At 70.5% G+C, this 115343-nt stretch carries 101 protein-coding genes and 2 pseudogenes (2 of these 103 running past the window's edge); 43 read left to right on the forward strand and 60 right to left on the reverse strand.

Annotated elements, in window-relative coordinates:
* A protein-coding gene (locus OHS59_RS42435) for a S8 family serine peptidase (RefSeq protein ID WP_328498669.1) crosses the window boundary here: on the reverse strand, window positions 1–964 show its 5' portion. 2819 nt of this gene lie to the left of the window's left edge; only the first 964 of its 3783 coding nucleotides appear in the window; it begins with the start codon at window positions 962–964; its stop codon lies off the left edge, out of view.
* 547 nt (window positions 965–1511) lie between these two features.
* Here OHS59_RS42435 and OHS59_RS42440 point away from each other — a divergent pair.
* From OHS59_RS42440 to OHS59_RS42455, 4 genes and pseudogenes are all read left to right on the forward strand, one after another.
* A complete protein-coding gene (locus OHS59_RS42440) occupies window positions 1512–1706 on the forward strand; it encodes a hypothetical protein (protein WP_328498670.1) in 195 nt (64 codons plus the stop codon).
* A gap of 13 nt (window positions 1707–1719) precedes the next feature.
* Window positions 1720–3033, forward strand: a complete 1314-nt coding sequence (locus OHS59_RS42445) for an NtaA/DmoA family FMN-dependent monooxygenase (RefSeq protein WP_328498671.1) — start codon at window positions 1720–1722, stop codon at window positions 3031–3033.
* A 279-nt stretch (window positions 3034–3312) separates the two neighbouring features.
* Window positions 3313–3591: pseudogene (locus tag OHS59_RS44655) on the forward strand (helix-turn-helix domain-containing protein); the annotation flags it as partial.
* On the forward strand, window positions 3512–4192 hold the full coding sequence (locus OHS59_RS42455; protein WP_443061594.1) for a WD40 repeat domain-containing protein: 681 nt from the start codon (window positions 3512–3514) through the stop codon (window positions 4190–4192). The pseudogene OHS59_RS44655 and the gene OHS59_RS42455, both read left to right, overlap by 80 nt.
* 10 nt (window positions 4193–4202) lie before the next feature.
* Here OHS59_RS42455 and OHS59_RS42460 read toward each other — a convergent pair whose 3' ends face one another.
* On the reverse strand, window positions 4203–4775 hold the full coding sequence (locus OHS59_RS42460; protein WP_328498673.1) for a M23 family metallopeptidase: 573 nt from the start codon (window positions 4773–4775) through the stop codon (window positions 4203–4205).
* 1412 nt (window positions 4776–6187) lie between these two features.
* Between OHS59_RS42460 and OHS59_RS42465 the strand changes: the two genes are divergently transcribed.
* Window positions 6188–6526, forward strand: a complete 339-nt coding sequence (locus tag OHS59_RS42465; protein WP_328498674.1) for a MerR family transcriptional regulator — start codon at window positions 6188–6190, stop codon at window positions 6524–6526.
* A 252-nt stretch (window positions 6527–6778) separates the two neighbouring features.
* Window positions 6779–8026 carry a PP2C family protein-serine/threonine phosphatase gene (locus OHS59_RS42470; RefSeq protein WP_328498675.1) on the forward strand — a complete coding sequence of 416 codons (1248 nt, stop codon included), beginning with the start codon at window positions 6779–6781 and terminating at the stop codon, window positions 8024–8026.
* A gap of 101 nt (window positions 8027–8127) precedes the next feature.
* Here OHS59_RS42470 and OHS59_RS42475 read toward each other — a convergent pair whose 3' ends face one another.
* The gene (locus OHS59_RS42475; RefSeq protein ID WP_328498676.1) at window positions 8128–8592 is read right to left on the reverse strand and encodes an STAS domain-containing protein; all 465 of its coding nucleotides are present in this window, start codon (window positions 8590–8592) and stop codon (window positions 8128–8130) included.
* Between the two features lie 552 nt (window positions 8593–9144).
* Here OHS59_RS42475 and OHS59_RS42480 point away from each other — a divergent pair.
* Window positions 9145–9879 carry a GAF and ANTAR domain-containing protein gene (locus tag OHS59_RS42480; protein WP_328498677.1) on the forward strand — a complete coding sequence of 245 codons (735 nt, stop codon included), beginning with the start codon at window positions 9145–9147 and terminating at the stop codon, window positions 9877–9879.
* Window positions 9880–9884: 5 nt separating this feature from the next.
* Window positions 9885–10646, forward strand: a complete 762-nt coding sequence (locus OHS59_RS42485; RefSeq protein ID WP_328498678.1) for a GAF and ANTAR domain-containing protein — start codon at window positions 9885–9887, stop codon at window positions 10644–10646.
* A gap of 156 nt (window positions 10647–10802) precedes the next feature.
* On the opposite strand, the gene OHS59_RS42490 is transcribed toward OHS59_RS42485, so the two are convergent.
* On the reverse strand, window positions 10803–11159 hold the full coding sequence (locus OHS59_RS42490; RefSeq protein ID WP_328498679.1) for a PepSY domain-containing protein: 357 nt from the start codon (window positions 11157–11159) through the stop codon (window positions 10803–10805).
* On the opposite strand from OHS59_RS42490, the gene OHS59_RS42495 reads away from it, so the two are divergent.
* Window positions 11143–11463, forward strand: coding sequence for a hypothetical protein (locus tag OHS59_RS42495; protein WP_328498680.1), 321 nt, complete (start codon window positions 11143–11145; stop codon window positions 11461–11463). The genes OHS59_RS42490 and OHS59_RS42495 overlap by 17 nt on opposite strands.
* Window positions 11464–11542: 79 nt before the next feature.
* Here OHS59_RS42495 and OHS59_RS42500 read toward each other — a convergent pair whose 3' ends face one another.
* Window positions 11543–12856: a sensor histidine kinase gene (locus tag OHS59_RS42500; protein WP_328498681.1), complete on the reverse strand. Its 1314-nt coding sequence runs from the start codon at window positions 12854–12856 to the stop codon at window positions 11543–11545.
* Window positions 12853–13545, reverse strand: a complete 693-nt coding sequence (locus OHS59_RS42505) for a response regulator transcription factor (RefSeq protein ID WP_328498682.1) — start codon at window positions 13543–13545, stop codon at window positions 12853–12855. The genes OHS59_RS42500 and OHS59_RS42505 overlap by 4 nt, the downstream gene beginning before the upstream one ends.
* Window positions 13546–13647: 102 nt before the next feature.
* Here OHS59_RS42505 and OHS59_RS42510 point away from each other — a divergent pair, with 102 nt between their 5' ends.
* Complete coding sequence (locus OHS59_RS42510) at window positions 13648–14187, forward strand: hypothetical protein (RefSeq protein WP_328498683.1); 540 nt, start codon at window positions 13648–13650, stop codon at window positions 14185–14187.
* Window positions 14188–14250: 63 nt separating this feature from the next.
* On the opposite strand, the gene OHS59_RS42515 is transcribed toward OHS59_RS42510, so the two are convergent.
* Both OHS59_RS42515 and OHS59_RS42520 read right to left on the reverse strand, forming a co-directional pair.
* The gene (locus tag OHS59_RS42515; RefSeq protein WP_328498684.1) at window positions 14251–14718 is read right to left on the reverse strand and encodes a nuclear transport factor 2 family protein; all 468 of its coding nucleotides are present in this window, start codon (window positions 14716–14718) and stop codon (window positions 14251–14253) included.
* Window positions 14719–14874: 156 nt separating this feature from the next.
* A complete protein-coding gene (locus OHS59_RS42520; protein WP_328498685.1) occupies window positions 14875–15387 on the reverse strand; it encodes a nuclear transport factor 2 family protein in 513 nt (170 codons plus the stop codon).
* A gap of 272 nt (window positions 15388–15659) precedes the next feature.
* Here OHS59_RS42520 and OHS59_RS42525 point away from each other — a divergent pair, with 272 nt between their 5' ends.
* The 3 genes from OHS59_RS42525 (at window position 15660) to OHS59_RS42535 (ending at window position 17580) form a co-directional block, all read left to right on the forward strand.
* Complete coding sequence (locus OHS59_RS42525; protein WP_328498686.1) at window positions 15660–16271, forward strand: TetR/AcrR family transcriptional regulator; 612 nt, start codon at window positions 15660–15662, stop codon at window positions 16269–16271.
* A gap of 425 nt (window positions 16272–16696) precedes the next feature.
* Complete coding sequence (locus tag OHS59_RS42530; RefSeq protein ID WP_328498687.1) at window positions 16697–17161, forward strand: cupin domain-containing protein; 465 nt, start codon at window positions 16697–16699, stop codon at window positions 17159–17161.
* A 41-nt stretch (window positions 17162–17202) separates the two neighbouring features.
* Window positions 17203–17580 carry a nuclear transport factor 2 family protein gene (locus tag OHS59_RS42535; protein WP_328498688.1) on the forward strand — a complete coding sequence of 126 codons (378 nt, stop codon included), beginning with the start codon at window positions 17203–17205 and terminating at the stop codon, window positions 17578–17580.
* Between the two features lie 32 nt (window positions 17581–17612).
* Here the strand turns inward: OHS59_RS42535 and OHS59_RS42540 are convergent, their stop codons facing one another.
* Window positions 17613–17915, reverse strand: coding sequence for a hypothetical protein (locus tag OHS59_RS42540; RefSeq protein WP_328498689.1), 303 nt, complete (start codon window positions 17913–17915; stop codon window positions 17613–17615).
* Window positions 17916–18024: 109 nt separating this feature from the next.
* Window positions 18025–19080, reverse strand: a complete 1056-nt coding sequence (locus tag OHS59_RS42545; RefSeq protein WP_328498690.1) for an aldo/keto reductase — start codon at window positions 19078–19080, stop codon at window positions 18025–18027.
* Between OHS59_RS42545 and OHS59_RS42550 the strand changes: the two genes are divergently transcribed.
* The gene (locus OHS59_RS42550; RefSeq protein ID WP_328498691.1) at window positions 19079–19261 is read left to right on the forward strand and encodes a hypothetical protein; all 183 of its coding nucleotides are present in this window, start codon (window positions 19079–19081) and stop codon (window positions 19259–19261) included. The two genes, OHS59_RS42545 and OHS59_RS42550, sit on opposite strands and share 2 nt — an antisense overlap.
* 58 nt (window positions 19262–19319) lie before the next feature.
* On the opposite strand, the gene OHS59_RS42555 is transcribed toward OHS59_RS42550, so the two are convergent.
* On the reverse strand, window positions 19320–20234 hold the full coding sequence (locus OHS59_RS42555) for a helix-turn-helix transcriptional regulator (protein ID WP_328498692.1): 915 nt from the start codon (window positions 20232–20234) through the stop codon (window positions 19320–19322).
* Window positions 20235–20315: 81 nt separating this feature from the next.
* Complete coding sequence (locus OHS59_RS42560; protein ID WP_328499572.1) at window positions 20316–20801, reverse strand: nuclear transport factor 2 family protein; 486 nt, start codon at window positions 20799–20801, stop codon at window positions 20316–20318.
* A 508-nt stretch (window positions 20802–21309) separates the two neighbouring features.
* Between OHS59_RS42560 and OHS59_RS42565 the strand changes: the two genes are divergently transcribed.
* From OHS59_RS42565 to OHS59_RS42575, 3 genes are all read left to right on the forward strand, one after another.
* Entirely contained in the window at window positions 21310–21855 is a 546-nt protein-coding gene (locus tag OHS59_RS42565; RefSeq protein WP_328498693.1) for a hypothetical protein, read from the forward strand.
* Between the two features lie 107 nt (window positions 21856–21962).
* On the forward strand, window positions 21963–23069 hold the full coding sequence (locus tag OHS59_RS42570) for a sensor histidine kinase (protein ID WP_328499573.1): 1107 nt from the start codon (window positions 21963–21965) through the stop codon (window positions 23067–23069).
* On the forward strand, window positions 23066–23731 hold the full coding sequence (locus tag OHS59_RS42575) for a response regulator transcription factor (protein ID WP_328498694.1): 666 nt from the start codon (window positions 23066–23068) through the stop codon (window positions 23729–23731). The genes OHS59_RS42570 and OHS59_RS42575 overlap by 4 nt, the downstream gene beginning before the upstream one ends.
* A gap of 18 nt (window positions 23732–23749) precedes the next feature.
* On the opposite strand, the gene OHS59_RS42580 is transcribed toward OHS59_RS42575, so the two are convergent.
* The 3 genes from OHS59_RS42580 to OHS59_RS42590 form a co-directional block, all read right to left on the reverse strand.
* Complete coding sequence (locus OHS59_RS42580; RefSeq protein WP_328498695.1) at window positions 23750–25912, reverse strand: hypothetical protein; 2163 nt, start codon at window positions 25910–25912, stop codon at window positions 23750–23752.
* Window positions 25912–26346, reverse strand: a complete 435-nt coding sequence (locus tag OHS59_RS42585) for a hypothetical protein (RefSeq protein ID WP_328498696.1) — start codon at window positions 26344–26346, stop codon at window positions 25912–25914. Before OHS59_RS42585 ends, OHS59_RS42580 begins: the two co-directional genes overlap by 1 nt.
* Before the next feature lie 227 nt (window positions 26347–26573).
* Entirely contained in the window at window positions 26574–27170 is a 597-nt protein-coding gene (locus tag OHS59_RS42590; RefSeq protein ID WP_328498697.1) for a helix-turn-helix domain-containing protein, read from the reverse strand.
* 152 nt (window positions 27171–27322) lie between these two features.
* On the opposite strand from OHS59_RS42590, the gene OHS59_RS42595 reads away from it, so the two are divergent.
* Complete coding sequence (locus OHS59_RS42595; protein ID WP_328498698.1) at window positions 27323–27961, forward strand: class I SAM-dependent methyltransferase; 639 nt, start codon at window positions 27323–27325, stop codon at window positions 27959–27961.
* Between the two features lie 112 nt (window positions 27962–28073).
* Window positions 28074–29666 carry an MFS transporter gene (locus OHS59_RS42600; protein WP_328498699.1) on the forward strand — a complete coding sequence of 531 codons (1593 nt, stop codon included), beginning with the start codon at window positions 28074–28076 and terminating at the stop codon, window positions 29664–29666.
* A gap of 56 nt (window positions 29667–29722) precedes the next feature.
* On the opposite strand, the gene OHS59_RS42605 is transcribed toward OHS59_RS42600, so the two are convergent.
* From OHS59_RS42605 to OHS59_RS42620, 4 genes are all read right to left on the reverse strand, one after another.
* Window positions 29723–30574, reverse strand: a complete 852-nt coding sequence (locus OHS59_RS42605) for a maleylpyruvate isomerase family mycothiol-dependent enzyme (RefSeq protein WP_328498700.1) — start codon at window positions 30572–30574, stop codon at window positions 29723–29725.
* Window positions 30575–30635: 61 nt separating this feature from the next.
* A complete protein-coding gene (locus OHS59_RS42610) occupies window positions 30636–31484 on the reverse strand; it encodes an alpha/beta fold hydrolase (protein ID WP_328498701.1) in 849 nt (282 codons plus the stop codon).
* Window positions 31485–31496: 12 nt separating this feature from the next.
* Window positions 31497–32426 carry an NAD-dependent epimerase/dehydratase family protein gene (locus OHS59_RS42615; RefSeq protein ID WP_328498702.1) on the reverse strand — a complete coding sequence of 310 codons (930 nt, stop codon included), beginning with the start codon at window positions 32424–32426 and terminating at the stop codon, window positions 31497–31499.
* 11 nt (window positions 32427–32437) lie between these two features.
* Window positions 32438–33190 carry an SDR family NAD(P)-dependent oxidoreductase gene (locus OHS59_RS42620; RefSeq protein WP_328498703.1) on the reverse strand — a complete coding sequence of 251 codons (753 nt, stop codon included), beginning with the start codon at window positions 33188–33190 and terminating at the stop codon, window positions 32438–32440.
* A gap of 139 nt (window positions 33191–33329) precedes the next feature.
* On the opposite strand from OHS59_RS42620, the gene OHS59_RS42625 reads away from it, so the two are divergent.
* The 3 genes and pseudogenes from OHS59_RS42625 to OHS59_RS42635 all read left to right on the forward strand — a co-directional run.
* The gene (locus OHS59_RS42625) at window positions 33330–33833 is read left to right on the forward strand and encodes a MarR family winged helix-turn-helix transcriptional regulator (RefSeq protein ID WP_328498704.1); all 504 of its coding nucleotides are present in this window, start codon (window positions 33330–33332) and stop codon (window positions 33831–33833) included.
* A gap of 156 nt (window positions 33834–33989) precedes the next feature.
* Window positions 33990–34487, forward strand: a complete 498-nt coding sequence (locus OHS59_RS42630) for a hypothetical protein (protein ID WP_328498705.1) — start codon at window positions 33990–33992, stop codon at window positions 34485–34487.
* A gap of 92 nt (window positions 34488–34579) precedes the next feature.
* A pseudogene (locus tag OHS59_RS42635) lies at window positions 34580–35244 on the forward strand (IS5 family transposase); the annotation flags it as partial.
* Window positions 35245–35304: 60 nt separating this feature from the next.
* Here the strand turns inward: OHS59_RS42635 and OHS59_RS42640 are convergent.
* Together OHS59_RS42640 and OHS59_RS42645 are read right to left on the reverse strand one after the other, a co-directional pair.
* Window positions 35305–36114 carry a class I SAM-dependent methyltransferase gene (locus OHS59_RS42640; protein WP_328498706.1) on the reverse strand — a complete coding sequence of 270 codons (810 nt, stop codon included), beginning with the start codon at window positions 36112–36114 and terminating at the stop codon, window positions 35305–35307.
* 47 nt (window positions 36115–36161) lie between these two features.
* The gene (locus OHS59_RS42645) at window positions 36162–36617 is read right to left on the reverse strand and encodes an STAS domain-containing protein (RefSeq protein ID WP_328498707.1); all 456 of its coding nucleotides are present in this window, start codon (window positions 36615–36617) and stop codon (window positions 36162–36164) included.
* Between the two features lie 268 nt (window positions 36618–36885).
* Here OHS59_RS42645 and OHS59_RS42650 point away from each other — a divergent pair, with 268 nt between their 5' ends.
* From OHS59_RS42650 to OHS59_RS42670, 5 genes are all read left to right on the forward strand, one after another.
* Complete coding sequence (locus OHS59_RS42650; RefSeq protein WP_328498708.1) at window positions 36886–37437, forward strand: SigE family RNA polymerase sigma factor; 552 nt, start codon at window positions 36886–36888, stop codon at window positions 37435–37437.
* Window positions 37434–38804 (forward strand): outer membrane protein assembly factor BamB family protein, encoded by a 1371-nt coding sequence (locus tag OHS59_RS42655; protein WP_328498709.1) that lies wholly within the window; start codon window positions 37434–37436, stop codon window positions 38802–38804. Before OHS59_RS42650 ends, OHS59_RS42655 begins: the two co-directional genes overlap by 4 nt.
* 338 nt (window positions 38805–39142) lie before the next feature.
* Entirely contained in the window at window positions 39143–39808 is a 666-nt protein-coding gene (locus tag OHS59_RS42660; protein ID WP_328498710.1) for a DUF1707 SHOCT-like domain-containing protein, read from the forward strand.
* 76 nt (window positions 39809–39884) lie between these two features.
* Window positions 39885–40712, forward strand: a complete 828-nt coding sequence (locus tag OHS59_RS42665) for an SDR family oxidoreductase (RefSeq protein ID WP_328498711.1) — start codon at window positions 39885–39887, stop codon at window positions 40710–40712.
* Window positions 40713–41077: 365 nt separating this feature from the next.
* Window positions 41078–41281: a cold-shock protein gene (locus tag OHS59_RS42670; protein ID WP_107014587.1), complete on the forward strand. Its 204-nt coding sequence runs from the start codon at window positions 41078–41080 to the stop codon at window positions 41279–41281.
* A gap of 189 nt (window positions 41282–41470) precedes the next feature.
* Here the strand turns inward: OHS59_RS42670 and OHS59_RS42675 are convergent, their stop codons facing one another.
* A complete protein-coding gene (locus OHS59_RS42675; RefSeq protein ID WP_443061595.1) occupies window positions 41471–43480 on the reverse strand; it encodes a CASTOR/POLLUX-related putative ion channel in 2010 nt (669 codons plus the stop codon).
* A gap of 544 nt (window positions 43481–44024) precedes the next feature.
* On the reverse strand, window positions 44025–44354 hold the full coding sequence (locus tag OHS59_RS42680; RefSeq protein ID WP_328498712.1) for an antibiotic biosynthesis monooxygenase family protein: 330 nt from the start codon (window positions 44352–44354) through the stop codon (window positions 44025–44027).
* 243 nt (window positions 44355–44597) lie between these two features.
* Here OHS59_RS42680 and OHS59_RS42685 point away from each other — a divergent pair, with 243 nt between their 5' ends.
* The 3 genes from OHS59_RS42685 (at window position 44598) to OHS59_RS42695 (ending at window position 47387) form a co-directional block, all read left to right on the forward strand.
* Window positions 44598–44933, forward strand: a complete 336-nt coding sequence (locus OHS59_RS42685; protein WP_328498713.1) for a hypothetical protein — start codon at window positions 44598–44600, stop codon at window positions 44931–44933.
* A gap of 205 nt (window positions 44934–45138) precedes the next feature.
* Entirely contained in the window at window positions 45139–46587 is a 1449-nt protein-coding gene (locus tag OHS59_RS42690; protein ID WP_328498714.1) for a WGR domain-containing protein, read from the forward strand.
* A 221-nt stretch (window positions 46588–46808) separates the two neighbouring features.
* Window positions 46809–47387 carry a dihydrofolate reductase family protein gene (locus OHS59_RS42695; protein ID WP_328498715.1) on the forward strand — a complete coding sequence of 193 codons (579 nt, stop codon included), beginning with the start codon at window positions 46809–46811 and terminating at the stop codon, window positions 47385–47387.
* 37 nt (window positions 47388–47424) lie between these two features.
* Here the strand turns inward: OHS59_RS42695 and OHS59_RS42700 are convergent, their stop codons facing one another.
* Complete coding sequence (locus OHS59_RS42700) at window positions 47425–48135, reverse strand: AAA family ATPase (RefSeq protein WP_328498716.1); 711 nt, start codon at window positions 48133–48135, stop codon at window positions 47425–47427.
* 295 nt (window positions 48136–48430) lie between these two features.
* Entirely contained in the window at window positions 48431–48928 is a 498-nt protein-coding gene (locus tag OHS59_RS42705; protein WP_328498717.1) for a peptidylprolyl isomerase, read from the reverse strand.
* Window positions 48929–49095: 167 nt separating this feature from the next.
* Between OHS59_RS42705 and OHS59_RS42710 the strand changes: the two genes are divergently transcribed.
* From OHS59_RS42710 to OHS59_RS42720, 3 genes are all read left to right on the forward strand, one after another.
* The gene (locus OHS59_RS42710; protein ID WP_328498718.1) at window positions 49096–50073 is read left to right on the forward strand and encodes an NADPH:quinone reductase; all 978 of its coding nucleotides are present in this window, start codon (window positions 49096–49098) and stop codon (window positions 50071–50073) included.
* 189 nt (window positions 50074–50262) lie between these two features.
* Window positions 50263–51369: a hypothetical protein gene (locus OHS59_RS42715; protein WP_328498719.1), complete on the forward strand. Its 1107-nt coding sequence runs from the start codon at window positions 50263–50265 to the stop codon at window positions 51367–51369.
* 2 nt (window positions 51370–51371) lie between these two features.
* Window positions 51372–52481, forward strand: a complete 1110-nt coding sequence (locus tag OHS59_RS42720; protein ID WP_328498720.1) for a hypothetical protein — start codon at window positions 51372–51374, stop codon at window positions 52479–52481.
* Window positions 52482–52600: 119 nt separating this feature from the next.
* On the opposite strand, the gene OHS59_RS42725 is transcribed toward OHS59_RS42720, so the two are convergent.
* From OHS59_RS42725 to OHS59_RS42745, 5 genes are all read right to left on the reverse strand, one after another.
* Window positions 52601–53509: a glycoside hydrolase family 16 protein gene (locus OHS59_RS42725; protein ID WP_328498721.1), complete on the reverse strand. Its 909-nt coding sequence runs from the start codon at window positions 53507–53509 to the stop codon at window positions 52601–52603.
* A 192-nt stretch (window positions 53510–53701) separates the two neighbouring features.
* Entirely contained in the window at window positions 53702–54745 is a 1044-nt protein-coding gene (locus OHS59_RS42730) for a LacI family DNA-binding transcriptional regulator (RefSeq protein ID WP_328498722.1), read from the reverse strand.
* Between the two features lie 144 nt (window positions 54746–54889).
* Window positions 54890–57349, reverse strand: coding sequence for a glycoside hydrolase family 3 C-terminal domain-containing protein (locus tag OHS59_RS42735; RefSeq protein ID WP_328498723.1), 2460 nt, complete (start codon window positions 57347–57349; stop codon window positions 54890–54892).
* A 76-nt stretch (window positions 57350–57425) separates the two neighbouring features.
* Window positions 57426–59174, reverse strand: a complete 1749-nt coding sequence (locus OHS59_RS42740) for a discoidin domain-containing protein (protein WP_328498724.1) — start codon at window positions 59172–59174, stop codon at window positions 57426–57428.
* A gap of 187 nt (window positions 59175–59361) precedes the next feature.
* Entirely contained in the window at window positions 59362–60456 is a 1095-nt protein-coding gene (locus OHS59_RS42745; RefSeq protein WP_328498725.1) for a DUF1996 domain-containing protein, read from the reverse strand.
* 401 nt (window positions 60457–60857) lie between these two features.
* Between OHS59_RS42745 and OHS59_RS42750 the strand changes: the two genes are divergently transcribed.
* A complete protein-coding gene (locus OHS59_RS42750) occupies window positions 60858–62660 on the forward strand; it encodes a coagulation factor 5/8 type domain-containing protein (protein WP_328498726.1) in 1803 nt (600 codons plus the stop codon).
* 209 nt (window positions 62661–62869) lie between these two features.
* Entirely contained in the window at window positions 62870–64165 is a 1296-nt protein-coding gene (locus OHS59_RS42755) for an alginate lyase family protein (protein WP_443061681.1), read from the forward strand.
* A gap of 67 nt (window positions 64166–64232) precedes the next feature.
* On the opposite strand, the gene OHS59_RS42760 is transcribed toward OHS59_RS42755, so the two are convergent.
* From OHS59_RS42760 to OHS59_RS42820, 13 genes are all read right to left on the reverse strand, one after another.
* Complete coding sequence (locus OHS59_RS42760) at window positions 64233–67220, reverse strand: glycoside hydrolase family 2 TIM barrel-domain containing protein (protein ID WP_328498728.1); 2988 nt, start codon at window positions 67218–67220, stop codon at window positions 64233–64235.
* 81 nt (window positions 67221–67301) lie between these two features.
* Entirely contained in the window at window positions 67302–70067 is a 2766-nt protein-coding gene (locus tag OHS59_RS42765; RefSeq protein ID WP_328498729.1) for an alpha-mannosidase, read from the reverse strand.
* Between the two features lie 60 nt (window positions 70068–70127).
* Complete coding sequence (locus tag OHS59_RS42770) at window positions 70128–70985, reverse strand: carbohydrate ABC transporter permease (protein ID WP_328498730.1); 858 nt, start codon at window positions 70983–70985, stop codon at window positions 70128–70130.
* Window positions 70982–71932, reverse strand: a complete 951-nt coding sequence (locus OHS59_RS42775; RefSeq protein ID WP_328498731.1) for a carbohydrate ABC transporter permease — start codon at window positions 71930–71932, stop codon at window positions 70982–70984. Before OHS59_RS42775 ends, OHS59_RS42770 begins: the two co-directional genes overlap by 4 nt.
* A gap of 7 nt (window positions 71933–71939) precedes the next feature.
* A complete protein-coding gene (locus OHS59_RS42780) occupies window positions 71940–73274 on the reverse strand; it encodes an ABC transporter substrate-binding protein (RefSeq protein ID WP_328498732.1) in 1335 nt (444 codons plus the stop codon).
* A 338-nt stretch (window positions 73275–73612) separates the two neighbouring features.
* Window positions 73613–74617 (reverse strand): LacI family DNA-binding transcriptional regulator, encoded by a 1005-nt coding sequence (locus OHS59_RS42785; RefSeq protein ID WP_328498733.1) that lies wholly within the window; start codon window positions 74615–74617, stop codon window positions 73613–73615.
* A 261-nt stretch (window positions 74618–74878) separates the two neighbouring features.
* Entirely contained in the window at window positions 74879–75568 is a 690-nt protein-coding gene (locus OHS59_RS42790) for a hypothetical protein (protein ID WP_328498734.1), read from the reverse strand.
* Window positions 75569–75706: 138 nt separating this feature from the next.
* Entirely contained in the window at window positions 75707–77626 is a 1920-nt protein-coding gene (locus OHS59_RS42795) for a DUF2264 domain-containing protein (protein WP_443061682.1), read from the reverse strand.
* A 2-nt stretch (window positions 77627–77628) separates the two neighbouring features.
* On the reverse strand, window positions 77629–78660 hold the full coding sequence (locus OHS59_RS42800; protein WP_328498736.1) for a hydroxyacid dehydrogenase: 1032 nt from the start codon (window positions 78658–78660) through the stop codon (window positions 77629–77631).
* The gene (locus OHS59_RS42805) at window positions 78657–79520 is read right to left on the reverse strand and encodes a carbohydrate ABC transporter permease (protein WP_328498737.1); all 864 of its coding nucleotides are present in this window, start codon (window positions 79518–79520) and stop codon (window positions 78657–78659) included. The genes OHS59_RS42800 and OHS59_RS42805 overlap by 4 nt, the downstream gene beginning before the upstream one ends.
* Window positions 79517–80503 carry a carbohydrate ABC transporter permease gene (locus OHS59_RS42810; protein ID WP_328498738.1) on the reverse strand — a complete coding sequence of 329 codons (987 nt, stop codon included), beginning with the start codon at window positions 80501–80503 and terminating at the stop codon, window positions 79517–79519. The genes OHS59_RS42805 and OHS59_RS42810 overlap by 4 nt, the downstream gene beginning before the upstream one ends.
* Window positions 80504–80529: 26 nt before the next feature.
* Window positions 80530–81861 (reverse strand): ABC transporter substrate-binding protein, encoded by a 1332-nt coding sequence (locus tag OHS59_RS42815; RefSeq protein ID WP_328498739.1) that lies wholly within the window; start codon window positions 81859–81861, stop codon window positions 80530–80532.
* Between the two features lie 128 nt (window positions 81862–81989).
* Window positions 81990–83105 carry a substrate-binding domain-containing protein gene (locus OHS59_RS42820; RefSeq protein ID WP_328498740.1) on the reverse strand — a complete coding sequence of 372 codons (1116 nt, stop codon included), beginning with the start codon at window positions 83103–83105 and terminating at the stop codon, window positions 81990–81992.
* 246 nt (window positions 83106–83351) lie between these two features.
* On the opposite strand from OHS59_RS42820, the gene OHS59_RS42825 reads away from it, so the two are divergent.
* Complete coding sequence (locus OHS59_RS42825) at window positions 83352–84434, forward strand: glycoside hydrolase family 43 protein (RefSeq protein WP_328498741.1); 1083 nt, start codon at window positions 83352–83354, stop codon at window positions 84432–84434.
* 36 nt (window positions 84435–84470) lie between these two features.
* Here the strand turns inward: OHS59_RS42825 and OHS59_RS42830 are convergent, their stop codons facing one another.
* The 3 genes from OHS59_RS42830 to OHS59_RS42840 form a co-directional block, all read right to left on the reverse strand.
* Complete coding sequence (locus OHS59_RS42830) at window positions 84471–85202, reverse strand: hypothetical protein (protein WP_328498742.1); 732 nt, start codon at window positions 85200–85202, stop codon at window positions 84471–84473.
* A 182-nt stretch (window positions 85203–85384) separates the two neighbouring features.
* Window positions 85385–86560 (reverse strand): serine hydrolase domain-containing protein, encoded by a 1176-nt coding sequence (locus tag OHS59_RS42835; protein WP_328498743.1) that lies wholly within the window; start codon window positions 86558–86560, stop codon window positions 85385–85387.
* A gap of 243 nt (window positions 86561–86803) precedes the next feature.
* Window positions 86804–87757, reverse strand: coding sequence for an NADP-dependent oxidoreductase (locus tag OHS59_RS42840; RefSeq protein WP_328498744.1), 954 nt, complete (start codon window positions 87755–87757; stop codon window positions 86804–86806).
* A gap of 104 nt (window positions 87758–87861) precedes the next feature.
* Between OHS59_RS42840 and OHS59_RS42845 the strand changes: the two genes are divergently transcribed.
* A complete protein-coding gene (locus tag OHS59_RS42845; RefSeq protein WP_328498745.1) occupies window positions 87862–88467 on the forward strand; it encodes a TetR/AcrR family transcriptional regulator in 606 nt (201 codons plus the stop codon).
* Window positions 88468–88479: 12 nt separating this feature from the next.
* Here OHS59_RS42845 and OHS59_RS42850 read toward each other — a convergent pair whose 3' ends face one another.
* From OHS59_RS42850 to OHS59_RS42860, 3 genes are read right to left on the reverse strand one after another with little or no spacing between them, the layout of a single operon-like run.
* Window positions 88480–90114 (reverse strand): tannase/feruloyl esterase family alpha/beta hydrolase, encoded by a 1635-nt coding sequence (locus tag OHS59_RS42850; protein ID WP_328498746.1) that lies wholly within the window; start codon window positions 90112–90114, stop codon window positions 88480–88482.
* Between the two features lie 38 nt (window positions 90115–90152).
* A complete protein-coding gene (locus OHS59_RS42855) occupies window positions 90153–91655 on the reverse strand; it encodes an AMP-binding protein (RefSeq protein ID WP_328498747.1) in 1503 nt (500 codons plus the stop codon).
* Window positions 91652–92998 carry an MFS transporter gene (locus OHS59_RS42860; protein ID WP_328498748.1) on the reverse strand — a complete coding sequence of 449 codons (1347 nt, stop codon included), beginning with the start codon at window positions 92996–92998 and terminating at the stop codon, window positions 91652–91654. Before OHS59_RS42860 ends, OHS59_RS42855 begins: the two co-directional genes overlap by 4 nt.
* Window positions 92999–93172: 174 nt before the next feature.
* On the opposite strand from OHS59_RS42860, the gene OHS59_RS42865 reads away from it, so the two are divergent.
* Window positions 93173–95068 carry a helix-turn-helix domain-containing protein gene (locus OHS59_RS42865; protein ID WP_328498749.1) on the forward strand — a complete coding sequence of 632 codons (1896 nt, stop codon included), beginning with the start codon at window positions 93173–93175 and terminating at the stop codon, window positions 95066–95068.
* A gap of 48 nt (window positions 95069–95116) precedes the next feature.
* Here OHS59_RS42865 and OHS59_RS42870 read toward each other — a convergent pair whose 3' ends face one another.
* Window positions 95117–96679 (reverse strand): mucoidy inhibitor MuiA family protein, encoded by a 1563-nt coding sequence (locus tag OHS59_RS42870; RefSeq protein ID WP_328498750.1) that lies wholly within the window; start codon window positions 96677–96679, stop codon window positions 95117–95119.
* 7 nt (window positions 96680–96686) lie between these two features.
* Window positions 96687–98933, reverse strand: a complete 2247-nt coding sequence (locus tag OHS59_RS42875; protein ID WP_328498751.1) for a DUF4139 domain-containing protein — start codon at window positions 98931–98933, stop codon at window positions 96687–96689.
* 300 nt (window positions 98934–99233) lie between these two features.
* On the opposite strand from OHS59_RS42875, the gene OHS59_RS42880 reads away from it, so the two are divergent.
* Window positions 99234–99893, forward strand: a complete 660-nt coding sequence (locus tag OHS59_RS42880) for a lysophospholipid acyltransferase family protein (RefSeq protein ID WP_328498752.1) — start codon at window positions 99234–99236, stop codon at window positions 99891–99893.
* Between the two features lie 86 nt (window positions 99894–99979).
* Here the strand turns inward: OHS59_RS42880 and OHS59_RS42885 are convergent, their stop codons facing one another.
* On the reverse strand, window positions 99980–100357 hold the full coding sequence (locus tag OHS59_RS42885; RefSeq protein ID WP_328498753.1) for a hypothetical protein: 378 nt from the start codon (window positions 100355–100357) through the stop codon (window positions 99980–99982).
* Window positions 100358–100646: 289 nt separating this feature from the next.
* Here OHS59_RS42885 and OHS59_RS42890 point away from each other — a divergent pair, with 289 nt between their 5' ends.
* Complete coding sequence (locus tag OHS59_RS42890; RefSeq protein ID WP_328498754.1) at window positions 100647–101186, forward strand: EF-hand domain-containing protein; 540 nt, start codon at window positions 100647–100649, stop codon at window positions 101184–101186.
* 70 nt (window positions 101187–101256) lie between these two features.
* Here OHS59_RS42890 and OHS59_RS42895 read toward each other — a convergent pair whose 3' ends face one another.
* The 5 genes from OHS59_RS42895 to OHS59_RS42915 all read right to left on the reverse strand — a co-directional run bounded on the left by OHS59_RS42895 (window position 101257) and on the right by OHS59_RS42915 (window position 109014).
* Window positions 101257–102141 carry a C40 family peptidase gene (locus OHS59_RS42895; RefSeq protein ID WP_328498755.1) on the reverse strand — a complete coding sequence of 295 codons (885 nt, stop codon included), beginning with the start codon at window positions 102139–102141 and terminating at the stop codon, window positions 101257–101259.
* A gap of 162 nt (window positions 102142–102303) precedes the next feature.
* Window positions 102304–106221, reverse strand: a complete 3918-nt coding sequence (locus OHS59_RS42900) for an nSTAND1 domain-containing NTPase (protein ID WP_328498756.1) — start codon at window positions 106219–106221, stop codon at window positions 102304–102306.
* Between the two features lie 168 nt (window positions 106222–106389).
* Window positions 106390–106833, reverse strand: coding sequence for a hypothetical protein (locus tag OHS59_RS42905; protein WP_328498757.1), 444 nt, complete (start codon window positions 106831–106833; stop codon window positions 106390–106392).
* Between the two features lie 132 nt (window positions 106834–106965).
* The gene (locus OHS59_RS42910; protein WP_328498758.1) at window positions 106966–107910 is read right to left on the reverse strand and encodes a hypothetical protein; all 945 of its coding nucleotides are present in this window, start codon (window positions 107908–107910) and stop codon (window positions 106966–106968) included.
* Between the two features lie 255 nt (window positions 107911–108165).
* A complete protein-coding gene (locus OHS59_RS42915; RefSeq protein ID WP_328498759.1) occupies window positions 108166–109014 on the reverse strand; it encodes an enoyl-CoA hydratase/isomerase family protein in 849 nt (282 codons plus the stop codon).
* 147 nt (window positions 109015–109161) lie between these two features.
* Between OHS59_RS42915 and OHS59_RS42920 the strand changes: the two genes are divergently transcribed.
* Window positions 109162–109557, forward strand: a complete 396-nt coding sequence (locus tag OHS59_RS42920; protein ID WP_328498760.1) for a winged helix-turn-helix transcriptional regulator — start codon at window positions 109162–109164, stop codon at window positions 109555–109557.
* 49 nt (window positions 109558–109606) lie between these two features.
* Here OHS59_RS42920 and OHS59_RS42925 read toward each other — a convergent pair whose 3' ends face one another.
* On the reverse strand, window positions 109607–111493 hold the full coding sequence (locus OHS59_RS42925) for an RICIN domain-containing protein (protein ID WP_328498761.1): 1887 nt from the start codon (window positions 111491–111493) through the stop codon (window positions 109607–109609).
* A gap of 262 nt (window positions 111494–111755) precedes the next feature.
* On the opposite strand from OHS59_RS42925, the gene OHS59_RS42930 reads away from it, so the two are divergent.
* Window positions 111756–112400, forward strand: coding sequence for a TetR/AcrR family transcriptional regulator (locus OHS59_RS42930; RefSeq protein ID WP_328498762.1), 645 nt, complete (start codon window positions 111756–111758; stop codon window positions 112398–112400).
* A 77-nt stretch (window positions 112401–112477) separates the two neighbouring features.
* Here the strand turns inward: OHS59_RS42930 and OHS59_RS42935 are convergent, their stop codons facing one another.
* Window positions 112478–112831 carry a VOC family protein gene (locus OHS59_RS42935; protein ID WP_328498763.1) on the reverse strand — a complete coding sequence of 118 codons (354 nt, stop codon included), beginning with the start codon at window positions 112829–112831 and terminating at the stop codon, window positions 112478–112480.
* A 226-nt stretch (window positions 112832–113057) separates the two neighbouring features.
* On the opposite strand from OHS59_RS42935, the gene OHS59_RS42940 reads away from it, so the two are divergent.
* Complete coding sequence (locus OHS59_RS42940) at window positions 113058–113501, forward strand: hypothetical protein (RefSeq protein WP_328498764.1); 444 nt, start codon at window positions 113058–113060, stop codon at window positions 113499–113501.
* On the opposite strand, the gene OHS59_RS42945 is transcribed toward OHS59_RS42940, so the two are convergent.
* A protein-coding gene (locus OHS59_RS42945) for a DUF4832 domain-containing protein (protein ID WP_328498765.1) crosses the window boundary here: on the reverse strand, window positions 113460–115343 show its 3' portion. Its footprint extends 111 nt past the window's final position; the window shows 1884 of its 1995 coding nt (coding positions 112–1995); its start codon lies off the right edge, out of view; its stop codon occupies window positions 113460–113462. The two genes, OHS59_RS42940 and OHS59_RS42945, sit on opposite strands and share 42 nt — an antisense overlap.

A 115343-nucleotide genomic window follows, 5' to 3' on the forward strand; every position in this document is an offset into this window, starting at 1 on the left:
CGTTGCCCGCGTCGCTCAGGACCTTGCCCACGTGCAGCTCGGCGCCCGGCGCTACCCCCTTCTCGACGCCGCCCGCCGAGGCGGCGCCGCTGCCCGCGATGGTCGACGCCACGTGGGTGCCGTGCCCGTTGCGGTCCGTGACTCCCTCGTCGGGCACGAAGCTCTTCGACGAGGCGACGGCGTCCGACAGGTCCGGGTGCCCGGTGTCGTAGCCGGTGTCCAGGACGGCGACGTCGACACCCTCTCCGGTGTCGCCCTTCGCCCACACCTCGGGTGCACCGATCTGGGCGGTGCTGTCCGCGAGTTCGGCCTCGACCTTGCCGTCGAGCCATATCTTCCGAACGCCACCGGCCAGGACCGGGGCGGCACTTCGGGCGGTCGGGGCCTTGGCCGCCGGAGCCGTGAGATCGCTCCAGAAGGCCGCGGCCCGAGTGCGGTCCTGGACGAGCGCGGTGCTGTTGATGCTGCTCAACGCCCTTGCCTCGGTGGCCCCTTCGGGCAGCGAAGCCTCATCCGACGTGCGCCGGGCGGCCGCAGCGTAACTGACGATGAGGGGAAGGCCGTCGGCGTGGGAGTCGCCGTAACCTTCGGCCAACAGGCGGGTGACGTTGAAGAGTTCGGGGTCGAGCAGGCCGGAGCCGACATAGGTGTCGGCGGAGGACGGGTACACGTAGGTGTCGTCGCCCTGCCGGTTGATGCGCGCGTCGGCCCGCAGGCCGTCCGGCCCCTGTACGGAGACGGTGTCGGGACCGGCGCCGCCAGGAGTGACGGTGACCTGATCACCCGTCAGCAGCGTGACGGTGCGGCTCTTGGTCCCTGATGAGGAAGCGGCCGGGCCGCCGGCCTTGGCAACGTTGTCGGCGTGGGCGGACAGGTCGAGATCGGCCGCGGCGGCGGACGGGGTTGCCGTCAGCGCCACGAGGGCCGTTCCGATGGCCAGCAGTCTGTGTCTGCCGGGATGCATCAGTCGCACGGGCGTCCTTGATCGAATCGATTGCGAAGCGGACGGCTGGACACTAGCCATTGGGTCACTGTCGCGGGAGGGGGTTCCCGGAAAGATCGTTCCGTGAAATGTGCTTGCAACGTGGGGAGTTGGGAGGGCGGGGAGGGGCGGGGGAGCAGGCGGTCGGGCGCGGCTTCCAGGGTCGCCCGACGCGGCTGCCGGGATCGCGCGGCCGTCGGGGCACAGGGGGTGCGCTCTTGACAAGGGAGCCCACCCGCAACGTACGTTCATTCCGCAACCATCAGGAGCGGCCGAGAGACCTGGCTCGTCGAAGCCGCAGCAAGAACGTGCCGCGGTCCGCGGCGCCGCCGAGTAGCTGATGCCGGGACCGACGGGAGACACCGTGAGGGCGCCACACGTCAGGCCGGTCCGCTGCGTCGTCACGCTGCGGGTCTGGACGAAGCGCCGCCACGTGGACCTGTGCCGGACGCACGCCGCGCTCTGTAGCTGACCCCTTGTCCCGGAACTGACCCCCTGTTCCGGCTTCCCCCGGCAGGCCCGCGTGCCCATGCGCACGCGTGCGCCGCCGCAGCTTCGCCCGGCCGCGTCCGATCCGGCATGTCCGGACCTCCGCGCCGCCGGAGTTCCCCCGCCCCCAGAAGCCACCGGCATCGGCATCGGTACCGACACGGGTACCGGCACGGACATCGACATGGACACCGGCCTGGGTGCCGACATGTGGGTACCGATCTCGCACCGGTGAGAATGGACGAGTCGTGAGCGCAGTACGCCCCAGGACGCTGAAGACCGTGACCGGAGCAGGCGGTACGTCCGAGACCTACGACCTGGCGATCGATCCGACCCGATCCACCCTGGACACCGCCGTGCGGGTGGCGAAACTGGCCGAGGCCGCGAGGATCGACGCCCTGTTCACCGCCGATCTCCTCAGCTTCGGCGCCCAGGGCCCGATCGGATCGCAGGAACCGCTGGTCTTCGTCTCGGCGTTGAGCCAGGTGACGTCACGGATCGGCCTGATCGCCACCGTCTCGACGACGTTCCAGCATCCGTTCAACCTGGCCCGGCTGTTCGGAACCCTCGATCACGTCAGCAACGGACGCGCCGCCTGGAATCTGGTGACCTCCTCGATCGGCGAGGAGAACTTCGGCCCCGGCGAACTGCCCGGTCCGGAGGAGCGCTACGCGCGCGCCGCGGAGACACTGGAGGTCGTCAACGCACTGTGGGACAGCTGGGAACCCGGTGCGCTGACCGTCGGTGCGGACGGCAAGGCGGTGCTGCACCGCGACCGCGTGCGTCCGATCGACCACGCGGGCCGGTTCTTCACCGTGGCCGGTCCGCTGAACATCCCGCCGCTGCCGCAGCGCCGCCCGGTACAGATCCAGGCCGGGCAGTCCGAGGCGGGGACGGCACTGGGCGCCCGGTACGCCGAGATCGTCTTCACCTCGCTGCCCACCCTGGACTTCGCCGTGGACTTCACCCGGAAGATCCGGAGCCAGGCCGAACGACACGGGCGGGCCGGCGGACTGCCCCTGATCTTCAGCTCGTTGCATGCCACCTACGGCTCCACCGAGGAGGAGGCACAGCGCCTCGTGCGTGAGAAACGCGAGGCGATCGACTTCGAACGCGGCCGTGCCCAGGTGGCCGACATGCTCGGTGGCGGAGTCGACCTGTCGGAGATCCCGCTCGACTCGAAGCTGCCGGAGAGTCTGCTGCCCGACCTCGCCTCGGTGAACCGCCGACGCGGCCGGGTCGACATCTTCACCGGCTACGTACGACAGGGCTACACGCTGCGCGAGCTTGTCGTCGCCGCACAGGACACCGGGCACTGGGCCGCGGCGGGAACACCCGAGCAACTCGCCGACGCCGTCGAGGAACGGTTCCGGGCGGGTGTCCTCGACGTGGTCTCGCTGAGCGGTCTCGCGGACCCGCGGCAGCACGACTTCGCCGTCAACGGTCTGCTGCACGAACTGCGCAAACGGAAGATCGTCGCCGCCGACTACACCGGCACCACCCTGCGCGAGAACCTCGGGCTCGAACTGCCGGCCCGCACCTCCGCGCCCGCCCGGGTCTGAGCCGGCCCGGCGGCCGCCGCCGGTCCCGCCTGTTCCGTCCGTTCCATCTGTTCGACCCGCTCCGCTGTGGGGTGCCGGCCGTTGTGCACCCGCACAGCGGAGCGAGCGCCCCCCCATGGAGCGGCTCCCCCTCCGCTCGCATCACCGATCTCAGCAGGGCCGACATTGTTGGGCAGGGGGGTCCCGGCGTCCGAACAATGGCGGGACTCGTTCTGTACGCACATGGTCTGACCGTGAATACGTTGACCGCGCGGGCGGGGTGGGCCGAGCGGGGGCGATGTGGCGGGGCGTCGTGAGGTGCCGGTGGATCCGAGCACGGGTCCGGTGCAGCGGTTCGCGTTCGAGTTGCGCAAGCCGTGTGCCGAGGCGGGCGGGATCACCTATCGGGTGCCGGCGCAGCGGGCCGGGTACTCGGTCACGACGCTGACGCAGGCCGCCGCGGGCGAGCAGCTGCCGACGCTTCCCGTGGTCCTGGCCTATGCCGTGGCCTGCGGTGGCGACGCGACGGAGTGGCAGGCGCGGTGGAGGCAGGCCGCGGCGGAACTCGCCGCCGCTCCCGGCGACGGCAGCGATACGCGGCATCGGCGGCGAGACCCTCGCGGTCAAACCCGGCGGCCGCATCCTGGCCACCGACCACGGCCAGCTCCTCGACCTACGGGCCGGCAGGATCACCCGCCGTGTGTTCACGTCCGGAGTCACGACGGCACTCGCCTTCAGCCCGGACGGCAGGTACCTCGCGGCCGGTGACGAATCCGGTCAGGTGACCGTGTGGGACGGCGACGCCGACAAACCCCTCGCTATCCTTCCCGCCCTTCCGGTGCACGACGGCAAACCCCGATACGTGACGGCGCTGGCGTTCTCCCCGGACGGACGCACGCTGGCCGCCGCGGGTGAGAACGGCACGCTACGGCTGTGGGACACCGAATCGGGCCGCCCCTTCGGCTCCGCCCTCCCCACCCCGGGCACAACGCTGCTTGCCCTGGCCTTCAGCCCCGAAAGCGGAACCCTCTGCACAGCAGGCGCCCACATGCCGCTGCAGACGTTCGACATCACCACCTCCCACGCAGCCGCCCGAGTCTGCGAACGCGCCGGAGCGGGACTCACCGAGGACGAATGGCACACCCACATCCACGGCGTTCCCTACCGGAAGACCTGCTGAACGACTCAGGTCACGTCGATGGGGGAGGGGATGAAGGGGGCGGCGTTGGTGGCGGCCCGGGCCGGTCCGGTGCCTCGGCGGGTTCGACGGCCTCACGGGTGTCCGGTTCATCGGCGGCCTCGATCCCGGGGGCCGTGGCGGACCCGACCGCCTCGGCAGCCTCCGTCGGCCCCGCCACCGTGGGCGGATTCCGCTTCAGCAGCGGCACCGGATTCACCGTGGCCGCCGAGCTGTTCCGCCCCTTACGTACCTCGAAGTGCAGGTGCGGACCCGTGGACCTCCCCGTACTGCCGGACAGCCCGATCTGCTGTCCGGCCGCGACACGGGCACCCTGCCGGGCCTGCCGCTTGTCCAGGTGGGCGTAGAGGGTGAAGACCCCGCCGGAGTGGGCGACGATGATGAACCGCCCGTACGACACCGTCAGATCCACCGACCTCACCACCACTCCGGCGGCCGACGCGAGGACGGGCGTGTGCCTCGGGGTGCGGTAGTCGACCCCCGTGTGCTGAGTGCGGTAGTCCCGCCCGGTGAAACCGCGCGAGATCCCATGGCTGCCTCGGAAGGGCTTGTGGAGAGTGGGCATGGCGACCTCCAGTCGCTGAGCCGGGTAATTCGTGCGCCACTCACCTTTGTGTACTTGGCCGGCGGGCGACCGCAATGCGTATGCCGCAAGCCGTGAGCGAGAAGTGCGCCTGTGCCGTGCGCGCGCTTGCCCGCGGAACCGCGGAGAAGGCACACGCATCGCAGTGGAGGACGGGTCGAAGGGTGTTCGGCCCGACGTGGTGGGGGAGTGGCCCATGCCTGGCCCCGGTCCGGATCCCGGTCCCGGTTTTGGCCCTGGCCCTGGCCCTGGCCTGTCCGAGGCCGAACAGGCGCTCTGGAACGCGTTCCCGACGGGGGAAGTCGTCGATCTCGGTGCGTCGCCCGGCGCGTCCCTCGACGGGGTCCCCGGGGGTTCGACTCCACGCCCCGACACGATCGTACGAGCCGACGTGATCGTGCGCCTGCTGCTGGGCGGACGTGAACCCGTCCCCGGCCATCTCCCGGCCCTGCGCCTGCGAAGGGCCGTCGTGGGCGGATGGCGGGCGCAACGTTCGACGCGCCGGGCGGACGGGCCCTGGACGCCTCACTCGCCGGCATCGGCGGCGATCTCGACGCCTCGTCAGACTTCTCGTCCCGCGGCCGACTCGTCCTGGAGGGCGCACGCGTGGAGGGATCGGTGCACCTCGACGGCGCCACCGTCGACTGCCCCCTGTCCGTGCGGAACCTCAGAGCCGCCTCGATCCGCACGGACACGGCGACCGAACTACAGCCGGGCGGTCTCCAACCCCCGGCCTTCCAACCCCGGTCCGGAGGAACCCCGCCTGCCGGACTCGAACTCAACCGGCGGACCCACGAAAATCTATGTTGGCGAGAGTAGACATTGGTGTGCGGCGTGGGTATGGTTCTTCTCGTAGCCCAAAGAGACAACAGGGCCTGGCAGAGATGAACTGCCGGTCAGCAGTACGTAGTTGCAGTACGCAGGACGGTGCGGCGGTGGAGTTTCGAAGCCAGAGCGGTTGCAGGACGGCGACGGGACTGGCTGCCGGACTGGGCGGCCCGCGGTGATCAGGGGCCGCCGACAGCAGGACCGCAGCTCGCGCTGTGGTGGTATCCGCAAATGAAGTACGCAGGACCCAGCAATACGCAGTATTCGTGCAGTAGGCAGTTGATTCAGAGGGACGAACGGAGGAGCGAAGCGCCATCAGGATCGCCCGGGCGGATGTCTTGAGCCCGGGTACCGCAGGACATCGATAGTGAGGTGGTCTCCGGTCAAGCAACCGCGATCCCAGCATCCCCGGCACAGTTGTCGGCCGGGTTTGCGGAAACAGTAGGCCGGCGCAGTACCAGGGCCGGCAGATGGTGTAGCAGTTTCCTTCGGGGCCTTGGTGCCGTACGGCACCAAGGCCCCTCCACGCGTTCCACGGAGATCATTGATTTCATGGAGAGGTGCAAGTGACAGCAGACGACGCGTACGGCCGTCTCGACGACGACGATTACCCCGCCTACACGATGGGCCGGGCCGCCGAAATGCTCGGCACCACCCAGGGCTTCCTCCGCGCCATCGGGGAGGCCCGCCTCATCACCCCGCTCCGCTCCGAGGGCGGCCACCGCCGTTACTCCCGCTACCAGCTGCGCGTCGCCGCCCGCGCCCGGGAACTCGTGGACCAAGGCACCCCCATCGAGGCCGCCTGCCGCATCGTCATCCTTGAGGACCAGTTGGAGGAAGCGCAGCGCATCAACGCCGAATACCGCCGAGCCGCCGAGGCGGCGACTCCTGCTGCCACGGCCTGAACCGTGGATCTCCGCCGGCCGGCCGATGGCCTCTCCAGGGGAACCTGTGACCGTCGGCGGGATGCCGGTGCGCAATCACCATGACGTCGGCCTGATACTGGGAGCGGCGTCGGTTGTTCGCATATTCGGGCCGGAGCCCCGAGCGTCAGCGAGCAGCGAGGAGTCACCGTGACCGGAGGCGGGCCTGACGGGGACGGTGGGCCGACCGCTCCCACCCCCGGGGACGGGAGTGGGAAGGGCGGAGGCAGGGCGATGACCTTGCCGGGGGCACTGGCGGCCGCGGAGAGCGCGGCTCCGGTGGAGTCGCTCGACGTGGTCGCGCGCATGCTCGGGGAGCGCCTGGGGGCCTCGGCGGTCTCGTTCCTCATCACCGACTTCACCGGTGGTTCCGTCGTACGGCTGGGTGCGTCGGGCAGTGTGGACACCGACGAACCCGCCCGGCGCATCACGCTGCGGGGCTCCCTGTACGACGACGTGATCCGTACCCAGCGTCCGGCGGTGGAGGACAAGGGAGAGGGCGCGCTGGTGCGGATCGTCGCCCCGGTGACCAACCGTGGCGACGCGATCGGACTCCTCGAACTGTTCCTGCCCGGCGAGCCCGACGCGGAGGCGATGCGCGAGATCGGCGAGACCGCCCACGCGCTGGCGTACATCGTCATCGCGAACCGGTCCTACACCGACATCTACCAGTGGAGCCGCCGCACCATCCCGCTGAGCCTGGCCGCGGAGATCCAGCACCGCCTGCTCCCGGAATCGCTGGCATGTGAGGCGGCGCAGTTCGCGGTGGCCGGAGCCCTGGAGCCGGCCGACCACGTCGGGGGCGACACCTTCGACTACGTGATCGACCGGGACGCGGTCCAGCTCTCCGTCACCGATGCCATGGGCCACGATGTCGCCGCCGCGCTGCTGGCCACCCTCCTGGTGGGCGCCCTGCGCCGGGCACGGCGGGCCGGCGCAGACCTCGTCGACCAGGCCCGGCAGGCCGACGAGGCCATGCGCGAGCACGGCCGCCAGGGCTACGTCACCGGCCAGCTCCTGCGCATCAGTCTGATCGACGGCACGACCGAGTTCATCAACGCGGGACATCCCTGGCCGCTGCGGATGCGCGACGGCCAGGTGCAGGAGGTCACTCCGAAGGTCGATATGCCGTTCGGCTTCGATACCCCGCACACCTACCGGGTCCAGTCGCTGGATCTGCGGCCGGGTGACCGGCTGGTGATGCTGACCGACGGCATGCTGGAGCGCAACGCCACGACCCTCGATCTGGCGGACCTGATCGTGCACACCCGCGCGCTGCATCCCCGGGAGGCCGCCCGCACGCTCATCGCGGCGATCGTCGACGCCAACGACGGTCACCTGCAGGACGACGCGACCGTCATGTGTCTGGACTGGCACGGCATCGGCGACTCCCGGCGGGACGCCGACACCGGTGCCGATCTCGCCGACGCCTCCGAACCCAAGACGGATTCGGGATCCGACGGCGAGCAGCCGCTGATGTAGGGCGCCCCTTCTGGTCTCCGACCGCTGGCCGGACCAGGCACCGCCGAAGGTGCGGGCGGTGTCCTCGATCTCCTCGGCAGGAGATCGAGGACACCGCTGCGTCATTGCGACGGCCCGGCCGGGGCTGGGGATGGGGGCACCGACCGTACCGAGGTGCCCGGTCGGCCTCCGGCTATCGCGTCCTGAACCGTGGCCAGGGGCTCGAAGAGTTGACCGAGCCCGGCGGCTTCGAGGATGCGCAAGTGCCAGGGCCGGAAGCAGACCAGTGCCAGATGGCCGCCTCGCTCCAGTGTTCTGCGTCGTGCCCGGCACAGGAGGCCGAGGAGGGAACAGTCGAAGAAGTCCACCGGCCGCAGGTCCACGATCACCTGAGCGCCGTGCGGAGCGGTTGCGGCGTCGGTATGGACCTGAATCTCAGGGACGGTGTTCAGGTCGATGAACCCTAGGAGCTCAATGACGGTGATGCCGTGGTCGAGGAAACTGCGTGCGTGCTGGGTAGTTGCCGGTGTCTCGCGCGGCGTCGGAGTGTGCTGGGCCGAGGCTGACTTCGCGTCCTGTATGTCCATGGCGTTCCTGATGTGAGACCCCTGTGGGACGGGGGTTCCCGGTGATCGGACAGTCACCGGGGACCGGGGTAACAGAAACAATCGTAGAAAAACAGTGGATGCAGAAACGTCCATGCGCCCGAAGGTCCACCCATACGGATGACGTGCGCAGCACGTACGGGTCTTTGAGCAGCTCTACGCCCCATCGTTGACCATGGAGAGCAGCGGGCTCGAACACACTTAGCTGGTAGCGCCTTTGGGAAGTGCGGTCCGCCCGAGGGGCAGGCGCTGTACGCTGAACGGCGACAGCTGTCGCGGCCGGTATCCGACCGTGGAGCTTCTCGGGCCCCCTGCCCCCGGGTCGTGTCGTGGCCGACCGAGAGCAGGCTGGAGCCATATCACCGACAACGGCTTGAGTCGACGTCCTCCCCGGCTTCGCGCCAGAGCGCAACCCACCTCCGCCCCCGGGCACCCTTCAACGGTCCGGGGGAGTCGCCGGTACGTGCCGAACAGGCTGGGTGAAGCGCCTGCTCATCAAGGGTGGCACCCTCGCGCAGGTGTGGAAGCGGTGGCGTGGTGGACGTGAGCGCGACCATGGCCCTCATCCTGCGTGAGCTTTCCCCAGGGAACGGTTCGGGTCTCCTGGGCGGTGATCCGCTGACGTGCGCGCGCGTGCTCGGGGTCGACGGGATCGCGGTGTCCCTGGGGACCGATGAAGCCCTGACCGAGTTGGTGTGGTCCACCCCGGGCTGCAGCGCCGCCCTGGAGGACGTGCAGTGCACCCTCGGTGAGGGGCCGGGCCTGGATTCCTACCGGCACAGCACCTCGATCGCCGTGCCTGATGTGGAGCGGGCCGATCCGTACCGCTGGCCCGTCTTCCTCCCCGAGGCCGGACACCTCGGCGTGCGGGCGCTGTTCTGCTTCCCCCTGAATCTCGGTGCCGTCTCCCTGGGAGTGCTCACCGCGCAGCGCGGTAATCCGGCCCCCTTGGACGCGGACCAGACGAACGACGCGTTCGTCCTGGCCGCTGCCATCACCTCGGCACTGATCCAGGGCAAGGGCCGGCGGGAGTCCTTCGCCCAGGCGGAGCCGCCCACCGCGCTGCACCGTGCCGCCGTCCATCAGGCCGTGGGCATCATCAGCGTCCAGGCCGACATCTCTCTCACCGAGGCCATGGCTCTTCTGCGCGCCCACGCCTACCGCGGCGGCAGGCCTCTGCTCGAAGCTGCCGAGGATGTCGTGTCCCGGCGACTGCACTTTCGGAACAATCGAGACGGGACGGCCACCCCGTCCTGGAACAAGGACTGAGGACGATGACAAGTCAACAACGTGTGCTGGACATTCTGGTGGAGGCCGTGGACACGCTCACCGACGACTTCGACCTCATCGAGTTCCTGCACCGCCTGTCCCTCCGCTGCGTCGAACTCCTGGACGTCGACGCGGTCGGCATGATGATCGCCGACCAGCACGGCGAGCTCCAGCTCATCGCCGCCTCCGACGAGAACACCCGTCTGCTGGAGCTCTTCGCGCTGCAGCATGCCCAGGGCCCCTGCGTCCGCTGCTGTCAGACCGGCCAGGCTCAGCTGAACATCGATGTCACCTCGGCCGTCGCCACCGTGGGTTTCGGTCCCTTCGCCGCCCGCGCCCGAGCCATCGGCTTCGTCATCACCCACGCCCTGCCGATGAAACTGCGCCACCAGGTCGTCGGAGCCGTCAACCTCTTCGGCTCCAGGCTGCACCGCCTCAGCGAATCCGATGCCCAGATCGGCCAGGCCCTCGCCGACGTCGCGACCATCGCCATCCTCCAACAGCGCACCATCGAACAAGGCCACATCGAAAAGGCACAACTCCAGGCCGCCCTGTCCAACCGTGTCACCATCGAACAGGCCAAAGGCATCCTGTCCGAACGCCACGGCCTCAGCCTCGACGACACCTTCAACACCATGCGTACCTACGCCCGACCCCGCCACCTGCGCCTGACCGAACTGGCCAGGCAGGTCATCGACAACAGCTTCGACGGCGAGTTCGGCATCGACGACAGCACAGCTCCCGCCGGCCCCGACACCACCAACTGAGCCTGATCGTCCCCACTCCGGCACCTCCACCGTGGTTCCAGCGTGCCGCGCAAGCGCGACCGCCGTCGCGGTGAGCGAGGGCGCGCCGGATGCCTCGCATCCGGCGGCCTCCTTCCCCTCGCGACCGGCGGTTCTTCGCACGCATCAGAGACTTGCTCAGCTGTGGTGGCGACCGTGCCGTCCGCTGTCCTCGTCGTCACCGCCACCGTGGTGGTCGCCGTCCTCGTCGTCACCGCCCCGGTGGTGGTCGTCGACGGTGTCGTCGTCGTGACGTCCGCCGCGGTCGTCGTTCCCGGAGCCGGAGCCGGAGCCGGAGTTGGTGCTGTTGTTGCGGCCGCTGTTCCCGTCGTCACCGCGGTCGTCGTCGGACTTGGCCCTCGACCGCGTGATCTCGCCGCTGACGCGGTCGACGTGGACCTCGTACCGGCTGCCGTTCTTGAGGATCCTTACGCTCCACACGGCGCGGCCGTGTTCGGTTTCGGCCTCGATCTTGGTGATGGTGCCACCGCCCACGTGGGAGAGCGCGATCTCCCCGGCGCGTCGGCTGCCCACCGACGGGTTCGCGGAAGTGCTCGCGGCCGATCCGGGCGTGGCGTCGGCCGTCGGAACCGTCGTCGGCGACCCGGACGCCGACTGGGACGGTGACGCGGTCGGCGCGTCGGAGGACGGCGCGGCCGACGCCGAGGCCGACGACGCACTGCGGGAGGGGGACGTGTCGTCGTTCCCGCCGGCGAGTGCCGTGCCGGTGATCGCGGCGACCAGTGCTCCCGAAGTGAGCAGGACGAGTGATGTGCGCTTCATGGCGAACCTCCTGTGAAATGCCTTGTGTTGAAGAGAGGTTCGCCCGAGCCCGGATAGGGCCGCGCTGCGCCAGTGCTAAGAGCGGGCTAAGGCGGTCATCGCGGCAGGGGAGGAGAGGTGAAGGGCGCGGGGGGATCGGGGGCTCCCAGTTCCAGGGTCACGCGGGCGCCCCCTGCCCGGCCGGTCGTCAGCTCCATGTGTCCGCCGCTGGACAGAGCGGCCCGCCGGGCGATGTCCAGGCCGAGGCCGGTGGATCCGCCGAGGCTGGTCCCCCGCCGGGCCAGGTCCGGAGACAGACCGGGGCCTTCGTCGGCCACGGTGAGCACGGCTCCGCCGCCGGGCCGGGGCGACAGGACGACGGAGAAGGCGGTGCCGTCGGGAGTGTGGGCGAACACGTTGCCGAGCAACGCGTCCACGGCGGCGGCGAGTTCGTCGGCCGGTACGCCGACCGGCAGCGGCCCCTCCGCCGTGACGTCCAAGGTGACGGCCCGCCCGGTGTCCTCGGCCAGCACCGTCCAGAACGCCACCCGCTCGCGGACCGCGGAAACCGCTTCGCACTCCGCGTGCGCGTCCGTCTCCCTGCGGTGCCGGGCCTGGCTGATGAGGCCGGTGACGGCCCGCTCCATGGCGTCCACGCGGGCGGTGATCCGGACGGCGTCGGTGCCGGCCAGCGATTCGGCCTCCAGCCGCAGGGAGGTCAGGGGTGCCCGGAGCCGGTGGGAGAGGTCCGCGACCTGTTCGCGTTCCTCGCGCAGCAGTTCCTGGATCCGGTCGGCGAGATGGTTGAGGGCGCCGGCGACCTCGCGCAGTTCCGGCGGTCCGTCGGGGCGGGCGCGGGCCGTGAGATCGGCCCGGGCGAGCCGGTGGGAGACGGCGGACAGATCCGCGATGGGGCTGACCAGGGCGCGGCTGAGGCGGTCGGCGACGAGCAGGCCGAGCAGCAGGAGCGCGACCCCCAGTCCGACGAGTACCAGCCAGGCCTGTGTGACCCCGCGGGTCAGTTCGGCGGCGGGCACGAAGGCGCGGATGACGGCGGTGCCGTCCGGCCGGCCGAGTACGGCCACCACGATCTCGCGTCCGTCGGCCCGTTCCACGGTCCGGCTGACTCCGGCCAGGGCCGCGAGCCGCACGGCGCTGGTCCGCGGTACCCGGGTGCCCAGGACCGACCCGTCCGCGAGGAAGACGGTGAGCGGGCCCCGGGCCCCGGCAGCCATGTGCTCGACGCTGCTCCGCAGGGTGTCCGGATCAGCGGTCCCCACCAGCGAGACGAGGCTCTGCGCGTCGGCGCCGGCCGTGGCGGTGGCCCGGTCCTGCGCCACCGTACGCAGCAACAGGGCAAGGGGCACGACGAACGCGAGGAGCGCCAGGCACATGGTGGCCGCGACCAGCAGGGTCAGACGGCGTCTCATGAAGGGTCCGCGGGCGCGCTCAGCCTGACACCGACACCTCGTACGGTATGCAGGTAGCGGGGTTCCTGCGCACTCTCGCCGAGCTTGCGGCGCAGCCAGGACAGGTGTACGTCCACGGTCTTGTCGGCGCTTCCGTACGGCACCCGCCACACCTCGGTGAGCAGTTCCCGCTTGGTGACGACCTGCCCCGCCCGGCCCGCGAGATGGTGGAGGAGGTCGAACTCGCGGGGTGTGAGGTCGAGAACGGTTCCGGCGAGGCTCGCCTCACGAGTGCCCGGGTCGATGCGCAGCTCACCGACGACGGTGGCGGCGGCGGGCTCGCGGGAGTTGGTGCCGCGCCGCAGCACCGCCCTGATCCGTGCCTCCAGTTGGGCAGCGGTGAACGGCTTCACCACATAGTCGTCGGCGCCGGCGTCGAGCCCCCGGACGATCTCCGCCTCGTCGTCCCGCGCCGTCGCGATGATCACCGGTACCGGACTGACCGCCCGCAGCATGCGCAGCAGTTCGATGCCGTCGAGATCGGGCAGGCCGAGGTCGAGGACCACGAGATCGGGACGCTCGTCCAGCGCGGTCTGCAACCCGCCCATCGCGGTATGGGCGGCGGCGACCGCGTGACCGCGCTCGCGCAGGGCACGGAGCAAGGGCGTCCGTATCGTCGGGTCGTCTTCGACTATCAGGAGGTGAACCACAGCAGGCACGCTATCCGAGCGGTCGGGCGGGTCCGCCCTGTTAACCATCCCTTAGGTTTCCCCGGTGCTGCCCTTATCGACGTCCAGGGCATAGTCGTACGCATGCCCTCCCGTACCTTTCTCGCTCTGGCCGGCTGGACGGCCGCCGCTGTGGCCGCCACGCTCACCGGACTGGCCGCCGTCGAGATCATCGGTGACGGGATCACCGGCTCCTCCGACGGCAAGGCGCTCAGCTCGGAGCAGGTCGAGCGGCAGCTCGACGCGGCGAAGGCCTCGGAGTCGTCCGACCCCGGCCGGGGACCGGGCTCCGCGACGCCGAGTAAGACCCCTGCCACCGGGACGCCCGGCCCTGCTTCCACTCCCTCTTCGGCTGCGACGTCCACGCCCGTTCCCACCGCGACCGGCACCCCGGTCAGGAGGACCTTCTCGGCTCCGGGCGGCACGGCCATCGCCGTATGCGACGGAGCGACCGTACGGCTGTGGTCGTGGGCGCCTGCCCAGGGCTACGGAGTCAAGAGCGCCGACCGTGGCCCCGACGACGAACACGTCGAGGTGAAGTTCGAGGGCCCCGCGGGCAAGGTCGAACTCCGCGTGCGCTGCGTGAACGGCCGCCCCACCGGTTCGTGGAAGCAGGACGACTGACGAGGGCCGTGCTTGAGGACGGCCGAGCCCTCCGGAAGCGGTCCACATGACCCACTCCTCCGTTCATGGGGCGAGGACCACGTCCGGGCTGCCGGTCGTCCAGGCGATGCGGAGTGTCCGACGGGAGATGCGCCAGCCGTCGGGGGTCCGGACGAGGTCGTCCTCGTAGGTGCCGCCGGTGTGGTAGTAGTCACCGCCCCGGTGGTGGTGGGCGACGATCTGGGTGGACGCGTGCGCTCCGGTGTCCGTGATCTCGACAATCTGGGCACCCAGCAGGTGCTGCGTCGCGTCGAGAGTGCTGAACATCCGCCGGGCGCCGGCCGCGACGGCGCCGCCCCCGGTCGTCACACCGCTGAACTTCGCTCCCTCCGGCAGATAGCCCTCGAAGACGTTCTCCACGTCGGCGTCCTCGGTGAAGACGGAGGCGACCCGGGCGAAGTCGCGCCGGTCCAGGCTGAAGGCGTAGGTCGTGAGGAGATGAAGGATCTCGCCGCGGTCCCGGGAGTGGTCGGGCAAGGACGTGTCGTTCATCGAACTCCGATCATGAGGAGGGGGGAGGAGGCGGGGAGGGGAGGAGACGGGGAGGGGCCGACCGTGATCCGTGACGGGCCGCCGCCCGGTCAGGGCTTCCGGAAGCCGGAAGCCGGAAGCCGGAAGCCGGAAGCCGGATTGCCCGATGCCGGATTTCTAGATTCCGGAGAGGACGGTGGGGTCGCCTTCGGTCCAGGCGTTGTCGACGGTGACGTGCTGGATGACCCACACCTCGCCCTGCCTCGCCAGGTCGACCTCGTACCGGTTCGTCATGAGGACGTGGCGCGAGTGGTCCTCTCGGGGCAGGTGCTGGCACGCCATGATGCCTTCGAGGTGGGCGGTGTCGCCGTCGAGGCTCACGCGCGGGTTGCTCAGCGAGTGTGTGGTGTCCAGGTGGCTGAGTGAGCCCAGCAGGGCCGCGGCGATGGTCTCGCTGCCCTTGACCGGCGGGTACTCCTGGCCGGCCTTCTTCGTGGCGGGACCGAAATCGGCTACTGCGTCGTCCGCGAACGCGGAGGTGAGCAGGTTCTTGTCGCGCAGGTCCAGGCCGGCCGCGTACCGGTAGAGGGTCTCCACGACGGCGAGCTTGTCCTCGGTCGCCGTGGGAGTGCCGGGAGGCGTGCCCGTCGTGGCGGTCGTGAGAGATGCGCTGTTGTCGATGTTCGACATGGTGCGTTCCTGACTCGTGGGTCGGTTGTTGCATCCAACGTAGACCACTATTTGACACCTGTCGAATAGTGGTAGCGTCGAGAGCGAACCCGCCGAAGGAGCGTCATGTCCGAAGTGGATCTCAGTGCCCGACCTGCGACTGTCACCGGAGCAGGCAGGAGGTGTCGACGCCGTCCCTGCCGGTGGTCGGGCGGCGAAGGAGATTGTCGAAGGAAGCCGTCGAAGGCCGAGGGGGCGAAGCCGGGTGATCGCCCGCGAAGTAGGCTGCCTCCATGGTGAGTGATCAGCCCTCGGCCGTGGAAGCGGATCCGCGCTTCACCCGTTCACGACGGGCGATCGCGGACGCGTTGACGGACCTGATGCAGCGGACGCAGTCGTCCCCCTCGGTCTCCGCCCTGGCGGAAGCGGCGGGCGTTCACCGCGCCACCTTCTACAACCACTTCGACTCGGTCGAAGAGGCCGCGGTGTACGTCATCGCGGACGACTTCCGCACACTTCATGACCTGAACATCAGCGATCGGCAGATGGGCGCGGACCCGACCGCCGTGGCCGTGGCGACGCTGAACGCGATGCTCGACACTCTTCGCCGGCGCAAGAGCCTCTTCCTGCTGGCTTCGACCTGGCAGTCATCGAGCGGGCTGATGGGTATCGGCGACCTTCTCGTCGACCAACTCCGCAGGCTCCGGCGCGACCTGGGTGTTGACGAGCAGGAGGCCGGAGCGCACAACTCGGTCGAGGACGTCTACACGGCCTCGGGCGTGCACGGAGTCTTCTCGGCCGCGGTCGGGGGGAACACCGACTGCGACCCGGAGGAGATCGCTGTCCGCCTGTTCAACCTCCTGCCCGACTGGATTCGCCACCCACCGGAGTCGTCGACAACCTGAGCGCAGTCGTCGCCAACTCGAGCCGGAGACTCGGCCGACCGTGACGCCGAGCCGTCTCGATGGCATCGAGCAGTCGCACTGACAGCGAGCCCCCGAACTGACATCGAGCAGTCGCGATGACATCGGCCGTGCCGGCTGCCGGTGTGCCCTTCTCGCCATGGAGGGCGGGCATGTCCGGCGTGCGGACGGTCACGGTCACCGCCCTCAGCCGACGGGCCCGTGCGCACACCCATGGCCCCGTCCTCGACAGCCTCGGCTTCGACGAGCGGGCTCACCCACCCCGTGACGCCGGCCGCCCAAGAGCGCTCAGCGCCGGCCACCCAGAGTGTCAGCCACCCCGGAGCGTCAGCCAGCCCACAGCGCCAGTCACCTCGGTGCGCCGACAGCCTGGCGCCTGAGCCCGGCGCCGACAGGAGGAACCTCCCATGAGCATCGCCCTCGTGCGAAACCCCGGCGACGGCCAGGATTTCCACTACTACAACAACGTGATCGAGCAGGTGGTGACGAACGCCGAGACGAGCGGGGCGGCCGGCGTCATGCGTCTCACCGTGGGACGCGAGGACGCGCCGCCCCTGCACACCCACAGCAGGGAGGACGAGAGCTGGGTGGTCCTGTCCGGACGCGTCCGGTTCTGGGTCGGATCGACCTCGCTCGACGAGTGCGAGGTGCGCGACGCCGAGCCGGGCGCCTATGTCTACGTGTCCCGGCTGGTCCCGCACACCTTCCAGACCATCACGCCGACCGCCGAGGTTCTCGTCATCAACAACCCCGGTGCCATCGAGGGCCTCTTCCACCTGGTCGGACCCGCCGACGCGCGGGCCGACGCCGAGCACACCGACCTCGCGTCGGCCTACGGGATCGTGAACCACGACGACCCGCCCCCCGCCTGACTCGCAGGCAGCCACCAGCTCTCGACGGAAAGAGGAACCGAATGAGCAGCCAGGACCTGAAGGACAAGGTCGTCACCTACCTCCGCGCACTGGAGAAGCCCGACTGGCCGGCCGCGCGTGCCCTGTGCGCCGAGACAGCCACCGTCTGGCACAACGACGGCAAGGGCGATGAGAGCCTTGACGAGTACTTCGAGGGGTTGAAGCGGCAGATCGGTTCCTACGAATCGATTCGCTACGACATCATCCGTCAGCTCTCGCAGCCGGGTGGGGTACTCCAACAACATGTGGTGCGCGTGAGCGCGAAGAACGGCGAGCGCGGCGGTGTGCACGCCGCGGTCTACTTCGGCTTCGACGACGCCGAACTGATCACCCGTATCGAGGCGTACGCGAACTACATCCCCGACCGCCAGGACGGCTGAGGCGACCTGCCCGCAACCTGGGCCGCTCTCCGTCACCCGACCTGGTGCAGTGCGGTGGTGAGCTGCCAGTCCACGCTGTCGTGGTCGATCGTGGCGTGGACGGGGGAGTCCGCCATCTCACCGGTGATGCCGGCGGCACCGGCGCGTGCGTGCGGCATGCTGTCGTAGGCGACGATGTCGATGACGCGGCCGTCGCCGGTCTCGGAGATGCGCCGCCACAGGAAGCCCGGCTGCCGCCGGAGATAGGCGTCGATGTCGGCGTTCGCCTTCACGAAGTCGTCGGCGGTGCAGCCCTGTGCGGGGCGGAGGATGGTCACCTCAAGTGTCTCGGACATGGTGGGTTCCGTTCTGATCACGTCGTTGAGTGGCGCAGGGGCAGGGGCAGGGGCAGAGACAAGGACAGGGGTACGGGCACGGGTAGGGCCTGGGTCAGCGGGTGCGGGTTCAGCGGACAAAGGCCTTCGCGGCCAGGCCGTTGATGGTGGTGTCGCCCTGCTGGAAGCCGATCATCGACTCGGTCATGTTGTGCGGGTAGTCGAGGGTGGGCGCCGTGAGGGTGTCGAGTTCGGTGACCTGTTCCTCGGTGAGTGTGACGTCGAGCGAGGCGAGGTTGGCGGCCAGCTGTTCCTGGGTGCGGGCACCGATGAGCGTGGATGTCACCTCGGTGCGTTGGCGGACCCAGGCGAGCGCCACCGCGGCCACGGTCGTACCGAGGCCGTCGGCGATCTCCTGCAGGGCGTCGAGCAGGACGAACGTCGACTCGGTCAGGTAGGAGGCGGCGTACGCGGTGCGTCCGGAGCCGGCCACCTCCGTGGTGGTGCGTGAGTACTTGCCGGACAGGGCGCCGCTGGCCAGCGGGCTCCAGGGGGTGATGCCGAGCCCGAAGCGGCGGGCGGCCCCGAAGGTCTCGCCCTCGACGGTGCGGGCCAGCAGTGAGTACTCGACCTGGAGTGCGGCGACGGGTTCCCAGTCACGCAGTCGGGCGGTGGTGGCTGCCTCGGCGACCCACCAGGCGGGCACGTTGGACAGCCCGACGGCGTGGATCTTCCCGGCCCGGACCAGGTCGGTGAGGGTGGGCAGGGTTTCCTCGGCGGGGGTGTGCCGGTCCCACTGGTGCATCCAGTACAGGTCGACGTGGTCGGTGTTCAACCGGCGCAGGGAGGCGTCGAGTTGGGCGCGGATCGCCTTCCGGCCGGCACCGCCGGAGTTGGGGTCGTCGGCCGCCGTGCTCCCGCCGAACTTCGTGGCCAGGACGACGCGCTCGCGGCGGCCGGGGCGCTGGGCGAAGTAACGGCCCAGGGTCTCCTCGGAGGCGCCCTTGTTGTACATGTTGGCGGTGTCCACGAAGTTGCCGCCGGCGTCAAGGTAGTGATCCAGCAGCCCGAACGAGGCTTCGGGGCCGGAGCCCCAGCTGCCGTCGTCGAAGTTCATCGCGCCGAAGGCGAGCGGACTCACCCGCAGACCGGAGCGGCCGAGGGTGCGGTACGAGGTGAGAGACATGGTGTTCCTTCTCGGTTCTCGAAGACGAGGTGCGGAGATGTGGAGGGTGGTGAATGTGGTGATGCCGCTGGAGACGCGGGCGGCGATGGCGGTGGAGATGCGGGTGGAGGCGGAGGTGGTGTCGCGGTGGGGTGTGGACACCACACTGGTGGACCGGGCGGCAGAGAGGGAGGCTGTGTGAGGGTGGGTGCGCCACACCCAGGTCCGCCGCAGAGTGCCTCCTGGGCGGCGTTCGGCCGTCATGGTTGCCGCGCGCCCATGGCCGCCAGGTAGGTGAGGGCCTCGGCACTGCGGCTGTCTGCCGCAGGGGTACCTACCAGCAGGTGCTGTCCCGGAGCGTCCGGCACGCCGAGGACGCGGTACGCGAGCGTGATGCGGCCGGCCACGGGGTGGACGACGGTCTCGTACGCGCGGTCCAGCGCGCCTGCCGCCCTGTCCCGCCGCACCCTCGTGAAGGTGGCCGAGCCGGCGGAAAGGTCGGCGACGAGGTCCGCGATCCCGGTGTCGCCCGGCAGCCGGTCGGTGTTGAGGCGTAGGGCGTGCAGGGAGGCGGTCACGGCCAGCGGCCACTCGGAGTAGTAGCCCATGGCTTCCGGATGGGTGAACAGGGTCCGTATCAGGTTGAGTTGACCCCCGATGTTGTCCGCGCCGCCGACGGTGCCGAATGGCGACAGCAGTGCCTGTGCCTGGGGGTTGGCCGCCATGACGTCGAAGGACGGGCTCAGTGCGTACGCCGCTGCCCGGTGGGATGTGTCCAGTAACCGCAGGAGTTCCGGGTGCACATGCTCACGGGTGGAGTCGGGACGCAGACTCGGGTTGAGTCCGGCGAGTCGGAACAGTCGGCTTCGTGTCTCCGGGTCCAACTGGAGGGCCCGGGCCAGTGCTTCGACGATCCGGGGCGAAGGGTTTCGCTTTCGGCCCTGCTCCAGCCGGCTGTAGTAGTCGGCGCTGACCTGCGCGAGAACCGACACCTCCTGCCGACGCAGTCCTTCCACCCGACGGCGACGACCCCCGGCGCCCAGGCCGACGTCCGCGGGAGTCAGCAGGGGCCGACGGCTCCGGAGGAACTGCCCCAGCGCGTTGTCCCGTGACCCCTCGACGTGCCCAGTGGTTCGCGCGGAGCCCGTGGGCGGCGGTGCGGTCGGCACGCACATGCGCATCCGCCCTCCTTCTCGGCGCGCCGCACCGGGTGGGTGAGCCGCACACGAGCGGGCCCCGTCAGTGGTGAGTGGACTTCAGGCGGCCTGCTGTGTCTTGAGGTGGTGGCGCGTGTCGCCGGTGAAGTCGATGGTGACCTCCCGTCGCGCGAAGAACCACGTACCGTCACGCCGCTCGAACCGGTCGCGGTACCGTCCGCCCGCCACCATCTGAAGCGGCAGGAGGCCGGGGACCGCCTGGAGGATGTTGTAGTACGACCGCGATTCGGCGCTGTTGTCGTCCTCGTTCACCTCGATGAGTATGTTCGTCGTGATGTGCCGGGTCCGCAGGGTTCCGTCGTCGTGCACCACGAGCATCGAACCGATCAGGTCCTCGATGGCCTTTCCGCCACGGATGCTCACCTCACCGGACACGAAGTCCGCGTTCTCGAGGAGTGCGCCGAACTCCGCGAAGTTTCCCTCGTCCACGAGGTGCGAGTACCGGGCGATGAGGTTCTCGATCTGTCGGGCGCTTGAGATCGGGAGAGCGGGAGAGCGGGAGAAGGCATGGCAGTGGCCTTTCAGCGGGGATTGCGCTCGCCCCGTCGGGCGAACACCGTCAGTCTGGCCGCGCGACGCCTCCCGAAGAAGGACGTGACTACCTGGGTGCCACACTCCTAGGTTCCGCCGGGCAGCCGGGCAGCCGGGCAGCCGGGCAGCCGGGCAGCCGGGCAGCCGGGAGTCATCGCGGCATCCTCGGGCAGCTGCTCGGAGCGACGAATCGGTTTCCGCCGTACCGTGAGCAGGCGGGGAGTTTCGACGTCGACTCGGCTCGGCGCAGAGCGGTGTGCGGGAGGCCGCGGCTCGGAAAGCGCGGGGTCTCCATGTTGCGGCCCACCGTGTTGATGCCGACGCCGCCCGAGCGGAGCCGGCCGGCCGGCCCTTCAGCGTGCAACCTCATTCAGGACGCCGCCCTCGGCTCGTAATTCGTGCCGGACGTCCGCCGGGTGCAGAGGGCGTGGGCCCGAACTCCACCCGTATTTCCACCCGTGGGTCCAGGCGCGAAACGCCCCGGGACAGCACGCTTATGGGCATGACCACCACCGACTGGATCACCGACATCGCCCTCGTACTCGTTGTCTTCAGGCAGCTGAGGGAAGGCCGACTGGGCCTCAAGTCCTACCTGATCCCTCTGGGGATCGTGGCCTTCGTGGCCTCCCGGTACCTGCACACGATCCCCTCCGCGGGCAACGACCTGGTGCTGATCGGAGCGCTGGTGGGTGCCGGCGCAGCGCTCGGCGTCGCAGGCGGCGTCTACACCCGGATCCGCAGTGCCGGCGGACACCTCTTCATCAAGGCGGGCGCCGTCTCAGCGGTCCTGTGGGTGCTCGGCATGGGCGCGCGTATGGGATTCCAGATATGGGTCGACCACGGCGGCGCCGACGACGTGGGCCGGTTCAGCGTGACCCACGACATCACCACCACCCAGGCGTGGGTCGCCGCGTTCGTGCTGATGGCGCTCACCGAGGTGGTCACGCGGCTGGCCACGATCTTCATACGGAGCCGGCTGGCGGCCCGCGAACCGCTGCTTCCCTCGGGCACGCGTCCCACCGCGGCGGTCCTCGACCACACCGTCTGACCGTGGGTTATGGTCGCGGCGTGTCCGCATCCGCGAGTGCCCCCCACCCAGGGCCGGCCCCCGACCGGGAGCCCGGCCCCCGGGTCGTGCCCCGCCAGGATCCTCGTCTGCAATGGGCCGTCACGCTGGTGGTCGTCGTCGCCGCGATCGTGACCGTGCGGCCGGTCGGTACCAGCGGCCGTGGCCTGGCGGTGGCCGCCCTGATCGTGGTCAACTCCGTCGCCCTGATGGCACGGCACCTTCCCGAGGCCAGGTTCCCGCTCAGCATCGAGCTCGTCTGGCTGACGACAGGTGTCGTGGCGGCAGCCGCCCTCATCGGCGTCAGCCGCAGCGGCTCCGGCTACCTCTTCGCCTACTTCCTCGTCGGCCACATCGGCTACCGGCTCCCCCTCAAGCAGGCCTTGTCGCTCGCGGCGCTGGCCAGTCTGCTCTGCGGCGGTGTCCTGTACTTCCGCCTCGGCCCCGGCCACGAGGCGCTGCCCTGGACCCTGGGCCTCACCGTCGGCGCCCCGGTGGTGGCCGGGATCCTCAGCCGCAGCAGGCAACGCGCAGTGGAGGCGATGATCTTGTCCGCCGAGTCCGCGGAGCGGGCCGCCCGCGCCGAAGCCCGGACCGCCATACTCACCGAACGCGGCCGCATCGCGCGGGACGTCCACGACGTGCTGGCGCACTCATTGGCCGGGATCAACATGCACCTGGAACTGGCGGACGCCCTGATCGACACCGGCGACCTGGAAAAGGTCCGAGAGGCGAACGACAAGGCACACAGCATGGTCAAGGAGAGCCTGAAGCAGGCCCAGTGGACCGTCCACGCGCTGCGCGAGGACGCCCTTCCGCTGCTCGACAGCCTGACCGCGATGGTCGAGTCCTCCGGCCACCGCGACGCCCTCACCGTCAGCGGAACCGTCCGTGAACTGCCGGCACAGGTCACCCAGAACCTGCTGCGCATCGCCCAGGAGGCGCTGACCAACGCCGCCCGGCACGCCCCGGGAGGCGACGCGGGAGTGGAGCTGACGTTCGACGCCACGTCGACGACGCTGAGGATTCGCAACGGGCCCGCGACCGGCGAGGTGACCGCGGGCGTCGGCAGCGGAATGGGGCTGATCGGGATGCGTGAACGCGTCGCCCTGCTGGGTGGCACCATTACCGCGGGGCCGGTCACCGAGGGCCCCGACCGAGGCGGCTGGCAGGTGGAGGCAGTGATCCCGGGATGAGTGAAGCGACCGAGAACCCGCAGCGGTTGAAGGTGATCGTCGCCGACGATCAGGCCGCCGTCCGTGAGCCCCTGGCCGCGATGCTCGGCATGTCCGAGGACATCGAGATCGTCGCCGCCGCGGCGGACGGCACCGAGGTGCTCACCGCCGCTGCCGCCACCTCGGTGGACGTCGTCCTGATGGACCTGCGCATGCCCGTGATGGACGGCATCGAGGCGACCCGCCGGCTGAGCGAGGAGCATCCACAGGTCGCCGTGGTGGTGTTGACCACCTTCGCCGACGACGAATCGATCCTGTCCGCGCTGAGCGCCGGAGCCCGCGGCTACCTGACGAAGAACGCGGGGCGCCAGGACATCCTCCGTGCGATCCGGGCCGCCGCCGCGGGACAGTCCGTGCTCGACCGCGAGGTCCAGGGCCGCCTCCTGGCCACCGCCCGCACCCGTCCACCGGCCGCAGGACAGGCACTGCCGCCGGACCTGACACCACGTGAGCGCGAAGTGCTCACCCTGATCGGCCAGGGCCTGCCGAACCGGGCCATCGCCGAGAAGCTCTTCATCAGCGAGGCCACGGTCAAGTCCCACATCAACAACCTGTTCACCAAGGCCGCCATCCGAGACCGTGCCGACGCGGTCCGCCGAGCCATAGCAGCAGGTCTCGCCTGACTCTGCCCCCAGGGGACTTCACGCGTCCGGAGGAGGCCGGACCGGGCGAGTACCCGGCTCCGGCTCCGGATCCTGCGCGGGCCGGGACAGCCGTTCCTGGAGCCGGGCATGGCGGAACTGGTAGACGGGACCCGTGGTGCGCAGCAGATTGCGGCGCCGCGCGTCCTCCAGGAAGGACATCAGGCGTACCGGCGTGCCCTCCCGCGCGGCGAGTTGCACGGCGGTGAGCGCGGTGGCGACACCGAGGTTCCCCACCGGCCCGGCCAGCAGGGCCGTCCAGACACCCGCGAGCAGACCGCTCGCCAGACCGCCCGGGAATCCGTGCACCCACACGGCTATGGGACCGACGAGCAGCGCGGCCGCCACCCCCACGATGAGGCCGAGCAGCATTCTCAGCCGCACATGATGCAGCCAGACGTCCCACGGTCCGATCGACCGGGTGTCCGCCACCGGGGGACTGCTGTGATGCTCCCTGACGTTGTCGAACCAGGACCCGGATCCGACTCCGATGAAGGTGCCCGCCACGAGTTCGTACCCGCGTCCGCACACCAGGGTCGCGCTGAACCCGACCGGGACGGTCGAGAGATAGCAGAGCCACAGGGGAATGGGCTCGTCCCTCGGCCAGAACACGAGCCAGACGACCGTGCCGGTCCAGAACCAGTGGTGGATGCCGATCCGGACGGTCGACGGGTTGAAGATGTCCCGCCATCCGGCGCTCGGCAGCGGCTGTGTGCCGTCGGGACGGGCGCCGGCCCGGCCCGCGACCACGCCACCTGCGATCCCGCAGGCGGTTCCGTACATGACGGCCCACAGCGGATCGGTGAGCTGCCACAGCACCGCGATGCCCAGCGCCGCGTAGAGCACGCCGACGATCGTTCCGAGCGCTGCCGCCCGGGGGCGGTGGTCCGTCCAGGAGGGAATGTGCCACCAGCTCAGGTCCCGCGTGCCCTGTTCGGTGAGCCGCGCTGCGATGTGCCGCAGGGCCCGCTCGGCCGTCTCCGGTGAGTGGCGGGGGCGCGGCCGTCCCGGCCTCGCGGTGTACGCGGCGGCCACCGCGTGGTCGAGAAGGTGGTCCTCGATGGCACGTGGGGTGGGGAAACGGCCGGTGTCGAGCAGCTCGTCCACCGGACCGGTGTCGTCGTAGACGTCGCGCAGCAGAGCGATCGCCAGCGGGCCGGACAGCGCGCGGGCCACGACACCCCCGGGCTGCTCCAGCAGTTCGCGGGTGAGGTGCCGCCAGGCGGGCGGGGGCGTTCTCGGCAACGGGCCCAGCAGGTACGCGGCGGCGTCGTCGGGGCGTACCGGCTGGAGCGCCACCGCCACACCGCCGCCGAGTCTTGCGCGTCTGGCCGTCAGGACGGCCTCTTTGGCCCGGGAGACCAGCACGAGGCGGAAGTCGGCCGTCTCCAGCGCGCTCACCATGGCCCCGCGCAGTCTCCCCGCGACCTCGTCCAGGCCGTCGATGAACAGGGCGATGCGGCCGGACCCGAGCAGTTCGAGGGCGCGGGCGCGCCCGTCCCGGCCCCGGAACAGGGTGTACTCCCGGGCGAGCCGCTCCGCCGCCCAGTCGGCGGGGCTGTCGGCACCCGGGTCCCAGCCGTGCGGGGACAGCATCACCGGTACGGGGATGCGGGAGCGGCTCTCCGGGGCCGCGTTCGCTCGGTACCGGAGAGCGTCGAGCAGCAGGAGGACGGCAGCGGCCGTCTTGCCCGCCGCGGGCGGGCCCACGAGCAGCAGCCGCCCCGAGGCCAGCCCGCCGTAGAGGGCGTGCAGTTCGCGCAGGCCGCCTCCCCGGCGCAGGTCCTCGCGGGTGGCGGCCGCCAGACCGGGCAGCGGGGGAAAGCGGGCGCGGGCCCCCTCGGCGGTGCCCGCGCCGATCCGGCCCGCCAGTTTGCGGTCGCTGACCTGCCAGCGCACCGGCAGCGGGGCGGGTTCCAGGAGCCGGCGCAGGCCGGCCTCCTTCTCCCACCGCAGCCCCACTGCCGCGGCCAGTTCGTCGGCAGCCGCGTCGAGCGGCAGAGGGCGGGTGATCCGGTAACTGACGTTCATGGTGTTGCCGGTGCCGACCTGCAGTGCGGTCGGGCCGATGAAGGTGTTCGCGGACAACGCGGGCCCGCTCGGCGGGGTTCGGGCTTCGGTGTCCTCCGGCTCGGCCTGTCCGGCCGGGTCCGTGGTGGTCATCAGGCGGGCCCGAAGTGGACGTCCTGGTGGTTGTGGTCGCCGATCTGCAGTGCGGTGGGGCCGCTGAACGTGTTGCCGGACACCGCGCCCCGGCCGGAGGTCCGCGCCGCGCACTCGTCCGCCAGGGAACGCAGTTCCGCGACGAAGCGGTCGCGCTCGGCCTGCTCCAGGTTCTCCAGAAACGTCTCGAACCGCCCCTGCCAGAGGCCCACTTGGAGGTCGCGGACCCGCGCGGACTCCTCCTCGCCCGCCGCGTCCAGCACGGCGGCGGTCCGGTCGAGCCGCTCCAGGGTGTCGCTCTCCCGGGCGGGGTCGCCGCGGCCCAGCAGGGTGGCGCACCGCTCCCGGAAGGTGGTCCACAGGTCCGTGCCCGCGCTCTGCACCACCGCCATACCCCCGGCCGCGGCCGCAGCCGTCATCGCCTCCGCCAGCATTCCTCGTATCCCCCCGCCTGGCATCCGTCAGGTCCCGGTCCGGACCATAACCGTTCCCCGGCGCGTGAACCATACGATCCGGCAGTTCCCCCGACCCCACTCCGACCCGGCAGCCCCCATCGCCCGTTGGCGCGCGAAGTCGCCCACCAGTCAAGGCGGTTGGGCGCCGGCCTACCCGGCACCACACCCGCGTCGGCCTGTACGAGGACGAGCGGGGCGGTGTTCTCCTACTCCGCCGGGGCCTGTTTCGGTGCCACACGGACGTGTGCGCGTTCGCCCTGTCTCCCGATGAGACTCAGGAACTCGACGGGGCCGGCGTCGGTGGCCCCGAACCAGTGCGGGGTGCGCGTGTCGAACTCCGCCGCCTCCCCGGACCTGAGGATGAGGTCGTGCTCCCCGAGGACGAGGCGGAGCGTTCCGTTGAGGACATAGACCCAGTCGTAGCCCTCGTGGGTGCGCAGGTCGGGTTCGGCGTCGTCGTGCCCGGTCGGGAGGACGAACTTGTAGGCCTGGATCCCGCCGGGCCTGCGGGTCAGCGGCAGGACGACCGCGCCGCCGGCGCCGGAGATGGGACGCAGATTGATACGCGGGTCGCCCGTGGGCGGCGCATCGACGAGCTCGTCGATCGTGACCCCATGGGCGCGAGCGAGCGGAAGCAGCTGCTCCAGCGTGGGGCGCCGCAGGCCCGCCTCCAGCCGGGACAGAGTGCTGGTGGAGATGCCGGTCTCCGCGGCGAGGTCGGCGAGGGTGACACCCCTGTTCAGCCGAAGACGCTTCAACCTCGGTCCGACGGCGTCCAGAGTGCGGTCGATCGCTTCATCCATCCCGCCATTTTGCCATTCGGCAACAAGGTTTGCCCATCCGCACTGTCCTCGGCACGGTGGCACAGGAACACAGGAACACAGGAACACAGGAACACAGGAGCGCACCCGCAGCGGGGTGACGCGGACGTGGTGGGCGAAGTGTGGAGGGTGACGTGGTGACGCACGGATTCGACAAGGAATTCTGGGAACGGCACTGGCGACAGGGGCCGGCCGGCGGTCCCGCGTCCATGGGCGGCAACCCGCCGAACCCGTACCTCGTCGGTGAGGCCGGTGGCCTGACGCCGGGCAGGGCCCTGGACGCGGGATGCGGCAGTGGCGCCGAGGCGATCTGGCTCGCCTCCCGCGGCTGGCACGTCACCGCGGCCGACATCTCGTCCGAGGCCCTGGCACGGGCGGCCGAGCGCGCGGCGTCGAGCGGTGCCTCCGAGAGTCTGCGGTGGGTCGAGGCGGATCTGGGCGTCTGGAGCCCGGACACGCGGTTCGACCTGGTCACGACCCACTACGCCCACCCGGCCATGCCTCAGCTGGACTTCTACGACCGTATCGCCGGATGGGTGGCCCCCGGCGGCACACTCCTCATCGTGGGCCATCTGCACACCTCGGGCTCCACCGGCCACGGACACCACCAGCCTGCCGAGGCGTCGACCACCTCCGCGGCCGTCACCGCACGCCTGGACAGCGCGGAGTGGGAGATCGTCACCGCCGAAGAGCGCGTCCGCACGCTCACCGGCCACGGGGGCCGAACGACCCCCCTCGACGACGTCGTCGTACGCGCCACCCGCCGCCCTTGATCACACCCGTCCCGAGCCGATGAGCCGCTGAGCCGCCGAGCCCCATTGCTTCGGCGTCGATGACCCCTGCCCTCTCTAGCCGAACCCCCCGGGTGTTCTCGAAAGGAACCCAGTGAGCACGAACCTGTCCTCGGGCGCGCAGACTCCCGACCCGACCATCCATGACCCACGACAACGGCGGACCGTCCTGGTCGCGGTCTGTATCGCGCTCATGGCCGTCATCGCCTCGGTGTCCGGGCTGAACGTCGCGCAGCCGGAGCTGAGCGTCGCGTTCGACGCCTCGCAGACCGAGGTCCTGTGGTTCATCAACCTCTACACCATCACTCTGGCCGCGCTGCTGCTGCCGCTCGGCGCGCTGGGCGACCGGTGGGGACGCAGGCCGATGCTGATCGCCGGCCTGGTCGTCTTCGGTGCGGCGAGTGCCGTGGCAGGCCTTGCCACGTCGTCCGAGATCATGCTCGCCGCGCGCTTTCTGAGCGGCGTCGGGGCAGCGATGATCATGCCGGTCACCCTGTCGGTCATCACCTCGACCTTCCCGGACGAGGAGCGCTCCAAGGCGATCGGCGTGTGGACCGGCGTCGCCGGCGGTGGCGGCATTCTGGGGATGTACCTGTCGGCCGTTCTGGTCGACCTGGCGAGCTGGCGGTGGCTCTTCGTTCTGCCGGTCGTGCTCGTCGTCGTGGCCATCGGCATGGCCCTTCGGTCCGTCCCCAACTCGCGTGAGGCGTCGAAGCACCCGTTCGACGCCGTCGGTTCGCTGTCGTCCGTGGTCGCGGTGGTCGGCCTCGTCCTCTTCCTCCACGAGGGCCCTCAACGAGGCTGGACCGCGCCGGAGACAGTACTGAGCCTCCTCGTCGGCATCGTCACCGCCGTCGGGTTCGTGGCGTGGGAGCTGCGCCGACAGGCTCCGCTTCTCGACGTCCGCCTGTTCCGACAGCGAGGGCTCGCGAGTGGTTCGGTGTCGCTCCTGACGGTCTTCGGTGTGCAGGCGGGGATCTTCGTGGTCCTCTTCCCGTTCTTCCAGGCGGTGCTCGGCTGGTCCGGCCTCCGCTCCACCCTGGCGCTCATGCCGATGGCGCTGCTGATGATGGTCGCCTCCGGCCTCGCCCCGCGGGCAGCCGCGCGCATCGGCAGCCGCTCGACGATGGCCGCGGGGATATTTCTGGGCGGCGCGGGACTGGTCCTCATGGCCATCCTCGTCTCCGTCGACGGCGGCTATCTCTCCATCCTCCCCGGCATGCTCGCCATGGGCCTCGGCATGGGCCTGACGATGACGCCCTCCACCGAGGCCATCACCACCGCCCTGCCACGTGAGCGTCAAGGTGTCGCGTCCGCGCTCAACGACGTCACCCGGGAGTTCGGCACAGCGCTCGGCGTCACGCTGCTCGGAGCGGTCCTGACCGCGGGCTATCGCAGCGCCATCGACTCCCGGCTCGACGGCGTGCCGGACGACGCGGCCGACACCGCCCGCGAGGGCGTCGCCAACGCGCTCGCGGCCGCCGACGGGGCCGGCGCCCAGGCGCGGGCGCTGACCCGGGCCGCCCAGGAATCCTTCGTCGACGGCTGGCAGCAGGCCATGTGGGCAGGTGCGGTGGTCATGGCCGTTCTGTTCGTCTACGTGCTCGCGCGAGGTCCGCAGCAACGGCCGCAGGGCTCCGGCGGCAGCAGCGGTGACTCCGACGACGCAGCCGTCGACCTGCGCTGACGCACGGCGAGGAGTGAACGCCGGCCGCCGGTCGCTGCGAGGAACCGTGCTGCCGCTCAGGCACTCGGTTCCCGGACGATCGAGACGATGTCCAGCACGGCACTCGTCAAAGCCGCGTCTCCGTAGGTTGTCGCCCGGCCGCGCGCTGTCGGTACGGATATGCCGCGCGTGGCCAGCCGCCACAGGGTGTCCGCGTCGATCTCCACTTTCGCTGCCACCACGGCGGGCGGGTCGTCGGCCAGGGCCCAGCGGTCGCTGTGGCGTACCGCGGCCCACCGACCACCGGCGGGGCCGGGTACGCGTACACGGACCGTCGTGCCCACCGGTGCCGGGGTCCGGCACAGGGTCTGGGGAAGAGCGCGCATGAACGTGTCGAGGACAGGGTGGAGCAGTTGCGGTTCGGCGGCGCCGGGCCGGCCGACGGCATCGCGTATCTGCTGCTGATGGACCCAGAACTCGGAGAATTCGCGGGCGATGTCCAGCCAGAGCGGTGCCTGCACTCCGGGAGCGGCCCAGGAGACGTCCAGCCCGGCGGGGTCGCTCAGCTGCCGGCTCGACCAGGCGGCGTCCAACCGCGCTCCCAGGTGGGCCAGCAGGTCGGTCATCAGCCGAGGACTGATCTGCCGCGCCGTCCGGACGAAGTCCTCGTTGGTTCGGGTCAGGAAGGCCGCCAGGGTCTCATCCGGGCCGAAGTCCGGCCCGGGGTGACCGTCGCGGCCCGCGGACAGGCGTCGGACGTAGTCGTGCAGGATGTGTCCCGCCACGTCATGCACGGCCCAGCCGGGGCAGACGGTCGCACGGGACCATTCGTCGGGGCCGAGCGCGTCCAGCAGGTCGACCAGCGCGCCCCGCTCGACCGGGAACAGCGGTCGGACGTCCAGCGGCGGCCCGAGCCAGGTCCAGTCCATCGGCAGAGTGGACCACGGGGCCGCCACCGCCCACCACGGCTTTTCCCAGCCCGTCGAGAAATCAGGCGAGGAACTCGGTGGTGACCTCGACGAACCAGCGCGGATCCTCCTCGGCGACGAAGTGCCCCGTCGACGCGACCTCGCTCCGCAGACTCTCCGCGTACGGCGCCAGCGCCTCGGCAGTTGCTGCGCCGGAGTGGCTCGTGCCGATGGCCAGGACGGGCATGGACAGTGGCCGGTCGGCCAGCAGGGCACGGTTCTCCCGCCCGTCCTCCAGGAGCGTGCGGTAGTGCTCGAAGCCACCGCGCAGCCGCTCCCGCCCGGTGTACGACTCCGCGTACGCGGCGAGGTCGTCGGGGCTGAAGGTGCCGGGGTTGGACATAGCGGTGAAAGTGGCGGTGATGAACTCCAGTTCGTGCCCGTCGAAGAGCATTTCGGCCACGTGAGGAGTCATGAAGAAGCCGAAGTGCCACATGCCGCCCTCGGCGACGTTCATCGCCTCCTCCAGTCCGAGCCCCGGCAGCAGCGCGTCGACCAGGATGAGCCGGTCGGGGTGGGCGGCTGCCCATGCCAGGGCGACCATCGCTCCGATGTCGTGGCCGGCCACGGCCACCGGACCGGTGAGGCCGAGTTCTTTGAGGACTCCCCGCATGTCACGTGCCTGGTTGGTCTTGGTGTAGCCGGCCTCGGGGCGATCGCCGGCGCCGGTGCCCCGCAGATCGGGTACCACCACCGTGTGCCGCTCGGCGAGGGCCGGCAGCACGCGTGCCCATGCGCGCGAGGTCTGCGGCCAGCCGTGGAGCAGGACCAGAACCGGGCCGCTGCCGCCGACAGCGACGGAGAGATGGGTCCCGTTGGTCGGGATCCTGCGGACCTCGAACTTTTCCGGAACCCAGTTGGAAGCCGGCATGAGAGCTCTCTTTCAGTTCACTCGGTTCACTGGTGGGTGTGAGGGGGCGGCGAGTTTCCGCAGGCGTGCCGCACCGATCGTCGACAGCATGTCGGTGTGCTCGGGGCGCCATCCCAGTTCCTGCTGCGCGCACACCGAACGCAGTCGGCTGGAGGCCGCCATGACGAGTGCCCCGAACTCGCCCCAGACCAGGGCCGCTTCCTCCGGTGTGAGGCTGCGAGTGTCGCAGCCGAGGTCATCGGCGACTCTCTCCGCGATCCATCGGTTGGGCACTTCCCCGGCCACCGCGTGGTACAGCCCTCCCGGGCGTCCCGCTTTCGACGCGAGGTCGAACAGGCGGGTCACGTCGTCGATGTGGACGTGGCTGTAGGCGTTCAGTCCGGTCCCGACGTAGCAGGCCGCCCCGGTCGCGGCGACCGACTGATAGGTCATCGGTACGTGGCCGTGGTCGCCAGGACCCCAGATGAGGCCGGGACGGACGACCATGGCGCGCAGCCTGTCGGAGGCGGCGCCCAGCACGGTGTCCTCGGCGGCCTTGCGGGCGATCGCCAGGGGTTCGACGACGAAGGGGTCGTGTTCGGCGAAACTGTCCTGGCTCCAGGCGCCCGCGGTGCGCTGCAGAAGCACACCGCTGCCGGAGAGGAAGACCAACGTCTTGCCCGTTCCCGCCATGGCGCGGGTCAGCCGGTCGACCGTCGCCGTCTCCAGTGCCGGGTCGGCCTGCGCCGCATAGAGGACGGCATCGGCCCGTAAAGCCGCGTCGATCGTGGCGGAGCGCCTGGAATCCAGGTCGGCGGCCACCGGGGTGATCCCGTCGGCGGAGAGGGCGACCGCCGCGGCGCCGGTGCGGGCCAGACCGGTGACCTGGTGCCCGCGGGCGGTCAGATGCCGTGCGAGGGCACCGCCGACGAAGCCGGTGGCACCGATGACGAACACGTTCACAGCGCCGTTCCTCAGCCGGGCAGAGAGCTGAGCTCGCCGCCGTCGGCGAACAGGACGGAGCCGTTCACGTAACTGCTCGCCGGGCCGACCAGGAACGAGACGATGTCGGCGATCTCGCCGGGATCGCCCGCCCGGCCGCGCGCGTTGGTCCTGTCCAGGACCGCGATGTGCTCGCCGAACATCGCCGAGGTGCCCTCCGTGTGCACGGGACCCGGAGACACGGCGTTGACCCGCACGCCCGACGGGCCGAACTCGGTTGCCCAGTAACGGGTGAGGACCTCCACCCCGGCCTTGGAGGCACCGTAGGCCGCGCCGACCGGAGCGGGCGTGCGCGCCGCACTCGACCCGACCAGCACGATCGAACCCCCTCCGCGCCGGACCATGGCGGGCGCGAGAGCACCGACCAGCAGGAACGGGGCCCGGGTGTTGACCGCGATGTGCCGGTCGAAATTCGCCGCGTCGGTCGCGGGGGTCGGTACGAACTCGTACAGGCCCGCGTTGCTCACCAGGATGTCCACGTCGCCGGCCTGCGAGGCCAGGCGCAGCGTGTCCTCGGCGTCGGTGAGATCGGCGGCGATGAAGCGGGCGGTGCCACCGTCGTGCGCGATCTCCTTCACCAGGGCCTCGCCGCGGCTTCGGTCCCGCCCGTGCAGGACGACCTCGGCCCCCTGCCGGGCCAGGCTCTGCGCGACGGCCTTGCCGATGCCCGACGTCGCTCCCGTCACCAGTGCGGTGCTGCCCCGCAAAGCAGTGCTGCTGTTCATCGCAGTCCCTCTTGTCATTGTCACGGCGCGTCAGCGTGCGGATCACCCGGACGGCGCCCTTGCTCAATCAACTATGCACGACAGATGTTCTGTCAACAAGAACATCTGTGGAGAAGCCTTTAGGTGCTACATTGGGCGGGTGAGCGCATCGACTTCCGAAAACGACGGCCGGCGCGGCGAGGTCGATGACCTGGCGCTGGGTACCGACCTGGGCTGGGCGATCCGCATGGTCTCCGCCGCGTTCAGCCGCGTCGCCACCGAATCCGTCTCCGAACTGCCCGGAGGGCCGCGCGGCTATCTCGTACTGGTGGCTCTGGCCGGCGGCGAACCGCCCTCACAACTCGCCCTCGCCAAAGAGGTCAGCCTCGACCGGACCGTGATGACGTACCTGCTCGACGACCTGGAAGCGCATGAACTCGTCACGCGAAGGCCCGACCCTCGCGACCGGCGTGCACGCCAGGTACTCATCACCGACACCGGCCGCGCCCGGCTCAAGCAGGTGCGACGCGGTCTGTCGGCCGCTGAGGGGCGCCTCCTCGCCGATCTGAGCGACCGGGACGCCGAAGAACTGCGCACTCTCCTCTCCCGTGTCGCGCAGACCGCTCAGCGAGAGTCGCTCGCCCCTGAAGAAGCGGACTGCTGAGAGACGGCGCAGCGCGCGGCACGGCGGCGGCGTCGGCCAGGGGCTGTCCTGGCGATCTTCTGTTGCCGTTGGCCCTTGGACACCGCGAACAGGGAAGTCGACTGAGCCTCGTGGAAGCCCTCGATGTCTGCGCCTGCCGCTACGGTTTGGCCGTTCATGATCTCCAGGGAGGGCAGCTCGATGGGCGCCAGTGGGTGGGACTACGTCACCAGGTTCGACGGGGACGTCAAGGCAGCTTTGGCGACTTTGCAGGCCAGTGTGTTTCAGGAGGAGTACGGCGACGGTGCAAGCTACCGCAGCCTCCAAGATCTCTACGAGGACGAGGAGTTCATGGGGACAGAGGGGACGCATACGATCCTCGACATCGACAGGATCGTTGCCACAGATGACCCGCCGGTTCAGTCTCGGGCTTCTGATTACGGCACCCTGCGCCCTCTGGCACTCAGCCGGGTGATTCACTACTTCGCTACCGACCGCCCCACGGTCGAGCAGTACGAGGGACTCGTCGCCGCTGCCAACGAGGCTGCGGGCCACGAGGAGCATCTGGGGAGCCTGCTCGGCGAGTGCCGGATGGGGTGGACCGGCTATTACGTCGTCCTCTACTCCGATGGCAGGCCCACCCACCTGGGTATCTTCGGCTTCTCGGGCGATTAGAGCTCGCCGGGGCGAGGACGTGACAGCATCGTGTTCGGGTCGTTGATGGGGACATGGGGCGGGGCGATCTCAGCGACGCGGAGTGAGAACGGCTGTGGCCGTTCCCGCCGGTCAGCAATAGGCGCTGTGGCCGGTGGCGGGATCACCGGCAGGTGATCGACGGCATTCTGCACCGGGTGCGGACCGGGGTGCAGTGGCGTGATCTGCCGGAACGGTTCGGGCCGTGGAAGACGGTCTATGAACGGCACCTGCTGCGGTCGGGGGACGGAACGTGGGAGCGTCTGCTGCGGTATGTCCAGGCCGCGGCCGATGCCGCGGGTGAGGTCGACTGGGACATCTCGGTGGACTCCACCGTCGTCCGTGCGCATCAGCATGCGGCTGGCGCTCGCACTGACCCACCGCCGGTCCCGGCGTCAAAGGGTGCGGCACTCGCAGAACACCAGGATGCAACCGCATGGCAAAGTCTTCACGCCCGCCTGGCGGAGGTGGTGCGGGAAGTGAGGGCCTGGGCCGCTCGCGGGGCGGGTTCACCAGCAAGATCCACCTGAGTGCGGACGGCCGCTGCCGCCCGCTGTCCCTGATTATCACACCGGGGCAGCGGGCGGACCGCACCCAGTTCGATCAGGTGCTGGAGAGGATCCGCGTCCCCAGGCTCGGAGCGGGCAGACCTCGCAAGAAGCCTGACAGCCTCGCAGTGGACAAGGCCTACAGCAACGGACCCATCCGCGAATACCTGCGGCGGGGCATCCGGCACACGCGGCACCTGTGAGGGAATCGGCCGACACCTCCGAGGCGGGCAGCCTCCCGTCCCGTCCGCCTACTTGTCGGCGCGGGACACGAGCAGCGGCTGGAAGAAGCCGGTCTCCTGCGGCATCCGCCACCTTGCGTCGACGAATCCGGCTTCGGCCGCGAGGTCGGCCAACTGGTCCCGGCCGAGTGCCCAGTAGGTGGTCCGGCGGACCCGGACGCGCCATTCTCCGCCTGCCGGGAGGAGCTGGAAGTGCTCCAAGTCGTAGTGTTCGCCGTCGTCATGCCAATGCCAGAGCTGGAAGGTGACGGTTCGTTCCTCGCGGTCGGTGCCGTCAGCGCCGTCGGTGTGGTCGGCGTGGTCGCTGGCTTGGTGGACCTGCGGAGGCGTTGAAGCCGGGCGGTCGCGCAGCAGGTCGTCGTACGGGCGTGTGCTGACCAGCAGGAGCCCGGCGGGGCGCAGTACGCGGCGCATCTCGGCCAGGGCGGCGCGCACATCCTGCGCAGTCAGCAGGTGAGGCAGCGAGTTGTCCGCGCAGACGACGGCATCGAACCGGGCGTCAGGAAACGGGAGGCGTCGCATGTCGGCGACGGCCGTGCGCAGGTTCGGACCCAGGTTCAGACGGGCGGCTTCGCGAGCGGCCCGGGCGGTGGCGCGGGGACTGATGTCGGTCCCGGTGACATGGTGCCCGCGTAGCGCCAAGCCGATGGCCTGCGTCCCGATGCCGCAGGAACAGTCGAGCACCGCCGCGCGGTCCTGGCCGATCAGGGTGTCGAGGGCGGCCCCCTGCCGACGGAGGCTCGCGTCCCAGTCCCCGTAGATCAGGTGGTAGTCGTCCGCCAGGCCGTCGTAGAAGCGCTCCACCGAGGTCTCGGACATGACCCGAAAATACCGCGCCTGGTTCCGCTGGTCGCCGGTGCCTTCCGTCATTCCGTATCGAGGGTGGATGAAAGAGGGATGTGGTCCAGCGAGGTGAGGCGCAGCAGGTACCGGAGGCGAGGCTGGTCGCTGACCAGACGGAAGCTGCCGCGGCGGTCGCGGGCACGGCGGTGGGCGCGGTGCAGGAGGTGCAGGCCACTGGAGTCCATGAAGATCACCGGCCGGAGGTCGACAATGACGTGCGGTAACGGTCGCCCGGTCGCGGTGTCGAGGTCGACGGTGATCTCGCCGACGGTGAAGACGTCGATCTCCCCGTGGAGTTCGACCACCGTGGCCTCGCCGAGGGGGAAGCTGTGAGCATGGGCGCTGGGCGGGTCCGTTTCGGGCAGAGAGTCAGAATTGGGCAGCGGCATGAGGGCCTCATCATGAACGTCGTCCGGGGGCCTCCGCGCACTGCTGAACGGCGATGCGAAGGCCGCACTGATCGATTGCTGCAGGCTCACGGGGTCCAGGTCGCCTCACCTTGCACGGTAGGGCGCGGCGAGCACGCAGAAACGATATGCCTGTCCACCACGTCACCCGATCGAATGAATAGAGGCCAAGTAGCTTGCGACGAGCCTGCGGTCTCTCGTCCATGAGCCGGGATCGGGATCGGGATCGGGATCGGGATCGGCATCGGCAGCGGGAGTCCGCAGAAGAAACTCCGGAACGGCAGACATAGATCGTCCAGGGTCCACGCGTCCTTGTCAGCGTTAGGGAAGGGGAGGGCCTATGGACCCGCAGGACCACGAGAGATTCCGGGACTACGTCGAAAGCCGGTGGAGCGCTCTGCTGCGCCTGGCGAACCTGCTCACCGGTGGCGACCGGCACGAGGCCGAGGACCTGGTGCAGATCGCTCTGATGAAGGCGCTCGCCCGCTGGCGGCACATCGAGGACCCGGAAGCGTACGTGCGCAAGGTCATGTACCGGCACCAGATCAGCCGCTGGCGACTGCGTCGCCCGCACCGCGAGCCGACGTTCGCCGTGCCGCCGGCGGATCTCGGCGTCGCCGACGGCACGTCCGCCGCCGACCTGCGGATCACCGTGGGCAAGGCGCTGGCCCAGCTGACCCCGCGGCAGCGCACGATGCTGGTGCTGCGCTATTTCGAGGACCTGTCCGAGACAGAGGTGGCGGCCGCCCTGGGCTGCTCGGTGGGCACGGTACGCAGTACCACCCACCGGTCATTGGCCCGGCTGCGCCGTCTCGCGCCGGAGCTGGATGCCCCGGCCCGCACCGCAGCCACCGCCCCGAGCAGCAGCCTGCCGAAGGGAGCCCACACATGAACGGCGACCAGCTCGACCGCACGATCCGGGACGTCCTGCACGAGTGGACCCCGGACAACCCCAGCCCTCCGGCGGGCGTCGCCGACCTCATCGTGCGCCGCCATCGGCGGCGTAACTTCGCGCGGGCCGCGGGGGCGGTCCTCGGCGTCGCCGGGATCACCTTCGGCGCGGTCCTCGTCACCGGCGCGGGCGGTGACGACGGAGCGCAACCGCCGGCCACGCGGGTCAGCGAGGAGAGCAAGCTGCTCTGGCAGACGACGCTGCCCGGAAAGTCCTGGGACGCCTGCACCACGGCCCCTGGTGCCGTCTACTGCCGGGGGGCGGAGTACGACGGAATCGGTGTGGACGCCCGGACCGGAAAGGTCGGGTGGCGGCAAGAGGCCCAGGACGTCGACAGCGGCCGCTCTCCGGCGGGATCACTGCCCGGTGTGCGCGACGGCGTGCTCTACACCTACGCCGATCACGCGCCGGGGGCTTCCAGCGCCGGTACCGATCTCGTCGCCCTCGACATCGACAGCCAACAGGTGCTGTGGAAGCACAAGTTGGCGGACGACAGCCGCAACCGGTCCTCCGCCGTGCTGTTCGACGGCGGGATCCTCACCAACTCTCCGACCTTCAAGAGTGTGGCCGCGCTGGACGACAGGACGGGCGAGCCGCTGTGGACGTACTCATGGAAGAAGGCCGACTGCGACCGGGTCGCCATTGACGGCGTCCCTTACCTGATGTGCTCGCCGGACAGCGACAAGGCCCCACAGCGCAGCACCGTCATCCGGCTGGACCCGGAGACCGGCAAGCCGAGTACGGTCGCGACCGTCGAGGGCCCGACCGCCTACATCGGTACGGATGAGGACGCCGTGCTGCTGGGTGGTATGGCCGGTGGGCAGAAGTTCTTCGGTGACCCGGGGCCCGCCACCCTGACGCGCGTCGACCTCCGCTCGGGCAAGGTGACGCAGCATCGAGCCGACGGCCTGCCGATGGGCCCGGTCGCGGACGGCATCGTCCTGGTGCCCGGCAGGAACGGCACCGTCGTGGCGTACTCCGCCGACGACGGACGGCGGCTCTGGTCCCGCGAACTGGGGCTGAAACTCCGCAAGGAATCGCGTGATCCCACGATGCGGGAACTGCCCTCGACCGCCGCGGTGGACCTCGACAGCCGGGTGGCGTACTACCTCGATCCGTCCGGGCAGTTGGTGGGTCTCGACCTCGACAGCGGCGCGGTGCGCTGGCGCGGTCGAGTGGAGGTGCCCAAGAGCCCGGTGGAAGGCGGGATCGCTCCCGAGCTGATGCTCTACGAACGGGGGCTCATCGGCCAGGTCGGCGGCGAGTTGTTCCGGATCGAGCCGGAACTGCCCGAGGCGGGTTCGTAACCGGATCGCGATGCTGAGGAGGCGGCGGAGGAGGCGTGTGGGCCCGGCGGGGGAACCCGGGTCCCACACGGCCGCGTTGTGCGGCCAGGAGCCCCGACCTCGTCGGCATGGACACGGCTTTCCGGCCCGGCCCACGGGCTGGGTGAACTGGCCCTGGTGATCCGGTTGTTGCCGCGACCGCTCCTCGGCATGATGGATGCCGCATGCAGTGGAACGACGCCGGCCGTCGCCTCTCCGTGAGGGGCCCGGTCGGAATTCATGTCGCGATATAGCGCTAGTCTTCTCTTCGCGTCGCTGCCCGCGTCGCGCGGAGACGTTCGACAGGACCAGGGGGAAGCATGCCGGGAGAGATTTCACCCACCGGGAAGCTCCCGGGCCGCTCGGACCCCGGCTCGTCGCCCGATCTGCGTGCCTCTCATGCGGACCGGGACCGGGTGGTGGATGTACTGCGTATCGCGGCGGGGGACGGCCTGCTGACCGCGGACGAGTTGGACGAGCGCCTGGAAGTTGCCCTGTCCGCACGGACTTTGAGCGAACTGACCACGCTCACCGCCGACCTGCCGCCCGTGACGGCCACGGTCGGCGGGACCGGGGCAGAAGCCAAGGACATGGTGCGGATCGAGCAGACCTTCAGCGGTGCGGTCGAGCGCGTGGGGCGCTGGGTGGTGCCGCGGAGGATGGAACTCGCGGTGACGTTCTGCGAGGTGACGCTCGACTTCACCGACGCAGTGATCACGCACGACACCTTGCGGATCGACGTCGGCATGACGGGGAAGACCCTGACGCTGGTCACGAAGCCGGGCGTCGTGGTCGATACGGATGGACTGCAGCTGGTGCACAGCAGGCTCAAGTACCGTCACGCCCCGGCGAGTCCTGACACGCCGGTCATCCTGCGAGTGGAGCTGGTCGGCCAGAAGGCCCACGGCCGCGTGGTGGTGCGACCTTCGCGTCGGACGTTCGGTCAGTGGCTGCTGCGACGCAGGCCCACGTCCCTTGCCCGGTAGAGCTACTGTCCCGTAGGTCTGGACAGTAGCTCTGCGGTATCGATCTCTGCGGTATGGAGCTCTATGGTGTCGCAGCGTGACTGTTTTGATCATCGGCGGTAGCGGCTTCCTGGGTGCCGAGCTGATCCGGCAGGTGACGGCAGCCGGACGACCGGCGGTCGCGACCTATGCGACCTGCCCCGGCAGCTCCACCCAAGTCGGGTGGCGGCACCTCGACCTGCGAGACCCCGAGCGTGCGGACGCGATCCTGGCCGACGCCGGCGCCCATCTGGTCGTCAACGCGTCGAGCGGACAGGCGGACTGGGCGGTTACGGCCCAGGGTCCGATCCGCCTCGCGATGGCGGCAGCGAGGCACGGCAGCCGCCTCGTTCATGTCTCCAGCGACGCGGTCTTCTCCGGAGCGCGTGTCCACTACGACGAGTCCTGCCTCCCGGACCCCGTCACCCCGTACGGAGCGGCCAAGGCGGCAGCGGAGACCGGGGTCCTGCTCGTGCATCCGCAGGCCGTCGTGGCCCGCACCTCACTGATCATCGGCGATGGGCGGTCCGGTCATGAACGCGCTGTGCACGAACTCGCCGCAGGCACCCGCGACGGCTGTCTGTTCTCCGACGACATCCGCTGCCCGGTGCATGTCTCCGACCTGGCCGCGGCCATCCTGGAACTGGCTTCGTACGACGTTCACGGCGTCCACCATCTGGCCGGAGCGGACGCCCTGAGCCGTCACGGACTCGGCACTCTCATCGCCGGACGTGACGGCATCGACGCGTCCCGGCTGCCCACGGGCCTGCGCGCCGACAGTGGGCTTCCAGGCGCCATCGACGTCCGACTCGACAGCCGAGCCACTCAGCGAAAACTGCGCACCACGCTTCGAGGTGCCCGCCGGTTTCTCGCGGCGTCGACGTGACCCCGGGCTCTCGGAGCGCCGGGATGCGCGAGACCCCGTGCTGGTGAGAGCGGCTCAGCACTTCGGCGGGCGCCCGTCCCGGCCAGGGGCCATGATCGGCGGCATCCGCGCCGCGTCTGGCAGCACACACGCACGCGGCCGGCAGGCAAATCGTGCGATGCGGTCAAACCGCGCGACGCGGTTCGGATCATGGCTGTTGCTCTCTGGTGGTGGGCGGTTTCTCCGTGTAGCGTCATCGTCAGATGTCGTGGTTCGCAGTACCTGCCCGCGCTCCGGTGCGGGCATTTTGCTGTGCAGTGCAGGACCAGGGCGATCACCTCCGGGCTCGTGTTGTGCGGGTCCGATATCGACTGGAAGGCACGAGCATGGCCAAGGGAACTGTCAAGTGGTTCAACGCCGAAAAGGGCTTCGGCTTCATCGAGCAGGAGGGTGGCGGGCCGGACGTGTTCGCGCACTACTCCAACATCAACGCCTCCGGCTTCCGTGAGCTGCAGGAGGGCCAGGTCGTGAACTTCGACGTCACGCAGGGCCAGAAGGGCCCGCAGGCGGAGAACATCACGCCCGCCTGACGTTCTCGTCGGACAGCGTGGGGCCCCGGAACCATGTTCCGGGGCCCCACGCGTCCCATGAGGTGAGCGCCCCGCGTGCCGGGTGGGCGCTCGAACCGCACCGGGTTACGGGGCGAGGGCGTGTCACCCTGCTGCCCCGTTCCGCTTCTCTGCCTGGGGCTGCGCCTGTGATCGAAGGTGTGCCTGTGCCTATTCCTGGGGCTGTTCCTGTTCCTGTTCCTGTTCCTGGCAGTCGTGGCGCATGCCGGGTACGGCGTCGAGCGTGCCGTGGGGCTGCTCGGGCGCGGCGGCGTCGTTCGCCACGACGACCACTTCGTCCTGCGCGTTCCACACGCGCCGTTCGGTCTTGGCGGGGTTGAGCCGCAGTTCATGACGGTGGCCGGTGTCTGACCGCGGGTCGGTGTGGCGGTAACCGATGGCGCATTCGCCCCGGTCCCGGGCGGCCGCCACGACGGTCGCGAACGACGCCTCGTACCCCGGCGGTGTGTAGTGGCAGGCCGGGCGCAGATGAACCGAGACGCCGTGTGCCGCGAACAGTTCCCCGAACACCGCGGCCAGGTGCGGGTTGTGGGAGATCTGTGCCATCAGCAGGCTGGTGAGTTCGCCCCGGACGACGACGTCGGATGCCGGGCCCAGCGGCGCGAGGGCGCGGTTGCGGTGATCGCCGAGTTCCGCGACCACCGGCATGATCCGGCCCGTCCGAAGTTCCATCTCCCGCAGTATCAGCAGGGTGACCAGGACCCTGTCGTCGGGATGCCCCGGTCCGTCCACGGCGTCCGCCCCCAGCACGATCACCGTGTCGTATCCGAAGAGGTCCAGGTCCTTGAGGCTTTCCGGGTGAAGCAGTTCACCGCTTCGGTGGGTGACGGACAGCCGTGCGGCGTCCTCCGGGGAACCGTCGTGGTCCTGGGAGGGAGCCGCCTGTGTCTCGTCGACGACGACATCGAGTACCGATCCTGGTGCGGCACCGAGGCGAAGCGCCTCCACCAGCAGGGGAGCGCGGCGGTTCCAGCCGAGCAGCAGGACCCGTACCGGCCCTAGGCGTTCGGGCTGCGGTACGGCGACCGCGGCCGGGTCGACGCACTCACGGCAGTCGACCGGTGCCTCCGGCGTACTGTCGTGCGCGATCACGATGAGCCGCTCTCCGGGGGTGACGACGGTGCCCGGAGCAGGGCAGAGCAGCGGTCGCCCGTCCGGCCGCAGCAGGCCCACCACGCTGGACCGTTCGAAGCACAGCACCAGATCCCCGAAACGAGGGCCCGTGAGTCCTTGGAGCATGCCTGCCGGCAGGTCCACGAGGTGGAATTCCGCGCCGGAGAAGTCGAGGAGGTCGCGCAGAACCTCACCCGTCCCGGTGCGCCGCGCGGACTGCACCAGCAGACGCGCCGTCGTCGCGTCCGTCTCCACGATCGTGCCGCGGACGCCTGCCGCGAGACCTGCGGCGGGCAGATGGCGGCCGTCGCGCACGGCCGCGACGACGGGCGGTCCGGCCTCGTCACCGAGGACCGCTCGCAGGGCCAGCAGGATCCGTACGACCTCGCTGTCCGCGTCCGGAGTTTCCGAGGGCAGGACCAGCACGGAACTGGCGGCCCGGGGAGTGACCAGGGTCAGCGTGTCGACGCTGGTCAGTGAGCCGCTCCTGCAGACCAGCCGGACACCGGAACCGCGCCCCAGCGATGCGGTGAGGGCCTCCTCCATCTCGGCGACGTCCCGGTCGGCCAGGACGGCGATCACACACCGGCGGCTGGCCCGGGCCGCGACCAGTTCACCCACCACCGTGAACACCTGGTCCGACCAGCCGAGGACAACCGCGTGCTCCTCTTCGAGCACCATCGAGCGGCCCCGCCGCAACTCGGCCAGCCGCTCACCCAGCCCGGTGGTGATCACCCCCACCAGAGTCGACACGCACAGCAGCGCGACGATCCCCAGCAGCACCGACAGCGCCATCCGTACGGGCGCACCGGTCGGCGCACCGAGCCGTAACGTCTCCGCACTGGTCCGCCACACGGCTGCCAGCCGCCCCGACAGCGAACGCGGTGAGCCGGGATCGGTCCACACCACCAGCGCACTGACGGGTACCACCACCGCCAGACAGGACAACACCAGCCAGCTCACCAGCATCCCCGTGCTGCGGGCCAGCGTGGTGTCGAACCGGTAGCGCGCCCGGTCCCGTAACGAGGTCGGCCGTTGCCGCTCCACTGCGCACCCCTACTTCCCCCGCCCGCCCGGACGGTGCCGCCGACACACACCAGGGGCACCACCGTCCGCATGCGTAACGGCAGTGCCCGGATCTGCAAGAGTGCTGGCCCGCCGACGAAGACACGCCGGGACGCGGGACCGTTCATCCTTTCGGGACACGACATGTTTATGCGGCGGCAGGCAGTAGCCCTCAGCAGCCGTCAGAACTGTCAGGAGTCGCCAAAGTCGCCAAAGTCGCCAAAGTCGATAAAGCCGTCAGCAGCCGTCAGAGCCACTAGAGGCGCAAGCGGCGTCAGAACCCCGCCGGCGGAGGCCAAGGTCGGGCAGTGGCCGCGGCTCCTGTGCTCCGGAAGGGACGGGTGACGGGTGATGGGCGGCGAGTGAAGCGCTACCGGCGCGGGCGACGCGCTACCGGCCGGGGGGAGCGGGGCGTAGGCGCCCGGAGGCCCGGCGCGTTGCCCTATCCTCCCGGGGGCGGCAGGGCGGGCGCCGAGCCTCAGGCACCGGGCCGGTGACGGCAGGCGGACGCGAGGACCGCGCAGGGTTACGCGCTGGGTGGTGCGGTCTGCTGCACGACCTCGAAGGACCACAGGGTGGACCCGCTCGCCGCCGGCTTGGGCCGCTCGCCGCCTTCCGCGCCACCGCCCTGGTGAGCCGCTTTCATGCTGCCCTCCATCCACGCGGTGAAGGATTCCTCGTCACGCCACCGCGTGTAGACGAGGTAGCTGTCGGTGCCTTCGACCGGGCGGAGGAGTTCGAACCACTCGAAGCCGTCGGAGTTCTCGACGGCGCCCGCGCGGGACGCGAACCGCTTCTCCAGGGTCTCCCGCTGCTCGGCCGGGACGGTCAGGACGTTGATCTTGACTACGCTCATGAGGCCATCCTGCCGTGGCTCCGCTCGGCACCGGACGACGGGGTCCCCGTGGTGGCGGGTATTTTTCCGCGGGTGTCGCCGGCAGCACTGACGCGGTGCGAACTCCGGCACGGTGCGAACTCCGCGATGCGAGGTCCGGCACGATGCGAGGTCCGGCACGGTGCGGGGACGCTGCGATCACGGTTCGCGGAGATCGGTGGACTCGCCGCGCCGTCGGACCAAGGTGCGGACAGAATTGTTCGTGTGAGCGCACATGATGGACCGGAGAAGACTCCCGACGGACATCACATCGTCGTCGACGGGCGAAAATGGCGGGCCACGGACCCTGCCCTGTCCGAGGACGTCGCAGCCCGTCTGCGACGGCACCTCATGGCGGCTCGCCGCGCGGTGCGCTCGGCGACCACCGCCAGCGACGCGTCGGCCGAGCGGCTGGCCCGGGCACGCGTGCACCACGCGAAGACCGCGCTGGGTGAACGGGGCACACCCTGGTGGGAACAGTCCCAGGACCAGCGCCGTCAGCGGTGGGAGGACCACCTCGCGAAGCTCGACGCGGACGCGCCGGACCAGAAGGACAGTTGACCGACCCCGGGCCCTCTCACCTGCGACGGCGTGCGGGCGCCACCGAACGGCCCCTGCCGGAAGGACCCCTCCCCGACGGCAGGCGTGCCCAGGGTCACGACGGCCGGACCGGCCTGATCAGTTGAGTGTCAGTGCCTGCCTCTACGGTATGCGTATTGGGACTCGCGGGAGAGACTGCGGGGCCTGTTCTGGGGAGGGGTCTGTCATGGCCAGTGGGTCCGCGTCGACGACGTATCTGGAGCTGTCGCAGGAGGACGGTGCTGCGCACAAGTTCTACGAAGTGGCCGTGGACGGGCTGGTGGTGACGGTGCGGTACGGGCGGATCGGTGCCGCCGGACAGACCCAGACGACGACGTTCCCCACAGCGGACAAGGCTCGCGCCGCAGCCGCCAAGAAGGTGGGGGAGAAGGTCCGCAAGGGATACGCCCCGGCGATCGCCGGGCAGCGTGCGCCGCGTTCGGTGACCCGGCGTCAGGTGGCCTCGGCTCCCTCCACCGCGCGGGCTGTGGCACCGGTCCTGTGGCGGTTCCGTACCGGGTCGTCGGCGTTCGGTATCCACGTCGATGACGACCGTTGCTGGGTCGGCAACCAGGCGGGTGACGTCTTCACCCTGGACCACGACGGTGGTGTCCTGGCCCGATTCAGCCTTCCGGACGGCGTGAAGTGCCTGGTCGCCGACGACTTCTGGATCTACGCGGGATGTGACGACGGCCGGGTCTACGACCTGTCCTCGAAGCTGCCGTTCGCGGCGTACGACGTGGCGGCGGACGTCGACATCTTCTGGCTGGACATCCACGAGGGTGTCCTGAACGTGTCGGACCGTGAGGGCCGGCTGACCGTCATCGACCACGAGGACGAGCATCAGTGGGCGCGCCGCAGCCAGGGCGAGCACGCCTGGATGGTCCGCGCCGACGACCGCGCCGTCTACCACGGTCACCAGCGCGGGGTGAGCGCGTACGCGCCGGACGGGACCGGCGAGTTGTGGCACACGCCGACCCGCGGCGGTGTCCTGTTCGGCTGGCAGGAGCAGGACGCCGTGTACGCGGGAACCGCGCACCGCGTGGTCCAGCGGCTGTCGAAGGCGACCGGCGCGATCGAGGCCACCTATGTCTGCGACAGTGCGGTCTACTCGTGTGCCACCTCGCCCGGCGGCCGGTTCGTCTTCGCCGGGGACGCGTCCTCGTCGGTGTACTGCTTCGACCGGGACGGCACCCGACTGTGGAAGCTGGGCACGGGCGGCGGTTCGGCACTGTCGATGCAGTACCGCGACGAGCGGTTGTACCTGGTGACCACGGACGGCTCGCTGGTGTGCGTGGACGCGAGCGAGGCGGCCATCGCGGCGGCGCAGCAGGGCACGGTGCCCGTCGCCCGGGACGTCAAGCTCGCCGAAGCCCTGCCGACCTACGAGCCGGCCACCGCCGTGACCGCACTGGCGAGTGTCTCGCAGGCTCCCGCCGGAGCGATCGTCGTCGAGTGCGTCCGGACGACCGGCCGCCTGCGTGTCCACGTGGTGTCCGAGGGCTACGACCAGTCGTGGAACGTCCAGTTCCCGCGCACGATACGAGAGCCCGGGGCCCGCTATGTGGTGGACGCCCTGCACCCGGCGGCCGGCGGCTTCTACCGGGTCCGAGGCGACATCCGCCGCCTGCTGTGACCGCCGCGCCTCCCGCACACTGCCCGCTGTGACCGACCCGCATCCCGCACACTGCCCGCTGTGACCGACCGCCGTGCCCTCCGCGTGGACCTTCTGCGCACGGGCCGTGGCAGGCAGTGTGCCGGGGCGGCCGGATCTCGGGTGTCGGAGGGCGATGAGTCTCGCTGTGGTTGCCAGTCTGTATACCCGACACGCGAGCAACCGCCTTCGAGGAGAGCGTCATGACCGTCACCTATACCTTCGACGTCTTTTCCAGCCTGGACGGCTTCGGCGCCGCCGGCGGGAACTGGACCGGCTACTGGGGCAAGCAGGGCTCCGAGCTTCTCGACCACCGCCTCGCCCAGTACGGCGAGGAGCAGCGCATGGTCTTCGGTGCCAACACGTATCGGACGTTCACTCAGATCCTGGCCTCAAGCACCGAGGAGTCCGAGGTGCACGACCCGTGGGTCACACGGATGCTGAACCTGCCGGCGACGGTGGTGTCGACCACCCTGAAGGGACCTCTCGACTGGGCGGACGCGAATCTCGCGAGCGGCGATGCCGTCGACGTCGTCGCCCGGCTGAAGGAGGAGTCCGAGGTGCCGTTGCGCTCGCACGGCAGCCTGTCGATGAACCGGGCGCTGATGGCCGCCGGCCTGGTCGACCGTGTCCAGGTGACGCTCTTTCCTGTGATCACCGGTAAGACCGGCCTGGACCCGATCTTCCAGGGCGCGGCCGACTTCGACCTTGAGCTGATCGAGCACCGGACGCTCGACGGCCGTATCCAGGAACTCATCTACCGGCCCACCGTGCATGACTGAGCGCGCCCATGCACCCATGCACTCATACACTCCGCTCCTACGGTTCGACGATGTGCCGCAGATAGGCGTGCGGGTCGGCGAGATAGCGGCGCCAGTGGTCCACGACGCCGAGCTCCTGCCAGGCGACCCTGCGCAGGCCGTGTTCGCCGACCTCGATGATGTCCGCGCCCGGCAGGGCGGTCAGCAAGGGTGAGTGCGTGGCACAGATGACCTGGCCGCCCTCCTTGGCCAACCGGTCGATGTGCCCGATCAGTTCGAGGCACGAGGAGAAGGAGAGCGCGGCCTCCGGCTCGTCGAGAACGTAGAGCCCGGTGTGGAGGAACTTTCCGCGGAACGCCGCGAGAAAGCCTTCGCCGTGGCTGACCGAGTCCGGCGACAGCCCTTCCCTGTCCAGGGCGTCCAGCGCGGTCTCGGCCCGCAGGAAGAAGCCCTTGCGGGCCGACCAGCTGGTGGCCATCCGGCGCCCGCGCGAGGCCGCGTCGAACTTCATCCGCTCGCCGAGCTCGGACTTGGCACGCGGGGAGGCGTAGCGCCAGTCGTGGGAGCCGCCGTAGGAGTCCAGGCCGAACCCCTCCGCCAGCGCCTCTACCAGGGTCGACTTCCCCGAGCCGTTCTCACCGACCAGGAAGGTCACCGGCGCGGTGAAGCGCAGCCCTTCCTTGAGCAGCTGCCGGACGCAGGGCACGGACCAGGGCCAGGCGTCCTCGTCGTACGAGGAGAGGTGGGCATACGCACGTTCGACAATCACCCGACCAGTGTGGCGCAGGACTCGGACGACGTCCGTGTCCTCAGGTCTTCGTGATCAGCGTCTCTTGCTCGGCGCTGCCGTGTGTGCGGTCGGTCGTGCAGCCGTTCCCACGAGTGCCGAAGCGGCTGCTCAACGGCCCCGGGCTGAGGGAGGCGGGCCGTGCCGCCGAGGAGCCGGGCGGCACGGCCGAAGCGAGAGTCCCGAGGGCGGGATGCGTGCGGGCCCCGGGCGGAACGGGCGCATGCACGGCCCGAACAGCCTGCGCCGAGCCGGCCCGCCGCCCGGGGCGAAGGCGCTACTTCTCGACGACGCCCGAGGAAGCGATCGCGATCTTCGCGCGGGTGGAACCGGAGTGCGAGCCCAGGGACTCGATCTGCTTCACCAGGTCCTGACCCTCGACGACCTCGCCGAAGACCACGTGCTTGCCGTCCAGCCACGGCGTGAGCACCGTGGTGATGAAGAACTGCGAGCCGTTGCTGTTGCGGCCGGAGTTCGCCATGGACAGCAGGAACGGCTTGTCGTGCTTGAGCTTGAAGTTCTCGTCGTCGAACTTGGCGCCGTAGATGCTCTTGCCGCCGGTGCCGTCGCCACGGGTGAAGTCGCCACCCTGGAGCATGAAGTCCGGGATGACACGGTGGAAGCCCGAGCCCTCGTATCCGTAGCCGTGCTGGCCGGTGGCCAGCTCGCGGAAGTTCTGCGCCGTCTTGGGGACGACGTCGTCGTACAGGTCGAAGACGATGCGGCCGGCGGCGTCGCCGTCAATGGTGATGTCGAAGAAGACGTTGGTAGACATAGGGGGATCCTTTCACGGCGTCGCGTACTGTCCGGGAGCCGCCCTGGTTTGTCAGCCATGGAGACCAAATGCCGAGGTCACCTCATTGCGACGGTCGCGCCCGGCGAGGTGCCGCGACCGGGGCAGGCGACGGCCCGGACAACCCGAACCATATCTGGAGGATTGACATGATCGCGTCCTGGTACGACGAGCAGGGCCCGGCCGCCGAGGTACTGCAGGTCGGCGAACTGCCCGACCCCGTCCCCGGCCCCGGGGAGGTCCGCGTCCGTGTCACCGTCTCGGGCGTGAATCCCGGCGAGACCAAGAAGCGGCGCGGCTGGCTCGGATCGGCGATGCCCTACCCGCGGGTGATCCCGCACAGCGACGCGGCCGGAGTCGTCGACGCCGTCGGTGACGGAGTCGAGGGACATCGCGTCGGCCGGCGGGTGTGGGTGTACGGGGCCCAGTCCTACCGTCCTTTCGGCACCGCCGCGCGGTACACCGTCGTCCCCGCCTCACAGGCCGTGCCCCTGCCCGACCACCTCCACGACGACCTCGGGGCGAGCCTGGGCATCCCCGGGATCACCGCGCACCGCACCGTCTTCGCCGACGGCCCCGTCGACGGCCGGACCGTGCTGGTGCAGGGCGTCCTGGGTGCCGTCGGCTCGGTGGCCGCCCAGCTCGCCCGCTGGGGCGGCGCCACCGTCGTCGGTACCGTCCGGCGCAAGGCCGACCTGCACCTGGTCGACCCGTCCGTCGCCTCCCACATGATCGCCCTGGACGAAGGCGACCCGGCCGCCGCGATCCGCTCGTACGCGCCGGACGGCGTGCACCGTGTCATCGAGGTGGCCCTGTCCGACAACGCCGACCTCGACAGCGCCGTGGTCGCCGAGAACGCGGTGATCGCCGCGTACGCCACCCGCGCGGACCGCCCCGAGATCCCCTTCTGGCCTCTGCTGTTCAGCAACGTCACCCTGCGCATGCTCGGCAGTGACGACTTCCCTCCGCAGGCCAAACGGCAGGCCGCCCGCGACCTCACCGCCGCGGCCGCGGTGGGCGCCCTGACCGTCGCGACCGGCGCCCGCTACCCGCTGGCCGACATCGCCGACGCCCACGACCACGTGGACGCGGGCGTCCACGGCCGAGTCCTGATCGACGTCCCGTAGACCGGCGCTCCCGCTGCGAGACTGCCGGTGCATCGCGCCCAGGACCGGACAGACACCGCGGTGCTCCTCGATGAGCGTGCGCAGTTCGGGGACTGGGGCGTGGCCGGTTGCCGTCTGTTCATGGGTGTGCGCACGCCCATAGGCTGTGCGACCTTCGCGTTCTGGGGCACTCGTGACTCTGGAGGACTCGTGAACGGTCTTCGCGCGGTCATCGTCTGCCTGGTGCTTGCGTGTGCCGCGTCGATGTCTCCGGCCGTGGCCGTGACGCCGGCGGTTGTGACGTCGGCCCGTGCTGCGACACCGAGTTGGTCGGCGCTGCCGGTGCCCGCCGCGGCCCCGCCGGTGACCGTGTCCGATCTCGCCGCCCGCGGACCGGACGAGGCATGGGCGACGGGGTACGAGCAGGCCGCCGATGGACTGCGGCCGATGCTGTACCGGTGGGACGGCACGGTGTGGAGCCGGGACACGGCCTTCCCCGGCGCCGGTGAGCCGGGCCTGCTCGGCAAAGTGCAGTTCGTCGGCAAGGAAGTGTGGATCTTCCACAACCGCGACGGGGCGGGGGAGATCCTGCGCCGGTCGGCGGGAGCGCCGGGGGAGCCGGGGGAGTGGAGCGCCGTCCCGCTGCCGCAGACCCTGTGGACCTACCAGGACTTCGCCGCCGTACCGGGTGCCGCGTGGGTGGTCGGGGAGGACGACACCGGGCTGAAGGTGTTGCACTACGACGGTTCCGGCTGGACCGCACAGTCCACCCCGGACGGTGTGCTCTACCTGATGGGAATCACCGCGCGTACGGCCACCGACGCGTGGGCCTGGGCGGACACCGGCACCGGGACCTCCGTGCTGCGTTGGAACGGCACGGTGTGGCGGGACGCGCAGGTGCCGCTGCCGCCCGACAGCAACGTGCACACGATCCTGCTCGAACTGTCCGGCCGGGTCACGATCGGCGGCAGCCGGTACACCGACGGCGTGGCCCGCACCTACCTGATGACCTCGAACAGCGACGGGAACGCCTGGCGCACCACGCACCCACCGCTGGGCGACACCTACACCGAGGCCATGGTGCGCGGCCCGGACGGCGCGCTGTGGCTGCCGGTACGCAGCGACCGCGCGTTCCAGTCCAGGTACGCCCGCGTGGACGGACGCCGCACCACCTTCTCCTACGGACCGGAACGCGCGAACGCGATCGACGTCGAACCGCGGGCACTGGCGAAGGCCGGCCCCGCACTCCTGTCCTTCGGGACCGTCGAGATCTACGGCTCGAAACCGAACCTGATGAGCGAGCGGCTGGAAGGATGACCATGGCACGAAGACTTCTCGTCGCGGCCCTCGCTGTCGCCGTCACCATCGTCACCATCGTGGCATCGGCCGCGGCGGAGACCCGGTCCTGGCAACACGTTCCGGTCCCGGCACAGGTTCGCCCGCAGGCGGCACTGAACGAAGCCGTCGCGTTCGGGCCGGACCGGGCGTGGGCGGTGGGTGCCGACGCCGTCGGCCGCGAGGCGCCGGGCTTCCCGCTGATGCTGCGCTGGGACGGAACCGCTTGGCAGCGCGAGAACCTGCCCGGCAGCCGCTGGCAGGGAGAGTTGCTGTCCATCGCCGCGACCTCACCGACCTCGGTGTGGGCGGTCGGCCGTGACGCGGCGGGCGGCGCCCACCTGCTCCGCCACGACGGCAACGGCTGGAACGAGAGCCGGCCGCCGGCCGGTGTCGTACTGACCAGAGCCGTCGCCGGCGGCGGCGAGACCTGGCTGATCGGTTCGCGGGACGGCGCGCAGGTACTGCTGCGCCGGGACGGGCGCGGCTGGCAGGACGTGCCGGTGCCGCCGGGATCCGTCCACGGCCTGCACATCCTGGCGGCCGACGACGTCTGGGCCGCGGGCGCCACCGCCTCGGGTGCGGCCGTGTCGCACTGGAACGGGCAGACGTGGCAGCAGACGATCGTGGACGGATTCCCGCGCTCGGCCGTGAGCAGCGTGCTCGCGGTCTCACCGACGGAGGTGTGGGCGGGCGGCACGGCCGGGTTCGTCGGCGGCCCGCCGGGCCGGCCGATTCCGCCCCTGCTCGTCCGCTTCGACGGGCAGACGTGGAGCCAGGTGCCCGTACCCACGGACTTCGGCTCGATCAGCTCGCTGACCCCCACCCCGTCCGGCACGCTCGGCTGGGTCTCGGTGGCCCGCTCGCAGAAGTGGGGCCCGGAAGGCAGCAGTCCGCCGCTGGTACCCGGGCCGGACTTCCTCGCCTGGAACGGCCAGTCGTTCACCGAGTACGGCGAACCGGCGGTCGTCGGGGAGGGCGACTCCTGGGTGCTGCGGCTGGCACCTGTGCCGGGTACGGAGACGGTGTGGTCGGTCGGCCGCGCCGACGGCCCCGAAGGCACCTTCGCCCCGCGCATCCTGCGGTTCGGCTGAGAAGAGGCCCCGCAACGGCGGACCCCCGAACCGGCAGAGCCGGGCACGCCGGGTGAACCAGGTGGGCGGGCCACCGAGACCCAGGTGGGCGGGCCGGGCGGGAGTGGTGGGCCCGCGGGTCACTTCCATCCCCACGCGTACGCGGCCACCCACGTGATGTCGATCTGCGCGCTGCTGCCGGGCGCTGCCCCGGGTCCCTCCAGGGCGCTCTCGTTCTGCATCACCCAGGAGAGCGGGACGTCCGGTACGCCGCGGGTGTCGTGGCCCGTCTCGCGGCCGTCGACGAAGAACCGCACATGGCCGGGGGTCCATTCCGTGGACACGGTGTGCCAGTCGGTCCAGTCGTCGCCGCCCGGGAAGTAGCCCTGTTCGCCGCCCCCGCACGGATGGTGGAAGGACGAGAGCTCGCCCGTCCACTCACCCTCGGGATGGTCCATCTCGCATCCCCCGCCGTAGTGCAGCCAGGCGGACTTGTACCCGGGCGCCGCCTTCGTCACCTTGATGCGTGCCGAGTACTTGCCGTAGGCCATGCCCATCACCGCGCGGGGCACCACCGCCGCGGAGTGGACGGGGCCGCCGTCGGCCGGACGCCACATCCGGATGAACATGCGTCCGTCGCCGTTCGCCGCCGGACCCACGCCCACGGTGTCCTCCGGGTGGTACACGCCCACCACCTTCCGGCCCCGGCTCTCGGCCGTGTCGGGCCAACCGGTCGGGTACGCCCACCAGTTGTCGAGGAACGTACCGCGCAGCCCTCCGCAGTAGGCGGCAGAGGTGTCTACGTGGTGATCGCAGTCGCTGAACGAACCGAGCGGCACGCGGTCGCCGTTGAAGTCCTCCGCGAGGACCTGCCAGAAGGGGCCGCAGTCCCCGCGGGGCAGGCGTACGGCCGTGAAGCCGCAGGCGTCGGCCGACGCGGGCGCACCGTCCGCACGGGGGAGCCACAGGAGCGCGGCCACGAGCACGACCGTCACGGACACCAGCAGGAAGCGGGGCCTCAAGCGGTGTGGCGCCGCGTGCGAACCCATCACGGACTCCTCGGCTCTCGACTGCCCGGCTGCCGGAGTCGTCCACCCGGTCGAGGAGCCAGACACCGAACGCCTGGAACCGTCCGGGAGGACGCCGCGTTACGAGAGAACATCCTCGCCCGTGGGACCGGCCGGCGCCATCCCCGTCACCGCCGGGAATCCGGACGGGCGAGCCGTACAGCGGAACCGGCCCTACGCCGATTCCCGAATCACCAGCTCAGGGTCGAAAATGATCGCGGTCGGCTCCGTGCGCACGCCCCTGATGTGCTCGGCGAGCAGCCGGGCCATCGCCCCCGCCATGTCCTCGACCGGCTGTCGGACGGTGGTCAGCGGCGGCCGGCAGGTGACCGCCACGCTGGAATCGTCGAACCCGACGACCGCCACATCGTGCGGCACCCGGCGCCCCCGCTCCCGCAGCACCTGGCATATCCCCTGAGCCATCAGATCGTTGGCCGCGAACACCCCGTCCACGTCCGGGTGTTCGGCGAGCAGCTCCGTCATCGCCGCCATGCCGCTGTCGACGGTGAAGCCGCCCTGGACGAGCGGAACGTACGCGTGCCCGTGACGGGCCATCGTGTCGCGGAACCCGGCCAGCCGCTCCTGGCTCGCGGACACGGCCAGCGGCCCCGACACGGTGACGATCCGTCGGCAGCCCCGGCCCAGCAGATGTTCGGCCGCCAACCGCCCGCCGTCCCGGTGGGCGAGGTCGACATAGCTGAGCGCGACCGGCCGGGAGGGGCGGGCGAACAGCACCGCGGGCAGCCCCGCCCCGGCCAGCAGCGCGGGCAGCGGATCGTCCGCGTGCGTCGAGACCACGAGAGCCCCGTCCGCGCTGCCCTGCCGCAGATACGTCACCACGTCCTGCCGCGCCTCGGCGGTCTCGGCGAACATGAGGACCGGATGCATCGAACGCGGACGCAGATGGCCGACGACCCCGCTCACCACCCGGCCGAAGAACGGGTCCGCCAACACCCGTGCGGCGAACGCGTTCTGCTCCTCGTCCGAGACGTCCCCGGCACCGGACACCACGAGCGCCACGGTCTCGGTACGCCGGGTCACCAGTGATCGGGCCGCCTGATTGGGCGCGTACCCCGTTCTGCTGATCGCCTGGCGGACCGTCTCCTGGATGGCGGGGTCGACGTTGCGGACACCGTTGATGACGCGGGACACGGTCGCGCGGGAGACGCCCGCCTCCCGGGCGACATCCTCCAGGGTCGGGGCGGCCTGTCTGCTCATGACCGCACCCTAACGGCACGGCTCACGGACGGCATAGAGCGCTCTCCCAGAGCGCCGGACCATCCGCTCACCCCTCAACCCTTCACCCGCTTCCCAGTTCACCCTCGCACCCGGGCACCTCTCCTCCCACTCACGGCAGTACTTTCACGCCAGTACCTCCACGCCGAGGGCCAGCGGGAGGTCACCCGCCGAGCACCCCACGAGCACCCGGCACGGCCCCGGTTCCGTACGCCACGCCCCGTCCCCGGCGGACCAGTGGCGCAGGGCCCTGGCCGGGACGTGCACCGACGCGGTCACCGTCTCACCGGGCTTCGCGCGTACCGCGGTGTATCCCGCGAGCCACCGGTGCGGGTACTCCACCTCGACGCCGGGCCGCGACAGGTAGAGCTGAACGACCTCACGCCCCGCCCGTGATCCTGTGTTGCGTACCGTGACCTGCACGGTGAACGGCTCCCCGGCAGCGATCTCGTTCGGCCCCGTCAGCTCCTCGTAGGCCCAGCTGGTGTAGCCGAGTCCGTGGCCGAACCAGTAGGCCGGAGTGCGTTGTTGGCGGAGCCATGCGCGGTAGCCGACGTGGAGGCCCTCGTCGTAGTCGAGCCGGCCCCCGACCGGCTGTGTACGGCTGACCGGAGCGTCGGAGAGTGCGACCGGCCAGGTGGTGGGCAGGCGCCCGCCCGGTTCGGCCCGTCCCAGGAGTACGTCGGCCAGGCCGCCGCCCCCCTCCTGTCCCGGGAACCAGGCAAGCAGCAGAGCGCCCACCTCGTCGCGCCACGGGAGTTCGACCGGGCCGCCGCTGTTGACGACGGCCACCGTACGGGGGTTGGCGGCGGCCACCGCCCGGACCAGAGCGTTCTGAGCGTCTCCCAGCGCCAGGTCGGAGCGGTCGTATCCCTCCGACTCGCTGTGCTCCGTGGTCCCCACCACCACGACGGCCGCGTCCGCCGCACCGGCGGTACGGGCCGCCTCGGTGATGGACCACGGGACGTCGGGGCGCGGCGGGGCGGCGCTCACGATCGTCGCTCTGCCGGTGCCGGGCGCGAGTTCACGCCGTGCAACGAGCAAGGCGTCCTGTCTCGCGCTCAGTTGCGCCACGGCGGTGTGCACCGGCGGGTTCACGTGCACGTGTGCCGGATCGTCCGTCCGCCTCGGGAACTCGTCGTCCAGCAGGACGTGTCCGTCCAGGCTGAGCCGTATCCGCCCGAAGCCCGCGATGCCCAGGGTCCAGTCGCCGGACACCTGCGGGTGCAGCCGGGCGCTGATCTCGACGGTGTGAGCGCCGGGGACGAGGGGTGGCTCCAACTGCCGGGCGGTGAAGCGGTGTTCGGCGTGCAGTTCCGCTCCCGACGGGTCGAGTACGCGCAGCAGGACCCCGGGCAGGCCCGACCGCGGATCCGTGCACAGGTGCTCGCGCCGATCCCCGGGCGGGTTCGCGCCCAGCGGCGGGGCGGGCTCGTCGGGGGCCGGGCCGGGGGCATGGACCACCTCGGCCCGCCCGCGCAGCAGGTCCCGTAGCCCCTCCAGGACGGACACCTCGCGCCGCGGGAAGACACCCGCACTGCCCCCGCCCTGTGTACGGGTGCGTGCGGCGTGCGCCCCGATGACGGCGACGGTCCGCACTTCTCGTCCCAGGGGGAGCGCGCCCCGGTTGGTCAGCAGGACCGCGCCCGCAGCGGCCGCGCGCCGCAGTTGAGCCCGGGCGTCACCCGGGCGTACCCCCGTCGACCTGTACGGAGGCTGTGGGACCGGTTCGCCGAGTGCCCCGGTGCGCGCCGCGAGCCGGAGCAGGTGCCGCACCTTGTCGTCGACGGCGGACTCCGGGACGCTGCCGTCCTCCACGGCCCGTTCGAGGGCCGCGCCCCAGACGCCCTCGGGCCCCGGCATCGCGAGGTCGAGACCGGCCCGTGCGGAGTCGAGCGTGCTGCGCGCGGCCCCCCAGTCGGAGACCACCACCCCGTCGAAGCCCCATTCGCTCCTCAGCGGGTCCGACAGCAACGGACTCGCCGTCATCGTAGGGCCGTTGACCGCGTTGTAGCCGGCCATGACGACCATCACCCCGGCGGCGACGGCGGTTTCGAACGGCGCGAGATACACCTCCCGCAGCGCCCGCTCGCCCACCCGCACGTCGACGGTGAGCCGCTCGGTCTCGGAGTCGTTGGCCACGTAGTGCTTGGCCGCGGCGGCGACGCCCTGCGCCTGAATCCCGCGGATCAGCGCGGCGCCGACACGGCCGGTGAGCTCGGGATCCTCCGAGAAGCACTCGAAGTGCCGCCCGCCGAGGGGGCTGCGGTGCAGATTGAGGTTCGGCGCGAGGACCACGTCCACGCCCTTGCGCCGGGCCTCGGCGGCGAGGAGTGTGCCGAGCCGCTCGACCAGGCCGTCGTCCCACGTGGCGCCGAGCGCCGACGCCGACGGCAGCAGCAGTGCGGTCCGCCGCTCGTCCCACGACTCGCCGCGCACGCCCGCCGGGCCGTCCGACATCACCAACTCCCGCAGACCGACCGCCGGTTCGGCCGGGGTACGCCAGGTGGTCGCCCCGCTGAGCAGCCGGACCTTGGCCCGCAGCGTCAGCTTGTCGAGCAACCGGTCGAGATCGTCCTCGGTCATCCTCGCCCGTTCGTCCCTTCATGTGTGCTCCACGGACCGGTCGGCCACCTGCTCCGACCGACCGCCCGCAGAGCGATCAGCTGTAGAGGCCGAACTCGTACAGGGAGTAGCCCCAACCGGTGCCGCGCGCCGTGCCGTTGACGCGGACGTAGCGGCCGGTGCCCGAGACGTCGAAGTCGTCGACTCCGCCGTTGCCGTCGGTCACCTCGCGCACGGTCCGCCAGTTCTGACCGTCGTCCGACGTCTGGATCGTGTACGCCTTGGCGTACGAGGTCTCCCAGACCAGCTGCACATGCCGGAACGCCCGGCTCGTGCCGAGATCCACCCGCAACCACTGCGGGTCGCTCCAGTCGCTGGCCCAGCGGGTGTCGTTCTTCCCGTCCACGGCGCCGGCCGCGGTGCAGGGGCAGTCGCCGCCGCCCGTCTGGTACGAGGAGGCGGTCGCCGGTTTGTTCAGGGCGAGGTTGGTCCCGTCGACCGTCGGCGGCACCACGCGGACGGAGCGCGTCTCGACGCCGACGTTGCCCCTGCCGTCCGTGGCCTTGACGTAGATCTTCCAGACACCGGGCCGGTCCGGCGCGGTGACCCTCAGCCGGCCGCCCCCGAGGTCGGTGTGCGGGCGCGCGGTGAGCTGCCCGCTCCGGTCGACGTACATGCTGTTCTCCAGCACCTCGTACGAGATCGCGTCCCCGTTCGGGTCGCTCGCCCTGACCGACAACGTCAGGTCACGCCCGGCCTGCACCTTGCCCGCGTCGCCCTCGACGGACAGGGCGGAGATCACCGGGGGAGTGTTGTCGCGCGAGGTGTCGGCGCCGTACGCCCGCTTGACCGCGTAGTACGACAGCCGTTTCTGTCCGGCGGGCAGCAGGTTGAACCAGATCCCGCCGAAGTCGTACTCGGTGCCGTAGTGGAACATCGTGGCGCCGAGCGCGACCCCCCGGTGCCCGGTGACACAGCCCCACGCCTTGGTGTATCCCTCGGCCTTGGCCTGGTCGGTGGGTTCCTGGGGGACCCCGTTGGCGTCGTCGGGTACCTCCCACTCGCCCGCCGGACCGCTCTCGGTGACGATGTACGGCTTGGTGTAACCGCCCTGCTCCCAGGCTGACTTGATGTCGCACACGGCGTTGTAGGCGTTGACCGCGTACAGGTCGAGGTCGGGTGCGTTCCTCTTGTAGTAGGACCATGCGCCGACCCAGGCGTCGGTCGAGGTGACCGGGTGGTTCGGGTCGATCCCGTGGATCTTCTTCGTGACGTCGTTGACGAAGGTGGTGTAAGCGTTGCGCTGCTGTTCCAGCTCGTCACCGCTGTAGCAGTTCTGCAGGCCGAGCACCGACTCGTTGCCGACGTTCCACATCAGCACACCGGGATGGTCCTTGTACTCCTGGACCCACTTGGGGAACTCGTCGAGCATCTGGTTCTTGTACGCCGTGTCCGTCAGGTAGTTCACACAGCCGCCGCTGCCAGGACCACCGCCGGGCTGCAGCCAGAACCCGGCGACGACCTTGATGCCGTTCGCGGCCGCGGAGTCGAACAGCGCCTTGCTGGAGGCGTCGGTGCCCCAGGTGCGGATGGTGTTGACGCCCATGGATCTGACGTCGGGCATGTACCGTCCGGCGTCCGCCACGGCCGGGCCCCAGGTCAGACCCTTGACCTGGTACGGGCTGCCGTCCACGGTCAGCTGCCAGTTGCCCTGGGAACCGGTGACCCGGACGACGCTGCCGGCGGCGTGCGCCTGCTGCGCGGGCAGGGAGAGGACGCCTGCGGCCAGCAGCCCCGCGGTGAGGGGCGCCGCGAGACGGCGCGTGCGGGACAGTGGTGGGCTCATGTGGGGGCCTCCGATGCGTGTGTGTGGGGGGAGTTGGAGGGGCGGCCGGACCGTGGCGGGGTGTTCCGGTCCGGCCGCCCGGCACTGGGCAGGGCTGAGCCCTGTACGAGAGCGGGCTGGACCCGGTGCGCGGCAGAGCTCGGCCCCGGACGGGACAGGGCTCGGCCCGCAGAGGACAGGGCTCGGCTCAGGGAAGCTCGTAGTTCTCGTTCAGCGCCGCCCCTGCTTCAGGGTGTGTCTGGTCGTAGCCGCGCGCGTCGCACTGCAGGCCGCCGACGACACAGTGGCCGACCAGCGCGTTGAGGGTGGGCGCGTCCCAGGCGTTGAAGAAGTCGTAGTGGAACGACCAGCTCGGCCCGCTGGCCAGCCTGACCTGGGAAAGATCGCCGTTGACGGGGAAGGCCATCTTGAACTCGATCATCGGCAGGGCGACCGGGTGGCTCGCCGGGCAGATGTTGTTGTTCGTTCCGGGGTTGACCACGGGATAGGACATGTGGCTCTTGTGGTCCGGTGTGTCCAGGTACCGGCCGTCCCAGCAACTGGGCGCCTGGAAGCGGATGTTGAGCTGGACGTCCGGACGGCTTGGGCAGTTCTTCGGGAACTCGACGTTGAAGAAGCTGTCGCCGCACTCCCAGCCCTCGACGAAACCGCGGTGCGCACGGAACTCCGCCGCGCTCTGGGTCGGGCTGCCCACGAGGAACCGCAGCCCCTTGGGGAAGGACCGCACACTCGTGTAGTCGGTGACGCCCGCCTTGTAGTAGATGACCTGCGGGCCGACGGGCCGTACGGGCTGGTCCCCCTTGAAGAGCGTGGGCATCCAGTAACCGGACTTGTCACCGGGCGCGTTGCAGGTGGTGGTGGACCCGCCGAGCGAGTCCGTCGTGCTGTTCGCGTTCGTCGACCGGTTGCCCATGAAGGTGTGGTCGTGGGACTTGCCCGGCTGCTGCGGATAGACGATCGGGTCGTCCGGCTTGGTGTGGCTCACCGAACAGTTGGCCTGGAACTCGTGGAAGTAGCGGTGGGGCGGTTCCTTCGTGGACGGCTGGACACCGGTCACCGGCGGGTTCGCGGGGATGTAGCCGTCACCGTCCGGGTCCTCGGGGGAGGCGGCGGTCGACACCGCCATGGTGTGGCCCGCGTGCTTGACGGCGAACACCGCCGAAGCGTCGTCCGGGGCTGGGGGTGTGCCGGCGGTGGCCGCTACGCCGCCCAGACCGAGTGTGGTCAGCAGTAGGGCGCCGGCGATCAGGCTTCCTGAGACGATCTGCGATCTCCGTGGCATGGAGACCTCCTGAAGACGTCGATGGGGGAGTGGTGTGCGGGGGCGGCCGGTGAGACGGGCCGCGCAAGCGGGAGATCCTTGGGAGACCAGCGGGAGAGCGCTCTCCCGTGACGGAGTGTTGAGGCGGGAGCACAAGAGTGTCAAGAGATCTGACGGAAGGGGCGGCTGGTTTCTCTTGATTACCTCTTGAACACGCCACCGAGCGGAAGATCAGCCACCAGTCAGGTGAAAGTCAGTCAAATACGCCTGAAAGCGCAGGACTTACTGAATGGTGAGCAGCAACTTCCGCTACTCCGGTCGCAACTCTTGACGCGCGGTTCACACGGATGAAGCATGCAACGGCGAGAGAGCGCTCCCCCAACCCCCCACCGTTCGTTTCCTGAACCAGGAGAGTCGCGCCCATGTCCGCTGCCCCCATGGATTCCCCCACGCCCCGACCCACCGTGGGCCGTCGAACCGTTCTCGGTGCCGCTGCCGCCGTGGCGACCGGTTCGGCCCTGTCCGGCCTGGCCACACCGGCGTCGGCCGCCCCCGCCGCGCCGAAATCCGCGCGTGCGCTGCCCGGCGGTGGCGATCTCGGCCCGAACGTCATCGTCTTCGACCCGTCCACCGGCGGGATCCAGGCCAAGCTGGACGAGGTGTTCCGGCAGCAGGAGTCGGCGCAGTTCGGCACCGGCCGCTACGCGCTGTTCTTCAAGCCCGGCACGTACAACGGCCTCAACGCCCAGCTCGGTTTCTACACCTCCATCGCCGGCCTCGGCCTGTCGCCCGACGACACGACCATCAACGGTGACGTGACCGTCGACGCGGGCTGGTTCAACGGCAACGCCACCCAGAACTTCTGGCGTTCGGCGGAGAACCTGGCGCTGGTACCGGTCAACGGCACCAACCGCTGGGCCGTGGCGCAGGCGGCCCCCTTCCGCCGTATGCACGTCCGCGGCGGTCTCAACCTCGCCCCGAACGGCTACGGCTGGGCCAGCGGCGGCTACATCGCGGACAGCCGCATCGACGGCCAGGTCGGACCGTACTCGCAGCAGCAGTGGTACACCCGCGACAGCTCCGTCGGCGGCTGGACCAACGCCGTGTGGAACATGGTGTTCTCCGGCGTCGAGGGTGCCCCCGCGCAGAGCTTCCCGAACCCGCCGTACACGACGCTCAACACGACGCCCGTGTCCCGCGAGAAGCCGTTCCTGTATCTGAACGGCAGCGAGTACCGAGTCTTCCTGCCGGAGAAGCGCACCAACGCGCGCGGCGTCACGTGGGGCAACGGCACCCCGAGGGGTACGTCGCTGCCGCTGTCGCAGTTCTACGTGGCCAAGCCCGGCGTGTCCGCAGCCACCCTCAACCAGGCCCTCACCGAAGGGCTCCACCTCCTGTTCACGCCCGGCATCTACCACCTGAACCAGCCGGTCCAGGTGAACCGGGCCAACACCGTGGTCCTCGGCCTGGGGTACGCGACCCTCATCCCGGACAGCGGCGTCACGGCGCTCAAGGTCGCCGACGTCGACGGTGTACGGCTGGCCGGATTCCTCATCGACGCCGGTCCGGTCAACTCCGCCACGCTGCTCGAAGTCGGCGTCCGGGGCGCCACGCAGGACCACTCCGCCAACCCGACCACCGTGCAGGACGTCTTCATCCGCATCGGCGGGGCGGGCGCGGGCAAGGCCACCACCAGCATGGTGATCAACAGCCGGCACACCATCGTCGACCACACCTGGGTGTGGCGTGCCGACCACGGCACCGGGGTCGGCTGGGAGACCAACCGGGCCGACTACGGCGTCGTCGTGAACGGCGACGACGTCCTCGCCACCGGTCTGTTCGTGGAGCACTTCAACAAGTACGACGTCCAGTGGAACGGCCAGCGGGGCCGCACCATCTTCTTCCAGAACGAGAAGGCCTACGACGCCCCGAACCAGGCCGCCATCCAGAACGGCTCCCTCAGGGGTTACGCCGCGTACAAGGTGGCCGACTCCGTGACCTCCCACGAGGGCTGGGGGCTGGGCAGTTACTGCTACTACAACGTCGACCCGACGATCATCCAGCACCACGGTTTCGCCGCCCCGAACAACGGGGGCGTGAAGTTCCACAACCTCCTCGTCGTCTCGCTCGGAGGCGCGGGTCAGTACGCCCACGTCATCAACGACATCGGGGCACCCACCTCGGGCACGTCCACGGTGCCGTCCACGGTGGTCTCGTATCCCTGAACGGGCACCCGCCCGCCGTCCGTGCGTCATGCCGTCCCGTCTCCGTCCCCGATCGCGGGGGCGAAGGCGGGACGGCTGTGCATTCCCTCCACCTCACTCCCGGAGCCGCAGATCCATTGCCAACTCCCGGCGTCGCCCCTAACCTCACATCGTCTCCATCCGTGAACTTCATTCGCCTACACGAACGAGGATCGATGGGCAGAGTATCGATGGACAACCGACTTCGCCGGGTCGCGGTGCTGACGGCAGTGGCCCTTTTCGTCGGCCTGCTGACCCCGGCCGCCTCCGCCCACCCGACGGCGGCCCACCCGAGGACGGCGCCGCCCGGGACCGCACAGCCCAGGACCGTCGTCCTCGACGGCGGGCGGCTCCAGCAGACCAAGGTCCGCTTCCAGCACGGCGACCCCCGGCTTCGAAGAGCCGTCACGAATCTGACCGGGCGGGCCGACAAATGGCTCGATCAGGGCCCTTGGACGGTCGTCGACAAGCCCAGGCCCGCACCGAGCGGCGACGTCCACGACTATCTGAGCCAGGCCCCCTACTGGTGGCCCAGCCAGTCACCCACCGCCGACAACCCCTGGGGCTGCCCGTACGTGCAGCGGGACGGTGAGCGCAATCCCGAGGTCGACACGGGCACCGACCGGCTGGATCTGGAGAAGGTCTTCGACTCGTCGTACGACCTCGCGCTCGCCTGGCACTACACGGGGAAGCGGCAGTACGCCCAGAAGGCCGCACAGATCCTGCGGACCTGGTTCCTGGCCCCCGCCACACGGATGAACCCGGACCTCCAGCACGCACAGTTCATCCCGTGCAAGTACGACGGCCGGGCCATCGGCATCATCGACTTCTCGCAGTCCTACACCGCGGTCCTCGACGCCGTCGCGATTCTCCAGTCCGGCGCCCCCGCCTGGACCGGCGCGGACCGGATCGGCATGAGGCAGTGGAACAGCGACTTCCTCGACTGGCTGACGAACAGTGACTTCGGCAAGCAGGAAGGGGCCGCGGCGAACAACCACGGCACGTTCTACGACCTGTTGGTGGCAGGCCTCGCCTCCGCGACCGGCGACCAGGACCTGGCCCGCCGGACCGTGCGCGACGCGGCCGGCACGCGGATCGCTCCCCAGATCGCGGCGGACGGGAGCCAGCCGCAGGAGCTCGCCCGGACCAGGAGCTGGCACTACTCGACCTTCGACCTCGTCGCGTACACCAGACTCGCCGCGATCGGGCAGCACGTCGGCGTGGACCTGTGGCGCTACCGGGGACCGGACGGACAAAGTCTCTTCAAAGCCGTGCGCTACCTGCTTCCCGCGGCGACGGGACGCGCCGTCTGGCCGCACCCCGAGCTGGAATTCCGCCGGTTCGCGGCAAGCGACGTCGTCCACGCGGCGGCGGACGCGGGCGACGGTGCGGCAAGGAAGGCCGTGCCGCTGCTGGAGGAACCGCCGGGCGGAGACCTGTGGGCCCTACGACCCGCGGCGGAGCAACTCGACTCCATAACCGGCTGATCCACAGCCCACCGAGTGACCGGCGACGGGGTTCGTCGGCGGTCACTCGGTGAGTCGCGGCCGACTCTCAACCCGCCGTGGATATACGCAACCTGATCGTGCGCGCTTCCGGGCGCAGTGCGAACTCGGGCCACACGTCCGGCCCGCACGTCCGCGAGCCGAGACCGTGCTGGGCCGCGTCGATGATCAGGTGACTCGTCGTCGACTCGCCCAGCTCGAAGGGGTGTTGCGCGAGGGCGATCTGCTGGGGGGTGTGGCGGCTGAGCGTGAAGCCGGGCCGACGCCCCCGGGCGTCGGGCAGGGCCTCGACGCGCAGCACCTCGGCGTCGCCGCTCACCAGTGTCAGCCGACGCAGCTCGGAGCGGTGCCCCGTTTCCTGCGGGCGCGCGTAGTCGACCGAGAGGTCTCCGATCGTCGAGGAGAACCGGCCCGTGCGAGCCGCCCGGAGACTGTCGGGATACGACTCCAGCGGTCCCAGACCGAACCACGTCGCCCCGTCGACGGCAGCCGTGCCGTCGGGCAGCTCGAAGCGGATACCGATCCGGGGCCACACCGTGCGCCAGCCGCGCGAGGGCTCTATCTCCACGCGCAGTTCCAGCTCAGCGTCCTCGACCGACCACACGGACTCCACCATCACCCATGACACGGAGTTCGCGGCGGAGACCCTGTCGAGGGTGCGCAGCGCGTCCGTGGTGTGCTCCACGAGGACGCGCCGTGTCGTCAGCCGGTCGAGGCCGTCACGACGCCACAGGTCGGCGCTGGACACCCCGGCGATGCTGTCGTCGCTGTCCTCGACGCCGTCGGACGGGCTCTCGTCGTTGTCGGTCGGCGCGCGGAACAGCTCCAGCCGCGGCCCGGTCACCTCGCGGCCTGCGAGGCGGCTGAGCGAGCCGCCGGTGAACTCGGCCGTACCGAGCGACAGGTTCCCGTCGCCCGGCCGCCAGTCGTCCCGGGAGCGGACGGCGGGCACGGGACGGCGTGCGGAGCAGTCCAGTTGGGCCGTGGCGATCACATGTCCCGCGGGCGCCCAGGACGTCGTCACCGCCGTCGTCGCGTCGATCGTCAGCCACGTCTCGGCGTCGGGGACGACGGCGACCGGAGGCAGCGGCGCCCACGCCGACTCGCCCGCGGCGACGACGGGCACCTCCAACTCGCCGGAGGCGACAGGGGTTCCGTCGTGTTCGAAACGCCAGCGGAAACGCAGGTCGGACGTGTCGGCCGTGTGCCGCAGGCTGGTGACTTCGACCTTCTCGCCGTCGAAGGTGAACTCGACCGGCTGAACGACCGCCTTGAACTCGTGGAGGCTGGGGGTGGGGACGTCGTCGCTCAACAGCATGCCGTCCATCACGAAGTTGCCGTCGTGCACGACCTCTCCGAAGTCGCCGCCGTAGGCGTGGTAGTCCCTCCCGTCCGGGGCCGTGGCGAGTATGCCGTGGTCGCGCCATTCCCACACGAACCCGCCGTGCAGTCGCGGATACCGTCGTACGAGGGCTTCGTACTGGTCGAACGCGCCCGGCCCGTTGCCCATCGCGTGCGCGTACTCGCACAGCAGGAACGGCTTGGTGCGCTGCCGGGCGCTCTGCGCGGGCGTGCAGTTCAGCAGCGCGGAACGCGCGCCGTCCGCTCCGATCTGCTCCGTCTCCGGCACCGACGAGTACATGCGCGAGTAGATGTCGGTGTACTCGCCGGTGTAGTCGCCCTCGTAGTGCACGGGACGTTCCGGATCGCGGGCGTGGACCCATGCCGACATGGCCGCCAGATTGCCGCCGGTACCCGACTCGTTGCCCAGCGACCAGATCACGATGCTGGGATGGTTCTTGTCCCGCTCGACGGTGCGCCGGATGCGGTCCAGGTAGGCCTCGCGCCACGCCGGGTCGTCACTCGGATTGCCGGTCCAGTCGAGCTTCTCGAAGCCGTGCGTCTCCAGATCGCATTCCAGGACCACCCAGAAGCCGAGTTCGTCGGCCAGGTCGAGCAGCCGGGGGTGCGGCGGGTAGTGGCTGGTGCGGATGGCGTTGACGTTGAACCGCTTCATACGGGCCAGGTCCTCGCGCGCGTGCTCCTCGTCGAAGACGCGGCCCCGCTCGGGGTGCGCCTCGTGCCGGTTCACCCCGTGGAAGACGACACGGCGGCCGTTGACCAGGAACCGGTCGCCGCGTATCTCGACCGTACGGAATCCCACCCGCAGCGCGATGCTCTCCGCGGCCGTGGACACGGTGACGTCGTACAGGCGGGGCCGCTCGGCCGACCAGGGCTCGACACCGGCGACGTCGAGGGGGGCCACGTCGGCCGGGGTGGCCCAGACGTGCTCGACGCCGAGCTCGGGGATGCGCAGGGTGACCGGGAACGCGGCGGCGTCGGCGGTGATCTCCGCCTCGACCCGCCCGGCCCGCCCGGCACCGTGCTCGAAACCGGTCCGCAGCCAGACGTCCTCGATGCCTCCGACGGGGCGGGCGACGAGCGTGACATCGCGGAAGATGCCCGGCAGCCACCACTGGTCCTGGTCCTCGACGTAACTGGCCGCCGACCACTGGTGCACCCGTACGGCGACGACGTTGTCGCCCGTGCGCACCGCGGAGGTGACGTCGAACTCGTGGGCGAGCCGGCTCCCGCTCGCGCTGCCGATCTCCGAGCCGTTGACCCACACCCGGAACAGCGACTCGACGCCGTCGAAGCGCAGCACCACACGCTCGGCGTCGGACCAGTCGGCGGGAACGTCGAAGTGCCGGCGGTAGTCACCGGTCGGGTTCTCGTCCGGGACGTGGGGCGGGTCGATCGGGAAGGGGAACTGGATGTTCGTGTAGATCGGCCGGCCGTAGGCTCCGTCGCCCTCCAGCACCCAGTGGGAGGGCACGGGGATGCTGTCCCACCCGTGGTCGTCGAAGCCGTCGGCCGCGAAGTCCTCCGGGCCCGACGCCGTGGGCGACAGCCGGAAGCGCCAGGGCCCGTTCAGCGAACGCGAGGGCGCGTCGGAGCGCAGCCACGAACGCGCCGGGCGCAGTGCGCCGCGCCCCGGCGAGATGTCCGAAACATGGGGGGAGAGCTCGGTGGACAAGAGGTCACGACTCTTTCTGTGTGTCACATACGACTACGACGGAGCTACGAGGTGCCACGGCGGTCCTCGACAGGAGGTGGCCTATCGGAGTACGACCGTGCGGATCTCCCATGGACCGAGGGCGAGTTCGAGTTCGTTCGCCGCCTCGGTACGGGAGAGGGGTCGGCCGAGCAGATCCACGGTGGTGGCCTCTGAGAACGCGCCCGTCACGCGGACGGTTGACGCACTGTCGCGCATCGCCACCAGCCGCACCTCGATCCCGGTCCCGGTCTCGACACCGGTCCCGGCACTCGCCCCGGTCCCGGACTCGGCGTCGGTGACACGGCGGACGCCGGACACCAGCACGTCCTGACCGTCGACGCGCAACCCGCCCGCGTCGGGCGGCAGTTGGCCCCCGGCGGGTGCGGTCCCGCGCGTGACGAGCACGTCGTTGCGGAACTCCTCGGCGAGCGCGACCGCGTCCGCCCCGCGCCAGCCGGCGGCGGACGGGACGACGGCGAACCGGTTCTCGACGCGCATGCCGAGGTCCTGCGCACCCGGTACGGGGATCTCGCTCGCCGCGGGCTCGTCGCGCAGGGGATGGATGTTGACGCTGATCGAGCCGATCGCCCGCAGCAACGTGATGGCCAGTTCGGCGCCGTCGCCGACGAGTTCGTACTCGCTGGAGTGGTCGAGCAGGACCGTGGCGGCGCCCGCCGACACGAACGTACCGGCGGGGAAGGTCGGCAGCGGGAACTCGCCCCAGCCGCCCTCGGCCGTGAGACCGCGTTCGGTGACGGCGAACTGTCCTGCGGACGAGGACGTGGCCACCGGTTCGGGCAGCGGCACGTGGAAGCGCAGCCGGTGATCCGCGGACCGGTTGAGGAACGAGGTGCGGACGCGCACGAACGGTTCACCGGCCCGTACCTCCACCAGCGTCTCCACCGGGGTCGGCAGCGTCCGTCCGTCGCGCAGGTCGCGGTCGTCGGACAGGGCGACGGGCCACGCGTAGACGCGGGTGACCCGCAGCTGCGACCGCAGGGGGCCGTCCTCAAGGAGATCGACGGTGATCTCCGTCGGGTCCTGGACGAGGACGTCGTGCGCCGGGGGAGCGTAGTTGTAACTGTCGCCACGGTCACCGCCGTCGACGAGGCGACCGACGCCGCGCAGCACGGTCCCGTCGGCACCGGCGATGTCCAGCGTGCCGTCCGCGGCGACCGTGACCTCGACCAGACCGTTGGAGAGCGTGCGATCCGCCGCTGTCGAGGGCGCGTACGAGGCCGGTGCGGCAGCGGAGGTCTCGCGCGGCTCGACCCGGAAGGCGGTCAGCCCGGAAGCGGGGACCTTCACGGGGACCAGTGCGGTGGCCCGGGCCTCCTCCACCGTCAGCACCCGCCACTCACCCGGATGCGCGGCAGCCGCGGCGGCGACCTCGCGGCGCAGGATCAGCAGGTCGAACGGCCCCTCGGCGGGGACCTCGGCGAGATGGAAGACGAGCGAGCCGGGAGTGAGTTCGTAGTGGTCGATGAGCCGGCCGAACAGCTCACGGCGGTGGATACGGCGCAGCACGCGTTCGAGCCGGGAGGCGTCCATGCGCTCGTCGCTCAGCACCGTCGGTGCCTCGGAGACCAGCTGCACGGGGTGCGCCGAGCCGTCGGCGAGGGTCGCGACCAGGCTCGAACCCTCCGGCGGGGCGACGACGTCCACCTCGACCAGCGTGGTGCGCTCGAACGGCAGCGGGTTGGCGATCAGGTGGCCGTCGCTCGGCACCAGCCCCGCGGGTTCGGCGAGCGCCGCGTCCCGGACGGCGCGCGCGGTCTGAGCGGCCTCCGCGAGGCGTGCGGCGACCTGGTCGCAGGTCTCGTCGGTGCCGGAACCGACCACCGAGTCGTGCGCCGTCGACTCGATGACCTTGTGCCAGGCGAGGGCGAGGAACGGCGAGTCGTCGCGCCGGGACCACAGGGCGTTCATACGCTCGGCGTGGTCGATCGTGCGCTCGGCGAGTGCCATCCGCTGCTTGAGAGCGAGCCGCACGGAGAGCACGCCGGGGAGGATGTTGCCGCGTGAATGGCTGCGCAACTCGCCGGTGACGACGGCCGACACCTCGTCGTGGACATGCTCGCGGAGGTATTCGTCGAGGGTCGCGATGGTGATGGGCCGGCCCTCGCCGGAGGCCCGGCGCAGCCAGGCCGCGAGGTCCGGGTCGGGCGCGTTGTGGTCGGTACCGGCCATCGCGAGGACCGGATCGGAGCCCCATCGCGCGGCCGTCATCTCCGCGTAGTCGCCCAGCGCGCGGCCGACCCGGTCGGGCACGAGCAGGACGTCGAGGCCGTTGTCGTAGCCGTCGAAGAGGAACTCGGTGCGCACCTCGGAGCCGTCGGGAGCGCGCCAGCGGAAGGCATGGCCCTCGATGGCGGCGGGCACACCGCGCCACAGTGCCGCGTGCTCGAACCCGGCGCGCGCGAGGATCTGCGGCATCTGCGCGACGTGGCCGAACATGTCCGGCAGATAGCCGACGGGCATCGCGCCGCCGAGTTTCGCGGCGGCCGACCACCCCATCCGCAGGTTGCGGACGATGGTCTCTCCGGAGCAGAGGAACTCGTCGAGCAGGATGAGCCACGGCCCGATCGCGATCCGGCCCTCGGTGACCAGGGCGACGACCCGGTCGCGGTTCTCCGGCCGCATCTCCAGGTAGTCCTCGATCGCGGCCATCTGCCCGTCGACCGTGAAGCGGAAGCCAGGGTTCGCCTCGGCCGTCTCCAGCACGGTGTCGAGGGCGGCGACGAGGCGGTGCCGGAATACCTGGAACGGCTCGTACCACTCCCGGTCCCAGTGGAAATGGGGCACGAAGACGGCGGAGTTGCTCATGGCGGGAGGAACCTTCTGTGCTGGCCGGGCGTGCGGCGGGGGAACGGCGGGCGCGGGCGGTTACTTGAGCGAGCCGGCGGCGAGGCCGGTGCGCCAGAACCGCTGGAGGAGGATGAACACGATGATCACCGGCACGATCGACACCAGCGAGCCGGTGATGACGGACTGCTGGAGCAGTGGGGCCCGGGCGGTCTGACCGTTCCACTGGTACAGGCCGAGGGTGATCGGGAACAGGGATTCCTTCTGCAGCATGACCATCGGCAGGAAGAAATTGTTCCAGATGGCGACGAACTGGAACAGGAAGATGGTCACCAGCGCCGGTGTCATCAGCTTGAAGGCCACCGAGAAGAAGGTGCGGAACTCACCCGCGCCGTCCAGGCGTGCCGACTCGATCAGCTCCTGGGGGACGGAGGCGTTGGCGAAGATGCGTGCCAGGTAGACGCCGAACGGGCTGACGATGCTGGGCAGGAACACCGCGAGATAGGTGTTGACGATCCCGGTCGCCGAGAACAGCAGGAACAGCGGGAGGGCGAGCGCGGTGGTGGGGACGAGGACGCCGCCGAGGATGACGGAGAAGAGGAACTCCCGCCCGCGGAAACGGAACTTGGCGAGCGCGTATCCGCACAGCGCGGAGATCAGCGTGCCCACGGCCGCGCCCAGCACCGCGTAGATCACGGTGTTGACGGCCCACCGGCCGAAGATGCCGTCGCTGCGGGTGAACAGGACGCGCAGGTTGTCGAACAGGTTGAAGTGCGAGAACGCCAGCCCGTTGGTGGTGGCCAGGTCCCCCTGCGGCTTGGTGGCCGCGACGATGAGGAAGTAGATCGGCAGCAGGAAGTAGATCGCGAGCAGCAGCATCAGGGCCATGGCCGCCGTGCGGCTGACGCGGCTCTCGCGGTTCACGGATGTGTTGCTCACAGGCCGGCCCTCTTCGACGTCAGTCGCATGAATCCGAAGCTCAGGACGAAGGTGATGACGGCGATGACCACCGAGATCGCCGCGGCCTGCTGGTAGTTGTTCCCGGACGCCACCGCGTAGGCGAGCATGTTCGGCGTGAACGTGCTGGAGATGTTCGAGGAGATCTGCCGCAGCACGGCCGGCTCCGCGTAGAGCTGGAGGGTGCCGATGATCGAGAACACCGTGGTGAGGACGATCGACGGGGCGATGATCGGCACCTTGACCCGCCACGCGATGGCCCAGTTGCTGGCACCGTCCAGCTTGGCGGCTTCGTACAGCTCCTGCGGGATCGACTGCAGGGCCGAGTACATGATGAGCATGTTGTAGCCGGTCCACAGCCAGGTGGAGATGTTCGCCGCCGACCACAGCACGGCTCCCGGGCCGAGGAAGTCCGGGTCCAGGCCGATGCCGTTCAGCAGGTCCACGACCGGGCTGAGCTGCGGCGAGTAGAGATACGACCACATGATCGCGGCGATGACACCGGGCACGGCGTACGGCATGAACGCGGTCATACGGAAGACCGACTTGAGCTTCAGCAGGGGAGTGTCGAGGAGCAGGGCCATGATCAGGGCGACGAACAGCATGACCGGCACCTGCACGACGCCGAACAGTCCGATGCGCCCGATGCTGGACCAGAACTCCGTGTTCTCGAAGACCTTCTGGTACTGCTCGAAGCCGCCGAAGCTCGTGTACGAGGTGCCGTACTGGCCGCCGGTGCGGTGCACGGCACGGAAGCTCTGCCAGAGCGCGTAGCCGACCGGTACCAGGTAGAACAGCACGAAGGGGAGGAAGAAGGGGATCAGGAACGCGGTGATGGTGCCCGCCCGGGGGCCACCGCCGTTGAGACGGCGGCGGCCCCCCGGTGACGTCACCACACGCGTCGACGCGCGGGTCGCGAGGTCGGTCATGCCGCGATCACTTGCCTGCCGTGACCGGGATCGCCTGGTCCTTCATCGACTTCAGCGCGGCGTTCTGGGCGGCCGTCAGCGCGTCGGTGAGGGTGCCGTCGCCGCCCGCGGCCTTGGCCATCGCGTCCTGGAGCGCGAGGTTCACCGTCTTCTGGGTGGGACCCCAGGTGAAGCTGGTGTCGATGTCCTTGGACGAGTCCGCGAAGACATCGAAGATCTTCTCGTTGTTGTAGTAGGGAACACCCTTGGAGAGCGCGGGCAGTTGGAGTCCGGCGTTGGCGGCCGGGTAGAGACCGCCCAGCTTGTTCTCCAGGGCGAGGGCCTCGGGGTCGGTGTTGAGCCAGGTGTTGAACTTGACCGACTCGTAGAGGTGCTTGCCGCCCTTCATGAACGCGACGGTCGAACCGCCCCAGTCGCCGGAGGCGCCGTTCGCACCCCACGTCGGCATCGGGACGATGCTCCACTTCCCGGCCTGCTTGGGCAGGTTGTCGCGGAACATGCTGTAGCCCCAGGCCGCGCCGACATAGCTGGCGATCTGGTCCTTCTGGTACGCGGCGTACATCTGCGTCGAGCCGTTGGCCAGGTCGGTGCGCACGAGCTTGCCGGCGATCAGCTTCTGCCAGTACTCGGCGACCTGCTTGCTCTCGTCGGACGCGACGGTGACATGCCACTTGTCGCCGGAGTAGCCGTACATCTTGGCCTTGTTCTGCCAGATGAGGCCGTTGAACCACTCGGCGTTGTTGGGGTCGAAGAACGTGATGTCGAGGTCCGGGTCGGCCTTGTGCAGCTTCTCGGCGGCCACCGCGTACTCGTCCCAGGTCTTGGGGACGGCGACGTCGTGCTTCTTGAAGATGTCGCTGCGTACGTAGAGCGCCATCGGGCCGGTGTCCTGCGGAAGGGCGAACACCCCGGTGTCGCCGAAGCTGGCCTGCGACCAGGTCCACGGCACGAACGCCGACTTGGCCTTGGTGGCGGCCGAGCAGTCGGAGGCGTCCACGAAGGCGTTCTGCGTGCGCAGGTTGGGCAGTTGGTCGTAGCCGACCTGAGCGAGGTCCGGCGCCTTGTCCGCCTTGAGGGCGTTGCCGAGGGTGCCGTACTGGTCGTTGGAGATGTTCTTCGTCTCGACCTGGATGTCCGGGTTCTTCTTGTTCCACAGGGCGACGACGTCGTCCATGCCCGGAACCGTGTTCCAGTACTGGAGTGTCACCTTGCCCTTGGCGGGCTCGCAGGACGCCGCGGACGAGTTGCCCGACGAGTCGGACGACGAGCATCCGGCGAGTACGAGGACTCCGGCGGCCGCGGCGACGACGGCGAGGCGGATGCGCGTGACTGTGTTGCTCATATTTTCCGTTCCAGACAACGGCTAGCGACGGTGCTAGGCGGCTCGATGCTGATCCCTCGGGCGGAACGCCCTGCGGGTGGAAGGGACAGTCCGCAACGGTGTCGGTTCAAGGTCGGTTCAAGCGCCGAACGCCGTGGCGAGGTGGGGCGAAAAAACTGGTTATGACTGCTTGTGAGCGGTCCCGTGAACGCTCACGGGAGCGCTCACGGGGAAGCTCAGGGATACGTCGCGAGGTGCAATGCGAAGTGCTCGGAAGTCTGCGCTTCGGCGCCGTTCAATGTCAAGACATTCGAGTCGGACGGGTTTCCGGCGGGTTAACCGGGTCCCTCGGCGGGGTCCTAGGCGGATCCGCTGTGCCGCAGCTCCGCGTGCACGACCAGGTCGGTGACCGCGAGTGGCGGCGGTTCCGACAGCAGCCGTGCGACCTGCTCGATGGCGAGCGCGCCCAGCTGCCGGGTGTCGAGGGCGACGCTGGTGAGCGGGGGCTCCAGCAGGGCCCCGAGCTGAAGGCCGTCGAAGCCGATGACCGCCAGATCCTGTGGGACGTTCCTGCCGAGCCGGCGGGCTTCCCGCAGGGCGCCGATCGCGATGATGTCGTTGAACGTGAAGACCGCGGTGACGTCGGGATGCGTGGTGAGCAGCTCCCGTAGCGCCGAGCCGCCGCCGTCGGCCGTCTGGTCCGCGCCGACCACTATGCCGGCGTCGATGCCGAGCGCCGCCGCGGCCGACGTGAACCAGGTGTGGCGGATGCTCGGCTCGGCCCGGGTGTGGTGGTCGAGCATGCCGATCCGGGTGTGCCCCTTCGCGACCAGGTGCGCGATCGCTGCGTGGACGCCCTCCTGGCCGTCGATCCGGATCGAGCTGAACCGGGTGGACCTGTCCTCGCGGCCGATGAGCACCACCGGCATGCCGCGGGTGAACGTCTCCAGTTCGCTCTCGGGGCAGCTGAAGTAGCCGATGACCGCGTCGACCTGCGAACTGATCACCTGGAGGGTGCCGCGCTCCTCCTCCGGCCGGTCGGCGGTGTCGTAGACGACGACATGCCAGCCACGGGACCGGGCGGCCTCCAGGGCGGCGGCCGCGACCTCGGTGAAGAACGGGTTGAGCAGGTCGGGGATGACCAGCCCGATGGTCATGGTGTCCTGGCGGACCAGGCCCCGGGCGAACCGGCTCGGCCGGTAGCCGAGCGCGCGGGCGGCGTCCAGTACGCGCTGTTTGGTGTCGCCGTCGATCTCGTCCTTGTCGTTGAGGGCCCGTGACACGGTCTGCCGGGACACCCCGGCGGACCTGGCGACGTCGTTGATCGTGACCTTCCGGGGCTCTGCACCCGGTGTCGACACCATCGCCTACCTCCTGCTTCTCGCGAACGCCGGTGCGCGCGCAAAGCCTGAGTATGCACGTACGTGCTGACGGGGCGACGCGAGGCCTCGACTCGACGTGTCACCCGCGGGCGGGTCCGCGGAGTGCGCCGCCCGGTCACGAGGTGGACCGCGTCACCTTCGAGCGCCGGCCGAAGCCGGGCGCCGACGGCCTACGCCGACGTGGTACGCGCCTACCGCGGCGCGCTCGCCGACAGCGGGAACTATGCCGACGGCGCGCATCCGTCAGGGCCGGCTCGCCGACGGGTCGTCCCACAGGCCCGGTAACAGTTCACTCAGGCGCGCACCCCGGGCCCATCGTTCGAGCGCGGAACCGTCGAGCAGTCGGGTGTCTCCCTGCCTTTGGGCCCACCGGATGTCACGCTCCCTGAAGGCGCCCCGGTGCACCACCAGTTGAAGACGGGGTCCCGCAGTGCCCCGGTGCGTGCGGGGATCCGGCAGGCCCTCGTCGGGCAGCGGCTCCGCCACCGGACGAAAGGCCACGTTCAGCCGGCGGCCCTCCGTGTCCCGCGCGTCCAGCCGCGGCCGGTCGGGAGCAGGCAGCAGCCGGACCCGCCAGCCGTCCCTCCGTAACATCCGGGCGACGGCCAACGCGAGCCCCTGGACGTCGAGTTCACGCAGCTCGTCCGAGGTGTAGTGACCGCGCCGACGGCGTGCTCCGGGACGCCCGAGGCGCACCGCCACCGCGATCACCAGGCTCAGGACGCCGACGCCGACGACCGGGGCGAGGATCCCGACGGCGCGATAGCCGGCCGCGAGGGCCGCCACGGTCGCGCACACGACCACCACCGCACCGGTGAGGCCGGGCAGGACGTCACGGAAGCTGGGCCCGTAGAGGCCCTGGGCCCGCAGCCGCCGCACGGTGTGCCGCCTGCTCGACCGGGGAGGGCTGGACGTCCATGACAGGCGTGCCACAGTGCCGGTCCCCCCAACGCCGCTGTCGTCATCCTTGGGGAGAGGAATACCCAGCGTGCGGCCTCCTGCCCCCGACGAGGCAGGGATTCCGGCCACGCGCCCCGGCGCACGGAAGCACCCGACGGTGCACGGGACGGCCTAGCTCGGCCCGTGCGTCACCCCGACCGGGTCGCCGTGCGTCACCCGGACCGGATCGAACGACACCCGCGTACGCCCGCCGCCGTCTGCCCAGACCACCTCGACCCCGGTGTCGTCGGCCACCACATGCGTGACAGTGTCCGCCAGCGGGCCGGGTCCCGGTTCGCCGGTGAGGACGGCCAGGGACACGTGCACAGAGGTGCCCCGCGTCTCACCGGAGAGGCGAGGCATCTCGGCCCACGGCACATACGCGGTGCCCTGCGGGGCCCGGACCGTCTCCGCCCCGGGACTCCAGCCGTGCAGCCCGTGCAGCGCCGAGACCAGCGGCTCCTGCGGTCCGGTCGCCCAACCGGTGTGGGTGACACGGGCCCCCGGAGGCGCTCCCACCACGCGATGCACCCGCAATTCGTACGGCCCCCGAGCCACCGTCACGCTCTCCACCCGCAGCCCCGGGACCATCGGGGGGCCACCGACGAAGACGGGCCGGTGCCACGAGGCCGCCCAGCCCCAGCCGTCGCCGTGTCCCGCGCCGAGCGGGTGGATGCGACGCCGCACACTGGGCCGGCCGTTCACCTCCACCGACAGATGGTTGTCCGCCAGGTTCCCGGACGCGGTCGGCCCGGTCCGGGTCGAGTAGGCCTGCCGCCCGTAGTGCGGGTCGTCCCCGTCGGCCGACTCCGCCTCGTGCGGCCGCACATGGTCACTGCCGTGGTTGTGCAGCCGTACGATCCCGTCCTCGCGCGTCGCCTGCACGAGCAGTCCGGGCGCGGGCAGGGCCAGCACACGGTCGGCCTCCTCCACCGGCGCGGGTTCCTCCGTCGCGGTCCACAGCGGGTGGTCGGCGGGGGCGAGGAGGGCGACGAACGCCTTCGACGCCCAGTAGGGCGAGGCCGGGCCGGAGTACGTCTGCAGGGTGGCGTCGTGCGGGCCGTACCAGCCGAGGCTCAACAGCCCGTCGTCGGTCAACGCCCCGCGGTCGAGGAAGTGGCGCAGGCTTCCGCTGACCAGCCGGCGCGAGGCACCCGGAGTCAGCGGAGTGTGCCCGGTCAGCGACCCCAGGCCGACGGCGGCGGAGGCGGCGAAACGGTAGGCGAGCGACCGGCCGAAGTGCATCGGCGCCCCGTCCGCGCCGAACATCAGCCCGAAGCCGTCGAGGTGCTCGCGCAGCCGGTCCCCGTACCGGGCGAGCAGTGCCGCGTCCCCGCCGAGATGGGCGTCGAGGACCGGATACAGGTGCAGCGCCCAGCCGTTGTAGTGGTCGAAGGCGCGGCCGTCCCCGTCGGCGTACCAGCCTCCGCCCCGGTACCAGCCCTCCATCAGTTCCAGCGCCCGCTGCCGCGCGGCGGCCGTCTCGGCGTCACCGCGTCCCACCGACTCCAGGAACCCGGCGACCGTGTACGGGAAGAGGTACCAGTTGTTCGGTGCGGGCACGTGCCGCAGTGACCCGCGCAGCCACTCCTCGACCCGGTCCTGGACACCGGAGTCGAGATTCTTCCAGAGCCAGGGCGCCGTCAGACGCAGACCGAGGGCCACCGACGCGGACTCGACCATGGGCTGGCCCTGCACGTCGTGGTCGAGGATCAGCGGCCAGGACTCGGTGTCGTCACGGCCCGGTGAACGGGTCCCCGAGGCCAGACCGTCGGCGTAGCGCTCCAGCCAGCCGTGCGGGTCGTCGCCACCGGCGCCCGCGACCCGGAAACCGGCCGCGAGGAACGTCCGGGCGAAGCCCTCCAGGCCGTCGGAGCGCACCCCCGAACGCGAGGGCCGTCCCGGCAGGTCGAGCAGGGCGCTGCCCGGTGTGCTCCAGCGCCACGCGGCTGCCAGCAGGCCGTCCGCGACAGCCTCCCAGTGGGCCCGGGTGCAGCCGGTGTACGGACTCGACGCACGGTCCTCAGGGGGGAGTTCGAAGGGGATGCGGATGCTCATGCCAGGAACGCCAGCCTTTCGCGTCGTACGGGATGGAGGAAGCCGGAGCCGGACGCCCAGCGGGCGGTCTCGGCGAGCGCGAGGTCCGCCAGGCGACGCCACTCGTTGCCCTCGGAACCTGCCAGATGGGGGGTGATCAGCGCGTCCTCGCAGTCCCACAGCGGGTGGTCCGCAGGCAGCACCTCGGGATCGGTGACATCCAGCACGGCCCGGATGCGGCCCGCCAGGACGGCGTCGGTGAGCGCCTCCTGGTCGACGACGGCGCCGCGGGAGGTGTTGATGAGCATGGCCCCGGCCGGCATCGCCTCGATCAGGTCGCGGCCGACCAGGCCCCGGGTCGTGGGCAGCAGCGGGGTGTGCACGCTGACGGTGTCGCAGCGGGCGAACAGCTCCGGCAACTCCACGCGCTCCACGCCGAGTTCGGCGGCGTCCCCGTCACTGACGTACGGGTCGTGGAGCAGCACCTCGATGTCGTGCGGACGCAGCAGCTCGATGACCCGGCGTCCGATCAGCGACGCGGAGAGGATGCCGACGGTGCTGCGGTGGTTGCCGATGCCGCGCGAGGTCCGCAGCCAGTTGTCCCGCGTCCGCGACACCCGGAAGTCGCGGGCGCGCTCCAGGACCTGCTTCCCGGCGAGCAGGATCATGGCGAGGGTGTACTCGGCGACCGGCAGGGCGTTGGCCGCGGCGGCGGAGGAGACCTCGATCCCGCGCTCCCAGCACGCCTGCGTGACATGCCCGCGTACGCTGCCCGCCGTGTGCACCACGGCCCGCAGCCGCGGCGCCGCACGCAGCACCTCCTCGTCCAGTACGGGGCAGCCCCAGCCGGTGACGAGCAGGTCCACCTCGGCCAGCAGCGACCTCGCCCGCGGCGTCGACAGGTCGTCGAGGACCGGGGGAGGGGCGAGGTCGCAGACGCGGCCGAACGCCTCCAGCGACTGCCGGTCGAGGACGGCCGCGGCGGCGTCCTGGGACATGGCCACGGCGGCACGGGGCCGGAAACCGGGACCGGGAACGTACGAAGTCACTTGACGGCTCCGGCGGTCAGTCCGCTGCGCCAGAACCGCTGGAGCAGGACGAAAGCGAGGATGAGCGGCAGTACGGCGAGCAGCGACCCCATGATCACCACGGGGTAGTACTCGGGTGACACGGACGCCGAGCTGTTCCACTGGTACAGGCCGAGGCTGACCGGATACAGGTCCTGGTCGGACAGCATCACCATGGGCAGGAAGAAGTTGTTCCAGATCGCGGTCAGCTGGAACAGGAAGACGGTGATGAGGCCGGGGCCGAGCATCCGCAGGCTGACCCGCACGTACGTGGTCAGCTCGCCCGCCCCGTCCACCCGCGCCGCCTCCAGCACCTCGTCGGGCACGTAACCCCGGCTGAAGATGCGGCCGAGATAGACGCCGAACGGGTTGAACAGCACCGGGATGAACACGGCCCAGAAGGTGTTGACCAGGCCGGCCTCGGAGGCCATCAGGTACAGCGGCAGCGCGAGGACCGTCTGCGGCACCATGACCGCCGCCAGCACCAGGCCGAACAGCTTCTCCTTGTGCCGGAAGCGGTACTTGTCGAAGGCGTAGCCGCAGGCCACGCTCAGCAGCGCGCCGATCGCGGCGCCCAGGACGGCGTACAGCAGGCTGTTGACGTACCAGCGTCCGTACAGGCCGCCGTCCATGGCGAACAGGTCCTTGAGGTTCCGTACGAGCGAGAAATCGCTGAAGGACAGCAGGTCGCTGCTGAACAGCGCGTCCCGGCTCTTGGTCGCGGCCAGCACCAGCCACAGCACGGGCAGCAGGGTGTAGAGGACGGAGACCGTGACGACCACGTTGACCGTCGCCCGGCCCAGCAGACCGGGGCGGAGCAGAGAACTGTCGGTGGTGCTCATCGGGCCTCCTCGGCGTCGGCGCGGCTGGTGAAGCGGGTGACGCCGTAGGACAGCGCGATCGTGCACACCAGCAGGACCACCGAGGCTGCCGCCGCCAGGCTGTAGTTGTTGCGGGTGAAGGCCGCGTCGTAGATGTACATGCTCGGTGAGAAGCGGGAGCTGATCATGGGGGAGGACTGGCTGAGCAGCATCGGCTCGGTGAAGAGCTGCAGCGCCCAGATCAGGGTGAAGATCGCCACCATGACGATCGAGGCGCGTACCAGCGGTGTCTTGACCTGGAGCGCCGTGCGCACGGGTCCCGCGCCGTCGACCACCGACGCCTCGATCACCTCACGGGGCACGGCCTGCAGGGCGGCGTAGAAGACCACCATGTTGTAGCCGAGGTTGCTCCACAGGGCGATGTTCACGATGGACGGGATGACGGTGTGCACGCCGAGGAAGTCGATCGTGATGTCCGCGCGTGCGAAGAGGTCGATCACCGGGCTGATGCCGGGCGTGTAGAGGTACAGCCAGATCAGGGCGGCGATGATGCCGGGCACCGCGTGCGGGAGGAAGAGGCCCAGTTGGGCGAAGGCGCGCAGCCGGACCACTCCGGAGTCGAGGAGCAGGGCCAGGGCGAGCGCGCCGACGACCATGAGCGGGATGTAGATCAGGCAGTACAGCGCGACCGTGCCGAGCCCGCCGAGGAACGTCGGGTCGGTCAGTACGGCCGCGTAACTGCGCAGTCCGACGAAGACGGTGCGCTCGGGGCCGAATCCGAGCCCCGGCTGGTCGTCACTGAAGAAGCTGAGGTAGACGGCGGTGCCGACGGGGATCAGGAAGATGGTGGCGAGCAGGGCGAAGAACGGTGCCATGAGGACGACGACGGCGCCGAGTTGGCGGCGCTTGGCGGCCCGGCGGGCGCGCAGGCCGGAGGCGGAGAGGGCCGGGCCGCCGGTGCGGTGCGCGTCGGCCGGTACCCGGGGTTGGGCGGTGGTGGTCATACGGTGTCACCTGCCTTCTCGTCGGCTCAGGTGGAGCGCTGGGTGGTGGACAGGCCCAGGGCCTTGAGGTCGGGCATGGTGCCCTCCTGCGCGGTGCGCAGGGACTCGGTCAGCGATCCCTGGCCGCCGCCGACGCGGGCGAAGGAGTCCTGCATGACCCGCTGGGTGGCGCTCATCCGCGGTCCCCACAGCCAGCCCTCACCGATCTTCTCCGCTTCCTGTTCGTACAGGCCGTAGATGTCCTGCCCGCCGTAGTACGAGCGGTCGAAGGCCTTGCGGCCCACGGCGACCAGATCGGGTGCGGCCGGGTACTGACTGCTCGTGCCGCTGGAGAGGCGGGCCCGCAGGGCATCGGGGTGGGAGACCTGCCACTCGATGAACTGCATCGCGGCTTCGGGCCTGCGGCTGTCCTTGGTGATGGCGAACGTCGACCCGCCGTGGGTGCCGACGGAAGGGTTCCCGGTGTCCCACTGGGGGAGCGGCGCGATCCGCCACTGGCCCTTCTGCCCGGGACGCGCGTTCATCTGCGCGCCCGCGTCCCACGCGCCGCTGAGCCGGGTGAGGACCAGCCCGTTGCCGATCTGCGCGTCGGACTGCCTGCTCTCGACCGCGTTGAGGAACACGTCGTCCCGGTCGATGAGCCGCTGCCAGTACTGCGCGACGCGCCGGGAGGGCGCGTCGGCCAGGGAGACGTTCCAGGCTCCACCGGAGGTGTCGAACCACTGCGCGCCTGCCTGCCAGGCGTAGGCGGCGAACTGTGTCATCCCGTCCGTCGGGAACAGCACGAGCCGCCGGTCGGCGGCCTTGCGGCGTACGGCGTTCGCCTGTTCGGCGAACTCGTCCCAGGTGCGCGCGACTTGGAGTCCGTACCGGTCGAAGAGGTCGGCGCGGTAGTGCATCACCATCGGCTCGACGTCCAGCGGAACGCTGAACACCCGCTTCTCGAAGGTGGTCTGGGCGAGCGCCTGCGGCAGCAGCTTGCCGCGCAGGGAGTCACTGACCAGGTCGGTGATGTCGCGGGCCACGCCGTCGATGGCGAACCCCGGCACCTGCGGGTACTCGATGGTCGCGACATCGGGTGCGTTGCCCGCCCGGGCGGCGTTGCTGAGCTTGGCGTAGCCGCCCTGCCCACCGGAGGGGATCTGCTGGAAGTCGACCTGCACGCTCTTGTGCGTGCGGTTGAAGGCGTCGACCACTTCCTGGCTGCCGCGCAGGGCGGACCAGAAGGTGATGCGCGTGGTGCGGCCCGTACTTGCCGACGAGGCTCCGTTCCCTCCGCTGCAGGCGCCTACGGCTCCTGTCAGCGGTACGGCGGCCATCGCGGCGAGCACGGACCGACGATCGGGTCGTCCGGGCATGGGCGCCTCCCGCGGCTCCTGCGTGTCCGCCTCGTTGCGGACACGACTGTTCGGGACACGGGAATCCTCATCGCTCTCGACCCAAACGGTCAATAGATCGATCAGAAGAAAAACAAACGCTCAAACGCTCACTCGTCGGAGGTGGCGGCCCCGGCCGTCCCGCCGTCCACCCGCCGCGTCGAACCGCGCACCATCAGCCGCGGGAGCAACTCGACCCGGCGCGCGGGCCGTTCGCCGCCCTCCCGCAGGCGCTGCGTCAACAGCTCGGCGGCGGTCCGGCCGACCTCCGCCTTGGGCGGGGACACCGCGGTCAGCGGAGACGTGGCCAGCGCGGCCACCACATCGTCGTACGCCACGACCGAACAGTCCTCGGGCACCCGCACCCCGTCGTCCGCCAGCCGCTGTACGACCATCAGCGCGTCCACGTCGCTGTGCAGCACCACCGCGGTCGCCCGCGTCCGGCGCAGCAGCCGCGGCACGTCCGCGGTCTCGTCCGCGGTGTACGGCCCTTCACGCCCCGCCTGCTCCGAGATCAGCGCCCACGCCCACTCCTCCAGCAGCGGATGCGCCCCGGCGATGCTCGTGAAGGCGGCCCGCAGCGTGCGCGCCGTCGGACTGTCCTCCCGGGTCGCGAACACGATCCGACGGTGACCGAGCCCCACCAGGTGCTCCACGGCGAGATGCGCGCCGTACCAGTGGTCCGAGCACACCGACTCCAGGGCGTGCCCCGCGCCGCCCTGCCGCGGCCGGCGCTCCATCAGCACGGTGGGCACCTCCAGCGCGGCGAGCCAGTCGTAGTCGGCCCGCTCCGCCGCCTCGGTGTGCCAGCGGGGCGCGAGGAGCAGGCCGCGGGCGCCGTCGGCCAGGGCCCGCTCCACCAGCGGCCGTTCGGCACCGGTCACCTGGGGCGCGATGTGCAGAGCCATGCGCATCCCGGCCTCCTCCAATGCCGTGCGGGCGCCGTGCAGCGTCTCGGTCAGGTACGAGTGCCGCTCCGGCACCACGACGGCCACCCGGTCCCCGCCGGGCGGGTCGTTCGAGCCGATCTCCTGCGCGGGCAGCGTCGAGCGGACGACGCCGTGTCCGCGGCGCAGCCTGCCCTCACGGGTCAGCTCCTCGACGTCGCGGCGCACCGTCACCACCGAGACCTGCAACTCGTCGGCGAGGTCCCGGACCCGCGCGGCCCCGCGGGCCTGGACCGCCGCCAGAATGCGCTGACGCCTGAGATCGACCGGCTCCCGCACTGTGCTCCACCCCGAATGTTCGTTTGAGCGATTCAGTTCATCATAACGATCGGCTCGGGGTGGCGTCATGGTGTCGTCGTGGTGCGGGTATCGGCGTTGTGTGAACCGTTGACATGTTCACTGCGGCTCAGGATGCTTGAGAGCGCTTTCATCCCCCTTTCGGCTTTGTCCCCCACCTGAGACCGGCTGGACCCCGTCCGTACGCGGGCGGTGTGCTGCCGGTCCGGCGCGAAGCAGAGGCCAACCATGCACGGGATCAAGAGAATCTCCAGCCTTCTCAGCGGATTCGTGGCTCTGGCTCTGGCCGGTGTCCTCGCGGCCGCCCTGACCCTCTCGTCCGCCACACCCGCCCACGCGGGGTCGACCGGTCTCCGGGCGGCGGACCCGAGTGTGGTGCGGGTGGGAAGCACCTACGTGTCGGTCCAGTCGACCGGCACCGGCATCGCCGTACGGCAGGCCTCCTCGACGGACGCGCTGGCGTCGGCGCCCGCTCGGCAGGTCTGGTCGGACACCCGGAACCTCGGTGAGATCTGGGCTCCGGAGATCACCACCGAGAACGGCCGCTACTACATCTACTTCTCGGGCGGCCGTGGCTCGGCCCACCGCATGTACGTGATCAGCTCCGCCACCGCGGACAGCGGGTACACCACCGAGACGAAACTCGCCCTTCCGGACGACAAGTGGGCCATCGACGGGACGCTGTTCACCTTCAACGGGCAGCGGTGGTTCGTCTGGTCGGGCTGGGCCGGCGACACCAACGTGGAGCAGAACCTCTACATCGCGCGGATGAGCAGCCCGACCACACCGACGGGCGCGCGGTACGTCATCTCGCAGCCGCGGGAGAGCTGGGAACGCGTGGTCGGCAACCCCTACATCAACGAGTCCCCCGAGGCGATCAAGGACCCGAACGGACAGCTGCACATCGTGTACTCGGCCAACGGCAGCTGGAGTGACCAGTACTGCCTGGCCGACCTGCGGCTGCGGGCCGGAGGCGACCCGACCTACGTATGGGACTGGTACAAGTCCAACGGCTGCCTGTTCGGGTCCAACCGCGCGACGATGATGTCCGGTTGGGACCCGACGCTGTACGTCGACGGCCCCGGCCACCACAGCTTCGTCCTGCTCGACGGCGACATCAACACCAGTCCGCCGGCCGGGCCGAGGTTCCCGCTGATGTTCCACGCGGTGGCGAAGGGCACCCCGTACTCGTGGGCGAACCGGTTCTGGTACACCGGCACCTTCGCCTGGTGGGGCAACACCACGTACAGCCGGGCCAACGTGCCCGGCGCCAACACCAGTACGGGGTGGAGCCTGAAGTTCTTCGAGTAGGGGTGCTGCCCAGCGGTACCTGGTGGTGCCGGGTGGTCACCAGCGGTCGAGCGTGGCCAACAGCATTCCGGCGGCGATCCCGGTGAAGACGAGAGCGAACACGATGTCCACGACGAGAGCCGTCCCGGTGGGCAGACCATAGGCCAAGGCGTGTGTCGTCAGACTGACCGGCTGGAAGCTCATGAACATCCAGCTGAACGTGCGGAAAGCGAGCATGAAGAGCCCGTCCCGCCAGCCGAACAGCAGCCCCCACAGCAGAATCCCGAGGCCGAGGAACGCGACGTACAGCCAGGCGTTGAGCGTCGAGCCGGACTTCGGCAGGAACCACTGCGCGGCGCCCATCACCTCCACACCGACGACTTCGCCGCGCCAGAGCCGCAGCCTGACCGGCTGCCCTTCTTCGGCCTTGGAGTAGAAACGGGACGACACGTCGCGGGCCTGACGGGAACCGTCGGCCCGCCGCCAGGTGACCTCGTGATGGGTGGTCGTGCTCGTGTACGTGTTGCCGTCGGCGTCCGTGTGCGTGGATGTCGTCGTGTAGGTCCGCCGACCGGCGACGGAGCCCTCCTCGTCGGTGAAACACTCATGGCCGCCCCGGTCGCACGCCACGACCTCGCGGAACTCCCGGGTCTGCCGAAACGGCTCGGCGGCACCGACAAGCCCCACCACCAGCACACCGACACCGATCGCGACCACAAGCCACCGCCCGAGGAGACCCCCGGGCAGCGACACATGGAGCGGCAGCAGCCGAAATCGACGAAGCCTCATACGCAACCCCCGTAACAGATCACCCGCGCATGGCGCGAAGTGCTGTCCGGGTGATGCCCACTCGCAATGCGTCAGACGCTTCTACGGGTGCTGTGACAGTTGGTGCCGAGCGCGGCGCTCCGGCGAAGCGGCCTGAGCCCTCGGCTCCTGTCGTTCAGCGTTCGTCATTCAGTGTCTGTCGCTCACCGCTTGCGCAGCAGTGCGCAGACGAGGTTCTCCTGGACGGTCCGCAGCCGCTTCAGGAGTTCCGGCTTGCTGGTCTTGTTGACCTGAGTGGTGAGGGAGACGGTCAGCGATCGCGTGCCGTCCGGGGTGGCCGCGATGAGTTGCGTGTAGCCGGGGAAGTTGCCCGTGTGGCCGTGGACCACGCCGCAGCGGGTGGTGTACTTGAAGATGGCGAGACCGGCTTTGTTCTTGCCGGGGCCCGCGGGTTCGGAAGCGCCGTCCACCCAGTCGCGCTGCTGGTGACGTGTCCGGTCGGAGATCAGCTCGCCGCCGGCGTAGCCACGGATGAAGGCCGTCATGTCCTGCGGGGTGGAGATGATCCCGCCCGATGCCCATACGCCGGACGCGCTCAGTACTTCGCTGACATCCTCGGGCGGGTTCTGCCCGGTGACGTCGTAGCCGTGCATGTACGGCCGGGGCATCCGATAGCCCTGCGGCAGGCTGGTGCTGTGCAGTTCCAACGGGCGGTACACGAGTTCGTCGAGCAGGTCCTCGTAACGCCGGTCCGTCACGGCCTCCGCCATCAGTGCCACGGCGATGTTGTCGGAGTTGGAGTACTCGTACCGGGACCCGGGGCGGAACGCCAACGGTTCGTCGGCCACGAAGTCCAGCAGTCGGCGCGAGTCGAAGCGGCGGCGCGGATTCTCGGTCACCAGGGCCAGGAACTCGGGGTCGGCGCTGAAGTCGGGCAGCCCGCTGGTGTGGTTCAGGAGCTGCCGGAGAGTGACCCGATGCCAGGCACGCGGCAGCCGGGGGAGCACCTTGTCGAGGGTGTCGCCCAGCCGCAGATCCCCGGAGTCGACGAGGCGCAGAGCGACCGCGCCGCTGAACGCCTTGGCCGTACTGGCGATGCGCATGTGGTCGGTGACCTGGACCGGACGATCGGTGCCGGTCTTGGCGACGCCGGCCCGGAAGACCTGGGTGTGGGACCCACGCTTGAGGACGGCGATCACCCCGGGAGGTCCGTCGGGTGCGTCGGTCAGTGCCTGCAACTGCCGCCGCAAGGCGCGGTCGTCGTTAGCGGGGGCGTCCGAGGCGTGGGTCGGGGCGGCCTGCACCAGACCGGTCAGACAGGCAGCGCTCAGCAGAGCGACCAGAGGGAGGCGGACCTGCGCGGAGCGGGGGACTGACACGGGGGAACTCCTGACGGGTGGGCGCGGCGGGACGTCAGAGCGACCAGGTGCCGCCAGGACACCTGGTCTTCGGGGCCCAGAGGTCTCCGGGCAGCAGCGACGTGCTCCTCACCAGGGCTCCCTTTCTGTTCATCCCATAACAGGATGAACAGAAACAAACCACTGACGTGAGACCTAGGTGACGCGGCCGTACTGCACCTCAATGAGTGACAGGGCCACGCGGCCCGGCACCGGCCGACCGCGTCACGCGCCGGACGCGAGCGTCGTGAGGTCGAGGACGGTCTTCCCGCGGCGAGGGCCCGCCGCCACCGCCGCGTGTGCCTCCGCCACGCGGTCGGCCGGGAACACCGCCTGGACCGGTACGCGGAACCGCCCGCGCACCGCCTGCTCGGCGGCGACCGCCAGCCCGTGGCACCCGTCCGGCTGGCCCCCGTAGCGGCCGACCGAGAGGCGCACCCCGCGGCCGGGACCCGTGAAGTCGGCGAGCGTGACCACCGAGTCCGGGCCGCCGGTGAGGGCGACGAGCTCGTCCAGTGAGCCTTTCCCGGCCACGTCGAGGGCACGGTCGACACGTGGGATGCCGAGGGCGCGGACCCGTTCGGCCAGGCCGGGACCGTAGGCGACCGGCCTCGCGCCGAGAGAGGTCAGGAAGGCGTGGCTGCCGGGTCGGCCCGTCGCGAGCACGCGTGCCCCTCGCACCACCGCCAGTTGCACGGCGATGCTTCCGACGCCGCCCGACGCCCCGTCGATCAGGAGTGTCGTGTCCTGTTCCTCGGTGAGGCCGAGCAGGTCCAGGGCCCGGGTCGCCGTCTCGACGCCCGTCGCCGCGGCGCCCGCCTCGTCCCAGGACCAGGCGTCCGGCTTCGCCGCCCAGAACGCGAGCACCGCGAACCGCGCGCTCGCTCCGCCCAGCCGGGCGACGTCGACCGCTCCGAACACCTCGTCGCCGACCGCGTGGCCCGTGACACCCGGACCGACCTCGTCGATCACCCCGGCCGCGTCCACCCCGGGGATGTGCGGCAGGGCGAGACCGTCACGCGAGGGCGAGTCACCGGCCCGCAGCGCGAGGTCGACCGGAGACACTCCCGCCGCCCGGACGGCGATCCGTACCTCGCCCGGACCCGCGTGCGGCTCGGGCACGGATCCGATGCCGAGTACCTCAGGAGGACCGAACCGCTCGAACCGTACCGCGCGCATGATGCACCTTCCCTGCCCGGACGGTCCGGGCGTCGGCACACGGTAGACATGGAGGTGGAGCAGCTGATCCGGATCAGGTCGAAGTGAGAGGCGCGGCAAGCACAGTGACTCGGAAAACACGCACGGACGCGGAGGACAACCGCCGTCGCATCCTCTCGGTGGCCCGCGCCTCCTTCGCTTCCGAAGGGCTCGACCTGCCGATGCGGGAGATCGCCCGCCGGGTCGGCCTGGGTATCGCCACCGTCCACCGGCACTTCCCCTCACGCGCCGACCTGGTCACCGCGGCGCTCACCGAGCACGTCGCGGCCTGCCGCGCGGACATGCGGGCCGCCCTCGACGATCCCGACCCATGGCGTGCGCTCAGCGGTATCGTCCGCCGCTTCGCCGAGCACCGGCTGCGGGACCGCGGGCTGAACGAGGCTCTGTTCGGCTCCCATCCGGCTGCCGCCGCCTTCGCCGCGGACCGCCGCGAGCAGGCACGGGCGCTGCGCCGACTCGTCGACCGGGCCCGCGCCGCCGGCGTCGTCCGGGACGACATCGGCGTGGAGGACGTACGCATCTGCCTGGCGGCGATCGCCTCCTACCGCCTCACGCGGCCCGCCGCGGGCCTACACCGCCTCGTCGACCTCCTCCTGACCGGTCTGACCGGTCAGACCGCGGACCACCAACTCCCCGCGGGCACCGCACGGACCCCGCCCGCGCAGCCGTAGTGCCCTACCGCCTCAGGCCGCATTCCCGCCGCACACGAAACTGCCGGCGTTGTCGGGATTCCCGGCCCGGTACCTCGGCCAGCGGGGGTATTCGCACAGCGGCCTGGTCCTGCCGTCGCGTGCGTCGGTCGCGACCGGGGAGACAGGTTTCCGCTGCTTTTCGGACCACTGCTCGATCGCGGTGACCGAGTCCCAGCCGGGGGCGAACGCGGGGTTGCCGAAGTTCGCGTGGTTGGCGCCCGGCACGAGGTAGTACCGCATGAATTCCCGTGTCTCACGCGGCCCCGAGGTGCCGGTCACCCGCTCGTAGTAGTCGTTCGTCGAACGGTGCGAGACGAGTTCGTCGGCAGCACCGTGGATGAGCAGGAGCTTTCCGCCGGACCGCGCGAACGGTCGAAGGTCCGCGTCGTTGAGGTCCTGGATCTCGGACAACCGGCTGATGCGGGAAAGCCACTTTCCCGGCTGTTCCGGGTCGACGGCCAGAGGGCTGTGGCCGGGGTCGCGCGTCAGGAAGTACTTGACCCACTGGTCCCAGTACTGCGTTCCGTATCCGCTGGTGAGAGGCATCGGGTGGGCGGGTGCGGTGGTCCCGAAACCCAGCAGCGGTGTGCGCATGTCGGCACCGGAGAGGAAAGGGAAACCGGGGTAGCCCTTTTCACCACTGGCCACCTTGTACGGCCACTTCCACGGGGACGAGATGGCCGTGACCGAGGCGATCTGGCGGTCCGAGAGACATGACGAGCCGGTGTCGCCGCCATCCGGGCATCGCAGCTTCTCAGGTTCGAAACGGCAGGCATCCGGATTCGAAACGATCCCGTCGGCCAGTCCGTCCTGAGCGTCGCAGGCCCGGATGACGCTGTCGTACAGCAGCGCCTGCTTTTCGGGCCCGGGGAAGGCGCCGGGCCGCGCCAACAGCTGCGTCGCATGTCCCAGGTAGAGGACTTCGGCGAGGTTGTTCCACGCCGGGAACGCCGAGATCACGCCGTCGAAGGCACGGGGCCAGCGCTGCACGACGGCCAGCGCCTCGCGGCCGCCGGTCGATCCGCCCGCGAAGTACACGTGCTCGGCTTGCGCCCCGTATCCCCGCCGGATGAGGAACTGGGCCGCGTCGTGGGTCTTCTTCAGCGCGTCGCCCGCGGAGAAATTCCGGAGTGCCTCGTCGTTGAGGGCGAAAGAGCCGTCCAGCGACGAAACGGGGTGCTTGGCGGGGTCCGCCTGATGCCCGGAATCACTTCCGTACGTGGCGTACCCGCGCGCCAGCGGGGTCGGGGCGTTCGCGAGCCCGAAGGGGGCGTTCGCGCGAACGTCGGGAAGGGTGCCGTTGTAGCCGCCACCGCCGAACATCATGGATCTGCGGGTCCACTCCAGAGGCAGAGCGACGCGCATCCGGATGGCGGGTGCTGAGGGGTCGACCGGGAAGAGTGCCGCGTCGACACGGCAGTACGTGACGCTCGTACCGCTGATGGTCTCCGTCACCTCGGACGCGGCATTCACCCGGCCGCCCCCGGTGGGCAGGGAGATCACGGACGCGGGGATACGTGACCTTGCCAGGGCCTCGCACCGCACCGCGTCGACGGGGGCGGTGGCCGGGCGGGCGTTCGGTGTGGTGCCGAGAAGCGCGGCCACGGCGGTGAGAGTGACACCCACACGCACTCCCGTTCTTCCGGTGGTCCTGGGGTCCATGGCTATTCCCCTCCTGGTTGACCGGCATGGGTCGGCTCGCCCATTCTCTGGGCACGCAATTCCGAACGCCGTACCTTGCCCGCCGCGTCGCGCAACGAGTCGTGGACCAGTTCGATCGACTTCGGCAGCTTGTACCGGGAAAGTCGCCCGTCGAGGAAGACCTGGATGTCATCCGCCGTGACGTCGGCTCTTTCCGGCGTATGGACGATCGCGTGCAGCCGATTTCCGGTGTCGACATCGGGAAGGCCGATCACGACCGCGGTCATCACCTGCTCGTGTTCGACCAGCGCGGCCTCGATCTCCGCCGGATACACATTGACCCCGCCCACGGTGATCATGTCCGACCGCCGGTCGAGGAGGTACAGGTAGCCGTCGGCGTCGAACCGCCCCATGTCCCCGAGAGACGACCAGCCGTCACGTACGGCCGGCTCGGCGCCGATGTAGCGGTACGTGGCATCGGTCCCCGGAGTCACCCGCATGTAGATCTCACCCGAGGCACCCGGCGCCGTGATCTCGGCGCCGTCAGGATCGAGCAGTTTCATCTCACCCCACGTCACCCGTCCCACCGATCCGACGTGCTCAAGCCATTCGTCCCCGCCGAGGGTGCATCCCGCCTCGGCCTCCGTGCCTCCGTACAGCTCACGGACCCGCTCGGGGCCCAGCCACTCGATCCACTTCCGCTTCAGCCAGACCGGGCACGGTTCGGCGCAGTGCCATACCGAACGCAGGGAGGCGAGCGTGTACCGGTCGCGGACCTCGTCCGGGAGCGCCACGATCCGGCGCATCATCGTCGGAACCAGATACACCCAGTCCACACCGTGATCGTCGATCGCGGACAGGGTGCGCTCGGCGTCGAAGCGGGTCAGCAGGGTCACCGATCCGCCGAGGAAGATCGTCGAAAGGGCGGTCACGAAGGGGGCGTTGTGGTGCAGTGGCGCGGTGATCAGCGCCTGTGCCCCGGCCTCGATTCCCCACATGTCGGTGTCGAAGCTTGACGTCACCGCAGGTCTGCCGGACAGGATGATCTTCGGGCGGCCGGTCGATCCACCGGAGGTCGGGGCCTTCCACGAGGTGGCGACCGCCGGTTCCAGGTCGTCGCCGGACTGTCGCGTCCTCAGGTCGTCCACGGTCACAGCCTGCGGGCGGTCGGCGAGCGTACCGCCGGGTTCCGTCACCACCACGGCGGGGTCACCGAGTTCGAGGACCGCGTCGAGCTCCGCGGGCCTCATCCGCGTCGACAGCACCTGCGGGGTGGCCCCGGCCTTGTAGCACGCGAACACGGCCAGGACGAGATCCGTCGAGTTGGGCAGCAGCAGGGACACGATCCGGCCGGTGGTCGCCCCGGCGGCCAGCAGGCCACGCGCGATCCTGTTGCTGTCACGGTGCAACGCGCTCCAGGTCAGTGTTTCGGTGCCGGCGCGCACCACCACGGTGTCCCCGGTCTCGGCGGCGTACGCTCCGGGGATCTCGGACAGCGGGAATCCGTCCTGAGGCAGGAAGGTCACGGAAGCACCTCCAGGTCGGGCTCGACCGCCGTGGTCCGGGCGGTCTTCCTGTCCTCTTTCCGCAGAGCCCAGCGCAGGGCCACCGCGAGTGCGCCGCCGACGAGGGACGTGGCGATGACGATGGGGAAGCCGGAGGTCGGATCCCCGGAGTCCGACTCGGCCAGCCCGAACAGGTACGGGCCCACGAACCCGCCGGTCAGGCCGACCGTGTTGATGAAGGCCAGCCCGGCGGCCGCCACGATTCCCGACATCCGCGCCATGGCCACGGACCAGAAGATCGGCAGGGTGGCGAACGTGAAGACGGACATGACACCGATCAGGGCGATGCGCACGCCCGGCGAGGAAACCGCCAGGAAGACCGCCGCGACCAGGGCGGGCGCCGCGGCGAGGACGCCGATGGTGAGGGACTCGCGCGGGACACGGCGGAAGACCAGCGGCATCACCAGCACGCCGATCATGCCTCCGATCCCCGTCACCCCGCTGAGCAGGCCGATCAGGAACGACCCGCTCACGTCCAACGACTCGATGATCGAGGGCACGTTGAACGTCACGCCGTTCATCGTGACCTGGTTGAGGAAGTAGATGACCCCGATGAGGAGGATGAACGGCCGCCCGAACGCCTGCCCCATGTTGCCTCTGAGGGCGTGCCCGGGGTCCGGACCGGATCCCCGGCCGGCCTGCTCGCTCAGCGCCGCCGCCTCGTCCGCGGTCAGCCATGTCGCATCGGCGGGCACCTCCGGCAGGAAGGCCAGGACGACCAACCCGATGACCATGGTGATCAGTCCCTCGATCAGGAACATCCACTGCCAGCCGTGGAGTCCACCCACGTCGTCCAGCTCCATCAGGGCGCCGCCGAGCGGACCGCCCAGGAGCAGACCGAGCGTGGGCGCGAGGTACACGAACCCGATCGCGGTGGCACGCTCCTTCTGCCCGAACCACTGGGTCACCATGAACATCATCGCCGGATAGAGACCGGCCTCGGCCGCACCGAGTGCGATCCGCCCGATGTAGAAGGTGACGTCGTCGTGGATGAACATCATGAGCGACGTGACCGCGCCCCAGCTCAGAGCGATCCGCGCGATCCAGCGTCGTGGTCCGATCCGGTACATGACCAGGTTGCTCGGGACCTCGAAGAGCGCGTACGTCAGGAAGAAGAGACCCGCGCCGAGGCCGAAGGCGGCCGCACTGATGTCCACGTCCGCCCGCAGGTGGGTCTTCGCCAGAGCGATGTTCGTCCGGTCGACGTAGGACATGAAGTAGGCGAGGCACAGGACCGGCAGCAGCCGCAGCATCGCCTTTCGGACGGCGACGGTGTAGAGACCGCCGACGGCAGGAATCGACATCCTTGTCACTCCCCATGAGATCGGGCCCGGACGTGGGCGCTTGCGTGGTCGAAAGGTCGAGAGGTGGAGAAGGCGGGAGTTCGAGTCACAACGATGTGGCGTGGGGCGAGGTTAGAGCCACGCACGCCCGCCATATGATGGAAAGCTCCTCCACTCATCACGAAGCCGGGGTGTATGAATCCACCACCTCAGTCCTCCGCGGAGTCGGCGACGGCAGGGACAGACTCCGACGCGGCCGAAGGTGAACTGGCCGCCTACCGGCTGCGCCGCGAGCGCGAACTCAACAGCCTGTACACGACGGCCCGGTCCCTGACCGCGCTCGGCGAGGTCGACGAGGTCCTGCATTCGATCGTGCGGCACGCCCACGAGCTGATCGGCAGCGACTTCGCGTATCTGTCGCTGCTGGACGCGGAGGGGTACCTCACCGTGAGAGCGTCCGCCGGCACGATCTCGTCGGAGTTCTCGTCGGGCCGGATGCCGCCCGGAACAGGCCTGGGCGGACGTGTGATCGAGTCCGGCGTTCCCTTCTGGGTCAGCAACTACCGAGAGGCCCAGGTCCTCCCGCACGACCCCGCGTTCGACCTGCTCGTGCCCCGCGAAGGACTCATGGCACTGCTGGGCGTACCGCTCATGGTGGGTGACCGCGCCATCGGCGCCCTCTTCGCCGCCGACCGCACCGAGCGTCCCTTCGAGAAGGACGAAGTGGCCCTCTTCAGCGCTTTCGCCGGCCATGCCGCGGTCGCCCTCAACAACGCGCGGCTCTACGAGGAGTCCCGCGTCTCGCTGCGGCGCCTGGAGGACGCGTACCGCACGATCGAGGACCAGGTCACCACCATGGAACGGGCGGCGGCCGTCCACGAGGCCCTGACGCACGCGGTGCTGACCGGTGGTGGGCCCGGTGACATCGCGCAGCTCCTGGTCGAGCACCTGCGGGGCACGGTGACGGTCCGGGGCCGGGACGACGAGGTCCTCGCGATCCGCTTCCCTCGAGGACGGGACGGCGACGCCGACCGGAACGTACCTCCGGACGCGCCTCGGAACCTGCCTCGGGACACCGCGCGGGACATGCCTTCGGACGTGCCTCGGGACGTGTGCGAGGAAGCACGCGACACCGGGCGGTGTGTCTCGACGCAAGGTGCGGACGGCTACTTCCGCAGCGTGGTGGCCGTCCGGCCCGGCGGAAACCATTTCGGCTTCCTGTCCCTGGCGTGCCGCGCAGCGCCGGAGCCCGCGGACGTCCGCATGCTGGAGCGCTCGGCACAGATCATGGGCCTGCTGTTCCTCATGCGCGATGCCCATGCCGAAGCGGAGGAGCGGGTCCGGGGTGAGCTGCTCATGGAACTCATGTCCCGCTCGCCTCTGCATCCGGCCCAGCGCGACCGGGCTCTCGCCCGTGGCGTCGACGTCGACCACCTCGACGTCCTCGTCGTGGTCGACTGCCCCGAAAGGACCGCGAGCGAAGTCGTCCGGCAGTTGAAACCCCTCTCGACCGAGCGGTCGGGGCTGGCGGGCGAATATCTGGGCCGGCCGACGATGCTGCTGCACGCCGACGACGTGGAGGATGTCGCGCGCACACTGCACCGCAGGCTGCGCCGCACGCTCGGTGTGCCCGTACTCGTGGTCGCCGACCGGATCGCGGGCGAGCGGTCCCGCGCGTTCACGCTGGCACAGCGCTGCGTCAGGGTGATCCGCTCCCTGGGGGAGAACGACCGCGGGGCAAGCGCTCAGCAGTACGGGATGTACGCGCTCGCCTTCGACCCCGAACGCTCGGGCGACCTCGACCGGTTCCTCACCGACAGCATCGGTACGCTGCTGGAGTACGACCGGCGACGGTCGACCGACCTCGTGGCCACGGCGTCCGCCTACTTCGCCCACTCCCGGAACCTGAGCCGGACGGCCCGCGCCCTGCACGTACACCTGAACACGTTGCTGAAGCGCCTGGACCGTATCGGCTCCCTGCTCGGCGAGGACTGGCGCTCGCCGGACTCGGCGCTGCGCCTCCAGCTGGCCCTGAGACTGCACGAGTTGAGGGCGGCGGTCGACGGGAACTCGCCGGACACCAGCGGTTGAGGTGACCCCCCGGCAGGCCCGTACGGGAACGCGACGACAGAAGCCCGGTCAGATCCCCGTCACCTTGCTGCTCGCCGAGATCTCGTACACCAAGGTCACTGTGCGGCGACCGCCCGGAGGGACCGTGACGTCCCAACGGGCGATCCCCTCGGCGCCGACAGTGTCGGGCGCGGGGGAGCAGACTTCCGTACGCACGCGGATCTCGACTCCAGAGACCTCGGAGACGGGCAAGCGTTCCCGGAGGACGACGACTCGCGCGCCGTGGTCTCCCGGGGCGGCGAAGTGGGACAGGTGCAGACGCACCGTCCGGGTGACCAGGGTGCGCTGGGACATTCCGGCGGTCGTACGGGACTCCTCGGTGTGCCGGACCACCCGGTGGTCGTCGGAGCTGCCGAAGGCCAGCTCGACGGGCGCCCCGGGGGCCGCGAACTCCAGCGTCGAGCGGCCGACGAAACCGCTGCCGCGGACCAGGTCGACGGGGCCCGCGAGCAGCGCGTGCCCGGACCGGTTCTCGAACCGCACCACCTGGGTGACCAGTGGGGAGAGCTCGGGCGAGCAGGCGTACTCCGTGCCGGCCGCCGTGGTGAAGGCGGAGAGCGGTACCCGGTGGGCGCGGCCGTCGCCGGGGACGGACACCGGAGCGGGGGAGCGGAACACCCGTGTCTCGCCCGCGTCGTCGACGCCCGGGAGGCCGAGCACCGGAGCCTGGCCGAGGTCCCCGATCTCCTCCTCCCTCAACTCGACGTCCACCGTGCGGCGTTCGGCCGACGAGCGGTCCCGCAGGGTCAACCTGTCCTGGCCCAGTCGCGGCGGCTCGGTGGCCAGCGCGGAACGGGCCGTCGACAACGTCAGGCGTACGTTCGACCAGTCCTCCCCGGTGCGCTGCCAGACCATCGCGTCCGTTTCGAGCGTCAGGGAGTCACTGTCGAGCACGGCCCGGTAGGCGGGTCGCCACAGCGCACACGGCAGGAGGTGGCTCAGGCGCAGCCCGACCCGCCCGGCGGTCTCGGCCTCCACGGTCAGCTCGACATGGCCGACCAGTTCGGTGGGCTTGTCCTCCGCGAGGTGCAGGGTGTGCCGCGCCTCGCGGAGTTCGACCTCGACCGCCGCCAACCTGGCGTCCGTGGAACGGAGTTGCTCGCCGTACGTGTCGCGCTCGGTGTCCGCCCGGTCCAGTTCGCCGGTCCACCGGGGCCTGTCCACGGCACCGGTGCCCGCGCTCCGGCCGATCTCCCGCAACAGGTCGGCGGCCAGCCGCCCCAGCAGATCGAGACGGACGAGGAGGCGGTCGCGTACCCGTCCCAGGTCGCGCTGTTCCTCCTCCAGGAGGTGCACCCGCCGACGCAGTGCCGAGTCGTCGGCGGGGGACGGCCGGGGGTCGCGCGGCGCCCAGGTGCGTACGATCCGCGCGTCGAGGACCGTGGCGGGGTGCCCGGTCGTCAGCTCGGCGTGGAGCGAACGGTCGACGGCCAGCGCGCTGACCGGGCCGAGCCGCAGCCGCTGTACGCCGGGCCGCAGATCCAGGACGGCGGTACGTTCGACGAGGGCGCGGTCCTCCATGCAGGTGACGGCGGTGACGGGCAGGGCGATCGGCTGCGCATCCGTGGACATGTGTGTGTCAGCTCCTGCGGTTGCCGTCGACCAGGGCCTTGCCGGCCGGGATACGTATTTCGTAGCCGCCGTCGAGCGCGGCGGAGCCCCCGGCGGGCAGCTCCACCCGCCAGACGCGGGTGCCGGGGACGAGAGCGTCGGGCCCCGCGCCCTCCTTCGGCGTCGTCCACTCCGCCCGCTCGTCGATCCGGATGTCGGCGTCGGAGGTGACCGGTACCCGCTCGCGGACCTCGACGGCGACAGGCCGCGCCAGCCGGTTGACCAGCTCCACGTGGACGCGGTGGTCGAGCACGGTGACGGTGTTGCGCAGTCCCGAGGACGACTCGCGCAGATCCGTACGGCGAGTGACACGGATGGCCTCGGCAGGCCCGAGCCCCACCCGGCGCGTCCCGCCGGGAGCGAGCGTCGGGAGTGCCGCGGTCAGGAGGAAGTCGTCGTCGACGGTGACCTCCACCGGTCCGGCCAGCAGCGCCCGACCGGTGGCGTTGGAGAGCACCAGCGTGGTGTAGACGGTCTCTTCCACGGACGGCACACAGAGGTACTCGGTCCGCAGACCGACCGGGATCTCGGTGATGGTCACGGTGTGCAGGGTGCCGTCCGACGGGATGTCGGTGCGCGCGTGCGCGTCGTAGCGGTGGTCGAAGGAGCCTGCCGACTCACGGGGCCGTACGGCGTGGCCGGGCAGCGGCAGCGACGCCACGGCCTCGGCGGCGCGGCGCTGCTCGGTGGCCACCGGGTCGAAGGACGAGTCCGGGAAGAGCAGGCCTCTGCGACCGGCCTGTTCCTCGGGACCGGCCAGGACGAGGGCGGCGTAGTCGAGTTCGGCGCCGCTGGGGTGCGGTGGGCCGACGGGTGGTGCGGCCGGCATCGCACCGCTGGGGGCCGCGGGGACGGGCGGGCCGCCGGGAGCCGACGGCAGCATGGTGGACGAGGCGTCGAACGGAGCGGCGCCGGCGTAGGGAGCACCGCCCTGCCACGAGCCGGCCGGCTGCGCGAGGTCCGGCCCCGCGCCTCGCAGGGCCGGGGCGCCGGACGCGCCGGGCGCCGGGGGAGGCGGGGCGCCATAAGCCTGAGGCATCGGCGGCGGGAGAACGTAAGCCGCCGGTGCCGTGGGACCGTACCCCTGCGGGGCCGGTCCCGGTGCCGGCGGTGGTGCGGGAACTGCTGTGGAGTACGCCCCGGTGTCGTATACCGGAGACGCCCCGGTCTCGTACGCCGGAACGGCCCCGACCGCCATGGGCGGCGTCACGGCGGCCTTGGGTGCGGCGGCCGTACGGCTGCGACGGGCCGAGGGGTGAGGGGCTGCGGCAGGGGGCGCCGCGACGTCGTACCCGGTGAACAGGTCGGACAGCCCCGCGGGAGGCTCGCGCCAGCCGGACGGCGCGGGAGCGGGCTGACGACGGCCGATCCGGATCGAACGGAGCCTGGGCAGATCGGTGCGGCGGCGAAGGTCCGCGGTGGCCAGGGAGAGGCGTACGGCGTTCCAGTCCTCGCCGGTGCGCTGCGCCACCGAAGCGCGCAGCACCAGCCGGCCGCTGCCGTCGCCCTGGCGGTGGTCCAGCCGGTAGGCCGGGATCCAGACGGCGCCGGGCACTTCGTACTCCAGCTCCAGTTCCACTTCGGGGCCCTGCTCCGCGGCCTGTCCGTCGCGTGTGCGAACGAGGGTCACCAGGGCCGAGACCGTGGTCGAGACATGCGCCGAGGGAGCGTCGCTGGAGGAGCGGGCGAGGGCGTCCACCGCGACGCCGAGGTCGTGCTCGGAGTGGAGCAGCGCTTCCTCCAACTCGTCGAGCCGGGTGTGCAGACCGGCCAGCCGCGCGTCCACGAAGTCGGACAGCTCCAGCCACGCGTCGACCGGGGTACGGCGGGGTGGGTCGTCGCGTTTGCGGGCGGGCGGGACCGGACGGATCCCCCGGACCTCCTCGACGAGCCCCAGTTGCCGGTCCCGGCGTGCCCGCGCCGCCGCGCACTCCTCGTGCAGCCGCTCGACCTCGCGCTCCAACTCATGCGGTGTGGCAGGGTCGTTCGGTACGGAGTCGACCTCGACCCGCGCCTCGACCACCCGCACCCCGGAGGTACCGACGACACGGGCCGCCAGGGAGCCGGGGCCCAGCGTCCGGGGCAGGCCGGTGATCCGCACCCTGCCGTCCGGCGGCACGCTGCCCCGCGCGACGCGTCGACAGACCGCGCCCTGGGCGTAGACCACGACCGAGTCGAGTGCCGAGTCCCAGACTTGTGTTGCCTCAGCCTTCAAGTGCTCCCCCTGGCCATGTTCCTGGCTGTGTTCGTACGGCCGGCCGTGTCCGCCGGGCTGACAGCGTACGCCTGGCGGTGAACGCGTCCTGAGACGGCCGGCGATGTACGTGTCCTCGTACTCCCGGGCCGAGACGTGAGCATGCGCGCAGGTGAGTACGGCGGCGATGGACCGGATGAGTACGTCGACTCAGGGCTTCGGACGGTCCTGAGGGGATGATGAATTCCGTCGCCTCACCATCGATCCGCCTCACCATCGATGCGTCTCACCATCGATCCACCGCCCGAACGCAGGAGTTGCGTGTTCAGTCGCATAGCAGCCGCCGTCGTCCCCGCCTTCGGGCACCTGACGACCTCCGCCGAGTTCACCACCCTCTCGGCGCCGGCCGTACTCGTCGCCAACCACACGTCTCTGGCGGACCCCGGCATCGTGCTGGCCGCCCTGCGCTCCATGGACATCGAACCGGTCGTCCTCGCCACCGCCGGCCTGTGGCGCGTGCCCGTCCTGCGGTATCTCCTGGACCGCGACGGCCATGTCCCCGTACACCGCCGTACCTCGCGAGCTGCGGACTCCCTGGACGCGGCCGTGGCAGCACTCGGCGCGGGCCGCCATGTCCTCATCTACGGCGAGGGGCGGCTTCCGCGCCGGACGGACGCCGCCGAAGCCGCGCCCGAATCCTTCCGCAGCGGCCCCGCGCGTCTCTCCCTGGCCTCCGGCGCCCCCGTCGTTCCGATCGGTCAGGCCGGAGCGCGCCGGGTCGCGTCCGGCAGCCGTGCCAAACAGCTCGCGGGCTTCCTGACGGCACCGGCCCGTCGCCCGCGCCTCCATGTCCATGTGGGCGCGCCGCTCCACCTGCCGACCCGGATCGAGGCGGCGAACACGGCCACGCACCAGGCCGTCGTGGCGGCCTGGCGCGTGGCGGCCGGACACCTCCTCGAACCGGCGGCGTTCACTCGCTGACCGGCCCGCGAGCTTGGCTACGACCGGTCCGCGACCTTCGCCACGACGAGTCCGCGACCTTCGCCACGACCGGTCCGCAAGCTTGGCTACGGCCGGTCCGTCGCGCCCGGTGCCTCGTGGCGCGGCGGAGCCGTGCGCCTGCGCCCGATGCGGTGCCCCGCCTCGGCGAGAGTGCCCCGGAGCGGCTTTCCACCGGTCGACCGGGAAGAACGGTCCCATGCTTGCCGCGCTGTCGTGAGCGCGCGGCCGCGGTAGCCGCGGAGCTGGCTGCGGGAGAGCCGGGCGCGTTGTCCGCCACCCGTGATCATGGCGTTGACCGACGCCATCGGGTCGCCCCCGACCGCCCGTGAGGCGAGGGCCCCGACCACCAGGGGGAGGATCACGACCGCGAGCGCCGAACCGGTGGTGGCAGCGGTGCGGGTGGCGGAGCGCAGGGGGCGGGCAGGCGGCAGGTCCTTGGTCATGACGACAGTTCAGCAGCCGCCGCGCGGCGGCACATCGGACGACCTACTCAGCCCACTCGGCCGACGTACTCAGTCGAAGAGGTCGGGGGCGTGCGCGCGGGCGTGCCACCCGTGGGCGGGGCCGACGGGCGGCGTGAACAGGTGAGCGTTCGTGCACATGTGCCCGTGGGGCTGGTGCCGCGGTCCGCCCTACAGTTACCGCTGTCGGCCGCTTTGCAGGACTTTCGAGGGTTCGGGTTCGGGTACGGGTTCGAGTTCGAGTTCGAGTGTGGGGCCGGGGAGGCTGCTCATGGCCAGTGAGTTTCAGGAGCGCAAGCTCAAGGAGATGTTCGCCGCCTTCGACGCGGACGGCGACGGCCGTCTGCGCGAGGAGGACTTCAGGGCGCTCGTCGCACGCTGGAGCGACCTGCCGGGTGTGGGCGCCGGGACGGAGCTGCGCGCGCGGGTCGAGGCGCTGCTGATGGGCTGGTGGGCGGCGCTGCTGGAAGTCGGGGACGCCGACGGCGACGGCGCGGTCGACCTGGGTGAACTGCTGCTGCTCGTCGACAGGCTGCCCGCCATGGTCGCCGATGTCACCGCGACCGCCGAGACCGTCTTCGACGCGGTGGACGCCGACGGCGACGGCCGTATCTCACCGGAGGAGCACCGCCACCTCGTCGAGACCTGGAACGGGCGGCCCGCGAACATGGCGGGCGTCTTCGAGTCGCTCGACCTGAACGGTGACGGCTACCTCGGCCGCGAGGAGTTCGCGCTGCTGTGGCGCCAGTTCTGGATCAGTGACGATCCCGCCGAACCGGGCAATCTGCTCTGCGGCCGTTTCGCCGCCTGAAGCCATTGCCGGGTTGGCTGCCTCGACCCGGCACCGGACGCCGTCGCCGTGGTCCGCGAGGCAGGGCGCCTCACGCCTCGGGCGTCGGTGTCGGGCACTCGGGTACCCCGTCGAGCCACGCGGGCCCCTTGATGTAGATGTTGGTCACCCAGGCCTTGTAGTCCGGCAGATAGGACCACGCGTCGTTGGTGTAACCCTCGGCGGTGACCCGTTCGGCGTGCTTCTGGCACTGGACACGGATCGTGGTGGAGTGGGGGAAGGCGTACACCCTGGCGGCCGCGGTGGAGGGTTCCGCCTTGGTCCAGACGCCGGTGCCCCAGGTCTGATGGACATGACCGGTGACCGGCCCGGTCTCGACGCGGACCGCGCCGAAGTAACCGCTGTTCAGGCGGACATCGCTCACCATGAGCTTCGTACCGGACTCCTTGGCCTCCACCATCTTGCCCGCGCCCAGGTAGATGGCGATGTGGTGGAGGTCCTGCGATGTTCCCCAGGCGAGCAGGTCGCCCGGAAGCAGCGGGGCGAGTCCCTGCGCGGCGGTGAAGCGCTCGGCGGCGCGGTGCGTGTAGTACTGCGAGCTGGCGACGCCGTTGAGGATGTCCGAGCCGGCGGCCCTGGCGTAGGCGTGACGGACGAGGCCCGAGCAGTCGAAGCCGAGCCGCTCGGGGTCGTGCGCACTGTCCGGGTCGGTCGGGTCGATCTGGCCGTAGGTGGCACCGGGTTGGGCGCCGTGGCCGCCTCCCCAGGTGTACCAGGTGCCTGCCGCGACCTCGGCGCAGGCGGCGGCGATCGCGCGTTCGGCGGCCGCGGAGGCACCGGGAGCCAGCGGGCCGCACGCGGCGGCCTCCCGCTCGGCGGAGGCGGGAGGGCTCGCGGCGGCGACGGCCGCGGGCGTCCAGAGGAAGAAGGCCAGCAACAGGATGAGTGTGCGGATGAGACCGGTCCGGCGGAGCATGCCGAAACCCCCGTATTCTGTCGGCGTCAACGATGCGGCAGGGAAGCAGCCGCTCGACAGCCTGTGTGCTGCACCGCCCGCCCGTCGAGATCCGGGCGTCGCCCCGTTCCCATGGGCAACGGGAAACACCGGGAAACCCCGCCCGAACAGGGCAGTCGTCCGTCACTCGGGAGGGGCCGAGCAGGCCGGCCCGTCCGAGAGAGGGACACCGGGCAGGAGCGTTCGCCGCGCGTCGTCACCGATGTCCGCCCTCAGTCGGCAGATCTCCGCCAGCCGCGCCCCGGGGTCGAGGTCCCACAGGCGTACGGTGCCGTCGGTGCTGCTGCTGGCCACGGTGCGCCCGCCCGGCGCGTAGGACACGCTCCACACCGAGTTGGTGTGCCCCGTCAGCGTCGCCCACTGCCGCCGCGCGGCGACGTTCCACAGGCGGACCGTGCGGTCGGTGCCGCTGCTGGCGAACGTACGGCCGTCGGGGGAGAAGGCGATCCCCCGGACGGAGCCCGTGTGCCCGGTCAGGGTCGCCTCCGAGCGGCGTTCACGCACGTTCCAGAGACGGATCGTGCCGTCGTTCCCGCTGCTGGCCAGGGTCCGGCCCCCGGGGGCGAAGGTCACGCTGCGCACCGCCCCCGTGTGGCCGTGGAGCGTGCCGATCCGGCGGTGGGTGGAGACGTCCCACAGCCGTACCGTCAGGTCGTCGCCGGCGCTGGCCAGGGTCCGGCCGTCGGGGCTGAAGGCGACATCGTTGGCGAAGTCCTCGTGGCCGGTCAGTGTCGCGACGGACGCGCGCCCGGTCACGTCCCACAGGCGTACGGTGCGGTCGGCACCGGCCGACGCCAGGGTCTGTCCGTCGGGTGCGAACGCCACGGAGAAGACCTGCCCGGTGTGGCCGGTCAGAGTCGCCAGGTGTTTGCGCCGGGCCACGTCCCACAGGCGGATCGCGCCGTCGGAGCCCGCCGACGCGAGGGTGTGCCCGTCGGGTGCGAAGGCCACCGAGAAGACCGTCTCGGTGTGTCCCCTCAGGGTCGCCACGAGTCTGCGTCTGCCCGCGTCCCACAGCCGCACCGTGTGGTCGGCGTCGGCGGTGGCCAGCAGTTTCCCGTCGGGGCTGTACTGCGCCTGCCAGACCTCGGTGAACGGACGGGCCGTCAGTACCGGGCCTTCGAGGTCCCACAGGACGGCGGACTGGTCGAAGCCGGCCGTGGCGAGCAGAGCGCCGTCGGACGTCATGGCCACTCCCATGACGTAGTCGGTGTGGCCGACCAGCACGGCGGTCTGTCGGCTGCTGCGCACGTCCCACAGCCTGGTCGTCCCGTCACCGACCGCGCCCACGACGGTCGTACCGTCGGGCGTGTAGGCGACGGCGTTGATGTCGTCGCTGCTTCCCGACAACGTCGCGCGGAGGCGCCCACCGTGTACGTTCCACAGCCGCACGGTCCGGTCGGTGCCTCCCGAGACCACCCTGCGGCCGTCGGGGGAGAACGCCGCGCCCAGTACTTCGTCGGTGTGCCCCCTCAGCACGGCGCGCGGCCGGCCGCGGTCGGTGTCCCACAGGCGTACGGTGCGGTCGGCGCCTGCGGAGACCAGGCTCCGGCCGTCGGGAGCGTAGGCCAGGGCGTGGACCGGCCCCTCATGCCCCGTGAGTGTGACGGTCCTCCGGTGTGTGCGCCCGGTGTCCCACAACGAGATCGTGCCGTTCGGGGCCGCGACGGCGAGTACCTGTCCGCGCGGATCGAAGGCCACGGCCCGGGCGGCTTCGGTGCTGTGGGGGAGGACCGTCCTCTGCCGGCGGCCGGCGGTGTCCCACAGGCTCACCGGCCCGTCCGTCGACGTGGCTGCCAGAGTGCGGCCGTCGGGGCTGAAGGCGATCGCGCGGACGGGTCCGGAGACGGTGAGCGTGGCGATCGGGCGGCGGTCGCGCACCCGCCACAGTGTGACCTTGCCATCGGAACTGCCTGTCGCCAGCACCCGGTTGTCCGGTGCGAAGACCACCGAGTTGACCGGCCCCCGATGGCCGTTGAGCCGCGCCGAGAAGGGCTGGGACTGGGTGCTCAGCAACGCGCCCCGCGCCTCGGCGGTGGCGCTGGTCCGGTAGGCCTGCTCGGCGAGCAGGATCGACGCCTCCGGCTGGCCCCCGGCCAGGGAGGCGGACCGGACGGCCAACGCCTGCGAACGGGCGACGCGTTCCTGGTCCAGGGCGCCCGTACGCTGCTGGTAGGCGACACCTCCGGCGGTCAGGGCCAGTCCCAGCAGGACGACGAGGGTGGCCAGCATGGACTGGCGCAGCCGGACCTGACGCCTGGCCTGCTTCCGGCGGGTGTCCTGCTCTGCCTGGCTCGTCCTGAGGAAGGCCGCCTCGCCCGGGCCGAGCCTGCTCCAGCCGTCCGTCTCGTCCGCCCAGGACCGCGCGGTGTCCAGCCGGGTGCCGCGGTACAGGGCGGACGGATCGTGGTTCTCGCGCTCCCATTCGGCTGCGGCATGGGCCAGTTGCTGGTGCAGCAGCAGTCCGGCCCGGTCCGCGTGGATCCACTCGCGCAGCCGCGGCCAGGCGTGGAGCAGAGCCTCGTGGGCGATCTCGACGGTGTCGCTGTCGAGCATGATGAGCCGCGCGCGTACGAAGGCGTCGAGGGCCCCTCCCGCGCCGTCCGCGTCGGCGAACTGCTCCATCAAGGCATCTCTGCTCATCCGGCGGCGGGTCGCCCCGGCCTCGTCCGCGACGAACACCAGTCGGGACAGGATGCGGCGGATCGTCTTCTGCTCGGCCGGGTACAGCCGGGTGAACACGTTCTCGGCCGTCCGCGCGATGGCCCCCTGGATGCCGCCGGCCCGCTGGTACCCGGCGACGGTCAGCACGTCGCCCTCGCGCCGTTCCCAGGTGGCCAGCAGGGCGTGGGAGACGAGCGGCAACGCTCCGGAGGGCGTCTCGTCGGCTCCCGCGCCGGCATCGTGCGCCGTTCCGCGCGGTGCCGTACCCGCTTCCTCGCGCAGTCCGGCGTCGCGCAACAGGAGGGGGAGCAGGCCCGGTTGCAGGGTCAGACCGGCGAGCTCCGCCGGGCGTGTGATCGACTCGCGAAGCTCCGCCACGGACATCGGGGGCAGGACGAACAGTCCGTCGGCGAACACCGGGACCAGGTCGGGGAGCCCCAGGCAGTCGCCGGTGAAGTCGGCGCGCACGCCCAGCACCACGACGGCGGGGACATATGAGCCGTCCGCGGGCCGGGAGGTCGACAGGGCGCTGAGCACCCGGACGAAGGAGTGGCGCTCGTTCTCGTCGGAGCAGAGGGTGAAGAGCTCCTCGAACTGGTCGACGATCACCACCGGCCGCCAGGTCGCGGGCGGCCGGTCCCCGGAAGCCGCCGCCGGCGCGTCCGATCTCGCGCGTACGGAGTGCCGCACCGCGTCGGGGTCGCGGCGGGCTTCCTCCGCGGTGACGCCGAGGTCTTCTCCCACCGCTTTCGCGATGCGTTCCAGTAACTCGTCCAGCGGCCGGGAGGTGGGAGTGAGTGTCACCAGTGGCCACCGGTCGGCGCCCAGCATCGGGAAGTCGCCGCGCCGCAGGGCGGGGACGAGACCGGCGTCGAGCACGGACGACTTGCCCGCACCCGAGGGGGCGAGCAGCATCAGGGGGCCGTTTCCGACCCGTTCGAAGAGGCGTTCCACCAGAGCGGCCGTCGCGCGTTCCCGGCCGAAGAACCAGTCCGCGTCCTGTCGTGTGAACGCCGACAGGCCGCGGTAGGGACACGCTCCGCCGGACTGCGGCTCGGCCGCGCCGGTCCGGTCACCGGCGCGGCCGTCCGGGGACGGTTCCCCCTGCGCGCGCTGTACCAGTTTGAGTAACTCCCCGTCGGCGCGCAGCGCTTGGTCGCAGAGGCGGGCGACATCGACGGTCACGCGTTTCGTGCCGGTCTCGATCTTGCTCAGATAGCCCTTGCTGTAGTGCGTCCTGCGTGCCAGATCGGTGAGCGACAGGCCGCGTTCCTGTCTCAGACGTCTGAGTTGCGCGGAGAAGGAGGGCGTGGTCGGCGCGCTCCGGCTCTGGTCGTCCCGGTGATCGGTTTCATGCCCGTGCTGCGGATCTCCCACGGTGTCCCCCATGGCAGTACGGCCGTGAGACGGCGATAGCCAAGGTTACTTCCGTGGTGACCGGGACAGCCAAGTCTTTCCCCGGAGTGGCGTAACCGCCACTGTCCGAAACAGTCCGCGGGCGGTCCGGGACGTCGGTCCCGGACCGCCCGCGGACGGTCGGCCGGATCAGGTGAGGGTGGCCCCGCAGCCGCCGTTCACCCACTGGTGCGACCTGATGTTGTCGTTCACCGTCGGTCCGGTGGTGAAGAAGTTGTCGGACAGGTTGTCGGCGTACAACTCGCCCGGGTACAGGCAGGTGTGGCCTTCGGTGTAGTTCTCCAGGAAGTAGAACTTGACGATCGACAGGTTGCCGGTGAAGCCGCGGTTCATGACGGACGAGGCCCTGTCGTTGGCGCCGCCCCAGTTGGCGCTGTTCCCCGAGGCGACGATCAGAGGGGAGCCCGCACAGTCGAAGGCGTCCCAGGCGTACATGTTGCCGTTGCGCGCGCCCCACTTGCTGTCGCACACAGGCCCCGCGACGCCGCTGTCGGCGGCCTGCGAGGTGGCGGGGGCGGCGAGGCCCAGGGCGGTGAGCCCCAGGAGCGCCGCCGTGACGGTGAACTTGCGCATGATGTTCTCCCTCGTTGTTGTGTCGGTGGTGCTGGGTGGTGGTGCCGGGTGGGGGGCGCCGATGCCGGTTCGCCGGGACATCTCCCGGTCATCCGGCAGCGGTGCGTGGTCGATGGGGCCGGGGCGCGAAGGTCAGTCCCGCTCCGGGACCATGTGCACCGCTCGCTCGTAGGCCCGGTGGCCGAAGTCCCGGTAGGCGTCGATGTCTTCGCCGTACCGGTCGCGCAGTCGGTCCAGGTAATGGGTCTCGCGGTCGGTGGCCACGGCCCGCAGGGAGACCCGGCGGGCGCAGGTCGCGTCAGCGACGGCGGTCGCGCGCTCGGCGGTGAACGCCTCGTCGGCGTGGGCCGGACCGAGCCGGCCGGTCTCCGCCCGGACGGCGTCACGGGCTGCCTGGGGGTCCTCGTAGGGCTGTCCCGCCTTCTTCATGCAGCGGGACCAGGCCTGTACCGCCGCGCCGAGCCGGCGGTCCTCCATGAGCTGTTTCCCGTACAGCGAGCTGAGGCTCAGGGCGATCTTGCTGGTGCGGAACCACTCGGCAGGGTCCCCGTAGAGCGTGCGCTCGGCCTCCTGCGTGCAGCCGCCGATACGTTTGCGGATCTGACCGCGGCCCGGCAGTGACGCGGTCAGCATCCGGGCGCTGTCGCCGCCGTCCAGCGCGACGTCGAAGGCGGCGCGCCGGGAGTCGGAAAGGCCCTGCCGGTAGGCGCCGTTGGGGTTGCTCTCCCGCACCCGCGCACTCTTCGCCTCGATTCTGCTGCCGTACCCGTACGTACGAGCCCATGCCACGTCGTCCTGGACGAAGCGCACCGGACGGCTCTCCCGCAGCGTCAGCCCGAGGTCCTCCCAGTAGGTGAAACCGTGGCGGCCCATGCACTGCTTGGTCAGACGCTGCAGCGCGTCGGCGACGCGGACCTCCTGCTGCCAGGTCAGCGCCGCGGGGCGGGTCCGCGCGGTCCGCTGTGTCCGGTCGCGCCCCTCGTCGTTCCCGTCGCCGCCGGTACCGTCCGTGCAACCGGTCGCGGTGGTGGCCGCCACCGCCACCACCGCGCACCAAGACATGAGCGCACGTCTCATGGACCCAGATCTCCCCTCAGCAGGACATGCCCTGTGCTGATGCACACAGAGTCGCCTCCCTGCTCGACCGGGGTCGACGGGTTTCCTGTTGCCCGCGGTGCGCGCTGCCGGGAAACAGGGGGTGAGCAGGCACTTTGCGAGACCGGAGGCAACGCGGGGGGAGCCGTGGACACGGGGCGACTCCCGTACCGTGCGATCGGTACGGGACTCGCCCGATGGTGTGCGCGTGCCGTCGCCGGCGCGTGAACGCTCAGCTCAGCGCAAGGAGCGCATGACCTCTTCCAGGTTCCGTTCACCCTCACGGGTCTGCGCGCCGGCCGCCAGCCCGCCGCGGATCGCCTTCTCCGCAGCGGGTTTCGCGAACTGGCCCGCCCAGGCCTCGTGTTCCCTGAGCATTCCCGCGGCCAGGTCCTGCGGCGGCAGGGCGTGCTTGGCGGCCGCGATCGTGCCTTCGGGCAGATCGGCGATGTCGTGGGCGAGCCGGTCGACGAACGCGTCGAGCTCGTCGGCCGGCAGAGCCCGGTTGATCCAGCCGTACCGTTCCGCGGTCCGCGCGTCGAAGAGGTCGGCACCGAGGACGATCTCCAGCGCACGGTTGCGGCCGACCCGGTGCAGCAGGTACTGCGTGCCGCCACCGCCCGGCACGATGCCCCCGATCGCCTCGATCTGGCCGAGCCCGGCCCGGCCGATCGCCGCGAAGCTCAGATCTGCCGCCGCGACGAACTCGGCGCCACCGCCGCGGGCCAGCCCGGCCAGCTTGACGATCGTCACCTGGGGCAGCGTGCGCAGCGCCTCGCCGAGCGCCTGGAACACGTTGAGACCGGCCGGTGCTCCGGCGGTGGGATCGGCGGTGGCGTTCTCGTCGTCCACCAAGGTGAAGTCGACGTGTGCGAGGAAGAACTCCGGGTCCGCGCTCTCGAACACGACCACTCGGCTGTCCGTGTCGTCCCGCAGGGCCCCGAGCAGCGTCATCAGCTCGCCCATCAGCGACAGGCTGAGCACGTTCACCGGCGGGTTGTCGATGACGACCGTGAGCACCCCGCGGTCGCTGGTCACACGCAGGGCGTCGAAGGTGCCGGGGGAGTGGAACGCGGAACGGCTCATGCCGATCTCCGATCTGGGCAGGCGCGGGCAGCCGGACAGGGGCTACCGGGCAGCTAGGTATCTGATGTATACCTAGCCTCCTGTGTGCTCGCCAGAAGCGTCAATAAGGCACATTCTGCATCGTAGGGATCATGGAGGATACCCAGGATGACCGAGACTCCCGGCGCCGACCGGGTCTTCCGCGTGGACTGCCCGAGCCGGCCAATCCTGGACCAGATCGCGGACAAGTGGTCGGTGATGGCCATGGCCGCGATCGAGGAGCCTCGGCGGTTCAACGAGATCAAGCGCCGGCTCGAAGGAGTGACACAGCGCGTGCTCACCCACACCCTGCGCCGACTGGAGCGCAACGGCATGATCGCGCGACGCGTGCTGCCCACCTCACCGGTGGGGGTGGAGTACTCGTTGACGCCGCTCGGACGGTCCTTGCAGGAACCGTTCGCCCACCTCTACGACTGGACGGTCGAGCACGCCGACGAGATCCAGCAGCGGCAGCGGGAGTACGACACGCGCACCGCCTCCCCGACGGGAGACGGCGCGCGCTGACCGGTGGTTGCCGACCCCGGTGTGTGCGCCCGGTGCGCCGGGCGGCGGATCAGGAGGTCAGCCGGAAGGACTGGGCCGCCGAGCCGGAGCAGGTCTGCTGGGAGAGCTTCGCGCCGTTGGCCGTGGACGATCCGTCCACGGCGAGGCACTTGTTGCTGTGCCGGGCCACGAAGCGGTACTGCCCCGAGGCCACGGACTCGGCACGCCACTGCTGGTTGGTGCCGCCCGTGTAGTCCCACAGATGGACCTTGACCCCGTCCGCGGTCGCGCCGGCGCCGCCGTCCACGTCCCAGGACTTGTTGTTGTGCTGGTTGACGACCTGGTGGTACCCGTCGCCGGTGGAGCGGAACTGCCACTTCTCGTTGGCGCCGTCACCGCACGACCACTGCTGGAGCAGGGTGCCGTTGGCGGTGCCCCAGTCGGTGGCGTCCAGGCAGGCCCCGCTGTTGGTGTTCGCCACCCGGTACCAGGCACTGGTGTCGATCGGGCCGGTCGGTTCACCCCCGTCGGAGGGGTTCCACACGAAGGTCGCGACCGCGCCGCCCGGCAGGGTGTAGGCCAGCGAACGGCCGTTGTCGGTGAGGGAGAAGCGCTGCGTGCCGCCGGTGTTCACGACATACGCGACGCGCGTGCCGTCCGGGTTCTGGAAGGCGACGTTCTGGATGCCGCCTCCCGGGCTGGTGGAGCCGATCCGGGTGGCTCCGACCTTGACGAACTTGCTGATGTGGCCGAGCGAGTAGTACTCCGCGCCCCGGGTGACGTTGCCGTTCGCGATCTCCACCACGCCGTTGCAGCGGGTGCCGCACAGCCCCTGGTGCGGACCTCCGCTCTGGTTGAGGGCGAGGTTCCAGGTCACCACGGTCTCGCCGCCGTTGCGCATGTTCTGCACGACGAGGTTCTCGGCCTGCCAACGCAGGCTGTCACCGAAGGTGTTGGCGGTGTTGTCGCTGTCGGTGCCGGAGCACTCGGTGAAGAAGACGCGCCTGCCGGTGCTGTGGACCTGCTGCTGGGCGGTGGGATTGCCGGCGTAGCAGTGGAAGGCGGCCCCGATGACCCGGTTGATCCCGTTGGTACGGGAGAACACGTCGAGCGGGTAGTTGGGATGGTCCCAGTTGTGGTCGAAGGCGAGGATGTTCGTCGGCAGCCCGGCCGCGGTCAGCCGCTGGTCCAGGACCCGGACGAAGTCGGCCTGCTGTGCCGAGCTCATCGACATCGAGGGGTAACTCGTCGGGTTCTCGGGCTCGTTCTGCACCGTGAGGTCGGTGAGGGTGATGCCCTCCTGGCCGTACGCCTTGATCGCCTTGACCAGGTAGTCCGCGAAGTCGCCGTAGTTCTCGGTGCGAAGGCTGCCGCCGTTGAGCGAGTTGTTCGTCTTCATCCAGGCGGGCGGCGACCAGGGAGTGCCCATGAAGCGGATGGACGGGTTGACGCCGAGGGCCTGCTTGACGACGGGGATGATCTCCGCCTTGTCGCGGGCGATGGAGAACTGCCCGCGGGTGTCCTCGTAGGAGTACGGGCTGTCGGAGGCGTCGAAGTCGGTGCTGGCGAGCGGCTGGCGCAGGTAGGACAGGCCGATTCCGTCGCCCGAGACGGAGAACAGCGAGCGCATCAGCTCACTGCGCCGGTCCGCCGGGAGCCCCTGTATGAGGCGCGCGGACGCCCCGGTGACCGACGCGCCGGCGCCGGTGTAGCGCTGACTCCGCTGGTTGCCGTCGACGCGCACGTCGGTGCCCTGCGGCGAGCCGTTGAAGGCCAGGGTGCCGTCGGAACTGAGCTTGCGGGCGCCGTCCCCGGTGGTCACCCAGACCTGGGCGACCGGGTCGGCGGCGTGTGCGGTGCCGCCGCCGGTGAGCCCGAGACCGGCGGCGGCGAGGGTCAGGGTCAGGGCGGCTGCGACGCCTGCCCGTGGGGAGCGGATTCTTCGGAGATGTGACACGGGTGCGGCTCTCCTTCGGTCTGTGACGTGTGGGGGACCCCGGCCGGACCCGCCGCGTTGTCAGGGAGGCAGCGGGCCGGCCGGGGTTCGAAGGGGTAGTGCACGCGTGCCGCCAGACCGGCGTGGCGAGGCGGAACGACGGCGCCATGAAAGCATACCTACTAAACACTTAGTAAGTGGTCTGCGTCACAAGATATGACGTACCGGCAAGACCATTCGCCCGCTCCCCGAGTGGCCCGGCAGCGCAGCGTATGGTGAATGGGTGACTGACCAGTCGGTAGGCCGAGCCACTCGGGGAGCCCGCGACAGGCCCCGCGTCCCACGCAGCCCCGAAGCCCGACAGCGCCAGCAGGACATCCTGCACATCGCGATGGACACGTTCGCGGCGCGTGGCTACAACAACGCCTCCCTGGCGGAGATCGCGGACGGGGCAGGCCTCACCCAGGCCGGCGTCCTGCACTACTTCCGCTCCAAGTCGATGCTGCTGACCAGCGTGCTCGAACTGCGCGACGACACGGACATCGAGCAACTCGGCACCGAACGTCCGCAAGGACTGCGATTCCTGCACCACCTCGTCGAGACCGCCCGGCGCAACGCCGAACGCGAGGGCATCATCCGGCTCTACGCCGTGCTCTCCGCGGAGTCCGTCACCGACGACCACCCGGCCCAGGACTACTTCCGCAGCCGCTACGCCGGCCTGCGCGGCTTCGTCGCCGACGCCATCACCGAGACGTGCCGACTCGGCGACGGCGCGGCGGACACGGAGCGCGCGCGGCATGCGGCCAACGCGGTCATCGCCGTCATGGACGGCCTCCAGATCCAATGGCTCCTCGACCCGGCGGCGGTCGACATGGCGGCTTCGACGGACCTGGTCATCGACGCGATCCTCGCCCAGTTGACGCCGTAACCGCCCACGACACCGGACCGGGGTCCCGCGGCCGTCGGACCGCGATCACTGCTCGCTTCCGCTGCCACGGGGCGCCGTCAGGCGGGCTGCCACAGCTCGACCCGGTTGCCCTCCGGGTCGGTCACCCAGCCGAAGCGGCCGACGCCCTCCATGTCCTGGGTCTCCGGCACCACGTCCGCTCCCTCGGTGCGCAGTTGTGCGAGCATCGCGTCCAGGTCGCGGACCCGGAAGTTGAGCATGCACTGCTGGGCGCGGGATCCGAAGTGGTCGGTGTCCGACTCGAAGGCCGCGAACACCGTCGGCCCGGCTCCCTGCTGCCACAGGCCGTTGTCGTCGGCGTCCAGGCCCAGGCAGTCGCGGTACCAGGCGCTCAGGGCGTCCGGGTCGGCGGCCCGCAGGAAGTACCCACCGATTCCAAGCACACGTTCCATGCCGCCATCCTGCCAGGAGGGCGGCCGACGTGGTCGATGGGGAACGGCGCGGTCAGAGCGCCCAGGCGGGTGCCTCTCCGCTCCAGCTCAAGACGAGCAGGATGTCGTCGAGCGTGCCGGACTCGAACACGGCACGGGCGTCCGCGTCGAAGCCGAGCCGCCAGTCGCCCGCCGGGTCCCCAGGAATCCGGTCCAGGCCGGGACGTTGCCCCGCCGGGTGCCGGCGATGCCGCTGGTCGCCGTCGCCGCGCCGCCGGTCGCACCGCGGGACAGGGACACCACGGTGTCGGGAACGGCCGCGTCGCTCGCCGGACGGACGGCCACCGCCGCGGTGGTGAGCCGGTCGACCCCGGTCGGGAAGTCCACGTCGCGCAACGGGAGCGTTACCGACCTCGCTCAGAGCGAAGCCGCCGGTCCGCTGTGTCTCGGCGACATCCACCGCGTCACCGCCCGCCCCGACGCCGCCCGCACGGCCTGGACCCGGGCCCTGACCCTCACCGGCGCACTGGGCCTCCCGGACACGGAACCGCTGCGTGCCGAACTCTTCACCCGCCTCCGTCAGGACGCGGACCTGATCTCCAGTGGCTCGGGCGTCGGGACCGGCCTCCCCGGCCCCGACGCCCTCCGGTCAGGTCACGGTGATGCGGTCGATGTCAGGTGCCCACCCTGAACCGTTGGCGACGGTGACGCTGTTGCCCGTCCCGGCGTTCAGGTTCAGGCTCACCGTGGTGGTCCGGGTGGTGTTCCAGTCCGCCGCCGGTGCGAAGGCGACCGTCTTCGGCGTACCCCCGTTGGCCTGGACGGTGGCCGAGCGGGCCTCCGCGGTCGTGTACTGGATGGCCACCGTCCTCGTACCGCCGCTGCCGCCGTCGACGCCGTTGAAGGTGAGGGCGGCGCCGTTGCCGACATAGCCGACCTTCGAGCCGCCGGAGCAGCCGGTGCAGTCGGCCGTCCTGGCCGTGCCCGTGAGGGTGTTCCCGGCGGCCTCCGCCTCGTAGCTGTGGGAGGTGCCGGTCCCGGAACCCACCGTCATGGCGCCCAGAGCGAGCCAGCCGTCCTGGTTCTGCCCGGTGTTGGCGAAGCGCAGCTTCTTGGCGCTCGCGTCGACGTCCTCCAGGGGGTTCTTGGCCTTCATCACGAGCTGGTAGGTGCCGGCCGTGACACCGGAGAGGTCCACGGACGTGTCGAAGTACTGGGGGTAGCCGTAGTCGAGGTAGGTCGGGTCGGCGCCCACGCCCCAGTCGGGGAAGGCGCGGATCTTCACGGGCATGGCCTTGCGCAGGTCCCAGGGGGTGGCCCAGCTCTTGACGACCTGCCCGGACGCGTTCTTGAGGCCGAGGCTGACGGTCCAGGGGTAGTAGAACGGCGCCACCCCGTTGTTGGTGAGCCGCACACCGACTTTGGTGCTGCCCTGGGCGGTGTCCTGGAAGTAGGCGTGGTCGACGGTGAGGTCGTAGCCCATCTGCCGGACGGCCGCCCCCACCTTGGCGCTGTTCGGGTCGTAGTTGGCGCTGCCCTCGTTGATCTTCCAGGTGGTGTGCTCCAGTTCCAGGCACGCCTTCATGTTGTCCACGGCGCCGGAACCGCCGGGCCAGTTGTCGAAGGCGGTGGACTGGATCTCGGGGCGTACCTCGCCGCCCATGGAGGCCGTGGTCCACCGGTTCTCCACGCCGTGGTCGAGGGCCTTCTGCAGCTGGGAGTAGGACGCGCCGCCCATCGAGGTGGGCAGGGTGACACCGGCGAGCGGTGAGCCCTCACGGAAGCAGAAGGAGTCGTCGTGATAGCCGACGGCGGGCAGGCTGTCGGCGGCGCCGCCGGCGGACTCGGGGTACCGCACTTCAATCTTCGTGCGGGTGAAGGCGCTGTTGTACGCCCGGATGATCTCGGCCCCGTGCGCGTCGGTGGGCATGTAGTCGGGATAGGAGTCGCCCGAGGTGTCGGTGTCGTAGGGCCAGGTGTGCCACTCGCCCCAGAGGCCGACCAGCCCCATGTGGATGAACCCGATCCGCGGGTCGTTGTCGTAGCGCGCGCCGAACGCGGCGATGAAGTCCTTGAGCGCGTCCAGCAGGTAGGCGCTGTCGTAGTCGGGGCTGGTGGTGTTCCAGTAGGTGTTGGTGCGGTTGGCGACATGCCCGGCGAAGCACGGCGGGATCGCGTTGCCGGGATGGGTGCCCGAACCGCCCGGGTACTCGATGTAGAAGCGGATGGCGGCCTGATTGCCGTACGAGGCCGTCTCGTTCAGCGCGTCGTCCAGGACGTCCCAGTCGTAGTGCTCGCAGTCCGAGGAGTCGTTCATGACCTCGGAGAGACCGAAGTAGCTCCACGTCAACGAGTGCGGATAGCCGGTGTTCTGGTTGCCGCCGGGCTGGTAGAAGCGGGCGAAACCCTTGAGCGGGTTGTCCAGTGGCGCGTCGGCGCGGGTGAGGGTGTGGGCCGTGAGCGCGGGATCAGGGCTCGGGCCGGGTGAGGGGCGGGCCGGGGCCCCCTGCGCCGTGGCCGCCGAAGGGGCGCC

Origin of the sequence: Streptomyces sp. NBC_00414 (assembly GCF_036038375.1) — a bacterium.
GTDB lineage: Bacteria > Actinomycetota > Actinomycetes > Streptomycetales > Streptomycetaceae > Streptomyces.

Coding starts and splice junctions, on each gene's coding strand:
- OHS59_RS42470 (WP_328498675.1), top strand. CDS start 6,779: ATGACCTTGCCGGGGGCACTGGCGGCCGCGGAGAGCGCGGCTCCGGTG.
- OHS59_RS42785 (WP_328498733.1), bottom strand. CDS start 74,617: ATGGTGTCGACACCGGGTGCAGAGCCCCGGAAGGTCACGATCAACGAC.
- OHS59_RS42860 (WP_328498748.1), bottom strand. CDS start 92,998: ATGTCGATTCCTGCCGTCGGCGGTCTCTACACCGTCGCCGTCCGAAAG.
- OHS59_RS42825 (WP_328498741.1), top strand. CDS start 83,352: ATGCACGGGATCAAGAGAATCTCCAGCCTTCTCAGCGGATTCGTGGCT.
- OHS59_RS42515 (WP_328498684.1), bottom strand. CDS start 14,718: ATGAACGACACGTCCTTGCCCGACCACTCCCGGGACCGCGGCGAGATC.
- OHS59_RS42620 (WP_328498703.1), bottom strand. CDS start 33,190: ATGAACAGCAGCACTGCTTTGCGGGGCAGCACCGCACTGGTGACGGGA.
- OHS59_RS42910 (WP_328498758.1), bottom strand. CDS start 107,910: ATGAGACGTGCGCTCATGTCTTGGTGCGCGGTGGTGGCGGTGGCGGCC.
- OHS59_RS42575 (WP_328498694.1), top strand. CDS start 23,066: ATGAGTGAAGCGACCGAGAACCCGCAGCGGTTGAAGGTGATCGTCGCC.
- OHS59_RS42940 (WP_328498764.1), top strand. CDS start 113,058: ATGCCGCTGGTCGCCGTCGCCGCGCCGCCGGTCGCACCGCGGGACAGG.
- OHS59_RS42510 (WP_328498683.1), top strand. CDS start 13,648: ATGCCCTCCCGTACCTTTCTCGCTCTGGCCGGCTGGACGGCCGCCGCT.
- OHS59_RS42755 (WP_443061681.1), top strand. CDS start 62,870: ATGGACAACCGACTTCGCCGGGTCGCGGTGCTGACGGCAGTGGCCCTT.
- OHS59_RS42460 (WP_328498673.1), bottom strand. CDS start 4,775: ATGCCCACTCTCCACAAGCCCTTCCGAGGCAGCCATGGGATCTCGCGC.
- OHS59_RS42605 (WP_328498700.1), bottom strand. CDS start 30,574: ATGGACTGGACCTGGCTCGGGCCGCCGCTGGACGTCCGACCGCTGTTC.
- OHS59_RS42650 (WP_328498708.1), top strand. CDS start 36,886: ATGGACCCGCAGGACCACGAGAGATTCCGGGACTACGTCGAAAGCCGG.
- OHS59_RS42730 (WP_328498722.1), bottom strand. CDS start 54,745: ATGAGCAGACAGGCCGCCCCGACCCTGGAGGATGTCGCCCGGGAGGCG.
- OHS59_RS42725 (WP_328498721.1), bottom strand. CDS start 53,509: ATGGGTTCGCACGCGGCGCCACACCGCTTGAGGCCCCGCTTCCTGCTG.
- OHS59_RS42690 (WP_328498714.1), top strand. CDS start 45,139: ATGGCCAGTGGGTCCGCGTCGACGACGTATCTGGAGCTGTCGCAGGAG.
- OHS59_RS42500 (WP_328498681.1), bottom strand. CDS start 12,856: ATGAGACGCCGTCTGACCCTGCTGGTCGCGGCCACCATGTGCCTGGCG.
- OHS59_RS42780 (WP_328498732.1), bottom strand. CDS start 73,274: ATGAGCAACACAGTCACGCGCATCCGCCTCGCCGTCGTCGCCGCGGCC.
- OHS59_RS42775 (WP_328498731.1), bottom strand. CDS start 71,932: ATGACCGACCTCGCGACCCGCGCGTCGACGCGTGTGGTGACGTCACCG.
- OHS59_RS42890 (WP_328498754.1), top strand. CDS start 100,647: ATGGCCAGTGAGTTTCAGGAGCGCAAGCTCAAGGAGATGTTCGCCGCC.
- OHS59_RS42525 (WP_328498686.1), top strand. CDS start 15,660: ATGGTGAGTGATCAGCCCTCGGCCGTGGAAGCGGATCCGCGCTTCACC.
- OHS59_RS42765 (WP_328498729.1), bottom strand. CDS start 70,067: ATGAGCAACTCCGCCGTCTTCGTGCCCCATTTCCACTGGGACCGGGAG.
- OHS59_RS42585 (WP_328498696.1), bottom strand. CDS start 26,346: ATGCTGGCGGAGGCGATGACGGCTGCGGCCGCGGCCGGGGGTATGGCG.
- OHS59_RS42670 (WP_107014587.1), top strand. CDS start 41,078: ATGGCCAAGGGAACTGTCAAGTGGTTCAACGCCGAAAAGGGCTTCGGC.
- OHS59_RS42520 (WP_328498685.1), bottom strand. CDS start 15,387: ATGTCGAACATCGACAACAGCGCATCTCTCACGACCGCCACGACGGGC.
- OHS59_RS42680 (WP_328498712.1), bottom strand. CDS start 44,354: ATGAGCGTAGTCAAGATCAACGTCCTGACCGTCCCGGCCGAGCAGCGG.
- OHS59_RS42545 (WP_328498690.1), bottom strand. CDS start 19,080: ATGTCTCTCACCTCGTACCGCACCCTCGGCCGCTCCGGTCTGCGGGTG.
- OHS59_RS42750 (WP_328498726.1), top strand. CDS start 60,858: ATGTCCGCTGCCCCCATGGATTCCCCCACGCCCCGACCCACCGTGGGC.
- OHS59_RS42895 (WP_328498755.1), bottom strand. CDS start 102,141: ATGCTCCGCCGGACCGGTCTCATCCGCACACTCATCCTGTTGCTGGCC.
- OHS59_RS42815 (WP_328498739.1), bottom strand. CDS start 81,861: ATGCCCGGACGACCCGATCGTCGGTCCGTGCTCGCCGCGATGGCCGCC.
- OHS59_RS42920 (WP_328498760.1), top strand. CDS start 109,162: ATGACCGAGACTCCCGGCGCCGACCGGGTCTTCCGCGTGGACTGCCCG.
- OHS59_RS42695 (WP_328498715.1), top strand. CDS start 46,809: ATGACCGTCACCTATACCTTCGACGTCTTTTCCAGCCTGGACGGCTTC.
- OHS59_RS42630 (WP_328498705.1), top strand. CDS start 33,990: ATGATCTCCAGGGAGGGCAGCTCGATGGGCGCCAGTGGGTGGGACTAC.
- OHS59_RS42710 (WP_328498718.1), top strand. CDS start 49,096: ATGATCGCGTCCTGGTACGACGAGCAGGGCCCGGCCGCCGAGGTACTG.
- OHS59_RS42905 (WP_328498757.1), bottom strand. CDS start 106,833: ATGCGCAAGTTCACCGTCACGGCGGCGCTCCTGGGGCTCACCGCCCTG.
- OHS59_RS42660 (WP_328498710.1), top strand. CDS start 39,143: ATGCCGGGAGAGATTTCACCCACCGGGAAGCTCCCGGGCCGCTCGGAC.
- OHS59_RS42915 (WP_328498759.1), bottom strand. CDS start 109,014: ATGAGCCGTTCCGCGTTCCACTCCCCCGGCACCTTCGACGCCCTGCGT.
- OHS59_RS42655 (WP_328498709.1), top strand. CDS start 37,434: ATGAACGGCGACCAGCTCGACCGCACGATCCGGGACGTCCTGCACGAG.
- OHS59_RS42485 (WP_328498678.1), top strand. CDS start 9,885: ATGACAAGTCAACAACGTGTGCTGGACATTCTGGTGGAGGCCGTGGAC.
- OHS59_RS42735 (WP_328498723.1), bottom strand. CDS start 57,349: ATGACCGAGGACGATCTCGACCGGTTGCTCGACAAGCTGACGCTGCGG.
- OHS59_RS42640 (WP_328498706.1), bottom strand. CDS start 36,114: ATGTCCGAGACCTCGGTGGAGCGCTTCTACGACGGCCTGGCGGACGAC.
- OHS59_RS42810 (WP_328498738.1), bottom strand. CDS start 80,503: ATGACCACCACCGCCCAACCCCGGGTACCGGCCGACGCGCACCGCACC.
- OHS59_RS42440 (WP_328498670.1), top strand. CDS start 1,512: ATGCGCACGCGTGCGCCGCCGCAGCTTCGCCCGGCCGCGTCCGATCCG.
- OHS59_RS42745 (WP_328498725.1), bottom strand. CDS start 60,456: ATGCCACGGAGATCGCAGATCGTCTCAGGAAGCCTGATCGCCGGCGCC.
- OHS59_RS42610 (WP_328498701.1), bottom strand. CDS start 31,484: ATGCCGGCTTCCAACTGGGTTCCGGAAAAGTTCGAGGTCCGCAGGATC.
- OHS59_RS42535 (WP_328498688.1), top strand. CDS start 17,203: ATGAGCAGCCAGGACCTGAAGGACAAGGTCGTCACCTACCTCCGCGCA.
- OHS59_RS42720 (WP_328498720.1), top strand. CDS start 51,372: ATGGCACGAAGACTTCTCGTCGCGGCCCTCGCTGTCGCCGTCACCATC.
- OHS59_RS42555 (WP_328498692.1), bottom strand. CDS start 20,234: ATGTGCGTGCCGACCGCACCGCCGCCCACGGGCTCCGCGCGAACCACT.
- OHS59_RS42870 (WP_328498750.1), bottom strand. CDS start 96,679: ATGTCCACGGATGCGCAGCCGATCGCCCTGCCCGTCACCGCCGTCACC.
- OHS59_RS42935 (WP_328498763.1), bottom strand. CDS start 112,831: ATGGAACGTGTGCTTGGAATCGGTGGGTACTTCCTGCGGGCCGCCGAC.
- OHS59_RS42580 (WP_328498695.1), bottom strand. CDS start 25,912: ATGACCACCACGGACCCGGCCGGACAGGCCGAGCCGGAGGACACCGAA.
- OHS59_RS42495 (WP_328498680.1), top strand. CDS start 11,143: ATGGTGCCACCGCCCACGTGGGAGAGCGCGATCTCCCCGGCGCGTCGG.
- OHS59_RS42805 (WP_328498737.1), bottom strand. CDS start 79,520: ATGAGCACCACCGACAGTTCTCTGCTCCGCCCCGGTCTGCTGGGCCGG.
- OHS59_RS42455 (WP_443061594.1), top strand. CDS start 3,512: ATGCCGTGGCCTGCGGTGGCGACGCGACGGAGTGGCAGGCGCGGTGGA.
- OHS59_RS42565 (WP_328498693.1), top strand. CDS start 21,310: ATGACCACCACCGACTGGATCACCGACATCGCCCTCGTACTCGTTGTC.
- OHS59_RS42705 (WP_328498717.1), bottom strand. CDS start 48,928: ATGTCTACCAACGTCTTCTTCGACATCACCATTGACGGCGACGCCGCC.
- OHS59_RS42530 (WP_328498687.1), top strand. CDS start 16,697: ATGAGCATCGCCCTCGTGCGAAACCCCGGCGACGGCCAGGATTTCCAC.
- OHS59_RS42550 (WP_328498691.1), top strand. CDS start 19,079: ATGGTGTTCCTTCTCGGTTCTCGAAGACGAGGTGCGGAGATGTGGAGG.
- OHS59_RS42590 (WP_328498697.1), bottom strand. CDS start 27,170: ATGGATGAAGCGATCGACCGCACTCTGGACGCCGTCGGACCGAGGTTG.
- OHS59_RS42540 (WP_328498689.1), bottom strand. CDS start 17,915: ATGTCCGAGACACTTGAGGTGACCATCCTCCGCCCCGCACAGGGCTGC.
- OHS59_RS42475 (WP_328498676.1), bottom strand. CDS start 8,592: ATGGACATACAGGACGCGAAGTCAGCCTCGGCCCAGCACACTCCGACG.
- OHS59_RS42740 (WP_328498724.1), bottom strand. CDS start 59,174: ATGAGCCCACCACTGTCCCGCACGCGCCGTCTCGCGGCGCCCCTCACC.
- OHS59_RS42865 (WP_328498749.1), top strand. CDS start 93,173: ATGAATCCACCACCTCAGTCCTCCGCGGAGTCGGCGACGGCAGGGACA.
- OHS59_RS42840 (WP_328498744.1), bottom strand. CDS start 87,757: ATGCGCGCGGTACGGTTCGAGCGGTTCGGTCCTCCTGAGGTACTCGGC.
- OHS59_RS42885 (WP_328498753.1), bottom strand. CDS start 100,357: ATGACCAAGGACCTGCCGCCTGCCCGCCCCCTGCGCTCCGCCACCCGC.
- OHS59_RS42830 (WP_328498742.1), bottom strand. CDS start 85,202: ATGAGGCTTCGTCGATTTCGGCTGCTGCCGCTCCATGTGTCGCTGCCC.